The sequence below is a fragment of the Cupriavidus sp. a3 genome (genome assembly GCF_051015765.1).
Lineage (GTDB): Bacteria > Pseudomonadota > Gammaproteobacteria > Burkholderiales > Burkholderiaceae > Cupriavidus > Cupriavidus oxalaticus_A.
On sequence record NZ_CP170645.1, the window covers coordinates 57,672 to 173,014 of the forward strand.

Sequence of the window (115,343 nt, forward strand, 5' to 3'; positions counted from 1 at the left end):
AGTGACATGCGCAGCCCATAGAGCAAGGCCGAGAAGATGTCGCGGCCCTGGTCGTCGGTGCCCAGCGGGTAGAACGCACCCGAGGCGCCCTGGTGCCAGGGCGGGGTGAATGCATCCAGCAACTCGAGCGCGGCCGGATCGAAAGGATTCTGACGTGCGAGCCATGGCGCGAACAGCGCGGCCAGCACCAGCAGAGCAAGCAGGCAGACGGCCAGCTGTACCGTGCGCGAGCGGGCGAACGATCGCAGCACGGGCGAGTCCGCGTTGCGCCATTGTCGGCGCGGCGCGCCGGATACCGTGGAAGTAGCGTGGTCTTTCATCGTCTCATGCCCGCCGCAAGCGAGGATCGATCAACAGGTACACCAGGTCGACCGTCAGATTGATGCATACATAGAGCAACGCGACAGACAGCAGGTAGGCCGCTATCACCGGCACGTCCACCGCCTGGATCGACGAGATGAACAGCAGGCCAACGCCCGGCCACTGAAATACCGTTTCCGTGACGATGGCGAAGGCGATCAGCGAGCCGATCTGCAGACCGGTGATGGTCACTACCGGGATCAGCGTGTTGCGAAGCGCATGGCCATAGTGGATGCGCCACTCCGGGAGGCCGCGAGCGCGGGCAAAGCGCACATAGTCCGTGCGCAGCGCCTCCATCATTTCCGCGCGCACCAACCGCATGATCAGCGTCAGCTTGAACAAGCCTAGCGTGGCCACCGGCAACACCAGCGATGCCCAGCCCGAGCGGCTCAGCAGGCCGGTGCTCCAGCCGCCAACTGCCACGATGTCGCCGCGTCCAAAGGCGGGCAGCCAGCGCAGCTCCACTGCAAACAGGTAGATCAGCAGGATGCCGATAAGGAACGTGGGCAGCGATACGCCCACCAGCGAGGTCGTCATCCATGCCCAGCTCAGCCAGCTGTCGCGATGGATCGCGGTATGAACGCCTAGAGCCACGCCGCCCAGCACCGCCACCACCGCGGCCACCAGCGCCAGTTCCAGCGTGGCGGGCGCACGTTCGAGGATCACCTTCGTCACCGGTTGCTTGAGCCGGTAGGAGATGCCAAGGTCGCCGCGCAGCACGTGACCGAGATAGCGGGTGTACTGTACTGGTACCGGTCTGTCGAAGCCGAGCTCGGAGATCAGCGCCTGTCGGTCTTCCAACGATGCATCCTCGCCCAGCAGGCTGACGGTGGGATCGCCGATGTGGCGAAATACCAGGAAGGCGATGAAGGATACGGCTAGCAGTACCAGCAGGGATTGCCCCAACCTGCGCAGAAGGTGGACTAGCATCGGCGTGGATTCGTCGGGTTGCCGGCGCTCATTTGGCGAGCTTGAACAGCTTGAAATACGGCGTGTTCGACGGGTTCACCGGGATATCGAGCTTGCGCACCATGGCGTAGGTCTGGATCTGGTCGTGGAGAGGCAGGTAGATCAGTTCCTTTTGCACGGTGGTCCAGATGCTCTTGATGGTGGCGTCGCGCGTTTTCTGGTCCCCTTCGGCCGCCAGCGACACGATCTTGGCGTCCACATCCGGGTCGCTGAATCGCGTGGCGTTGGTGGCGCCACGCGAGTTCTTGCCGCGTGTGTGGACCAGGTAATCGAAGATGTATGCCGAGTCATAGGTGGGGACGCCCCAGCCATACAGATAAAAGTCGGTATCCAGGTTGTTGATGGCGGCAGTCTGGATCGCCAACGGGCGCGACACCACATTCGTCTTCACCCCGATACGACCCAGGAACCCCGCCGTGGCCTGGCAGATGGCCTCGTCGTTCAGGTAGCGATCGTTGGTGCAGTGAAGCGTGATGGAGAAGCCGTTCGGGTAGCCTGCCTGCGCGAGTAGCGCCTTGGCGCGCGTCAGGTCTGGCTTGCCCACCACATCGAAGGCCTTGTCATACCCGTGTACGAATGGTGGTGCAATGATATTGGTCGGTACGGACAGGCCGCGCATTACCGCGGTCTTGATGGCATTGCGGTCGATGGCGAGCTGAAAGGCCTCGCGCACGCGACGATCCGCAAGCGGATTGCGCTCCTTCACGTCCGAGTACTTCAGCGGCGCGTTGCCGACGTTCATGCCAAGGAAGATCACGCGGTTCTCCGCCGCCTGGTTGACGCGCAGCCTGGGGTCGGCGCGAAGGCGCACCGTGTCCTGGATGGGCAGGTCCTGCACGAAATCGACCTCGCCGGACAGCAACGCCGCCACGCGGGTAGAGGGCGACTTGATCGGAAGGTAGACCAGCTCGTCGATCTCCAGAGGGAACTGGCCCCGGCCCCAGTATTGCGGGAACAGTTTGAGGACGGTACGCACATCCTGCTCGCGCGAGACGAGCGTGTACGGGCCGGTGCCGTTGACGTGGCGCGTGGCGTAGGTCTCCTCCTTGACCGAAGCGACTTGCGGCTGCTCCACCCCATGCGCCTTGGCCCAGGCGGCGCTGAGCATCTGGATGTTGATCAGGTTGTCGGGCAGCAGCGAGTCGGGGCCCGCGGTCTTGATGCGGATCACGAAGGGCGAGACCTTGGTAACCTCGGTGATCGACGCCAGCACCGACTTCATGTCGGAGTTGGGAGACTTGGCGCGTTGCAGCGAGAACACCGCATCGTCGGCGGTGAATACGCTGCCATCATGGAATTTCACGCCTTTGCGCAGCTGGAATTCCCATACCGTGGGGTCTTTCGTGCGTTGCCACGAGGCGGCGAGCGTGGGCTGCAGTTTGCCGTCGGCCGTGCGGATGATCAGCGGCTCGTAGACCTGATGTAGCAGGTTGTGGTTGGGACCATTGTTCAGTGCGTGCGGATCCAGTGTGGAGGCGTCGACGGAGCGTGCCCAGCGCACGGTCTCCGCGTGAAGCGCGGGCGCGCCAAGCAGCGTCATGGCGATGCCCGAGGCCAGCATGGTTGCCAGGATGACTCTTTTGATCATGGTTTCTCTTCGGTTGTTTGTTCTTGTCTTGTGGCAATGAACGGGCCCGGCCGCGATGGGAGGCGTGTCAGGCAGGGCCATATCGCCGGGTCAGCAGCGAGAACAGCGCCCGCAATCCCTGCGCTTCGCCGCCACGCGGGCGGCCTGGCCGCTCTTCCTGGTTCCAGGCGAACAGACCCAGATGCACCCACGGCGTGCCCTCCGGAACGAACGATTCCAGGAACAACGCGGCCGTCAGCGCGCCCGCGAGCGGCGCGGTGCCGGCATTGGCGGTGTCGGCGAAACTGGACTTCAACATGCTGCGATACGGCTGCCATAGCGGCAGGCGCCAAAGCGGATCGCCCTGCGAGTCGGCCAGTGTGAGCAGTTCCGCGGCCAGTCCGTCGTCGTTACTGAACAGCGCCGGCAGATCGTGGCCCAGTGCTACCCGGGCGGCGCCGGTGAGTGTGGCGAGGTCGATGGCCAGCGCGGCCGGCGTGTTCCTGTCGTGACGTAGCGCGTGGTGCAATGCATCGGCGAGGATCAGCCGGCCTTCGGCATCGGTATTCTCGATTTCCACCGTGGTGCCGTTGCCAGCCCGAAGGATGTCGCCCGGACGCAGCGCACCGGTACCCACCGCGTTCTCCACCGCCGGTACCACCAGCGTCAGTTGAAGCGGCAGTCTGGCCTCCATCACCAATCTCGCCAGCGCGATGGCATGGGCCGCGCCGCCCATGTCCTTCTTCATCCAGCGCATACCTTACGCCGGCTTGAGATCCAGGCCGCCAGAATCGAAGCAAACGCCTTTGCCCACCAGCACCACCCGCGGTGCAGCGGGGTCGCCCCAGTGCAGCGCGATCACGCGCGGCGCCTGGCCCGGCGCCGCGGCCCGACCCACGGCATGCACGAGCGGGAAGCCGGCGCCGGGAAGGTCATCGCCGACCCATTCCTCATAGTCCGCGCCGTGTTCCAGTGCCAGGGCGCGCACGACGGCCGCGAGCTCGGCCGGACCGAGCTGGTTGGCTGGGGCGTTGACCAGGTTGCGTACCATCCCGATCGCCTCGGCCAAGGGCAGCACCGCCTCCTGTTCGTGCCGTGGCAGCACCAATTGAGCGGCCTCAACGGGAACGCCGGCGTGTTCCTCCGGTTCCGGCAGCGCGCCGATGGCCCAACCCAGTGCGCCGAGGAACGGATCGGTGCCGCCCCAATCATCCGCGATGGCATAGAGGCCCGCCGGAAGTTTCCGTGGTAGCCCGGCCAGCTGCCAAAGCGGTTGGCCAGCATCGACGCCGACGATGACACCGGCAAGTGCGCCGCTTGCATCTGGCAGCATCAGCTCGGTGCCGGGCGCGGCGGTGCAGGCATTGGCGCGCACCCAGTGGGCCTGGGAAGGCAGTAGCGATTCGAGCAGGACGTCGAGCCGCTCGGGCGTGCAAAGGTATAGCGGCACGGCGCCGGTGGCGAAGTCAACGTCAACAAAGGGGGAAGCGGGCATATCCGACGAGGGGCATCGCTGGCGCAAACCATGCACCCACGCAACGATGCGAACTTGACGGCCAGGGTCGATCAAAAGAGCGCTATGCTATCCCCCGGCCCGCACGGCGCCAACGAAGTAAAACGCGCATCCATATGCACTCTTGGCTGTTCGGCCGGCCGGTACGGCGTGGCATTCGCGGGCCCTCCGGCATTGCGAGGCCTTCCACCACTTGCCGTGGCACCTTGATGGCGGCAACGCATCCGACTCAGGGCGCGCGCTCCCTCCGAAAACGCTTGCACGCGCACCTTGGCCCAGAGATCAGATTCAGTGAATCGAGTCCGTCCGATTTCAGCTGTCGTCGCCGTCTTGAGGATTGAGGGAAGCGTCGACAGGCTCTGCTCTGCCTTCGTGCTCAGCTCCGGGCCGCCGGCCTTGCATCGGGCGGCATCGTCCCCCATCCGCTCGCGCGACAGCACGCGCAGTTCTGTCAGCAACTGGCGTGCGAGCGCTGCCTCGGCTTCGCCCCGCTCGGCCCGGCTCTACACGGCGGCGAGTTCCGCCTTCACCGCGCCCAGTTCGTTGGCTGCCCGACGCTCAAGAAATGCGGATGGCAAGCCGGCGGAGACGTCCGGCGGCAGCATGGCCTACAGATCCCTTGGGTCCGGGATTGCAGCCAAGGAGCGTTTTTGGAACTGGTTCTCCGGCCGCATATCCAACCGCGGATTCCGCATTTCCGTCCGCGCCGGCCGATGCGTAGACTGCTTGACGCGAACAACCATGCTCAGGCTCATGAAGGCAAAACGATGGCAGGCGGCCGCGCTGGCGGCACTAGCATTCGCGCTCGGCGGCACCGCCGCGCTGGCGCAGGACAAGACCCGCATCAAGGTGGGCGTTTCAGTAGGCAACGCCGAGCAGACCTTCGAGGTGGTGAAGAAGGTGGCCGCGCGCGAGGGCCTGGAGATCCAAGTCATCACCTTCACCGACTACCTGCAGCCCAACGAGGCGCTGGCGGCCGGCGACCTCGACGCCAACGCTTTCCAGCACAAGCCCTTTCTCGACAGCCAAATCAAGGCGCGGGGCTACAAGATCGTGCCGGTGGGGCTCACGCTGACGGCACCGCTCGGCATCTACTCAAAGAAATACAAAGCGGTCAGCGAACTGCCGCAGGGCGCGCGCATCGGCATCCAGAACGATCCTTCCAACGGCAATCGCGCGCTGCTGCTGTTGCAGAAGGCAGGCCTCATCCGGCTGCGGTCGGGCGTGGGCGAGAACGGCGTCAATGCCACGCCGCTCGACGTGATGGAGAACCCTAAGAAACTCAAGCTGATCGAGCTCGACGCTGCCCAGCTGCCGCGCGCGCTCGACGACCTCGCGGCGGCCTCGATCAACAACGACTACGCGTATCGGGCCGGCCTCTCCCTGCAGCGCGACACCATCGCCGTGGAAGACGTGCGCGGCCCCTACGCCAACCTGATCGCGACACGGGCCGAGGACAAGGACAAGCCTTGGGTGAAGAAACTGGTCAGGGCCTACCAGTCCGAAGAGGTGCGCCGCTTTATCGACACCGAGTTCAAGGGCTCGCTGGTGCCGGCCTTCTAAGCTGCGCAGCAACCTAGATGCGTAGCTTCGCACCTTGCACGCATATGATTCTGACGAGAGCTTCGTTGTTCAGCCGGCACTTGTTGGCTATTGTCGAAAGCCACGCCCATCATCGCACACAAGGAACGCATCATGGACCTGCTCGACTGGATCACCGCGGTCGCCACCGTCGTTCTGGTGTTCGTGGCACTGCGCCATCCCCTCTACCCGCCTAGTATAGGCAAGAACGAAGAAGGCCGGCCATGAGAGGGTGGACGACCCCGAAACACAGATCGTCGCATAAAGCGACGCTCCGCCTTGACGAAGCTCCCTTTACTTCAGGCTCGCGCGCATCAAAAAAGTGAGCATGCTAATTCGCTGACATTCCTTCCAGGAGTCAATGATGCTGACGCCTCATGAAATAGCCACACTCATGTTGATTGGAGAAGCGACTTCCATCCCAAGCGAACTGGATCGTGCCACTGTTGACTCGCTTATTGAGCGACAACTGGTGCAACTGGAAGGCTTGGATTCCGGACACAGGCGACCCAGCATTACGACGCAAGGCAGTGTTATGCTCCATGCCATTGCCAGAGTTCGGTGAGGTCGAAGAGCTGGCCTACCATGAACTGATCTCGCAACACCTGCCGAAACACGAATACCTGGGCGAGCTGGTGCGCGACAAGCTGGTCTACTTCCCCACGGTCACGCGCGAGGACTTCCACACCCGCGGCCGCATCACCGAGCTGATCGAATCGGGCGAACTATTCGAGCGGCTGAACGTACCCGCCTTCTCGACAGAGAACGACCGCATCATGCTGTGCGGCAGCCCTGACATGCTGAAGGAAGTCCGGCTTACGCTGGAAGCGCGCGCCTTCATGGAAGGCAATATGAGCGAGCCGGGCCATTTCGTGCTCGAAAAGGCCTTTGTGGGCTGAGAGGTTGACGCGCGCTAGTGGCAGGTGATGCAGTAATAGGCCCCGAAGGTCGTGAGAAAAACCCCCGCAAGTTGCGCCCAGCCCGATTCCGCGACAAGCGCCAGACACATCCCAAGCACGCCCGCGCCCCCGGCCGCAACTCTCGCCGGCATCGACGACAGCCGAGGCCGGTCCGCACCGGTCACGCCCTCGCCCGGCTCACCGCCGGGCGGGTCGCGCCGCTGGTGCGCATAGCCCTGCACCGTTGCCCTCAGCCGGCTGGCCAGTTCCTGCATCGTTGCGCACGTCGTCGGCGCCCAAACGTTGCCGTGGTCGAAGGCAAGCCATGCCTTGCCGTGCCAGCCGGCGAACTCCACACAAAGCGTCGGTTCCACGCGAGCAGATCGAGACTTCACCATGGAAGTGGTGCCAATCCTGCAGGATCGAGGCCATTCCCGCAGGGAGTGTGACGCCATCGCACTGCGCGGCCACCCGGGTCATCCGGTGGCGCCAGGAACGGGACGGCCGCCCCCATCCCGGGATCCTGAACGCGCCACGATCATGCCGCGGCAACGCCGGCGTGCTTTCCCTTGACCGCCGGATGTTCCGGGCGCGTAAGGCCGAGATGCTCGCGCAGCGTGGCCCCCGTATATTCGCTGCGGAACAGCCCGCGCCGCCGCAGCTCGGGCAACACCAGTGCGATGAAATCGGTCAGCCCTCCGGGCAGAACCGGCGACATGACATTGAAGCCGTCGGCGCCGTAGTTGAGAAAGCGCTCTTCGAGCTGATCCACGATCTGTTCCGGCGTGCCAACCAGCTGCCAGTGACCGCGCGCGCCAGCCACCCGCTGGTAGAGCTGGCGGATGGTGAGGTTTTCGCGCCGGGCCAGGTCCAGCACCAGGCGCTGGCGGCTCTTGCTGGCATTGGTCGCCGGAAGCTCCGGAATGGGGCCGTCGAGCGGATAGCCGGACAGGTCGAAGCCGCCCGTCAGGCCGGCGACCAGCGCCAGGCCCACTACCGGGTCGATCAGCGATTGCAGTTGCTCGAACTTCTCCTTCGCCTCGCTCTCGCTGTGGCCGATCACCGGAAATACGCCGGGCAGGATCTTGAGGTCGTCCGGTGAACGGCCGTAGCGCGGCAGGCGGCCCTTCAGGTCGGCGTAGAACGCGACCGCCTCCTCCAGCGTCTGCTGGGCCGTGAATACCGCTTCGCCGCTGCGGGCCGCCAGCTCCTTGCCAGCCTCCGAGGAACCGGCCTGCACCACCACCGGATGTCCCTGGGGCGGGCGCGACACATTTAGCGGTCCCTGCACCGAGAAGTGCTCGCCCTTGTGCCGCAGCACATGGCGCTTGGCCGGATCGAAGTAGCGGCCGCTCGCCTTGTCGCGCAGGAAGGCGTCATCCTCCCAGCTGTCCCACAACCTGGTCACCACATCGGCGAATTCCTCTGCGCGCTGGTAGCGATCGGCGTGCGCGAAGTGCTCGTCCCGGTTGAAATTGCGGGCCTCGTGCTCGTTCGAGGTGGTGACCAGGTTCCAGCCGGCCCGGCCGCCCGAGATATGGTCGAGCGACGCGAACTTGCGCGCCACGTGGTAAGGCTCGTTGAAGCTGGTCGAAGCGGTGCCCACTAGCCCGATGCGCCCGGTGACGGCCGCCAGCGCCGACAACAAGGTGATCGGTTCGAACTGAGCCTGGTAGCTGTGCGCGGTGCGGCTGAGGAATTCGACATCATCGCCGCGCGTGCCCACGCCGTCGGCCAGGAAGACCAGGTCGAACTTGGCAGCCTCGGCGGCCTGCGCCAGAGCCACGTAGTGCCGAAAGTCGATACCGGCGTCGGCCTTTGCATCGGGATGTCGCCAGGCGGCGATATGGTGCCCGCTTGGATAGAGAAATGCGCCCAGGCTCATCAAACCTTCGCGTCTTGCCATGTCTGCCTCTCCTGTCCTCAGTCTGTCAATGTTCAGCCGCGTCCTCGCCGGTTGTGGCGGCCAGCCGACGGCGTGCGTCGCGGTTGTCGGGCGCATTCATGCCCTTCGTCCTGTTATGCCATGCGGTCCGACAGCGTCGTCCGCTGGGGCCAGGCTGACATCGTAGGGATCACCACCGGTCTTGCGAAACTAGATGTTCGTCTATCCATAGGCGGGCCGCCCGCATATCGATGGACGGAAGCGGGCGGGCCGGAACATGCGAAATTCGCAGTTCGACTTCGCGGTGCGATATGGCACGCTTTGCCTGCGCGCGGGCGGCCCTGCGGCAGCCACCTGCGACGTTGACACTTCCGATCGCCTGCCCATATTCCCAGGAGCTTCCATGTCTCAGCCACGCATTAGCGAACACGACATCCATCCACTCTTTCTCCAGCGCTGGTCCCCGCGAGCATTCAGCGGCGAAGCCATTGACGAGGCAACGCTGCTGCGCTTCTTCGAAGCCGCGCGCTGGGCACCGTCCGGCTACAACGCGCAGCCCTGGCGCTTTCTCTACGCACGGCGCGACACGCCGGAATGGCAGCCGGTCTTCGCAGCGTTGTCCGAATACAACCAGGGCTGGGCTACGCGCGCGTCCGCGCTGGTGGTGATTTTGTCGCGCAAGGTCTGGACGCCCCCGGGCAAGACGGAGCCGCAGGCCATCACCACGCATTCTTTTGACGCCGGCGCGGCCTGGGCCAACCTGGCCTTGCAGGTCACGCTATCGGGCTGGCACGCCCATGGCATCGGCGGTTTCGACAAGGGCGCGATGCGCTGGACGTGCCGCAGGACTATGCCATCGAGGCAGTGGTCGCCATCGGCAAGCAGGGCGACAAGGCGCAGCTCCCCGAGGCATTGCAGGCGCGCGAGCATCCCAACCAGCGCCACCCGCTCCACCAGTTGGTGAGGCAAGGCCGCTTCGCCTTCGAGACGGAGTGACTGCCGGGCGGCGGGGAGCGCGGGGGGGTGAATTTGCAACCTCTACGGGAACTCGACGGCGCGCTCACGCGAGGTCTGCTCCGCGTCGCCGCCGTCATCTCGGCATCGGTCTTTCGTTGCGCTGACCGCTGCGCCAACGCGCGACCACCCGGCTGGCACGCCGTATATCCATATCCGAAAGCCTTCTTTGTTCACCGCGGCGCCGGGCGATAGCATCGTCTCCTCATTGTTCTCATGACCAGACATGCCCGCGCTCCCGCTCCTTCGCATCGCCGCTACTGCGGCACTGTCCTGCCTTACTCTGAACGCCGCCTGGGCTGATGCCACGCTGGACCGCATCAAGCAACGCGGTAAAGTCTCCATCGGCGTGCTCGTCGGCGGCAGCCTGTTCGGCTCGATCGACCCCGCCACGCAGCAGCCCGTCGGCTGGAATCCCGATCTGGCGCGCGACCTGGCAAAGCGCCTGGGCGTGGAAGCCGAACTGGTTCCCGTGCAGCCTTCCAATCGCGTGCAGTTCCTGCAACAGGGCAAGGTTGACCTGCTGATTGCGTCGATGGAATACAACCCCGAGCGCGGCGAGTTGCTCGGCTATGCACCAACGCCGTTCTACCGCGTCGGTGGTACGGCAGCTGTGCTGAAGCGCAGCGGCATCGCCAAGTGGGAGGATCTGCGCGGCAAGACCGTCTGCGCCTCGCAGGGCAGCAGCTACGTCAAGCCTTTGCAGGAGCAGTACGGCGCGCAGGTGCGTGGCTTCAAGACGTCCGCTGAATCGTTGCTGGCACTGCGGGGCGGCCAGTGCGTCGCCGCGGTCCACGACGCGACGCTGATCCACCCGCTGGTTCGCAGCAACGCCGACTGGGCCGACTATGCCGCGCCAATCTCCACCGAGATCCTGCCTGCGCCATCGGTGGTCTGGACCCGCAAGGGCGAGACGGACGCCATCGCCGCGGTGGACAAGATCGTCCAAGAATGGCACCGCTCGGGTTGGCTGATCGCCACGGAAAAGCGCCTCGGCATCACACCGCCGCAGCCGCTGCTGCCCGAACTGCAAGCACGCTTCAAGAACGCGTCCTGAGCCGAGCTCCTGCACACCTGCGATGCGGCGGCATCCTGATATGAAAAAAGTCTTCCTGCTACTCCCCTTCCTCTGCACGGCGCTGGCTGTTTCCGGCCATGTGCACGCCGACGCCACGCTCGACAAGATCAAGCAGCGCGGCAAGCTCTCCGTCGGCATCGACGGCCCGAGCCCGCCGTTCGGCTTCCTTGATACCACGACCGGCAAGGCTGGCGGCTACCAGACCGAGCTTGCGGCAGACCTGGCGAAGCGTCTTGGCGTCGAACTCGAAACCGTGCCGGTCACAGCCGCCACACGCGTGCAGTTCCTGCAGGCGGGCAAGGTCGACCTCCTGGTCGCCAACATCCAGTGGACACAGGAGCGTAGTGAGATCCTGAGCTTCGCGCCAACGCCGTATGACCTTGTCGGCGGCGCGGCCGTCGTGTCGAAAGCGAGCGGCATCAAGCGCTGGGAAGACCTGCGCGGCAAGGTCGCCTGCGTCTCGCAGGGCAGTAACTTCGCACGCCCGCTGGCAGAGAACTACGGCGCCATCGTCAAGGGCTTGCGCGGCATTCCCGAATCGCTGCTGGCGCTTAAGGGCGGTACGTGCGCGGCATCGGTACATATCCAGCCCGCGCTTTACCACACGCTGAACGGGCCTAGTGCCGGCGAGTGGAAGGAGTTCACGCTTGCGACCGAGGACCAGCTGATTCCGTCGCCCACCGTCGTGTGGACGCGCCGCGGCGAGAAGGATACGCTCGCCTTCGTCGACAAGACCATCCGCGACTGGCACCGCTCTGGCCTGCTGCTGGCCACGGCGCGCAAGTACGGCGTACCAGAGGGCGCCTACATCAAGTCAGCCAATGCGCGAGCGCAACAGGGAAAGTTTGATGTCGCGCCCGGCGACTTCGCCGTCTTTTCCGAGAGCAGGAAGCCATGAGCGCGCGCCTGCTTCCATGGCTGGCGGCCCTGCTTGCCGTGACGGCCACCGCCGTCCACGCCGACGCGACCCTCGACAAGATCCGCCAGCGCGGCACGCTGGTTGTGGGCGTGATGCTGTCTGGCCCGCCATTCGGCACTATCGACCCGGCGACACGCAAGCATGTCGGCTACAACGTGCAGTTGTCCGAAGGCGTGGCGAAGGGGCTGGGCGTTGCGCTCGAGACGATACAGGTGCAGCCCTCGAACCGCGTGCAGTTCCTGCAGCAAGGCAAGGTCGACATCCTGATCGCCAACATGCAATGGACCCAGGAACGCAGCGAGATACTGTCCTTCGTGCCGACGCCGTTCGAGGAAGTCGGCGGCGCGGCGATCGCGCCGAAGGGCAGTGGCATCGCGAAGTGGGAAGACCTGAAGGGAAAGCCGGTGTGCGTTTCGCAGGGCAGCAACTTCACCCGACCGCTGGCCGAGCAATACGGCGCGCAAATCCGCGCGTTCCGTGGCCAGCCAGAATCGCTGCTGGCACTGCGCGGTGGCCAGTGCTCGGCCGCTGTCCATGTCAGCCCGACCTTGCGCGAGCTGGTGTCCGGCAATCCGGACTGGAACGACTATCAAATCGTCTCGCCCTCCGACCTGATTCCCTCCCCCTCTGTAATCTGGCTGCGCAAGGGTGAGACCGACACGCAAGCGGCAATCGACAAGATCGTGCGGAGCTGGCACCGCAGCGGCTGGCTGATCGATGTAGGCAAGCACAATGGCCTGCCGCCGACACCGCTGCTGTATCAGCTACACGAAAAGTTAAAAAAACTCCCGCCGGCCTGACCAGATGCCTTCCGAAGAGACACGTTTCCCCGCCGAGCGCCTGCGCGATCTGGGACGGGGCCTGCTGCAGGCCTGGGGCATGCCGGGCGACCTCGCCGGCGCAACCGCTGCACTGATCGTCGAAAGCGACCTGCTGGGCATCGAATCGCACGGCATATCGATGCTGCCGCAGTATGAAGCGATGTGGCGCCGTGGCCAGCTTCGCCTGGACGCGCGGCCACGGCTCGTGCGCGACGGCGTCGCGGCTGGGCTGTTCGATGCGGGCGCCGGCCTCGGCCACGCGGCGTCGGGGCAGGCGATGCAACTGGCGGTGGAGAAGGCGCGCACTGCCGGCATCGCGCTGGTCGGGGTACGCAACTCGCATCACTTTGGCGCAGCTGGCGTGTACGCGCGCATCGCCTCGCGCCAGGGCCTGCTTGGCCTGGTCACCAGTTCTGCGCAAGGCGTGCTGCTCGTGCCGACACGCGCGGCCGTGCCGGTGCTCGGCACCAATCCGATCGCGTTTGCCGCGCCGGTGCCCGAGGCGTCGCGCAACCACGACCTGGTGCTGGACATCGCGACGACGACGGCAGCCGCCAACCGCGTGAAGGTCAAGGCCCTGCGTGGTGAGCCGGTGCCGGTGGGGTGGGTCGTCGACAGCAAGGGCGAGCCCGTGACAGACCCGCAGGCGGCACGCACCCAGGTCTTCGATCATGCCGACGGAGGTCTCACGCCGCTTGGCGGCAGTGCCGAGGGCGCCAGCCATAAGGGGTATGGCCTGTCGCTGCTGGCGCAGGTGCTCGGCGGTACGCTCAACGGCGGCGCCTTCTCGCCGCTGCACCGTCGCAGCCACGGCACGAACGCGCCGGCCAATGTCGGCCACAGCTTCATCGCCATCGATCCGGGGTTCTTCGGCGACGCCAGCGACTTCGGGCGCGAGCTCGACGCCATTATCGACGTGCTGCATGCCACCCGTCCTGCCGACCCCGCGCAGCCCGTACTGGTGCCCGGCGACCCCGAGGCCGCGGCGCGCGCCGAACGGCTGCGTGCCGGCGTGGCGCTGCCGGCGGCACTGCTGCGCAAACTCGGCGAGCTGGCCGCGGGCGCCGGCGTGCCAGACCTGCTGCAACCGGACTGACCATGGAAGACTTGCTCTCAGCCCTGCGACACACGCTGGGCGATGCCCACGTACTGACCGCGCCGGGCGACACCGCCGCCTACCTGACCGACCGCCATGGCCGGCTGCACGGCCGCGCGCTGGCCGTCGTGCGACCGGCCGACACGGCGCAAGTGGCAGCCGTGGTGCGGCTGTGCCGGACCCATCGCACGCCGATCGTGCCGCAGGGCGGCAACACCGGGCTGATGGGCGGCGCCACGCCGGACACCAGCGGCCGCGCGGTGCTGTTGTCGCTGGGACGGCTGAGCCGCATCCGCGCCATCGACCCCGACAACGACACCATCACAGCCGAGGCCGGCGTCGTGCTGGCGCAGCTGCAGGACGCTGCACATGAGGCGGGGCGCTTGTTCCCGCTCAGCCTCGGCGCGGAGGGCAGCTGCACCATCGGCGGCAATCTGGGGACCAACGCTGGCGGCACGCAGGTACTGCGCTACGGCAATATGCGCGACCTGGCGCTTGGCCTGGAGGTGGTCACTACCGACGGCGAGATCTGGGACGGCCTGCGTGGCCTGCGCAAGGACAATACCGGCTACGCGCTCCGCGACCTGTTCATTGGCAGCGAAGGCACGCTCGGCATCATTACGGCGGCCACGCTGAAGCTTTATCCGCAGCCTGCGGTCCAATACTCGGCACTCCTCGCTTTCGAATGCATCCGCGATGCGATCGCTTTCCTGTCGCAGGCGCGCGCCGGCTTCGGCGCGGCGCTGACCGCGTTCGAGGTGATCTCCGACACCGCGCTGGGCCTTGTCACCAGGCACGTGCCCGAGCAGGCCGTCCCGCTTGCGCCCGGCCGCGCCTGGTATGCGCTGATCGAACTGTCGGACAGCGAGGGCGAGGCGCATGCGCGTGCGCGCTTCGAGGCGGTCGTCGGCCAGGCCATGGAAGACGGCCTGGTCGCCGATGCCGCCGTCGCCGAAAGCCTGGCGCAGAGCCAGGCCTTGTGGGCCCTGCGCGACCAGGCGCTGGGCGTGGCGCAGCAGCGCGACGGCGGCAACCTCAAGCACGACATCTCGCTGCCGATTTCGCGCATCCCCGACTTCCTCGCCGCCACCGCGGCGGCGCTGCAGCGGCATTTTCCCGGGGTGCGGCCGGTGGCCTTCGGCCACCTCGGCGACGGCAACCTGCACTACAACGTCTCGCACGCGCCCGATTCCACGCCGGCAGCGCTGTTCGCCACCGAGGCTGCCATCAATGAACTGGTCCACGACAGTGTCCATGCGCATGGCGGCTCGATCAGCGCCGAACACGGCATCGGGCAGCGCAAGCGCGGGGCACTGCAGCGCTACAAGAGCCCGGTCGAGCTCGCGCTGATGCGGCGCCTGAAGCAGGCCTTCGATCCGCTCGGCCTGCTCAACCCCGGCAAGGTGCTGCCGGACTCCCCTACCGAGATTTCTCCATGAGCATTTCCCTGTCACAGCGCGCCCGCCGGGTGCGCCTCTCGCCGATCGCCGCCGCTGGGCAGCGTGCCACCGCCCTGGCCGGCCAGGGCCGCGACATCCTGGCCCTCACCGCGGGCGAGCCCGAGTTCGATACGCCCGATGCAATCAAACGGGCCGCCATCGCCGCGCTCGCGCGCGGCGAGACGAAATACACGCCCACCGCGGGCACGGTCGCACTGCGCCGGGCAATCGCTGCCAGGTACCAACGCGACCACGGGCTCGCGGTCACACCTGCCGACGTCTGCGTCGCCAACGGCGGCAAGCAGGTCATCTTCGAGGCGTTCTCGGCCACGCTCGACAGCGGCGACGAGGTCCTGCTGCCGGCGCCATACTGGCCTTCCTTTCCGGACATCGTTCGCGTCAATGACGGCACCCCGGTGGTCCTGCCCTGCGACGAGCGCAGCGGCTTCAAGATTGACGCCGCCCGGCTGGAAGCCGCAATTACACCGCGCTCGCGCTGGCTGGTGCTGAACACCCCGGCCAACCCGACCGGCGCGGTCTACAGTGCAGACGAACTTGCGGCCCTCGCCGAGGTTCTACGCCGCCACCCGCACGTGCTCGTGTTGGTCGATGAAATCTACGAGCAGATCCGCTTTGGCGCTGCACCACCGCACTGGCTGAACGTGGCGCCGGACCTGCGCGCGCGCACACTGCTGGTCAATGGCGCATCGAAGACCTACGCTATGACCGGCTGGCGCATCGGCTGGGGCATCGCCCCTGTGGAACTGGTGCAGGCAATGACGGCAATCCAGTCGCAGGTATCTTCGGGCGCCAGCGCGATCGGCCAGGCCGCCGTGGCGGCGGCGCTCGATGCAGCCGACCAGACGTTCGTGCAGCACGCGCGGGAAGCCTACGCGCGCCGCGCCGAACTCGTGACCAGGACCATCCCGTCGATTCCGGGCCTGCGACTGCTGCCACCGCAGGGTGCATTCTTCGCCTACGTCAACTGCGGCGGCCTGATTGGACGCCTGCGGCCAGACGGGCGGCCCGTTGAAAGCGACGCCGATGTGGTCGACTGGCTGCTGGAGGCCGAAGGCGTGGCTGTCGTCGACGGTGCTGCCTATGGCCTGTCGCCCTACTTCCGGCTCTCCTTTGCCGTGGCCGACACGGTGCTGGAGGACGCGCTGCAGCGCATCGCGCGTGCGGTTGCCGCGCTGCAACCGGCAAAGCTGGGGGTGGTGGCATGAGCGATCTCCTGACCCCCGTTGTCGCGGCGCTCAAGCCGCTGGGCCTGAACTATGCCTTCGTACTCGACGCCGGCGAACGTGCGGCGTTCCTGAGTGGTCTGGTTGTGACGCTGAAGCTCTGCCTGCTGACCATCCCCTGCAGCCTCGCCGCCGGTATCGTGCTGGCGGCAATGCTCACCTCGGGCCGGCGCGTGCTCGCCGCGCCGGCCCGCGCCTTCATCGAGCTCACGCGCAACACACCAACTCTCGTGCAGCTCTACTGCGCATTTCTGGTGCTGAACATGCTGATCACCCAGCAGCTCGCCAGCCGCGGCACCGGCAATCCGCTGACGCCCTTCGTCTGGGTCGTGATCGTGGTCTCGCTGCACAAGGCGGTGTTCCATGCCGAGGCACTGCGCGCCGGTATCGAAGCAGTGCCCCGCATCACGCTGGAAGCGGCGCGCTCGCTGGCCTTCTCGCGGCGCCAGTTGCTGCTCCAGGTCGAACTGCCGCTCGCGGTGCGCTTCGCGTTGCCGGCGCTTGTCAACAACGTGGTGGACCTGGTCAAGATGACCGCAGTGGCCTCGGCCATCGCGGTCGGTGACGTAACCTATGAATCCATCATGATCTGGACGCAGCGCGACAACGTACTGGAGCTGTTGTTGCTGATCCTGGCCTGGTTCGGCCTGCTGACCTGGCTGGTCGGCCGTGCCGGTCGCTGGCTGGAAAATCACCTGCGGATGCCAGGCTATGGCCAGTGACTCGATTCTTCCGGCCGCCATCGGCCACACCCCGCCCCTGGCGCGCGCGCTGCGCGATCCGTGGGTGCTCGCCCTCGCCGCGGTGGCGGCACTGCTGCTGTTCTGGAGCGCCACGGGCAGCACCCCGGCCGCGGTGCGCAGCCTCTGGACCTGGACCCCTGCGCTGCTGCGCGGGCTCTTGGCCAACATCGAGATCAGCGTGCTGGCGATGGCGCTCGGCACCGTGGTCGGCCTGGTGATCGGCGCGCTGTCATTGTCGTCGCATGTGGCGCTGCGCGTCTTCACGCGCACCTGGGTGCAGGCGTTCCGCAACGCGCCGGTGCTGGTACTGGTCTATTTCACCACCTATGTGTTCCCGTTTGAACTGCACCTGGCGCACTGGACCTTTCCGTTCCCGGACTGGGTCAAGGTCGTGCTGGGCCTGGCGCTGCCGGCAAGCGCCAACGTCGCCGAGATCTTCCGCGGCGCGATCCAGTCGATTCCGAGCGCGCAATGGGAGGCGGCACAGTCGCTCGCCTTGCGCCGCCGCCAGATCTTCCGCCTGATCGTGCTGCCACAGTGCCTGCGGCGCATGCTGCCGCCGTGGATGAACCTGTACGCCAGCATCACGATGAGCACGTCGCTCGCGTCGCTGGTCGGCGTCCATGACGTGGTCGACACCGCGCAGGTTGCCAGCAACACGGTGGCGCGTACTGACTTCACCATCCTCGTCTACTTCACGCTGCTGGCCCTGTTTTTCGCCTACTGCTACCCGATTGCGCGCGCTACCCGCGCGCTGGAACGCCGCCATGAACGCCACTGAGTCCTTTCTGCGCCGGGACACCGGCAGCACTGTCACATCGCCGCTGGTGCAGCTGCGCGACGTCCACCTGAGCTTCGGCGCCAATGCGGTGCTCAACGGCATCGACGTCGCCGTGCGTCGCGGCGAGGCCGTCACCATCATCGGCCCGTCGGGTTCGGGCAAGAGCACGATCCTGCGCTGCATCACCGGGCTGCTGCGCCCGCAGCGCGGGCAGATCCGCGTGGGCGACACCGCCGTCGAGACCTTGCACGGCGAGGACGCGCTCATAGCGCTGCGTAAGCGCGTGGGTTTTGTGTTCCAGCAGTACAACCTGTTCCCGCACCTGACGGTGCTGCAGAACCTGGTGCTCGCACCGACCCGTGTGATTGGCCGCGCGCGCGGCGAGGCCGAGCGCGAGGCACATGCGCTGCTGGCAAAGGTACGGCTGTCGGAAAAAGCCAATTCCTACCCGGGCGAGCTGTCCGGCGGCCAGCAACAGCGCGTCGCGATCGCGCGCGCGCTGGCGATGCAGCCGGAGCTGATCCTGTTCGACGAGGTGACCTCGGCGCTCGATCCCGAGACCGTCGGCGAAGTGCTGACCGTTATCCGCGATCTGGTCGAGGACGGCATGACCTGCGTATTGGTGACGCACGAGATGCGCTTCGCGGCCGAGATCAGCGACCAGATCTACTTTACCGAGGCCGGCCGCATCGTCGAGCACGGTCCGCCCGCCCAGATATTCGGCAAGCCGCAGCATGAACGCACGCGCGCGTTCCTGCGCCGCGCGCTGGGTGCGATCCCGCGCCTGCCGGCCGAATTCGATGCCGCGTTCGCGCCGGCGCCTTCCCTCTTCCCTGCTGACGGAGTCTCCGCACCATGAGCCATTCATCTCCCGCCGAACGCCAGGCGGCCCGCCGTCAGGCAGTGGCCGACGCACTGACCGACATCCGCCGCCTGGCCGCAGGCCAGCCCGACCGCGCCGCGCTCGACGCAGTGGCCGCGCGCCTGCAGGCGCTGGCGGCACAGCGTGAACTGTTCACCCGCGAGGACTTCCCGCCCCCTGCGGATACGGCCAGCGGCGCATCGACGCGCTACCGGCTGAATCCCGATGATGGCGACGACGCGGCTGCGCTGTACCTGAACTCGATCAATCCGGGCAAGACGACCATCCCTCACAACCACGATACCTGGGCCGCGATCGTCGCGGTGGAAGGCCGCGAGTTCAACCGCGTCTACCGCCGCACCGACGACCGCAGCGACCCGACATTCGCGCAGCTCGAAGTCGCGCGCGAACTGACGGTCGAGCCGGGCACGCCGATCGCCTTCCTGCCAGACGACATCCACAGCATCCACGTGGTCGGCGACGCGCCGACGCTGCATTTCCATTGCTATGGCCGACCGCTCGAGACGCTGACAGGCCGCTACGGCGTGCACCCGGAGACCGGCGAGATCGTCAACTACAACGCCACGCAGATGCAACCGAGCAAGGTGGCGGCATGAGCGGCGCCGGCAGACATACGCAGCTGCTGCACGCGGGGGCGCCGGCGCTGCGCGACGGCGCGGGACCGGTCAACGTACCGGTGGTAAGGACCAGCACGGTACGCTTCGCCAGCCAGCAGGCACTGGAGTCGCGCCAGCACCGCCGCGCCGCCGGCGAGCGGGTCGCCTCCTACGGCCGCCACGGGCTGGATACGCACGAGGCGCTGGAAGACGCGCTGACCACGCTCGAAGGCGGCCATCGCGCATTCCTGGCGCCGTCGGGGCTGTCGGCGATCACGCTGGTGCTGCTGACGCTGCTTGGCCCCGGCGACCATGCGCTGGTGTCCGACAGCGTCTATGCCCCTGTGCGGCGCGTCGACAAGACGCTGCTGCGGCGGCTGGGCGTCACCGTGGAATATTTTTCACCGGCACATGACGACGTCGCCGCGCTGATCCGGCCCGAGACCAAGCTCGTCTACCTGGAATCGCCAAGCTCATTGTTGTTCGAGGTGCTCGACCTGCCAAAGCTGGCGGCGGTGGCGCGCGAACGCGGCGTGCCGGTGGCCGTGGACAATACATGGAGCGGCGGCTGGTTCCTGCAGCCCCTGCGCCTTGGCGCCAATATCTCGATCCAGGCGGCGACCAAATATATTGCCGGGCATTCCGACGTGATGCAGGGCGCGGTGGTCGTGGACAGCCCCGCGCTGGCGGAGCGCATCGCCGCCACGCATGAGGCCCTGGGCCTCGCCATTGGCGCCGACGACGCCTACTTGTCGCTGCGCGGCCTGCGCACGCTGCCACTGCGTCTGGCCCAGCACCAACGCAATGCCACCGAGGTCGCGCAATGGCTGAAGCGCCACGCGCAGGTGGGCCGCGTGTTCTACCCCGCGCTGCCGGACGACCCCGGCCACGCGCTGTGGCAGCGCGACTTCAGCGGTGCCAGCGGTCTGGTGTCGTTCGCGTTGCGCGACGCGGGCGCCAATGCTGCCAGCGCCTTTGTCGACGCACTGAAGTGGTTCTCGATCGGCGCCTCCTGGGGAGGATATGAAAGCCTCGCGCTGGTCGCCCCGCCGGAGCGGCTGCGCGAGCATCGGGCTTGGCAAGGCAATGCACCGGTGGTGCGGCTGCACGTCGGGCTTGAAGACACACAGGACCTGCTGGCCGATCTCGACCAGGCCTTTCACCGAACCCTCACCTGACATGAGCGATCCCGATCAACTCGCCCGCGAAGCGCTGCGCCTGCTCGGGCCTGCGCCCGAGAACTGGGTGCCGGCGCGCGACGGCTTCGACCACAACGTGCTGATCGTCGGCGGAGGCCAGGGCGGCAGCGCCTTTGCGTATGCGCTGCGCCGCGCCGGCATCGGTGGCGTCTCCATCATCGATGCCGCGCCAGACGCCGCGCAGGCGGGCGTCTGGCTGACGCGGGCGCGCATGCATAAGCTGCGCACCGTCAAGAACCTGGTTGGCCCAGAACTGGGCAACACCGCGCTGGGCTTTCAGGCCTGGTACGAGGCCCGCCACGGCAGAGAGGCTTACGCCGCGCTGGACCGAATCCCGCGCACCGACTGGGCGGCCTATCTCGACTGGTTCCGCCGCTTCCTCGAGATCGAGGTCCGCTACGGTACTCAGCTCACGGAGATCGCGCCGCACGAAGGGGCTGCTGTCCCGGGGCTGGCGGTGCAGCTCGTCGTGAACGGTCAGGCGCGCACGGAAACAACGCGCAAGCTCATCCTCGCCAACGGCGTGGCCGGCAACGGCGCACCGGTGCTACCCGCCTGCCTGCGCGCGGCGGTTGCGGCAGGCCTGGCGGCACACACCGCCGATGCAATCGACTTCGCGGCGCTGGCGGGCAAGACCGTCGCCGTGATCGGCGCGGCCGCCTCGGCCTTCGACGCGGCCGCGGTCGCACTCGAAGCCGGCGCCGCAGCCGTGCACCTGTTCGCGCGCCGCGACCACATCGCCGCGCGCGCGGTCGCCAAGCCGCGCGGCTACGCCGGCTTCTACGATCACTTCCCGCGGCTGCCCGATGCGCATCGCTGGCATCACGCCGTGCGCTACCGGCGCGCGGGCTCGACGCCACCGCCGGATGCGGTCAGGCGCGTGCTGGCCCATGACAACTTCCACCTCCACCTGGCGTCACCATGGGAAACCGCCCGCGTGGCAGATGGCCGCGTGGTGGCGGACGTCAATGGCCGTGACTTCGCCTTCGAGTTCGTGATCGCCGGGACCGGCTACAGCATCGATCCGGCGCACCGCCCCGCACTGGCGCGCATCGCGCCGCTGGTGGCGCGCTGGCGCGATCGCTACACCCCGCCCGCCGGCGAGCGCGACGACGCGCTGGGGGCATCGCCCTATCTCGGCGACGGCCTGCAGTACAACGAGAAGATCCCGGGCACCGCCCCGTGGCTGGGCGCGATCCACGTCTACAACCCGGCAGGCTATGCGACCGTCGGCGTGCCGCTGGGCGATGTGCCGAGCATGCGGCGCGATATCCCGGCCGCGGTGCGCCGCATCAGCGAGGACCTGTTTCTGGCCGACCTCGACCTGCATGAGGCCCGGGCACGCGTCGACGTGGAGCCGGACTTCGGTCCCGAGCGGTATGCGGGAGCGGTCTGGCGCGGGTGAGTACGGTGCGGTCGGGGCATGCCAACAGTGCTTGCCCCGCCCGCTACGCGCTACGGCTTGCCGGCATATTGCTGCTGCAACTGCACCAGCAGCGGCGAGCGCGGCACCAGGTCGAGGCGGGCCTCCAGCCCGATCAGCCAGCCGGAGCCGTGCAGGCGCTGCAGCACACGATCCACCGCCGCGACCGTGTCCTTCTCGCCCTTGCGTACCCATGCCACCTGGGGCGCCGGATCAACCTCCTCAGGCAGCACGGCGTAGTCGCGCCACTGCGGATCTTTGGCGACGAGCTGGTTCAGTGTCAGGCTCTCATGGACCGCGGCCACGCACGACGCGCCACCGCGCAGCGCGAGCAGGGATTCCGCCATGCCCTTGAAGCCCTTGAGCTCGGCGCCGTAGGTGGCTGCCAGCGGCTTGGCATAGCTGCTGCCCTGCGACAGGCACACCGATTTGCCGCGCAGGTCTTCCCAGCGGCGAATACCGCTGCTCTTCAGGAAGATCGCGGTGCCGCCGTTGCGGTAGTAGGGGGTCGGCACATGGTCCAGCAGCGTGGTGCGCTCCGGCGTCAGCAGCATGCTGGCAACCAGCAGGTCAACCTTGCCCTGCTGGAGGAACTGCACGCGGTTGGTCGGCAGCACCGGCACCAGTTGGGCCTGTACCGACAGCTCGCTGGCGATCTTGCGCGCGAGTTCGGGGTTGAAGCCGACCGGCTTGCCGGTACCCGGATCGATGGAGCCAAACGCGCTGTTGCCATTGACGATCACGCCGATGGTGATCTTGCCGCGCTCCCGGATGCGATCGAGGGTGGCGTCTGCCTTAGCAGCCGGTATCGCGCCGCAGAGTGCGAGCGGCAGCATGGCGAGCGCCATGCGGCGCCCGGATCGGGAAGTCTCTTTCATCAGGAAGCCGGTTCAGGAATGCGTTGGCGGGAGATCGTCGGCCAGCTGGTACAGGCAGTCGCCGCGTTGCGTCAGCGCGGGAACGCGCTTGCAGATGACCAGCCCGGCCGCGGGAAAAGCCACGGTCACCGGCTCGCGTTCGGGCCGCTCCGGGGTGTGCAGCCGTGCCGCAGGCTGCCCGGCTTCGACACGCTCGCCGAGTTGCACGAGCGGCTCGAAAATGCCGTCGTCATACGCGTAGACATAGTGGCGCGCACGGTCCACCCGCAGCAGCCGCGTGTCGTGCGGCGGCCCCGGCGGCGCCAGCGGTCCTTCCAGCACCCCCAGATGCCCGAGCAGATGCAGCAGGCCTTGCCAGGCGGTGCCGAGCACGGCGGCATCCACGGTGCCCGCGCCGCCCAGTTCGGTCAGCAGTCCCAGTACGCCGTTGCGACGCGCCGCGGCAAGCAGGCCCACCGGATTGGGACTCTCGTTGATCAGCCCGTACGGCAGGCCGAACGCGCCCACGGCGTCGAGCACGCGTCGATGGCGCGCCGGATCGGGATCGGCCTGGGCAAACAGCGTCGCGCCATGGTACTGGAGCGAACTGCCGCCGGAATGCAGGTCGATCGCCACATCCACGCGCGACAACAGGCTGCGCTCGATATAGTCCGCGATCACCTGCGTCGGCGTACCGCGCGGATCGCCGGGGAAGCTGCGGTTCAGGTTGCAGCCATCCAGCGGCGAGGTGCGCAGCCCGGCTTGCGCGGCCGGGTAGTTCGCCATCGGCAGCAGGATCAGCCGGCCCCGCACATGCTCGGGCGCGATTTCGCGGACCAGGCGCGAGACCAGGATCTGGCCTTCGTACTCGTCGCCGTGATTGCCGGCCATCACCAGCACGGCCGGACCGTTGCCGTTGCCGATCGATGCGACCGATGCAATCGGAATGGGCAGCCAGCCGTAGGCCGAGCGATGGACCGAATGCGGCAGGCGCAGGTAGCCGACCTGCTTCCCCGGGCCTTCGAAATCGATTTCGCTATGGATCGGAGAAGCGATCCGGGGTTCGCGATCGACGCCCATCTCAGTGCGCCAGCAGCCGGATGCCGATGTCCCCTTCACGCTCAAGCTGCGCGACCAGACCGATCTCCCAGTCCAGGTAGGCCCGGAAGCCCGCATCGCGCAGCGCTTCATCGGCGTGGTGGTAAGGGCTGTACCAGTAATCGTCGTCGCCGGTCAGCACGCCCTGCGCGCCGCTGCCGGTGGGCAGCCCCGCCGCCGTCCATGCCTGCGTGCCCCCGGCCAGGTAGCGCACGCCACGGCCGCTGCGCGCTGCCAGTTCCGCCGCCACAATGCGCGCCAGCACACCGTCCGACGAGGTGATGAGCATCGTTTGGTCGGCGGGAATTCCGGCGATCAGTGCCTCGAGCCGGTCCGGCACCGCAAACTGCGCGCCGGCAACATGGCGCTTCTCGTAGGCGGCACGGCGCTCGACATCGAAGACGCGTGCGCCGCCTGCCTGCAATAGCGCCTCAGCCTGCTGCGCCGACACCGGCTGTGCTGCGGGCCGCGACGACAGCACGCGCAGCGGCTCCGGACCCGTGTCGACCGTGGCGTCGGGCGACGGGGCATACACGAACACCTCGTGCGCACCCAGTTGCGCCAGCCACGCGCCGGTGGTCAGCGCCCGCACGCCGTCCCAGTCGGCCAGCACGATGCGCGCATGGCGCGTTGCCGCGTACTCATCCGTCGCTTGCACCAGTTGCCCGCCCGGCGCCCAGCGCCAGCCCGGCAGGTGGCCGCCCTCGTATTCGGCGCGCGTGCGCACATCGAAGCGATACAAGGTGTGCTGCCCCGCTTCGCGTTCGAGCCTGGCCAGGCCGGCATCATCGAGACGGCGCACACCGGCGCGCTCGGCGACAGCCTCGGCGCGGGTGCGGGCGGCCTCGCGTCTCGCGTCGGCTGGCTCAGGCAGCGGCATATGGCGCCCGTGGGCCAGCGTGCGGCCGTCCAGCAGCCACGCCATGGTGCCATCCTTGAGCGAGACCACGGGGTTAGGCACTCCCGCGTCGATCAGTGTCTGTGCGCCGACGATGCTGCGGGTGCGGCCCGCGCAGTTGACCACGACCAGCGTTTCCGGCCGTGGCGCCAGCTCGCCAATGCGGTAGACCAGTTCCGCGCCGGGCAGGCTGTGCGCGAACGGCAGGCTGAAGTCGGCAAACTCCTCGGTGGTGCGGCTGTCCACCACCACGAGGTCGTCGCCGCGCTCGATGCGCTGCTGCAGTTCGTCGGCGCTGATCCACGGTGTGTGCTTCTGGTACTCGATCACTTCTCCGAAGGCCTTGCTGGGCACGTTGCTGCCGCTGAAGACCTCGAAGCCCGCCGCGGCCCACGCCTGCGTGCCGCCGGTCAGCACCGACACGTTGCGCCAGCCCAGCCGCAGCAGCTTGGCGGCGGCCTGGTGCGCCAGGCGATCGCCGCCATCGTCGCCATCGGTCAGGACGATGCGCGTCTCGCGGCGCGGCACCAGCCGGTCGATCAGCAGCTCCAGCCGCCACAACGGCGCCGAAGCCGCAAGTAGCAGATGCCCGCGCACAAAGACGCCGGTCTCGCGTACATCCAGCAGCGCGATCTCGTCGCCGTCCGCCAGCGCCGCCTTCAGTGCTACCGCATCGATGGCGGCATGGGCGATATGCCTGGGTGGCCCGAAATGCCGGTAGCTGCCGCCCGCAGTGCTGTCAAACACCACGCGCCCGCTCAGGCGGTCAAGCGCCAAGCCATAGAAATGCAGGTGCAGGCCCGGCTCATCGCCGATCAGTTCGATGGTATGGACATCGTCGGGCAACAGCGTGACGGAGCTGCCGCTCACGACCTCGCTGCGACCAGTCTCGGTCAGGCGGTCGCGTGCGGGGTCGTCTGTGGCTTCGCGACGATAGAAGACATTGCGCTCATTGCCGGTGATGCCGGCAATGATTGCCCATGCGGTGTGGTCATGCGGGGGCTGCGCCTTGCCCGGCAGCCCGGCGGACACGTACAGCGCATAGCGGCCATCGGGATCTTCGGAGAGGCGATAGACCTGCGCGGGATTGTCGGCGGCAACGGGGAAGTGCGCCGGCGGGAACAGCTCCCGTTGCGCTCCCAGCCGCTCCAGCGCGCGCGCCACGGACTGCAGCGCTTCGCGGTCGGCATATGGGGCACGCTCCAGCAACTGTCTTGCCTCGGCGACGAATGCGGCCACGGCCGCGTGGCGCCGGCTGGCAACGTCGTTGCCCGGCACCGCTGATGGGGAAAGGTTCTGTTGGGTCATGCGGCGACTGTAACGCCGCCACGAAGCGGTGCAAAAGAAGGCTTTCGAGTATCAACATACTGCCCGCTTCCATCGCAAACCGGTCTTGGCCAGCGGCATGCCGCATATCTATAGGCTCAAACATTCGTTGGTGCGCGTCGGCCGGCTTCGTAAGCTTGACGGTCCGATCAGGCCTTCGTACTGTCGTGTCCACGACGGCCTGCAAGCTCCCATCCAGGTCGTTACCATGCTCCGCCGCAATTTCCTCCGCGCTCTCCTTGTTCTTTCGCCAGCGCTGCTGGCCGCCCCGCCGCTTCCGGCGGCTGCGGCCGACGCGGCATTCCCCACGCGCCCTGTGCGCATCGTGGTACCGGTGGCGCCCGGCGGCAGCGCTGACAAGCTCGCGCGCACGCTCGCCACCCGGCTCAGCGAAGTGTGGCAGCAACCCGTGGTGGTGGACAACGTGGTCGGCGCCAGTGGCACCATCGGCGCGGCACAGGTCGCCAAGGCCCGCCCCGACGGTCACGTTCTGCTGCTTGGCGGCGAAGGCGTGACGCTGAACGCCTCGCTGTTCAAGAATCTGCCGTATGACGCCAATCATGCCTTTCGCGGCGTCACCAAGGCCGTGGTGAATCCGCAGGTCCTGGTGGTCAGGCCGGACCTGGGGGTACGAAGCTTCCAGGATTACCTGGCCCTGGCCCGCCGCAAGCCGGGAGAACTGGCGCTGGGGCTGCCCGGCAATGGCGGCATCGCGCACGTCGCGCATGAAATGCTGTCGCGCCAGCTTGGCTTCAAGGTCAACTACATTCCTTATCCCGGGGGAGCGCCGGCTACGGTGGACCTGCTCGGTGGTCATATCGACGCCACGCTGATCACCCTGGCTGCGGTGACCGACTATGTACGGGCAGGCAAGCTCACGGCACTGGCGGTCACCACGCCGTATCGCTCCAAGGCACTCCCGCAAGTGCCCACGCTGGCCGAAGCCGGTGCCGCGGGATTCTCCGTGGAAAGCTGGCAAGGACTGCTTGCCCCCGCTGCAACGCCGGCGGCCGTGGTGGACCGAATCAGTCGCGATGTGGCGGCGGTGCTGCACGCACCCGCCACGCGCAGCCAACTCGAAGACGCGGGTTATGTCGTGGTCGCCTCGTCGGCGCAGGAACTGGATGCCACGCTGTCGCGCGACCTGCCCCGGTATGCCTCCGTGATCGCCTCATCCGGCATCGCCCTGCGCTGACAGCGGACATCACCAAATGACTGATAAGACCCATACCATCGACGCCGCCACGCTGCGCAAGTGGCTGAATGACGGCCAGTCGCTGGCTCTGTTCGACGTACGCGAGCATGGCCAGTACGGCGAAGGCCATCCCTTTTTTGCCGTCCCCCTGCCCTATAGCCGCCTGGAACTGGAGGTTGGCCGCCTGGCACCGCGCCGCGCGGAGCGTATCGTCTTGTTCGACGATGGGGACAGCGACGTGGCAGCGCGCGCTGCGCGTCGGCTTGCGCAACTCGGCTACGCTGGCGTGACGCTGCTGGCTGGCGGTGCGCCAGCCTGGGCGGCTGCCGGATATACCCTGTTCAAAGGCGTAAACGTGCCTTCCAAGACGCTCGGCGAACTGGTCGAGCATATCCAGCACACGCCGCATCTGAGCGCCGATGATTTCGTCGCACGCCGGGCCGCGGGTGAGCCGTTCGTGCTCGTGGACGGCCGCACCGGGGAAGAACACCGCAAGATGACCATTCCCGGCGCACTGGGGTGTCCCAACGGAGAACTGGCGCTGCGCCTGCCGGCGCTGCTGACCAATCCGAATACACCAGTCGTCGTGCATTGTGCGGGGCGCACGCGCAGCATCATTGGCGCGCAGACGGTGTTGAACCTCGGCTTGCCCAACCCGGTGCTCGCGCTGGAGAACGGCACGCAGGGCTGGTACCTGGCAGGTCATGCGCTCGAACACAGCAGCGAGCGATTCGCCGACGCCGTACCCACCGGTCCCCTTCTGCAGGTTGCCCGCGATCGATCCGCCAGGCTGCTGCAGCGCTTCGGCCTGCCGTCCCTTTCGACGGCACAGGCGCAGCAATGGCTCGACGATGAGCACCGCACGACCTACCTTTTCGATATCCGCACCGCGGAGGAATTCGCCCGGCGCTCCATCGAAGGCGCCGTCCACGCACCCGGCGGGCAGCTGGTCCAGGCCACGGATCGCTACATCGGGGTGCGCGGCAGCCGAGTCATCGTGTTCGACGATGACAGTGTGCGTGCGCCTGTGATCGCCAGCTGGCTGCACCAGCTTGGCTTTGAGAGCGCCGTCCTTGCCGATGGCCTGGATTCGACCATCAAGGTGCGGGCGTGGCCGCAGCCGGAACTCGGCGGGGGCCCGCGTATACTCGACGCCGGGCAGCTGCGCAAGCTGCACGGTGAAGTCGCAACGCTGGCTGTCGTCGATCTTCGCGAAAGCGCCGCGTTCAATCAAGGCCACGCCCAAGGCGCAGTCTGGTCGACCCGGCCGCGTCTGCTGCAAGCACTGCAGTCGCTAGGCACGACGCCAGACGATCCGGTGGTATTGCTCGCGAGCGAGGCCGATGTGGCTGCGCTCGCCTGGAAAGACCTGCTGGACGCGGGCTACGGCAATGTATTGCGCACCGACGAGGGCTATCAAACATGGTTGTCGGCTGGACTGCCGCAAGCGGTGGACGCCGAGCCGTTGCCCCCGGCTACGCGCATCGATTACCTGTTCTTCGTGCATGACCGCCACGAAGGCAACCAGGACGCGGCCAGGGCGTACCTGGCGTGGGAAACCGGGTTGATCGCCCAGTGCGAGGAAGATGAACTGCAGGTGTTCCGCATTCTTGCAGATACACGGCATTCATCGTCCCCCGAGGCCGAGAGGCAGGCCGCGGCCGGGCGTTGAATTGTGAGAAGCACGGCTGTTCAAGAGTTCTGCCGGCCTTCATTTCGTTGACATACCGGCCCTCACCCCCGGCGCCTCTCCCACAAGCGGGAGAGGGGAGCAAGCAGGCGACGACCTAGAAGAACGCCCCCGTCGGCGGCAACGTCCCGTTGAGGTAGTGGTCGCCCAGCACGCGCTCCTTGTAAAGCCGGGGGTTGTGCGAGGCAATGACCTTGATGTTGCGCCAGTGCCGATCCAGTGCTTGGCGCGTCGAGACACCACTGCCGCTGGAAACGTCGATCAACAGGCTGGCCAGCGTCGCCGCGACCTCGTCGGTCACGACCTTGGCTTCTGACGCGGCCAGCGTGGCGGCCAGCGACAGCTCGTGTGCCTCGGGGCTGCCGGCCCCTTGCCAAGCCGCGTCCAGCGCATGGACCGCACGCAGCGTCACCGCGTGCACGGCGCTGCGATAGGCAGCGATCCGTCCGACCGCCGCCTGCAGCTCCGGCTCGTCTGCAGGCCGCTGCGCCAGCCCGTGGTAGTAGTTGCGACGCCGCGCTCGCACCAGCGCAATGGCGTCCGCCAGGATCCGGCTGACGATGCCGGCGATCACCGTGGTCAGGTAGACCTGGTGGAAGGTAAAGGCGTACAGCTTCGGCCGTCCGTCATCGACGCGCGCGGGGACGTCGAACAGGTCCGCATCCGGCACGCGCACGCGCTCGAACACCGTCGTGCCCGAGCCGGTCAGCTTCTGGCCAAAGCCGTCCCAGTCGTCGTCGAGGTGCACGCCGGGCGCCGCGGCCGCGACGAAGAACTGGCGGATCTTGCCCCGCTTCGGCTCGAGCGCGCTGGAGAACAGGTAGTCGGCGTAGAGATTGCCAGTCGAGTAGATCTTGCTGCCCGATACCTGCCAGGCGGCTTCACCGGCAACGGGTTCGAGGCGCGTGGCCGGAATCTGCCCCAGCGAGCCCGCCGGTTCGCCGGTGACTTCGTTAAACACCACGCCGAAGGTCTTGCCCTCCCCCGCCAGTGCCAGCACGCGGCGTGAGAACGGTGCGTCCCGGGTGCCGGCGTGCTGCTCGACCGCGAAGAAGTGGTTGCGGAACACATGCGCCAGGTTGGAGTCGGCCGCGGCGAGGTCCCGGACCAGGTCGAACAACTCGGGCAGCGACACGCCCTGCCCACCCTCCCATCGCTGCAGGCGCACGGCGCCGAAGCCGCGAGTCTTCAGCGCCGCCGCCTCGCTGACAGCCAGGCGGTGCTCGACATCGCGCGCGGCCGCGCCTTCGGCGAGTTCGCGGAACAGGGCTTCGTAGCCGAGGCGGCGCGTGACCTCGCTCCAGGCCAACAGGTCAATGGCCGGGGTGTCAGGCATGGCTCGCGACTCCTTGCGTCAATGCGTGGCGGGCTTCGCGCGGATCGACATAAGCCGGCAGACGGAGGTGGTCGCGCAGCGTCGTCCCGGCATATTCCTTGCGGAAGCGCCCGGCCCGCTGCAGCACGGGAATCAGGTGATCGACCACGTCGTCGAGACCGCTGGTCTGCACGTCAATATTGAGGTTGAAGCCGTCGGCGGCGCGGGTGTCGACCCAGTGCAGGATATCGGCAGCGACCTGCTCCGGCGTGCCGACGATCACCCGGTGTCCGCCGGTGATATTGCTGACAATGGTCTCCCGCACGGTCCAGTCGTTGGCGCGGGCTTCATTGAGGATTTCCTGGCGATGCCAGCGCGAGGCGACCGGCACCCGGTTTTCGGCCTGGGCGATCTTGTCATAGGGCAGCTTGTCGTCCAGCGGCAGGTCGGACGGATCCAGCGCGAGATGATGGGCCAGTTCGCCGCGCAGGAAATCGTGGTCCAGCAGTTCGTCCAGCTCGCGCTTGCGGCGTTTCGCTTCTTCCTCGGTACTGCCAAGGATCGGGAATAGGCCCGGCATCACCAGCAGGTGATCGGGATTGCGGCCATACCCGCGCGCCAGCGTCTTCACGTCGGCATAGAAGCGGCGGGCCTTGTCGATGTTGCGCTGGCCGGTGAACAAGGCATCGGCAAAGCGCGCGCCAAAGGCCTTGCTGTCGTCCGACTGGCCTGCCTGGAAGATGACGGGGCGGCCCTGCGGCGTGGCCGGCGTGGACAGTGCGCCGGCGCTGCGGAAGTGCGCGCCGTGATAGCCGATCGGCCGCAGGCGCTCCTTGTCGACGTAGACGTGGCGGGCGGCATCGGCCACCACCGCCCGCCGCGGCAGCGAGTCCCACAGCTGGACGACGATCTCGGCGAACTCCGTCGCACGCTGGTAGCGGGCCTGCTGGTCGAAGCCATGCTCGACGCCGTAGGCGGCCAGTGCCACCGGCACCTGGCTGGTGATGATGTTCCATGCCGCCCGGCCCTTGCTGATGTGGTCGAGCGAAGCGATCTGGCGCGCCACGGTATACGGGTGCCCGAACAGGCTCGACGCCGTCACCACCAGCCCGATGTGCCGCGTGACGGCGCTGAGCGCGGCGTGCAGCGCCAGCGGATCCAGCGCGCGCCAGGGCCGGTGGAACGCCTCAGGCACGAGGCCGCCTGGGCCATCGGCGAGAAAGAGCGCGTCGATTTTGCCGCGCTCGGCAATTTTGGCAATGCGGATGAAGGCGTCGATGTCGGTGGAAAGCGTCGTCGCGTCGGGCAGCGTTTTCCAGGCGGCGTCGTGCCGCCCGGACGCCAGGACGTTGACGCCCAGGCGCACTTGGGGAGCGTTTGACATGGGAAGGCTCTCGCAGGAAGTGGGGCTGCATCCGCGCGAGGGCGGATGCGAGGCGGCAGGGCGCGTTACACCCGGACCGAGTAGTCGGCGACGTTGATCTTCTTCGGCAGGATGCGGCGTGCCGACAGCCAGTCGGCAGCGCGCTGGAAGTCCCCCAGGAACGCCTGGTCGTCGGCCTCGTAGAACTTGTTCTTGCGGCGCAGCGAGACCAGGTGGTCACGTACCGCGTCGCCGTACTTGCCCTCCTTCTGCGCGAACAACTCGGCTTGCGGGCCGTTCTCGTCGAGCCATTTGCCCTCGACCCGGTAGGCGTCGATCACCGCGCGCACCAGTGCCGAATTCTCGGTGGCGAAGCGGCGCGCGGTCACCAGCGACGAATAGTCGATCAGGAAATCGAGGTCGCTGCCCTCGAAGAAAATAGTCTTCGCATCGAACTGCTGCCGGGCGATGTCCACCCCCGGCGACCACATCGACCACGCATCGACCTTGCCCTGGCCGAAAGCGGGCGCCGCATCAGGCGGATTGAGGTAGACGAACTCAACCTTGGACCGGTCGATACCGTTCTTCTCAAGCGCCGCCACCAGCAGGAACTCCCCCAGGCCGGAACGGTTGACCGCGACCTTCCTGCCGGCGAGGTCGCGCACGGAATTGATGCCCGAGTTCTTCTTGACGATGATCGCCGTGCTGCGCGGGCCGTATACGTTGAACTGAGTAAACACCAGAGGCGATCCGGCGATCATGGATGCCAATGCCGGCGTGGTGCTGCCCCAGAAGCCGAAGTCCGCGCTGCCGCCCACGACCGCCTGCAGCGACGGGGCATGGTTGGGGAACGGGCCGACCCATTCGACCTTGATTCCCTTTGCCGCCAGATTCTTTTCGAACTCGCCACGTTCACGGGCAATCAGCGGCAAACCGCCCGGGCCCCAGCCGATGCGCACCTTGTCGGTATTGCGAGTGCCCTGCGCGGCAACGCCAAGCGGCAGCGACAGTCCGGCCGCAGCGCTGGCTGCCAGCCCGCCCTGTAACAGTCGGCGGCGGCTAATGGAGAAAGACGAATTCTGTGTCATCGAAACCTCGTGCAGCATCAAAGATAAATAGCGAGAAGGGAATTCGGGCATGTCGTCGCGGCGCGCGCTGCGCCACCGGCATCAGCGGCAATGACCTGACGACGACAGGTCGCAGTTCAGGCAGCGGCCGCTGCGTGGACGCCCAGCTCTTGCAGCAGGCTGGCCCGCAACGTACCGGCCTCCTGGGCGCCGACGTGATAGGACGCCGCAATACGCCCTGCGCGCATGACCAGGATGCGGTCCGCGATCGCGATGGCCTCGTCCACGTCATGCGTCACAAGCAGCACGCCGGGCCGATGCCGCGCCACGAGTTCGCGGACGAGGGCATGCATCTTGATCCGGGTCAGCGCATCGAGCGCGGCGAACGGCTCGTCCAGCAGCATCAGCCGGGGCTCGCGCACCAGGGCCCGCGCCAGCGATACGCGCGAGGCCTGCCCGCCGGACAGGTTGCGCGGCAAGTCTTCCTCGCGGCCGGCCAGGCCGACTTCGCTCAACGCCGCTTGCGCCAGCGGGAGGCCGGTCTTGTCGGAAATGCCGAGCGCGACATTGCGCCACAGGGACATCCACGGCATCAGCCGGTGTTCCTGGAACACCACCGCAGGCTGCGCGGGACCGTCCACGTGCCCGGCGTCGATCTGGTCCAGGCCGGCCAGCGCGCGCAGCAGCGTGGTCTTGCCGCAACCGCTTTCCCCCAGCAGCGCGACAAACTCGCCGGCGTCGATGCGCAAGTCAAGTTTGTCGACCACCACGCGGCCGCCGTACTGGCGCACCAGTCCGCGCACGACCACCGCGGCACCCTGGCGGCGCTCTTGCTGTTGCGCGGCCATCAGCGGGCTCCCTTGCGGTCGTAGTTGGGATGCCACGAGAGCAACCTGCGCTCAAGCAACCGGGCGAGGCTGTCCGCCGCCACGCCGATCGCGGCGTAGATCAGCAAGGTCAGCACGATCACGTTGGTCTGCAGGAATTCGCGCGCGTCCATCGCCAGAAAGCCGATGCCACGGTTCGTGGCGATCGTCTCGGCAATCACCAGCGCGAGCCAGGACACCGCCAGCGCATAGCGCACGCCGGTGAGGATCGACGGCATCGCGCCGGGCAGGATGATCTTCCGGATCTGTTCACCCCGGCTCAGGCCCGTCACCTTGCCGACTTCCAGCAGCTTCGGGTCCACCTGCCGGATGCCCAGCACGGTGTTGATGTAGATGGGAAACAGCACCGCCAGCGACACCAGGAAGATCTTGCCGCTCTCCTCCACGCCGAACCAGATGATCACCAGCGGCAGCAGTGCCAGGAACGGCACGGCGCGCACCATCTGCACCGAACGGTCGAACACCGCCTCCGCCAGCCGCGAGAAGCCCACGACGATGCCCAGCGCAAGGCCGATCAGGCCGCCGATGGCGAAGCCCGTCATGGCCCTGGCCAGGCTGTAGCCCAGGTGCGTGAACAGCGAACCGTCGCGGATCATTTCCCAGGCGGTCAACGCCACGCTGGTCGGCGCCGGAAGAATCTGGGGTTCAATGTGACCGGCGCGGGAAAGCGCTTCCCATGCGAGCAGGACGGCCAACGGCGTCGCCCACGAGATCGCGGCGAGTTGCGCGCGGGAAAACTCGCGTGGCGTAGCGCGGGCTCCCGTGGAAGTGGGCGGTGTCGTGGAGATTCCGGCGGCGGCTCCTGCATCGGTTGCCAGGATAGGCTTTGTAAGGCTCGAAGTCATGACTGGTGAGGCATGATGACGGTATGCGAGCTTTCAAGCGTACTGACGATGAAGAGATGCAGGAACGAAGATGTCAGGATATGAATATGCGGTTTCCAATGAGGATGGAAATCAACGCCTCCTGACGGCGTCATAGCAGTTACTTTGCATAGTCGACGCATCCACAGGTGATGGGAGCGTCAACCAATGGTGGCAAGCATTTCCTTGGCCGCGCGCTTCCGCGAGAACGAAAGCCGGATTCCGCAGAAAACATCCGACGGCAAACCTGCTGAAACCTGATTGTTACCCTGGGCCGATGCGCTCGGGTGAACCGAAAGGAGGTAAGCCGCTCAAGTTTTGACTTACCGCCAGAACGCCATTGCCGAAATCTACCCGCTCTCCCTAAACTCATCTCCTTATAGAAGTAGAACAGCCTCCGCAGGGCGGCGAGATGCCTGATGCGGCGAAAATTCCGAGGCAAGGGGTTGTAAATATCTGCAGACTCGCGTTTACTCTCGGATTCTCGAGCAGCGATGGGCAACGAGTCGGGGGCATGGGTGGACAAGGAATTTGAGAGTCTGGATCTTGGTGATCCGCGGCGGGATCGGCGGGCCAAGGAGCTGCTCAAGCGGTTTGCAGCCCTGCCTACGGCCAGTATTCCCGGCGCATGCGACGACTGGTCGCAAACCATTGCGGCGTATCGGTTTCTCGGCAATGAGCAGATCAATTGGCGGGACGTGATGCAGCCGCATTGGGAGCTCACGGCAGCCAGGGCAGTGCAGTTTCCGGTGGTGCTGTGCATCGGTGATATGACCGAACTTTAGCGCCGTGCACCGCGTTAAGCAGAGGTTTTTAGATTAGCGGTCGCGGCTCCGGGTATATGGACAAGGAGAGAGGAACGTCTGCAGTTCGAAACTGCTGAGTTCACGCGGCACCTCCCGCGCGCCCAAGCACGTGCTCTGCCAGCCTTACATCTCGTGCGCGTCCCGCGGAGGTCGGTCTCCTATGAAAGAAACGCACGCGAAACCAAACCAATAAAATCGGCTATCCAGATACGCCGGACGCATGCGTTTCTGCATGTTGCGAAAGTGGCGCATAGCCCTGCGCCGGCAGTGCCCGTGGCACGGCAGCCAGGAGTTGCCGCGTGTATGGATGCGCGGGCCGGTTCCAGATTTCGTCACGGTCGCCGCTCTCGACGAGGCGGCCTTCGCGCATGACCAGGATGCGGTCGGCGATATAGCGCACGACGCCAAGGTCATGCGAAATGAACAGGCATGACAGCCCGTAGTCCGCCTGCAGGTCGGCGAGCAGGTTCAGGACCTGCGCCTGCACCGAAACGTCGAGCGCCGACACCGGTTCATCGCAGACGAGCAGGCGCGGCCTGACGATCAGTGCGCGTGCGATGCCAATGCGCTGGCGCTGGCCGCCGGAAAACTCGTGCGGATAGCGGTGCAGCGCCGCGGCGGGCAAGCCCACGCGGTCTATCATCGCCGCCGCGCGGGTGCGCCGTTCCTGCCGGTCGCGCACGCCGTGTATCTGCAGCGCGCCTTCCAGCACCTCGGCGACGGTCTTGCGCGGGTTGAGCGAGCTGTACGGGTCCTGAAACACAAGTTGCATGGCGCCGCGCCACGGGCGCATCCGCCGGCGGTTGACGGGCGCGATGTCCGTGCCATCAAAGACGATGCGCCCCGCGTCATGGTCCGCGAGGCGCAGCACGGCCCGCGCGAGCGTGGATTTGCCGCAGCCCGATTCGCCAACCAGGCCCACGGTCTCCCCCGCAGCTATGGAAAACGAAACGCCCTGCACGGCAACAGTAGCGTGCGCGCCGGACCGGTGGGTCACGTGGAGATCCTCGACATCCAGCAGGGCCGGTGCCGACGCGGCGGCGTTGCCGCTAGCCGAACGCAGGGCCGGACGTTCGAGCCGGAATGCCGCCGGCGTGCCGTCGGCGCGACGGTCCACGCGGATCTCGGGCAGGCGGACCTGCCGATAGTGCGGCACCACGCCGTCCGCAGCGCTCAGCGACGCGCCGAGCAGCCCGCGTGTGTAAGCGTGTGCAGGCGCGCGGAACAAGGCGCGGGCAGGCTGCTCTTCCACCTTGATGCCGTCGTGCATGACCGCGACGCGATCGGCCCAGCGCGCCACCACACCAAGGTCGTGCGTGATCAGAAGCATCGCCATGCGTAGTTCGCGCCGCAGCGTGTCCAGCAACTCCAGTATCTGGGCTTGCACGGTGACATCGAGCGCGGTAGTCGGCTCATCGGCCACGAGCAGCTTCGGTGTGCATGCGATCGCCATGGCGATCATCACGCGCTGGCGCTGCCCGCCCGACAACTGGTGGGGAAAGGCATGGAAGCGCCGCTGCGGTTCGGGAATCCGGACCTGGTCCAGCAATTCGACTGCACGCGCATGGGCCGCCTGCGCGGATAGCGCCGTATGCAGCCGCAGGGTTTCGACGACCTGCGCGCCGACGCTCAGCACCGGGTTGAGCGAGGTCATCGGCTCCTGGAAGATCATCGACACCGTGTTGCCGCGCAGCGTGGTCATGTCGCGTTCGCTCAGCGTCAGCAGGTCGCGCCCTTCCAGCAGCACGCGCCCGCGCATCTGCGCGGACGCCGGCAGCAGCCGCAGCAGCGCCAGCGCGGTGGTGGACTTGCCACAGCCCGACTCGCCCACGAGCGCGACGGTCTCGCCGGCGCCGACATCCAGGCTCAGGTTCGCGACGGCGGGCCGCGCAGCGCCGGGATAGCGGATGGAAAGCTCCTGCAGGGAAAGCAACGGCTTCATGATGCCTCGGGACAAATCAGGTGGCGTGGATTTCGGCGGCCAGCAGTTCGGGCTCGACCTGGATCTCCAGCGCTTCATTGAAGCGCGCGAAGAATGCGCACAGCGCCGCGCGCAGCGTCAGCTCCACGACCTGCGCTTCGGTGAAATGCTCGCGCAGCCGCGCCACCACCGTATCGGTGACGCGTTGCGTCGTGACTTGCACGGTGTAGTCACGCACCAGGCGCTCCACGGCGTCCAGCCCAGGCACGTCGGGCTCCAGGATCCGTTCTACCGTTTCGGGCGCCACGCCCAGCGCTTCGAGCCTCGGCACGTGATGGCTGATGCAGTAGTGGCACGCGTTCAGCCGCGATGCCGTGACCAGCACGATCTCCAGATGCCTGCGCGTAATCAGTGCGTCGCGTGCGGAATCCAGCAGCAGGCCGAACAGGTGCGCGACCGCCGGCGGCCGGTGGCCGAGCACGCGCAGCATGTTGCCGAACGCGCCGTACTCGCGCTCCACGCGTTCGAACGTGGTGCGGGCCTCGCCCTGCAAGGCGTCGGGATCGATGTCATGAATGCGTGCCAAGACGCTCTCCTATCAAGTCGGTTGGGAACGGGGACGGCGAAGGCGTTCAGCGGCCTTCGCGCGGATCGAAGGCGGTAGCCAGCCCGTCGCCGAGCAGGTTCAGCGCGAGCACGGTCAGCACGATCGCCAGGCCGGGCAATGCGCACACATACCAGTCCGTACGCAGCACCTCGCGGCCCGCGCCGACCATGTTTCCCCAGCTCGCGACGTTGGGATCGGCCAGGCCGAGGAACGCCAGGCTCGATTCGGTCAGGATGGCCGTGGCCACCATCAGCGACGCCGACACCAGCACGGGCGTGAGCGTGTTGGGCAGGATGTCCTCGATGATGATGCGCGCGTGGCTGGCGCCCACCGCCTCGCTCGCCAGCACCATGTCGCCGTGGCGCAGGCGCAGCACCTCGGCGCGCACCAGCCGCCCGAGTGCGGGCCACGACGTCATGCCGATCGCAAGCGCGATCTTCCACACCGAAGGCTGAACCACCGCCACGATGGCCAGCGCGAACAGGAATGACGGGATCGTCAGGAAAAATGTCGTCAGCGTGCCGAAAACGCGGTCGGCGCGGCCACCGTAGTAGCCGGCCGTCACACCGCCCGCGACGCCAAGCACCACGGCAAGCGCCGTCGAGACGCCCGCGATCAGCAGCGAGGCGCGCGCGCCATGAAACAGGCCCGCGAGGATGTCGCGGCCCAGCATGTCGGAGCCGAGCGGGAATGCGGCATCGCGCCCCGGCCACAGCAGCGGTTCGGTCGCCATTTCGAGCGGGTCGCCGGGGAATACCCAGCCAGCCGACAGCGCACCAGCCAAGACCGTGGCAAACAGCGCCAGGCCCACCACGGCGCTGGGCGACGACAGCAGCCGGCGCAGCCGCTGCCGGCCCGCGGGTGGCGGCAGGGGCACAGTGACGTCAGCCGCGGCGCCGTGCGCATCGGAATGACCCGGCTGCAGAGGCGCCGGAAGGGAGGAAGAAGACAAAGACAAGCGAATACTCCTGCAAACTCCGGGCCGCGTCAGGCCAGCCGGATGCGCGGGTCCACGCGCGCGTAGACGGCGTCGACGAGCCAGTTGACCAGCACGACCACCACGGCGCTGCACAGCAGGATGCCGAGCAGCAGGTTGTAGTCACGCTGGTACAGCGCCTCGAACGCCATCCGGCCGAGTCCGGGCCACGAGAACACGGTCTCCACGAGCACCGCGCCGCCGATAACGGAACTGGCCTGCACGCCGACCATGGTCACCAGCGGCAGCAGCGCATTGCACAGGACATGACGCGTCAGCACGCGGCCGGCGGGCGCGCCCTTGGCCACTGCCGTGCGCACGAAATCCTGCCGCCGCACCTCGATCATGCTGGCGCGCATCAGCCGCACATACACGGCCATATAGAACAGGCCGAGTGTGGCGGCCGGCAACACCAGGTGCCGCGCCACGTCGGCGGCATACGCCCAGCCCGTGAGCCCGGCTTCCACGGTGAACATGCCGCCCACCGGTAGCCAATCGAGGCGGACCGAAAACACCAGAACCAGCATCAGGCCGACCCAGAACAGCGGGGTGGCAAAGCACACCAGCGCCACGGAGGAGATCAGCGTGTCCAGCGCGCGTCCGGCGCGCGCCGCCGCCAGCACGCCGAGGCCCGCACCGATCACCACCGCGAACGCGATGCTCGTGCCCATCAGCAGCAGCGTGGCCGGCAGGCGCTGCAGGATCAGGTCCAGCACCGGCATGCCCTGCCGGAACGAATAGCCAAGGTCGAGTTGCGCCAGGTGCCACAGGTACTTACCGAGCTGCACCCACAGAGGCTGATCGAGCCCGAACTGCGCGCGCAGCGCCGCCAGGTACTCCGGCGTGGCGGCACCCGCCTCCCCGGCCAGCACCTGCGCGGCGTCGCCGGGCGCGAGCCGCAGCAGGAAGAAATTGACCACGGCCATGCCGGCGACGATGCTGGCGAGCTGCAGCAGGCGGCGCCAGGTCGTCCGCCACGGCAAGCGGGCCAGCCATGCCGGCTTGGATCCAGGCGTGTGCGCGGTCGTGGGCATGGTCATCGCCCGTCGTCAGCGCGCGGCCTGCGCCGCAGCGGCAGCGGGCGTGGTGGCCGTGGCCACGGCCGTGCCCGCCGGCGCCAGCCAGGCGCGCTTGAGCGAGGCATAGACCTGGTCCACGCCGCTGACCGTATCGCGCAGGTTCGACGACTGCACCGTGAAGAAGCGCAGCTCGAGCAGCGGGATCGACGGCAGGTCCGTCTGCACCACGGACTGGAACTTGCGGAACAGCTCGACGCGTTCGGCCTGGCTCGGCGAGCCCTGTGCCTGGTCGATCAGCCGGTTCGCTTCATCGCCGCGATAGCCCGAGCCGTTCGACCACGGGATATTCTTGCCGACCGTGTCGCTACGATAGGCGCGCGTCACGCCAACCAGCGGATCGGCAAAGCCCGCGAACCAGACCACCGCAAGGTCGAAGTCGCGATCACCGTAGACACGCTTGGTATAGGTGGGCGTGTCCTGGGTGCGCACGGTCACGTCGACACCCACGCGCTTGAGCGCCTGCTTGATGTACTCCGCGCTGCGCTTGTAGTCGTCGCCATACGGCAGGTAGTCGATCTGGATCTTCAGGCGGTTGCCGTCAGCGCCACGCTTCAGGCCGGCAGCGTCTAGCAGGGCTTCGGCCTTGGCCGGGTCATACGGATACTTCGGCACGTTGGGGTTGAAGAACTGCCCCAGCGTCGAGACGACCGGGCTCACCGCGGGCTTGCCAAAGCCGAACCACACCACCTTGTTCAACGCGTTCAGGTCGATCGCATGGGCCAGCGCCTGGCGCACGCGCACGTCTTTGAAGTACGGACGGTCAATGTTGACATCCATGAACAGCCACGGCGACAGCCATTCGTAGCCGCGCGTCTCCAGTCTCAGCGAAGGGAGTTGCGACAGGCGCTGTGCATCCTTCAGCGGCACCGGGTTGAACGGCGCGTACTGGACTTCGCCCTTCTCCAGTGCCGCGGCGCGCGCGCTGGCATCGGGGATCACCTTGAAGACGATCTTGTCGAGGTACGGCTTGCCCTTGTCCCAGTAGTCTGGGTTGCGCTCGAGCACGATGTAGTTGCCCTTGCTCCATTCCTTGAAGACGAACGGCCCCGTTCCCACCGGCTTGTTGTTGTACGGGTTGTTGAGGACGTCCGTGCCTTCGTACAAGTGCTTGGGCAGCACCTGCGCACCGTTGCTGTTCAGCGAGCTGAGCACCGCCAGCGACGGCTCTGAGAAATGCAGCACGACGGTCAGCGCATCGGGCGTATCGACGCGCGTGACCTTGCCGAACAGGATCTGGTTGCGAGGATGCAGCTTCTTCCACACGTTCTCAAGCGTCCACTTCACGTCGGCCGACGTGAACGGCTTGCCGTCATGCCACTTCACGTTCGGCCGCAGGTGGAACGTGAGCGTCTTCGAATCCTTCGAGATGTCCCAGCTCTGCGCGAGCGCCGGCTTGAGTTTGAAGTCGTTGTCGTACTCGATCAGGCCATCGAAGACGTTCGCACTAAAAAAGCCGGTCGGCGCGGCGGAATTGAGCGCCGAGGTCAGGATCACCGGCTCGGGCTGGATGATGGTCGTGAGCGTGCCACCGGCGCGCGGCACTTCCGCGGCCTGTGCCGCCGGAGCGGCGTTGGCCGGTGCCGCCAGCAGGCCGCCCAGCAGCGGCAGCGACAGCACGACGGGAGCCAGGAACGCGAACGGCCGGAATAGTTGCGAGGGCCGCGATGGCCGGAACGGGTTCTTCATGGTGGTGATGGGCGCAAAGATAGGCCAATGTCTGCAAGGGTGACCAACTATAGAGACGCCCCTATCTGCCCGGAACGAACGATTGCGCATGCCCTTATGCACACGGATCGCCTATGGATAGAACGAACGCGTCGTTCGCGCGGCGGCCGCGCTGCAGTATCGTCTTGGCACCCTCCAGGCTGCGCAGCAGGAAAACCATACCGTTGCAGCCCTCGACAACACCAACGCCATCACTCTCTGCGGAAACCCATCGTGTCCAAGCCCCTGAAGATTGTTGCCGTCAACGGCAGTACCCAACAGCCCTCGCGCACGCTTGCGCTGGTCGAGGCATTGATTGCCGAGCTCGACGCGCGACTGCATGTCGACGCCCATGTCATCAACCTGGCCGATATTGCGCGTCCGCTCGGTGGCGCGCTATGGCGCACGGAACTGCCGACCGCGATCGAAGGGCAACTGCAGGCAATCGAATCGGCCGATCTGATCATCGCTGCGTCGCCGGTCTATCGCGGCGCGTATCCGGGCCACTTCAAGCACCTGTTCGACCTGATCGGCCAGGAAGCGCTCGCCGACAAGCCCGTGCTGCTCGCCGCCACCGGCGGCAGCGACCGCCATGCACTGGTGCTCGAGCACCAGTTGCGGCCGCTGTTCGGCTTCCTGCAGGCACTGACGCTGCCTATTGGCGTTTATGCCATCCCTTCGGATTTCGAGAACTACACCGTGCAGAGCCCCGCGCTGCGCGAGCGTATCCGGCTCGCGGCCGACCGCGCCGCGCCGTTGTTTGCGGCGCACCGCCGGGTTGCATTGAAGGCCGCCTGAGCGCTGAATCATTCGCACATGCCACACCCCGCTTCTGCTTCACCTTCCGCCCAGGCGGCTCCGACACTCGCATCGCTCGCCGATCGCTTTCGTCCGGTGTTCGCGCAGATCGCTGCCGGTGCACTCGAACGCGAACGCACACGCACATTGGCCCACGACGCGGTTGCACTGCTGCGCGACGCCGGCTTCGGTGCACTGCGCGTGCCACGCGAGCATGGCGGCCTGGGTGCTTCCGCGTCGCAGCTGTATGCGCTGCTGATCGAGCTGGGCGCGGCCGACTCCAACCTGCCGCAGATCCTGCGCGCGCACTTCGGCTTCATCGAACGGCTGCATGCCGAGATCGCGCCGCCACGGCGCGCGCCGTGGCTTCGGCTCGCGGCGCAGGGCGTCATCTTCGGCAACGCGGCGATGGAGCGCGGCGACGGCCAGCTCGGCCGGTACCGCACGACGCTCGCCCCCGACGGCGCCGGAGGCTGGCGCCTCGACGGAGAGAAGTACTACAGTACCGGCACGCTGTATGCGGACTGGATCGCGGTGTCGGCCACCCGCACCGATGACGACAGCCCGGCCTATGTGCTGGTGCGGGCCGATGCGGCGGGCGTCGACCGGCTGGACGACTGGCACGGCTTCGGCCAGCGCCTGAGCGCATCGGGCACGACGCGTTTTCTCGACGTTGCCGTTCCCGACGAGCACGTGCTGTCGTTCTCGCGCACGGACCCGACCACCGTCACCGCTTGCTTTCAACTCGTGCACCTGGCCACGCTGGCCGGCATCGCGCGTGCCATCGAGCGCGACGCTGCCGCCTTCGTGCGGGAGCGCAAGCGCGTGTACAGCAATGGCAGCGCGGCGACGGCGGCAGAAGACCCGCTCGTGCAGCAGGTGGTCGGCCAGTTGTCCGGCGTTGCCTTTGTCGCACAGGCAACGGTCAGTGCCGTTTCCGCGAAGCTCGACGAGATCGATGCGCTGCGCCAACGCGGCGAGGCGGTGCCGGGCGCCCTGCTGCAGGACGTCGAACTCGATGCATCGCGCGCGCAGATCGGCATGCTCGACCCGGTCCTCGGCGCGGCCAGCCGGCTGTTTGACGTCGGCGGGGCCTCCGCGCTCGACGCCGCGCACCAGCTCGACCGCCACTGGCGCAACGCACGCACACTGGCCTCGCACAACCCGGCCATCTACAAGGCACGAATCGTCGGCGACCATGCGATCAACGGCACGGCGCCGACGTATTACTGGTCGGTCGGTACGCGGGCTGCCTGACAAAGCGCGCGCCGAAGTTTTGCTCCCCTCCTGCTCGCAGGAGCGGGGAGCAAACACTTGTGGGGTCCACGCCATCAACCACCTCACAGCCACCGCAGCCACGCTTCTAAGCATCCTCGGAAATATTCGTGGGAAAGCCGTGGACGCGCATGCTCCAATCAATCGTCAGCCCTTTTCGATGCGAGACACCACCATGCCCGGTGCAAAGCATCCTCCCGACTTGTCATGACCGATCTCTCCGATATCTACGCAGCCAAGCTGCCCGCCGCTGCGGGGCGTGAACCCGTCCTACCCGATCCAGCAAGCGTACGACGCATCCAAGACGACGCAGAAGCCATCGACGCTGCCCGCGCGCTCGCCGAGACATTCCGTGCAGGCGCTTCGGTGCGCGATCGTGAACGCATCCTGCCGTGGAATGAGCTCGACCGCTGGTCCAAAAGCGGATTGGGTGGCATCACCGTGCCAAAAGTCTACGGCGGCGCCGGCGTCTCCTATGCAACGCTGGCCGAGGTATTTGCGATCCTCAGCGCCGCCGATGCATCGCTGGGCCAGATTCCGCAGAACCATTTCGGCGTGCTTGGCGTACTGCGCGAAGCAGGAACCGAGGCCCAGAAGCGCCGCTTCTACGCGGAAGTGCTGGCTGGGCAACGCCTCGGCAATGCCGGGCCTGAACGGCGCTCCACTGAAAGCCAGACCATCCTCGACGGCACCACGCGTCTGCGTCGCACGGCGCAAGGGCTGCGCCTGAGCGGCACACGCTTTTACTCCACCGGCGCGCTGTTCGCTCACCGCGTGCCAACGCGTGCACTCGACGATGACGGCCGTGCGGTCCAGGTCTGGGTACCGCGCAACGCCGCCGGCCTGACCGTGGTCGACGACTGGTCGTCGTTCGGCCAGCGCACGACGGCGAGCGGCACGGTGGTGTTCGACCACGTCGCAGTCGCCGAGGACGACGTGATCCCCGTGTGGCAGCTGGCTGACCGGCCCGGCCTCTACGGCGCCAATTCGCAACTGATCCAGGCCGCGATCGATCTCGGCATCGCACAGGCCGCGTTCGACGATGCCACTGCGTTCGTGCGCCAGCACGCGCGTCCGTGGATCGATGCAGGCGTCGCGCGTGCGACCGAAGACCCGCACCTGATCGGCGACGTTGGCCGCCTGGCGATCGAACTCGAAGCCGCGCGCGAAGTGCTGCGCGAAGCCGCGCTGACGCTCGATGCCATCGCGGAGCAGCCGGTCACCGAGGCAAGCAGCGCACAGGCTTCCGTCGCTGTGGCCGAGGCCAAGGTGCTGACCACCGAAGCGGCGCTGCAGGCCAGCGAGAAGCTGTTCGAGCTGGCCGGCTCTTCCGCCACCCGCGCCGGGCGCAACCTCGACCGCCACTGGCGCAATGCGCGCACGCACACGCTGCACGATCCGGTGCGCTGGAAGCTGCATCTGATCGGCAACTACTACCTGAACAACGCGCTGCCCAAGCGGCACTCCTGGAACTGATATGTCGTTGCTTTTCAATCCGCCGCCCGCCGATGGACGGGCGCAGGCGGCGCCCGCGCCTGCCGTGGTTCCGCATCTTGTCCGCGACGACGCCGAAGCGATCGCCATCGCGCGCCGGCTCGCCGCACACTTTGCGCCCGGAGCGGCCCAGCGCGACCGCGAACGGCGCCTGCCTTGGGATGAATTGGAAGCCTTCAGCGCTAGCGGCCTGTGGGGCATCACCGTGCCGCGCGAATACGGAGGCGCGGGCGTGTCCAACACCACGCTGGCGGAGGTCATCGCCATCATCGCCGCCGCGGATGGCTCGCTCGGGCAGATTCCGCAGAACCACTTCTATGCGCTGGAGGTGCTGCGTGTTGGCGGCACGCCAGCGCAGCAGGCATTCTTCTATGCGCGCGCACTGGCCGGCGAGCGCTTCGGCAACGCGCTGGCCGAGATCGGCCACAAGGACTTCCGCCGCCGCACACGGCTCACGCCCGACGGCGACGGCTTCCGCATCAATGGCAAAAAGTTCTATTGCACCGGCGCGCTGTATGCGCACTGGATTCCCACGCTCGTGGTGGCAGAGGAAGCCGGACGCGAAGTCACGTGGCTCGCGTTTGTGCCGCGCACGGCCGACGGTGTCGGCATTACGGATGACTGGGACGGCTTCGGCCAGCGCGTCACCGGCAGCGGCTCGGTGACGTTCGAGAACGTACCCGTCGAGGCCGACTGGGTGGTGCCGTTCCTCGCCTCGTTCGAGCGGCCCACGACTATCGGTCCCTTTGCCCAGTTGCTGCATGCGGCAATCGACCTCGGCATCGGCCGTGGCGCGCTGGCAGCCACACTGCCGTTCCTGCGCGACCACGCACGGCCGTGGATCGATGCCGGCGTAGCACGCGCGGCGGACGACCCGCTGACGCTGCACCAGCTTGGCGAGGTCCAGGTACGGCTGCGCGCCGCCGAAGCACTCGTGCGCCGCGCCGGCCGTGCCACCGATGCCGCGCAACAGGTGCCCGACGAGCAAACCGTCGCGCAGGCGTCGCTGGCCGTTGCTGCTGCGCGTGCGCTGACAACGACCGCATCGCTGCTTGCCGGCACGCGGCTGTTCGAGCTGGGCGGCACGTCCGCTACGCTCGACAACCAGGGTCTGGACCGTTTCTGGCGCAACGCGCGCACGCATACGTTGCACGATCCGGTTCGCTGGAAATACCACGCGGTCGGCAACTTCCATCTCAATGACAAGCTGCCGCCGCGGCATGGAGCGATCTGATGGAGAACCATGGACAGCGCAAGCAGATCCTGCTCAACGCGTTCAACATGAACTGCGTGGGGCATATCAACCACGGGCTGTGGACGCACCCGCGCGACCGCTCGGACGAGTACAACACGCTGGAGTACTGGGTGGACCAGGCGCGCACGCTCGAACGCGGCCTGTTCGACGGATTGTTCATCGCCGACATCGTCGGCGTCTATGACGTGTATCGTGGCAACATCGATGTCACGCTGCGGGAATCGATTCAGCTTCCGGTGAACGACCCGCTGCTCCTCGTCCCCGCCATGGCCGCGGCCACCAAGCACCTTGGCTTCGGGGTCACGGTGAACCTGACCTATGAGCAGCCGTACCTGCTGGCGCGCCGGTTTTCCACGCTGGACCATCTGACGCGCGGGCGTATCGGCTGGAACATCGTGACCGGCTACCTCGACAGCGCGGCGCGCGCCATGGGCCTCGAAGGACAGCTCGCCCACGACGAGCGCTACGACCGCGCCGACGAGTTTCTCGACGTGCTCTACAAGCTCTGGGAAGGTAGCTGGCAGAACGACGCCGTGCTGCGCGACAAGGCCGCGCGCGTGTTCGCCGACCCCGCGAAGGTGCGCAAGGTCAGCCACAGCGGGCGCTACTACAAGGTGGACGGCTATCACCTGTCGGAACCATCGCCGCAACACACACCTGTGCTGTTCCAGGCCGGCAGCTCGGGCCGCGGCCAGCGCTTTGCCGCGCGCCACGCCGAATGCGTATTCATTTCCCCGCCGAACAAGGAAGCGGCGCGCAAGACGGTGTCCGCGCTGCGCGCGCAGCTCGTGGCAGCCGGGCGGCGTCCGGACGACGTCAAGGTCTTCATGGGCGCAGCCGTGGTCACGGGCCGCACCGAGGTCGAGGCGCGCGCCAAGCATGCCGAGTATCGTGACTATGCGAGCCGCGAGGCCGGACTCGCCCATTTCGCGGCCAGCACCGGCGTGGACTTCGCGCGCTACGGGCTCGACGACCCCGTGAACTATGAGGGCGGCAACGCCATCGAATCGGCGACAAAGACCGCCGCCCAGCATGGCTGGACGCGCCGCAAGCTGCTGGACCTGTTCGAGCTGGGCGGGCGCTACCCGGCCATCGTCGGCGACCCGTCGCAGGTGGCCGACACGCTCGCAGAATGGGTCGACGAGACCGACATCGACGGTTTCAACCTGAGCCGCACCGTGGTGCCGGAGAGCTACGAGGACTTCGTCGACCTCGTCGTCCCCGCACTGCAGGAGCGCGGCCGCTACAAGACCGCGTATGCCGACGGCACGCTGCGGCGCAAGCTGTTCGCCGAAGGCGACCGGCTGCCGGCGCGCCACGCGGCCGACGCATTCCGTCACGCATGACGCATCCCTCCCTTGTCCACATTCACAACTGACACCATGAAGATCTCCCGCCTCCTTCCGGCCACCATTGCCACCCTGTTTGCTTCGCTGGCGCTGCTGCCGGCCGTCCATGGCGCGCCGTTGCGCATCGGCGTCACACCGGGCGCACTCGCCGACTCCGTCGAAGTAGCGGCCGCCGAAGCGCGTAAACAGGGCCTCGACGTGAAGGTCGTCGAGTTCACGGACTGGACCACGCCCAATGTCGCGCTGTCGTCCGGCGACCTCGACGTGAACTACTTCCAGCACCAGGCGTTCCTCGACAACGCCATCAAGGAACGCGGCTACAAGTTCCGCAGCGTGGCGCTCGGCGTGCTGCCGAACATCGGCCTGTATTCGAGCCACATGAAGCGCTTCGACGAACTGAAGGAAGGCGCGCGCGTCGGCGTGGCGAGCGATCCGGTCAACCAGGGCCGCGGCCTGTTGCTGCTGCAGAAGGCTGGCCTCGTCAAGCTGCGCGACGGCGTGGGCGCAAAAGGCAGCGTCAACGACATCGTCGCGAATCCGAAGAAGCTCAAGCTGATCGAGATAGAGGGACCGCAACTGGTCCGCGCGCTGGACGACGTAGACCTGGCGCAGGGCTACCCCGCGCACTTCGTTAACGCCGGCAAGGCCCAAGTGGCCGGTGCCGGGTTGCTGTACTCCGGCATCGACGATACATATTTCGCCATCCGCTTCGTCACGCGCGAGGACAACGCCGCAGATCCGCGCGTGGCGCGCTTCGTGAAGATCTACCAGGACTCGCCAGCGGTCCGCAAGCAGCTCGGCACGTCCTACGCCAACAACGACAAGCTGTACAGCCTGCCGTGGCTCAAGGCGCAGCCGTGACACACAAGGGACTGCCATGAGCCTGGCCACTGCATTGCTGCGCCGCGGGTTCCTGCCCGCCGCGACACGCTCCGACGCCGCCACCGCCACGCGTGACGGCCATGCGCGGACTGCGACCGGCGCCGTTCGCTTCGAACGCGTGAGCAAGCGTTATGCGAGCGGCGCCGGTATCGTCCAGGCGCTCAGCAACATCGATCTCGACATACCGCCCGGCGGCATCTTCGGCATCATCGGGCGCAGCGGCGCCGGAAAATCCACGCTGCTGCGCACCATCAACCGGCTCGAGGCTCCAACGGATGGACGCGTGCTGGTCGACGGGCAGGATATCGCGACGCTCGACGAAAACGGCCTCGTGACACTGCGCCGCCGTATCGGCATGATCTTCCAGCATTTCAACCTGCTTTCGGCGAAGACGGTACGCGAGAACGTGGCGCTGCCGCTGAAGGTAGCCGGCGTGCCGCGCGACGCCATTGCGCGGCGCGTGGACGAGGTGCTCGCCTTGGTTGGACTCGAAGGCAAGCACGATACCTATCCCGGCCGCCTGTCGGGCGGACAGAAGCAGCGTGTCGGCATTGCGCGCGCGCTCGTACACCACCCTGAGATCCTGCTGTGCGATGAAGCCACATCCGCGCTGGATCCTGAAACCACGCAATCGATCCTGCAGTTGCTGCGCAACATCAACCAGCACCTCGGGCTCACCATCGTGCTGATCACGCACGAGATGCGCGTGATCCGCGAAATCTGCGACCAGGTGCTGGTTCTGGAGCACGGCGCCATCGCCGAAGCCGGTCCCGTATGGCAGGTATTTGGCCAGCCGCGGCACGCGGCGACGCAGGCGCTGCTGGCGCCGCTGACACCGGGACTGCCGCAAGACATCGTCGCGCGGCTGCTACCCGAGCCGCCGGCGGGGCCGCACCGGCGCATCGCCGAACTGCACTATGCAAGCAGTGGCGAGCACGCGCCGGACCTCGCCAGCCTGGCCGCCGGACTCGGCACGGGCGCGCAGCTGCTGCACGGCAGCCTGGACCGCATCCAGGGCCACACGCAAGGCCGCCTGCTGTTGTCACTGGCAGGCACCGGCACGGATCCAGATTCGCTGCGCTCTCCCCTTTCCCCATACGTGAAAACACTGGGCTATGTCACCGATTCTTATTGAACGCCTCTGGCAAGGATTTCTCGATACGCTGACGATGGTCGGCGCATCGGCCGCCATTGCCGTGCTGGCGGGTGTCCCGCTCGCGCTCGTGCTCGTGGTCACCGCTCCCGGTGGCATGCGGCCGGCGCCGCGCCTGCATCGCGTGCTCGGCAGCGTGGTCAACAGCTTCCGCGCCACGCCGTTCATCGTGCTGCTGGTGGCGCTGCTGCCGTTCACGCGGCTGGTCGTCGGTGCAACCATCGGCGTCTGGGCCGCGGTGGTGCCGCTGGCGGTCAGCGCCACGCCGTTCTTTGCACGCATTGCGGAAATCAGCCTGCGCCAGGTCGATGCAGGCCTGGTCGAGGCCGCACAGGCCATGGGCTGCCGGCGCCGGCATATCCTGCTGCACGTGCTGCTGCCGGAAGCGCTGCCCGGTATAGTCGGCGGCTTTACCATCACCGTCGTTTCGCTGATTGGTGCCTCAGCCATGGCCGGCGCGGTCGGCGCGGGCGGACTTGGCGACCTTGCTATCCGGTATGGCTACCAACGGTTCGATACCACCGTGATGGCGGTCGTCATCGTGATCCTGATTGCGCTAGTCACGGTCGTGCAGGCAAGTGGCGACCGCCTGGTGCATCGCTTGCGAGAGCGCTAAATACTGTGTAACAAGAGAAGCCATTTGTTCGGCATCCGAATGGATCTGCTTGCCGTCGACCCCCGCGACGGGCAAGGCATGCATGAAATTCGACGAGTCTTGGTCGCGCTGGTGCGGATGGCCTGCAGGCTATCACGCCGTGGCTCGCAGTTGCTGAGGGCCCGCCATGAGCGCGCAGACCCACTTCGCCCGGCCTGGCACGATCGCACTGGAAGCGGCATTGTCAGGTTGCCGGCTCGGTCGCGTAAGATGGCGCTATGAAGAAGACAAGCTCGCTCTATCACGGCCATCGCTTTCCCGCCGCAGTCATCAGCAGCGCGGTGCGCTGGTACCTCCGGTTCAATCCGAGCCTGCGCGACATCGAGGAGCTGCTCTTCGAGCGCGGCGTGGTCGTAACCTATGGGACCATCCGTTGCTGGTGCGACAAATTCGGGCCCCACTTTGCTCACCGGGTGAAAGCCGAGCGGCGCAAACCGGGAAGCACCTGGCATTTCGATGAAGTGTTCGTGACGCTGCGCGGCGAGCCATACCTGCTGTGGCGCGCAGTAGACGAGCATGGCGCCGAACTCGACATTCTGCCGCAACAGCGGCCGACAAGGCTGCGGCCAAACGCTTCTTCAAGCGGCTGCTTCGCTCATGCCCAGTACCGAGCAAGATCGTCACCGATCAGTTGCGCATCAATCCTGCGGCAAGGCTCACGTCCCGGAATTGGCGAACGTTAGGCTCGTATTCGTCAAGGCTGCTGCCCGCGTCAACAATCGAGCCGAGAACTTCATCCCAGATGCGCGTTCACTAAAAACCGAACTGAAACACGCGTTGCACGACTACCTACGGACCGAGCTGGCAGTCCGCGGCGCTATGACGCGGCTGCAGACAACGCCTTGGGAAAGCAAGGACTGCCTCGCGCTGCAGTTCACGGATATCCTGGCCGGTATCGTCTGGGCGCACCACGAGTTCGGCAACAGTGCCGCGTATCGAGCAGCAAATCCGGCAATCCGTCAGAAGACGTTGTTCTTTCCGCGCTGATTTGCAGCGCATTAGCCGGTAAAAGAATAACAGGCGCCGGCGGGACCGAGGACGGAGACTCCCCACCCTCGCAGTTGCCTCCGAGGAAGTCGCGGGACATCAGCGTCACGCCTTCCCAGTGTCCGGCAATTCGATAAGGCAACGTTTCGTGCCCTATCGCCGCGTTCCGGCAACGCCGGCCTCTAGCGACCCCGGCCCCGCGCGCCGCGGCTACTCCCAGGCCTAGGCTAGCGAAAGCACAACGGCTGCACCCCGTTCCTGTCGTTCGGCAGGCGCGGACATCTCTCTTTGCGACCAGCCATGGGAGCGCCAGACGAGTTGGGGCGTCGCTGCACCCTGTACCTCTGCCCCGCATCTCGACGCGCGACATGTCTGTCACCAGGGTTACGACCGGTCTCCACCCTCCTCCGCAAGCTTGGCAATCAGCTCCACCAGCCACCTCAGGCCGGCGTCGCTGTCACGAGCCGCGGTCCAAATCGCCGCCACGGTGTAGTCCGGCATTGGCACAGGCGACTGAAACGGGTGCAGCCCGTGGTCCGTGCACCATTGCTCGGCCAGTACCTCTGGCACCGTTGCCAGCGCGGCAATGCGCTGCAAGATCGCCGGCACGCTGGCAAAACGTGCGCTGCTGTAGCACACGTGGCGGGCGTGTCCCTCCGTGGCCAGCCAGGCGTCCGCGGCACTGTCGAAGGCGCCGCGATAGGACACCAGCACATGCGGGAGGCGCAGGTAGTTGGACAGCGACAGGCATTTGTCGCCATCGAGCGGGGCAGCGCCATAGACACAGCGAAAGCCCATGGTGCGCAGCTCGCATTCACGGCGCCAGGCCGGGCCTTTGGCGAACGGGCCCACGCCGAGATCCATCCCGTTGCGCTCCAGCATGTCGGTGCCGCGGAACGGGTCGGTTGGCACGATTGAAAGTCGCACCTGCGGCGCGAGTTCCCGGAGCTGCGTAAGCATGCGCGGCGCCAACCACAGTTCGACCCAGTCGGGCATGCCGACCACGAAGGTGCGGTCTGAAGTTCGCGGGTCGAACTCGCGGCGCTGAAGCAGCGCGGCCTCAATCTGCGCAAGCGCCGGCATCAGATGCCGTTCCAGTTCGAGCGCCCGCTCGGTCGGCGCCATGCCTTGCGCGGTGCGACCCAGCAGCGGGTCGTCGAACAATTCGCGCAGTCGCGCTAGTGCACCGCTGACCGCGGGCTGGCCAAGGTGCAGGCGCGCCGCGGCGCGCGACACGCTGCGTTCGCACAGCAGCACGGACAGCGTCACAAGCAGGTTCAGGTCGACACCACGAAAATGGCTTTCCTTGATACTCACGCTGTTTTCCTTGTCTGGTAGACGGCCCGCACTGAAGCATCACCCGAAAGCAGACCGCATGGCAACTGCTCGCTACAGCGCGGGCGTGGTGGGCGGAGCACGGCGGTGCTGAGTCAGCTGCTCGAACGCGGACGCCATGGCCAGCAGTGTGGCATCGCTGCCGGCCAGGCCGAGCCAGGACACGCCCGCAGGTACGCCGGCGGCGGTAATGCCCATCGGCACGCTGACCTCGGGCACGCCGGCGGCGCTGGCCAGATGCATCGCGGCCAGCGGCTGCCCGGCCCGGCAATGGTAACTGGCATCGGCCATGTCGAAGCGCGGCGAGGCGGGGCACGCGAGCGTCGGGAAGACCAGCGCATCGAGGCCGTGGGCCATCAAGTGTTCGCTGAGCAGGCCACGCCAGCGCCGCGCCGCGGCAACGCCGGCTCCGGGCGGCTGGTCTCGTGTCGCGATTGCGTGGCGCAGCGCAGCCAGGGTCAGCGGATTGACCGCGCGGGCGCCGGCGTCGCCCCCGGCTTCCATGCGCCTGAGAAGTTCGGCGGCGCTGTGCGGCGCAGCGGCCGCCGCCTGCGCCAAATACTGGTCGAGTCCGCGCACCGATTCAACGCGCGTGATCTCGCCAAGTACATCTGTGTACAGAGTCAGCGCGCCAGCGGGCAGGCGCACGGGAATGGCCTGGGCGCCTGCGGCCTGCATCGCTGCGGTCGCGATGCCGAACAACGCGTCAATTTCATCGTTGCCACCGGCGAAATCCGCCACGATGCCAAGCCTGCGGCCGGCTAGCGTTTCCGGTTGCGTGCCAAAGCCGTGCCCCGGCGCCAGCACGGCCATCACCAGCGCCACATCGGCCGCACTGCGGCCCAGTGGCCCGACGGTGTCGAACGACGCCGCCAGCGGCAGCACGCCGGTGCTGTCAAGCAGGCCATGGGTTGGACGTAAACCTGCCAGAGCGTGCACACAGGCCGGCCCGCGCACTGAGCCGAACGAGTCGGTGCCGAGCCCGAACGCGGCGAAGCTGGCTGCTACCGACGCACCTGTGCCGCTGCTGGAACCGCTGGCATTGCGCGACAGGCGATAGGGGTTCAGCGTGAGCCCGTTCGCCGAGCTATAGCCGAAGCGTCCGTTGGACGCCGCCAGCTCCGACATACTGGACTTGGCCAGTACGATGGCGCCGGCTGCACAAAGCCGCGCCACGCACGCGGCATCGGTGCGCGGGTAGGCCTCGCGCAGCGCCGTGCAACCGGCCGTGGTCGGCATGCCGGCAACATCGATGTTGTCCTTGACTACCATCGGTATGCCGTGCAACGCCCCGCGGGGACCGTGTGCGCGCAGTTCCTCGTCGAGCAAGCGCGCATTGTCCATCGCGGCGGCGTTCACGCCGCTAATGGCGTTGATGCAGGGGCCGGCCTGGTCGAAGGCCGCGATGCGGGCGAGAAAGGATGCAACCATCGCCTGCGCGGACGTTCGGCCGGTGCGCATGGCCTCAGCGAGGTCGCTTAGTGAAGCCTCGAACGGATCAAAGCGGGCAAATTGAGCAGGGGAAACGGCGGGCATCGGTCTCACTGGCGAGATTGGGATGCATTGCATATTGGCTACCCGGCGCCGCCTAGGCAATGGATGTTTCGTCGCAGGTTCTTTCCATACCGGAATGAATAGATGACAATAGCCACAGCCCTCCACGCTGCACCGCCCATGAAAAGCACACCCGGACGCCACTTGCCCGCGCTGGCGAATTTGATCGCGCTCGAGACCACGGCACGCAACGGCAGCGTCACCGGCGCAGCCGAAGAGTTGTGCCTGACGCAGAGTGCGGTGAGCAAGCAGATTACCGAGCTGGAAGATTTTCTTGGTGCGCGCATGCTGAATCGCCGCAAAGGCGCAGTGGCGGCAACCCCCGCCGGCGAGGAATACCTCAGGAGCGTGCGCAAGGCGCTCGCCATGCTCGAGGAAGCGACGCTGGAAGTCCAGTCAGGCCGCGCCGCGGGCGGCCGGCTCAACCTTTCGGTGCCGGTGTCGCTCGGCAATATTTGGCTGCTACCGCGCCTGCTCAGGTTTGCCAAGGAACAGCCACAGATCCAGCTGAACGTCACCACCAAAGTTGGCCCGGTCGACCTGGAAAGCACTGGGCTCGATGCCGCGATCATGTATTGCGGCGCGCCGCCGCCGCGCCATTTCGCGCTGAAGGTCATGCCGCTGGAACTCTATCCGGTGTGCGCGCCCGAGCTGCTCCCCGGCGGCGGCACGCTGGCCAAGGCGCTCAAGCGCATGCCCTTGTTGCACCAGATCGCGGCGCTGGAGGCGTGGCCGGCCTACTTGCAGCAGATGGGGATACGGCTGGCGCATCCTGACGATGGCCCGCGCTACGGCCTACTCACCATGGGACTGCAGGCCGCAGTGAGCGGCATGGGCATAGCCCTGCTGCCCGACTACGTGACCACTGATGACATAAAGGCGGGACGACTGCTGCGCGTGGCCACCGAGCCCTACGTTTCGCCCAAGGCTTACTACTTCATCTGCCTCGAAGAGAAGCGCGACAGCCCTGCGATGCAGACTTTTATCGCGTGGCTGCAGCAGCAAACCGCAGGCGGGCGCCAGGCGCCGTAGGCTACTGCGCCCGCGCCGCGTCTGCCCGCACCAGCGTGGAGGTGACGAAACGCCCCGGGCGGCTGCTGACAGGTATCCCGTCGCGCAGCGTGGCCTGTCCGGCGACGAACACATGGCGCACGCCTGTTGCGGGCCGCTGCGGGTCTTCGAACGTGGCACGGTCTTGGATCGTTGCCGGATCGAACACAGTGATATCCGCGACATGGCCGGTACGCAACTCGCCGCGCCGCTCCAGCCCGAAGCGCTGCGCGGCCATGCCGGTCATCTTGTGCACCGCGCGCTCCAACGGAAACAAGCCCAGGTCGCGCGAATACAACCCTAGCACGCGCGGAAATGTACCCCACAGCCGCGGGTGCGGCGTTTCGTCCGAAGGGATGCCATCCGAGCCGACCATGGTATCCGGATAGGACAGGATGTCGCGCACGTCGGCCTCATCCATGATGAAGTACACGGCGCCGCCCGGCACCAGTGCCTGCGCCACCTCGAGTCGAGTCCGGCCCCACTCCTGCGCCAGATCTTCCAGGTAGCGCCCGGCGGCTTCCGGATGCTGGGCCGACCAGGTGATCAGGATGCGGTCGCATTGCGTGACGCGCTCGGGGCGCAGCATGGTCGACGACGCCGCGTACGGATAGCAGTCGAGGCACAGCGGCATGGTCCGGGCCAGGCTGCGCACCTGCGCCAGCGTGTCGCGGCTGCGTCCGTGATTCTGCTTGCCCACCAGCTTGTGGTGCGAGATCACCGTCGATACGCCCAGCGCCTTGCCAATGCGCGCGGTCTCGTCAATCGCCTCGGCGATTTTGTCGCTCTCGTCGCGGATATGCGAAACCAGCACGCCGCCGAGCCGCTGCATCGGCTCGCACATGCGCACGATTTCTTCCTCGGGTGCCGCCGCCGAAGGCGGATAGAAGGTGCCGGTCGACACGCCGATCGCTCCTTGCAGCAATGCGTCTTCCACGTCCTGCCGCATGCGCTCGATTTCCGCGTCGTTGGCGGCTACGCCAAGCTGCGGCACGTGCCGTGCGCGCAGCGTCGACTGGCCGACCAGCACCGCCACATTGACCGCCGCGGGGCTGGCCGCGAACGACTCGCGGTACGCATGCACCGAATCGAAGCGGTACCCGCCACGCATGATGTCGAGCGGCGCCGGCGGAATGCTGTCGGTGACCAGGGGAAACAAGCTGATGCCACAGTTTCCGGCGATGATGGTGGTAACGCCCTGCGTCACCTTGGGCAGCATCTCGGGCGACTGGAACACCATCCAGTCGTCATGGGTGTGGGTGTCGATAAAGCCGGGCGCCACGATCAGTCCGGCGGCATCCACCTCGGTGCCGGCACGCGACGGGCCGAGGTCGCCGATTGAGACAATCTCGCCGTCGCGAACTCCCAGGTCGGCCGTGCGGCGCGGTGCGCCGGTGCCATCGATCAGGTCGCCGTTGCGGATTATCAGGTCATATTGCGTATGCATGGTGCTTGGATTTCCTCAGTTCAGTCGACCCTGGCGCCGCTCTTGCGCACCAGGTCGCCAAACTTGACGGTTTCAGATGTGATCAGCGCCCGGAAGTCGCGCGCGCTGCCGCCGAGCGGTTCGAACGACAGCTTGTCGAGTTGCGCGCGGAATGCCGGATCGCGGATCAGCGCGTTGACTTCGCGGTTCAGCCTTTCGATGACCTCGGCGGGCGTGCCCGGCGCCGCCACCAATCCGGCCCAAGCGGTCAGCTCGTAGCCCTTCAGGCCCGCCTCGCCCATGGTCGGCAGGTCGGGAAAGTGCGGCGAGCGCTGACTCGACGTGACCGCCAGTGCTCGCACGCGCTTTGACGTGACATAAGGCCCGATCGACGGCACGTTGTCGAACATCAGTTGCACGTTGTTGCCAACCAGATCCTGCAGCGCCGGCGTGCTGCCCTTGTATGGCACATGCGTGATATTCAGATTGGCCATCACTTTGAACAGCTCTCCGCCGAGGTGGCTGGTAGTGCCGTTGCCGGCCGAACCCATCGACAGCTTGCCGGGGTTGGCGCGCGCATAGGAGATCAGTTCCTGCGCCGACATTACCGGTAGCGAATTATTGACGGCGAGGATATTGAAGGTCGTGACCAGTCCAACGATGGGGACTAGCTTGTCGGGGTCGTAGGGCAGCTTGCTGTACAGAAAGCGGTTTGTAGCCAGCGTGGCATTGTTGCCATAACCGATGGTGTAGCCGTCCGCAGGTGCCGCCAGCAGCGCCTGCATGCCTATATTGCCGCCGGCACCGGGCCGGTTCTCGACTACCACCGCCTGGCCTAGGCGCCGTGACAGCCCCTCGCCGAACAAACGCGCGACGATATCGGGCGCGCCGCCCGGTGCGGTCGGCACGATTAGGCGCACCGGCTTGTCCGGCCACGCCGCCCCTGCCATGCCTGGCGTCCCGGCCATGATGCCTAGAACGCCGATCGCCCCGACGGCCAGGCCCTTTACCGCTAGTTTTTTCATCTGCTGTCCCCTTCTGTGGTGTCTTGGTGTGATTCAGTATCAGCGACGCACCGGGGACGTCCTAGTGAAGTTTTGTGGGTGATTATTTCCGTGGCGGAATGCACGGCGGTGTGCCGGACGACATCACCTGTGGCGATAGTCCCAATCAGTCCAATCGATTTGCGCGATGCTGGACCGACTACCACAATGGCGCCATGTTCGCGAGTCACTACGAGGCTATGCCATGAAGTTGTCCCATTCCGCATCTATGCAACGTCTGTGGCGCGGCGCGCTGCTGGTCGGTGTGATGTTGTGTTCATCATTTGCCCTGCCCGGCTACGCCGCCGCGCCGCAGGTCGGTGTCCAAGCGCCTGGCTACTACCGGATGATGCTCGGCAAGTTCGAGATCACGGCCCTGTCTGATGGCACCGTCGACGTGCCGCTGAACAAGCTGCTCAAGGACGCCCCGCACGAGCGAATTACCGCGCTGCAGGCGCGGCACCGGATTGGCTGGGGTACGAAGAAATAGCGACGCGGAAGTGTTATTTCGTGATTGTGAATCTATGGAGACTTGCCTTGTTGCAAAGCTAATGGGCTGGTTTGCTGTCGATCCAGGTGGTTAATTGCGTTTTTGGCGCAGTGGTAAATCTCGCGAAGGTGACATTCAAATTCCCTGAACATGTCATTTTTGCGCTCGGGTAATCTCGCCCCCTTTGCGAAGTAAAGTTGGGGCTCCCGCACTTTGTGTGACGGCCGAGTCAGGGCCTTTCCCGCCGAGGCGGCGTACGTTGATCGTTACCCGTGTGGGTAAGCGTTTCACCTCCAGCGACGTGCAATGGGACACCATTACTGCTTTGTGGATGCGTGCGGACCCATCGATCGAGATCGTCGCCAGGGACCGAGCGGGGGCCTATTCCGAAGCGGTCGACATCGCGCTGCCGGCAGTCACGTAAGGCTCGGATCGCTGGCATCTGCTGAGCAACCTGCGCGACAATCTAGAGAGGTTGCTATACCGACTCAGGCCACAACTGCGCCAAGCCACCCAGAAGCGTCTGGGCGATCAGCGACGCGCCACGCTACTGGCGTTGTACAAGCAACTGATGGCGCTACGCGCTCACGGCGGCTCGATGAAAGGAATTGCGCGCGAGCTTTGAAATCAGCAACGTAACCGTGCGCATGTTCATCACTGGAGGGAGATTACTCCCCGAGCGCGCACCCAACGCGTGGGGGTCCGACGCCTTTGGACCCCTATCGCGATTATGAGGAACGGATCGTCCAGAGCTGTCGCTTTCCTGTAAGACCCACTTTTACTTCACTTCACCACAAATTTGATGGCCGTCGCAAAAGTTCTGACGAATCGTTATATGGGGAAGGCCGATGGCGGTGGCTGCCGAACCCGGTGCGTGCGCGTGCCTCGGTCGGAGGGAAACGAAATCGATCCATGTGTGCTGAAACGTAGTAGATGATTACAGAATCAGAATGGTTTGGATACGGACACATAGAAACTGCGTCGCGGCGAATATTGAGGTGCGCCCACACCAATGCCAGTCCCGTCCCTAAGTTGATAGGAACGATCGAACAGATTGATTACAGTAAATCGTGATTTTATCTTTCCGAAAACGGAAACATCAAACTTTCGCTCCAACGCGATGTTGAATTGAATATAGGCCGGAAGATGGGTTGTGTTGGCAAAGCCATTTCGAAGGCCACTTCCATAGATAGCGTCCGCTGTCAGTAGCGTACCATCCCACAGATACGAGGCGCCGAATGATGCCGCGACGGTTTGCTCGTGGTCCAGATGCGCCCAATTGCTGGCGATAAAAGCCTGCTCCATGGGACTGAAATTAAACTGGCCCGTTTCAATGCCTTTTCCGCGTGCACGTGAAATGCTGAGATTAAGGTATGATGCGAAGTTGCCATTACGATAACTCGCAGTACCTTCGATGCCGTAGATCTTGCCGCGTCCGAAATTGAAAGAAGAGAAGATCAGCGCATTACCAAACTGCCCCTCATCCTGCAAGTGGCGAGATCTCCGAAAATATGCATCGAGGCCAAGCGTCAGGTTACGTGTGACCTGGTGAGAAACTCCCACATCGAAGTAATCCGACCGTTCGGACCGTACCGAATTATTGGCGTCCGAAGGTAAAGCACTCGTTGTGCCGACAAACTTTGACACATCAGTGGCATCGATCTTTTCCGTTGCAGGAGGCGTGAAGTAGCGTGCGTAGCCGGCGTGCAACCGCGTAATGTTGGAAAATTCATAGATTAGTCCGATGCGAGGACTCAATTGTTGTTCATCCACGACCGTTCTAACCTGATCGTAGCGTGCGCCATAATTTATGATTAGCTTTTCTGTAGCAGTCCATTCGTCTTGCAGGTAGATGCCGATGGTAGTTCCGGTGTGGCTTGTGTTGTCGACGATCCCAAATGGCACGCTGCTGACTTGCATGCCATCGGCTCCAGCGGGAAACACACTGGATGTATTGCGCACACCAAATTGTTCGCGCTGCGCGAACACGCCGCTGCGAACTGTGTGCCGCTGATTGAGAACATAGCTGACATCCGTCTGGATGCCATACGCGTCATTGCTACGTGCAATGTAGGATGCAATGCCGTTGTATACCAAGTCCCCGACGGGATCGGGAGTGTATTCCAGGCGGCTCTTCCGGTGAAACAGCGAGATCTGGTAATCCAGTGCTTCCGATACTTTTCTTTGGTACGAGAGTATCTGGAAATCTGTCTTCTCCCGCTGGCTCGAAGTCAGGTCCTCCGAAGCCGGTGCATTCGCACCGACAAGCGTGAATTGGGGTGTGATGCCCGGTCGGTTTGGGATTTCGAACCGGCTGTTGGCGCTCCCAAAGAGGAAACTGACACGGCTGTCATTGTTTAAAAGATAGGAGAGCATCCCGAACGCCTTGCGCTGATTCGTATGATCGTGAATCGCCTGGCTTCCGCCTGTAGGATTCTCGATGCCAAGATTATTCTCAACGAAGGATCCACTTAAGTAATAACTCACGTGACCCAGTTTGCCCTGGACTTGCGCATTCACTTCGCGGTCGGTATGGCTGCCAATCACGCCTCCGACTTCGCCACCAATGCTCTTTGGTTCGCCTGTCTCATCCGTCTCGGTTCCTTTGGTGCGAATGTCAACCACGCCTGCGGTTCTGTATCCATATTGTGCCGGCAGAGCGCCTGTTATCAGCCTGATCTCGTCGGCGAAGCGTGTGTCCAGCATCTGCCCGAAGCCGCTAATCGGTTCGGGGACGATGACACCGTTGATGCGATACTGGAGATTGGAGTGATCGCCGCGCACATGCAGTTGCCCAAAGGAGCCTTGGACGACTCCAGGCGCTCTTAGTAGAACCTGGTTAAGAGGAGTGTTTTCTCCCATTGGCAGCGCATTGATGTCGCTACCGTCAAAGCGATAGACCGAACTACCTGTTTGCGGCGACAGCGCGTTGCGCGCGTCATCCAATCGCTTCGCTGTAACAACGATGGCACCCAGAGTCTTGTCGCTTTCTGTGGCTGCCCGGTCCGTGGAAGGAGGAAACGAAGCGGTAACAGGTTCGGATGGCACCGATTGGGCGTGAACGGCCATGGTGAGCATCGAGGCCGTGCCGGCCGCCACGCATCGGAACGGTAAGCAAAAGAAGGATTTCACTGCGATTCACAAAAATGATTCGGGCTGGGAGGCAGACTGATTGCGGCATGAAGGCGCCTGCGTCGCTTCCAACTCGTTTGGTGTCGTGATGGCTGAAGGACAGGTCGGGCACCGTGCATCATCACGGCGCCTTCGGCCGAAGCCGGTGCGGTCCGGGCAGCTATTCTTCAATGCGCACAGAACCCCGGGACTTCACTGACAAAATCAAAGTTCAAGGATCGGGCACTACAGACCATGCACGCTTACGCCAACGGCTTGCAGGAACAGGATGGCGTTCATTAGTAGTACGCCTGCGGCGCAAAGGCTTGCCACGCCAATGATTAGAGTACGGTTCCGATACCGCCCCATGAATTCGGCTCTGGACGTGAACCAGACGAGTGCGATCATCGGAAACGGCAAGGCAAGACTGAGCACTACCAGACTCATGACGAGCACTTGTGCCGCATTTGCACCGAGCGCTATCACCGTGAAAATCAGGATCATCGGGATTGTGCGTCGCAACAAGCTCGGCATTTGCCTGCCAATGAAGCCTTGCATGATTACCTGCGCGGTCTTCTCGCCCACGACCGAGCTTGATATCCCCGAGGCGACCAGGGACCACAGGAAGATCCCTGCAGCAGCGATGCCGAGAAACGGCGCGAACGTATGGGATCCCGCTTCAATTTTCGCCACGACAGGATGCCCCTCGTGAAAGGCACCAGCCGCCATGATGACCATGGCCATGTTGATTAACCCTGCTACCGTCAATGCAGCGACGATTTCATAGTTGGAATTTTCCGGTCGCTTCTCCTGCCCGGATTCCAGCTTTACGCAAGCACGCCCCTGGGCGATTCCGGAGTGCAAGAACAGTGCGTGTGGCATGATGGTCGCTCCCAGGAGGCCAGCAGCGAACGTTACGGTTTTGACATCGGGCGGTTCAAACTTGAATAGGTGTGGCACAAAGCCGGACCAAGAAATCGAGGCAATGAACAATTCAGCGAGATAGGACAAGCCAATGAAACCCACCAGGCCACCGATCACCAGCTCGAGTGGTGGGTACTCGCTCTTCTCGATGATCCATATGAGATATGCCGCGATCGCCATGACGATCATGCCGACCAGCAGCGGCAAGTGAAATAGCACACTCAAACCTATCGCTCCACCCAGGAGCTGTGCCACGCCTGTAGCCGTCGCGGCAATTTCACTGATCACCCACAACAAGTGAACCAGAGGCTTAGGAAAATGATCTCGGCAGAGTTCCGCGAGATTTTGCCCTGTGACAATCCCGAGTTTGGCGGAAAGCGACTGAAACAGCATGGCAATTACATTTGCCAGTAGCACAATCCAAAGCAATGAATAATCGTAGGTTCCGCCAGTTTGAGTATTCCCCGCAAAGTTTCCCGGATCCATATATGCGACCGATACGATCGCGGCGGGCCCCAGAAATGGCAGAAATCCGGACAAGCTGTTCCGACGCGCCTCCATCGTGGCTTCCATCACGACATCCACAGCCACTTTTCCCCCGCTGTCATCCATTTTCCACCTTTAATTATTTGTTCTGAGTCATGCCTCTATCTTCTTCTTTGTTTCGTGCAAGGAAGAAGTTGATTAATTTGCATCGGCTAGCTTTCTTTCTCGAAAATTCAGGGTGCGCAAGCACCCAGCATGGACGACATGCGTTGATCTAGATCTGCGGCAACGGCTTCAGAGTGGAATATCTGATGCCACACGTAAAGCAATATTTGACGAAGGCGCCATCGCGGAAAGCGAAGTACGGGTAGCTGTCGATCGGCGCGCGTCATGCCGGGCCGTGGCAGGCACGGCATGACCTTTACTGGACCCTGTTCGGGCACGTCAACGGCTAAAATTTGTGCCGAATGCCCACGGCAGCGCCGAACATATTGGTCTTGCCCTGGCCGAGCACATAAACGTCCGAAAAGCCAAGGCTTACCGAGTGAAGGTCCAGTCCGGCGTTCTTGGCATACGCCGTGGTGAGATAGACGTCGGTACGCTTGGACAGGGAGTAGTCAACGATGAACAAGACTTCCCATGGATTGGCTGGGTGCAACGAGCGAGCAGCCGGCGTCACCTTCATGGTGCGCAGGTCCTGGTAGTAATAGCCCAGCGAAACCTTCAGCACCGGGGAAATTGCGTAGTTGCCTCCGATCCACCAGAGGTTGTCGTGCAACGCCACCGAGCCATCCGGAAACTCGTTTCTGCCCCACCGGTATCCCGCCATGATCGTCGCGCGATCGAAGGCATAGTTCACGGCCCCAGCTGCTTTCCTGAACTTGCCAGTAGCGCCGGTGACCGGCGTGATCGTCGGCCTGTATTCGTCGTAGGCAACGGTGGCAGAGAAGCTACCGTTCGCGTAGACCAGCGAGGCGCCATAGCCGATGTCGCGCATGAATCGACCCGGTACTTCGCCTGCCCCGGCGACGCCATTCCCGAAAGACCAATACGCTTCGCCGCTGAAGCTGCCGAATTTCCCGGCATATTTGACCGTATTGTCAGACCGGTAGTTAAGGCCGGTCATGACATCCAGAGGCTCATACTGGTAAGCGTATGCGCCTGGCGAGAAGTTGGCGAGAGCAGTGCCAAGAGGGGTGTACTGGCGTCCGAACGTCAAGGCGCCGAGACTATTGGACAATCCGACGAAAGCCTGGCGGCCAAACAGGCGTCCACCTTGCATGGATTTTCCGTCGTCCAGACTGAAGCCGCTTTCGAGCACGAACAGCGCCTGTACGCCTCCTCCCAGGTCCTCCACGCCGCGCAAGCCCCAGCGTGATGCCGACATCCCCCCACTCTGCAACGCCACGCGGTCATGCCCCGGACCGACGGACACCTGTCCCGTCACCGGATTCACGGTCGGCAGGCCAGGAGCGATGTTGGTGACATACTCGACGTTCGCATCCACGACCCCATAAAGGGTTACGGTGGTTGCCCAGGTATCCGGCGCTGCAGTTCCCAGCGCACTCAGCGCCATCATAGCAAACAGCGATCGCTTCATGTTCAGTGTCTCCCGATTTATTGGATATTGTCAGTTGCTGCGCCACCATCTCACGACCCCCCACTTCGAAAGCACCTTGCAAAGCAAGTGAGGGGAAAGCGTGTCTCTCCATCTGATAATTCAATCGATCTTGTCGGCCATTTCCTCATCAGCCGGCGCAACCGCTCCGGAGGCTTCCGGGGAAGCAGCGGACATCGCTGGCCGTGTGGCGTAGACAAAGCGCCCGAACAACTGACCGAGGGCAGCGATGCTGTCAGGGTCATCCGCCCTCGCGTAGCCCAAGACATAGCGATCGGGTCGGACGAACATCACGTCCGCGCCGACGCTGCGCATGATGTCCTCCAGGACCCCTGCATCGTCACGGATGACCGCCTCAGTGCAGCCCGCCTCGGGCTCCTCGATGAAATCGTCGATCCTGGGAATAATCCTTACCCGCCGATATGGCACACCGGCGCGCTCGAAGATCCGGCCGAACTCGGTCGAGCCCGCGCCTGGCAGCATCAGCATGGCGAATCCGGTCCCGAGGACATCGTCGAGTCGAACGCGTTCGCCGCGATAGAGCTCGACCCATGGCTGGGGCAAAAGCTGACCCGCCGGAACGGAGGCGCGCCTTGCGTGTCCCGCTGAGAAGAATCCACTCCCGAAGCGCGGCTTCGGTTTGAATCGCAGATGAAGGATGTAGTCACGGACAGGACGGTAGGTGCTGACGAGCTTCAGCGTTGCCTGCATCAGGATTGCACTGGCCACGGATGTCGGCTGCATGAACCTCCCGATGCGCATGGCCATTCGGATCAGCGCCCACGCATGTGGGCGACGCTCTTCCTCGTAGCTGTCGAGCAATGGCTCGCCCAGGCGCCCATGAACGACCGCGGCGAGCTTCCACGAGAGGTTTGCCGCATCACGCACGCCGCTGTTCATGCCCTGTCCCGCAAAGGGCGGCGTCAGGTGCGCCGCATCGCCGGCGAGGAACACGCGCCCTCTCTTCCATTGCTCGGCAACCCGCGCGTGAAACGTGTAGACGACCTTTCGCGCGATCGGCAGTGGAGCGTCCCGCGGGTCCCGAGCACGGATCCACTGCCGGATCAGCGGTTCATCCAGGACATCCTCCGCGCTTTCATGGTCGTGCAGCATGAACTCGTAGCGCAGCGTGCCAGTCGGCCCCGGCAACCGGATCGCCGGCCTCGCAGGATCACAGAAGGTCTTGGTATGGCGGAACGGCGAGGTCCGTCCGATCAGGTCGACGATGAGCCACCGTTTGCCGTAGGTCCTGCCGGCAAGGACGATGCCGAGTTGTTCGCGGATGCCGCTTCGCCCGCCATCGCATGCCACCAGCCAATCGCACCGAACCGGCTTGATCTCGCCGGCATGCAACAGTTGCAACCGGACGCCGTCGCCGTAGTCAGTGAAGGAGACTGATTCGTGGTCGAACTTTAGCGAAACATGTTCGAACCGCTTCAGGTTATCCCGCAATTGCGCGACGAGGATCTGCTGGCGGAAGGCGTTCCGCTTCGGAAAGCCGTACTCGCTGGCGTTCGGCTCGACCCGCGCGAACTCCTTTCCGCGCCATGAGTAGTACCAAGTGCCGTAGCCCCTGACCACCTGCTCCAGTACGGATTCGACCACGCCCGCGGCCTGCAGCGTGCGCAGGCTTTCGTCGTCAATGCTGACCGCGCGCGGCTCGTCGACGACGTCTGAGCCACGCTCCACAAGCAGCGTCCGGACTCCATAGGCGCCCAGCAGATTCGCCAACGTCAGTCCGGTCGGGCCGGCTCCGACTATCACCACCGCATAGTGCGGCTCGTTTCGGGGCTGAGATGCTACCGCCCGAGAGGCTGGTGAGCTCATGCTGCGACACTCCTTCCTATCGAGTTGCGCAACGTACCAATCCCTTCGACGCCTACCTCTATGACGTCTCCCGCCTTCATGAAGACTGGTGGCCGACGCTTGTGCCCGACACCGGCAGGCGTGCCAGTCGAAACAATATCGCCGGGGCGCAGCGTAAAGATCGTGGACAGGTAGTGCACGAGGTAACCCGGGTCCCACACCATCTCCCGGAAGTCAGCCTGCTGCATCAGCTGCCCATTGAGTCTCGTAGAAAGCCTCATGTCGCCCGGGCGCGCGATTTCGTCGGCGGTCGTGATCCAGGGTCCGACGGCACTGCTTTTCTCGAAGTTCTTACCGGCAGGCACACTGTGCTTCTGCCAATCGCGAACCGATCCGTCCATGACGATCGTATAGCCGGCGATATGCTCGCAGCCCTGCGACTCCGGAATATCGCGCCCGCCTTTGCCGATGACCAGTGCGATTTCGCCTTCGAAGTCGTATGTGTCCGATATGTGGGGTGCGGCAAGCGTTTCGCCGTGCCCCACAAACGACTCCTGGATCTTGGGGAAGATCGACGGGAAGGGTGACGGCTCGCGTCCGACCTCGCGTTGATGCTCGCCGTACGCCCATCCTATGGCGATTACCCTGGATGCACTGCCCGGCAGCGCGGGCAAGTACCGGATCGCCTCCAGAGGAATTGCCGATGCCGCGGCCTCCTTCACCGCTGCGCATGCTTCTGCAAGCAGATCATCCGTCAGGACGTCGGCCAGGCACTGGCAGCGACCGCCAAAGAACAGACCGAGGTCTATGAATCCATCCTCTGTGATCGCCCCATACCGGGCGACGCCACCTACGCTGACATTGGCCAGACGCATATCGTCTCCTCGCGCTTCCTGCAAGGAAGCTGTCACACAATCGTTAGTCTTCCGTGAAGCGCCTAATCCCTGACGAAATCCCTGATGACCGTCTTGTGCGCGATCTTCCAGGCCCCATCCGTCAAGACGAGCTCGTCCGTATATCGTCCAACCAGATGCGGGCCACTGAAACAGGCAGGCGACGCATCGCACGTGAACTGTTCCCGATACACCGTCACGTAGCTGCGGACCGTGACATGGGCAGCGTCCCGCTGGGTCATGCGAAAGTTGGACAGCACGTGCCGCACACGGACGTCGGCAGGAGCTGCCTTGCCCAGTTCACGAAGACCCGCGATGCCGTTGACCGCGCCATCCGCGCGAAGCCACGTGCCATCCGGATCCAGGTATGCCTCCATGGCTTCGAACTCACGTTGATCGAAGTGGGCCATGAAGCTCACCACGGTGTGTTCGCACGCCAGACGTGTCTTTACGTCGATCGTTTGCGGGTCTTCGAACGCATTTTTCATATATTTTTTTGCAGGTTTATTGAATGAGGCCAGCGGGATAAATGAAGTAGTTTTCCAGAATTTTTCTCAGCTTCTTAGATACGCGACGCCCCAGAAATTACCGGTTTTCTGGCAATGCTCCCATTTTCCGGTTGGCTTGAAGTCCGGCACGACTTCCAGTTCAGCGGAGATCTCCAGCCAGTTGCGGTCCGGATCGCGGATCATGATGAAGAGGTTGTTACCCGGACCGTGGCGCCCGGGCCCCCAGTCCAGCGGGATGTCCAGCGTCCCAAAGTGATCTGCCCAGTCGCGGATCAGAGCCCAGTCACCTGCCTCGTAGCAGTGATGGTCAAAGGATTTCTTCGGCGCCAGGAACACCGCGATGATGTGATGCTCATCGCCGGCGCGCAGGAATGCGGTCCGTACGCGGCCATCGTCGGAGCAAACCACATCACTCGTTCTCAGTCCGACCACTTGTTGGTAGAACGCAAGCGCACGATCGATATCGGTCGTCCCGATGGCGAAATGCTGGAGCCTCGCCTTCATGCCGTCGCCGGTATCCTCACGTATGGCATGGCCGAAAACGAGCCGGTTTCCATCCGGGTCGACAATGGAAAAGGTCTCCTCTCTGAACAGGCTCGGCGGAGCCGCTTCGATCGCCACGCCTTCTCTCGCAAGCCGGGTCCGAAACTCACGCAACGCCTGCAGCGATGGCAGGTTGAGCGCGACGAAGTTCAACGTTCCCTTTGTGCCGGGAACGATCAGTACGCGGCGCTCGCGTCCGGTGCATTCGAACGCATCTCCCTCTCTTGCTTCGACCGAGAGGTGAAGCGCACTCGCATAGAACGATGCCAACGACCCGGGATCGGGACTGCCGATCGAGAGGTGATCGAGGCTTGCCTGCAGATTTCTCATCTCTACATCTCCTGTTTCCTGAAGCATGGAGTTCGCGCGGATTTGTCGTGCAGCGGATTGATTGGACGATACTGAATCAGTATGATTTCTTCTATGCCATGGTTGGTAATTTCGCTATTCCCGGAACCGAATATGACTGAAGCTCAGCGAACCGCTGTCGATCTGCAGCACCTGAAGATTTTTCTGGAATTGTTTCGCCAGCGTAGCGTTTCGCGCACCGCAGAGACACTCGACACGACGCAGCCGCGCATCAGCATCGCGCTTGGGAAGCTGCGCCAGCACTATCGGGACCCGCTGTTCGTCCGCAGCGGTCAGACGATGCAACCCACGGTGCGCGCGATCGAGTTGTCGCGTCCCCTGCTCGAGGCTGTTCGCCTCATCGACCAGTCGGGGGAGACAGTGCCGGAGTTTTCACCGCAAGACGCTTCACGGAAGTTTCGCGTCGCGTTGGCGGACGCGGGCACCTTGGTGACGTTGCCGGGAATCGTCGAGTACCTGCGTCGTCAAGCGCCGCATCTGACGCTTGATATCCGGCCCCTGGACCTTGAAACACCGGAACGCATTGAGCACGGCGACATCGACCTTGCCATAGGCTACATGGGCCAGAGCAAGCGCGGACTGTATCGGCAGGTTCTTTTCAAAGACAAGTTTGTCTGCCTGCTGCGTGTCGATCATCCGCTCGCCGGCGCGGCCATGGAAACCTCAGCGTACGCAACCTCACAACACATCCTCGTCGACGGCAACGGCAGCTCCCTCGCCTTGCTGAGGCGCGCCTTCCGCGATGCACGCATCGCGGTGGAGACAGCGGTGGTAACCCCTAGCTATTTCGGAGTACCGGAGATGCTGGCTGCCACCGACCTGATCGCAACCGTCCCCGAGCGGCTGGCTGCCGTGCTGCTCCGGAACCATCCCCTGACAACCCTTCCGGTACCCATTTGCACGCCGACGTTCAGCATTTCGCAGCATTGGCATCCGCGGTCGCAGCATGACGTGGCGCACGCCTGGCTGCGCAAGAGCATTCTCGAGATGAACAGGTCTTGAAGGAAAGCGCGCGGACTGCCATGCAAGGCAGCCGCGCCTGTCCCGCGCCTGTCCAGGCCGCCAGGCCTGGCTCGATCAGGCGGGGCTCATCCGCTGGCCTTACAGGCCTGGAACGCTTACACCAAAGGTTTGAAGGAGCAGGATAGCGTTCATGAGCAGGACGCCCAGCGCCGAAAAGGCCGCGATGCCCACCACCAGCGGCCGGTTCCGGTATCGGCCCATGATGTCCGTGCGGGACGTGAACCAGACCAGTGCGATCATCGGGAACGGTAGTGCAAGGCTGAGTATCACCTGGCTCGTGACGAGCGCCTCTGTCGCATTCACGCCGAGCGCCACGACGATGAAGCTCGGGACCATCGTGATCGCCCGGCGCAGCCAGACCGGAATTCGAAAGCCGACGAAGCCCTGCATGATGATCTGCCCGGCCATCGTTCCCACCACCGAGCTGGATATCCCCGAGGCGATCAGAGACAACAGAAAAACTCCCGCGGCAGCAATGCCGAGAACGGGTGCAAGAGTGTGGTATGCCGATTCAATGTTGGCAACGTCGGGATGGCCCGCGTGAAAGGCACCGGCCGCCATGATCACCATCGCCATATTGATCACCCCCGCAGCGGTCAAGGCAACCACAACTTCGTAGTTTGAGGCGTCCACCAGCTTCGCACGCTCGGATTCCGAGTTGACGTTGACACGGTTTTGCGTGAGCGCAGAATGCAGGAAGAGCGCGTGTGGCATGACCGTAGCGCCGATAATCCCCACTGCAATGGTCACGGCTTGCGCATCCGGCAGTTCCGGCCTGAAGAGATGCACTGCAACGCCTGCCCATTCAATGGGGACGATGAACAGTTCTGCCACATAGGACAGGCCGATGATGCCGACCAGCGCACCGATGATTACCTCCAACGGCCGATATCCGCTTCGCTCGAAGAGCAAGATTGCGTAGGTCACGATGGCCGTAATGGCCATGCCGGCGAGAAGCGGCAGATTGAAGAGCAGGCTCAACCCGATGGCCCCGCCCAGAAGCTCAGCCAGGTCCGTGGCCATGGCGGCAACTTCGCTGACGACCCATATCAGGTAGACCAGCGGCTTCGGCAAATGGTCGCGGCACAGTTCTGCGAGGTTACGGCCAGTAACAATCCCCAGCTTTGCCGAAAGCGATTGGAACAGCATGGCGATCACATTGGCCAGCAGAACGATCCACAGCAGGGAATACCCATAGCGTGCGCCCGCCTGGATATTTGTAGCGAAATTCCCAGGATCCATGTACGCGACCGATACCACGACTGCGGGACCAAAGAATGGCAACACGCCAGACAATTTGAGCTCGCACCCGCCGGACCGGGCGCTCATCCGAAACATCGGCTCGCCGCCTACCAGGCTGGCGGCCCTTTTGGTTTCAGTTTCATCCATTTTCACCCCTAGATGCATGTCCTTGAATAAGGCTCACAATGGGTTACTGCGATTTCTTTTGCGGAATTTTTTATTTGCATCAGGTGGTGCTCTCTTCGAGCTAGCCATCCCCGCCAGCGCGGGGACGGCCAGCAACCCGACAAAGCCTTTCCGGACGATTTCCAGGCAGGCGTTTATTCAGGCTGGTTCGGCCAGTCGTGCACGAGGTCCGCCCATTTCATGATGCCCACGCCTGGCGCGCCCATCATTCGCGCCTTCTCCTCGGGGTAAGGCTCCCACGTACAGATCTCAAGCTTGTGCCCCTCGGGGCTCATGAAATAGAACGACACCACGTCCACGCCACGGTGCCGGAAGGGACCTGCCACGGGAATCACCTCGCTGAGCCGCTCGAAGTTGCGGGTCAGGTCATCCGCCGACACCTTGAACGCGATGTGCGGCGCGATGTTCGGATCGTCCTTGCGGATGATCATCGAGCCATCGTCGGTCTCGGTGCACTGCATCAGCACGTCGCCGACACGGATGAAGATATGGTGCGAGCGGCCCATCTTTCGGTCCACCTCGTCGAACCCGGCGTAGTAATACGGCTCGCCACCCAGCAGTTCACGAATAAAGCGCTCCATCAGCGCGATATTGCGTGTGGGCAATGCAAAATGATCGATCCGGTTCAATCCGAATGCATTGTCCTTCCGGATATCCCGATGTCCGACCGGGCTATACACGTTCTCCAGCGTTGCTTCTTGTGTCGACATCTTGTCTCTCTCCTTCGGTTAAAGTTCTTCCTCTTCCTGAGGACGGGTCAACGATAGTCAGGTGGCTATATTTCCGCTATATCCCGATCCGTAATCGGACTATTCGAGAAAGCGAATCGAGTGCATCATGGGCATTCTGGTCAGTCAATCTCCAAAGCGCTCGGCCAGGAACTGGCGCATCGCTTCCCACGAACGCAAGTCGGCATTTCTGTGGTATCGGACTCCCGGAATGCCCGCGTGGTCCGCAAAAATATTGGTGAAGCTGTGCTCGGCCCCGCCGTAGATATTGACCTGCCAGTCGACTTCCGCATTTCTCATCTCTTCCTGGAATGCAGTGATCTGCGCGCCGGGAATGAGAGGGTCGTCGCCCCCCGTACAAACAAGAACACCTGACTTGACCTGGCCTGTTTGCGCTGGCGCTGGCGTATCGAGATTGCCGTGAAAGCAAACGACGCCGCGCAGGTCGGCGCCGTCTCGCGCCAATTCGAGCACAGAGATGCCGCCGAGGCAGAATCCAATCGCTGCAAGTCTCGAGCCATCGGCCAGCGGATGCTGCCGAAGCATTTCAAGACCGGCTCTCAACAAGTCGCGGAACTTCCTGTTATCCGATCGGAGTTCGTCAACCAGCGGTAGCGCCTCCGACAGTGCCTTCGGTTGCCTGCGGTCGCCATACAGGTCGACGGCCAGGGCCACGTAGCCCAGCTCGGCGAGCTTGCGCGCACGCTCCTTCGGTTGCTCGCCTAGCCCCCACAGGTCATGAATGACCAGGACCCCCGGCCGCTTTCCCGCCATGCTGTCATTGCAAGCAAAATATCCGCCCCGCTTTCGTCCGCCGTGCGAATAGTCGATCTCTTCGGTATGCATGAACAAGTCCTCAACGTTTCTCAGGTGGTCAAGGTGGCATGGCGGACCGTCGTTGCGACACGGCGGACATGCCATGGATGCTATTGCGTGTCTGCTCACTAACGAATCATCATGCGCAGGGCCTCTGGCGTTCTCATGCCGATTCTTACTCCCTTCGCCGCAGCCACGTCGTTGACGGCGGAAATAACGCCCTCGCTATAGGTGCTCATGCCGTCGCCAATGCGTGCGGACATTGTTGAAACCGCCGCTGCAGCGATCCCCAATGCATTGCTGACAGGCAAGCCACCTATGCCTGTGTTATTTTTCGCCATACCGGCGTCGTTTCCGATCCAGCCCTTCACCTTCCATTTGGCCATGAGGTCCTCGACGACCGCGCCCGAGTGCGCTCCCCACGCGATGACGTCCTTCGAGTAGTCCTGCCCCGGTGGCAGGTTCGTCAGCGCCGATGATGCGAAGATCCTCCCTTCGCCCACGCGGTCCATCTCATAGACCTTCTTGTCGAACGGGATCGCCAATGCATTTGGCTTTCCGGCAGGCGCCTTGAGCAGTAGTGCACCAGCCTCCCTGATGCTCTGCCCCGGCTTCACCCCTAGTTCGCGGGCAAGTCGATTGGCACGAGAGATCGTTCCCAGGGCCATGGAATTGCCGTTTGAAATTGATGCGCTCATGCATGCCACGGCGACCACCGGCATGCCGTGCTCATCGCCGGCGGTCATGGCGCTAACGCCCGCCTCGTCTTTCCCGATACCCGCATCGTGGGCAATGACGGCCTTAACCCCTTTACGCGTGGCATGCGGCAGCGTCGCGGCGCCACAGTAGGAGCCCGCCACGACGACATCGTTGGTCGTGATGCGGTCGTCGTCCATAAACAGCAGCGAATCCATCGATATCAGCCGGCCTTCGGGAGTTGAAAGCACAGTGCCAAGCTTCTTGTAGCCAAGGGCCGCCGGGTCGGGATCGGTACCCATCAACTGAGCCAGGGCGCGGCCCTGGCAGGCCATCGATGTCAGTCCGACGCCGAGTCCACCGTATAGAAAGCTCCTTCTACGCATCACGTCGATCCTCTGGTGTTTGTTTTGATCGAATTCTTGTTATGGGCCAAATGGCGGCCCGCGACGTCTTCCCGCTGATGCCCCAGAGGCATCCTTCTGAGGCAACAGCCGGAGCGTTCACTGGCCGCCGATCACGGCTCCATGCTCCTCATAGAAGCGGACGGCGCCAGGGTGGTAAGTCATCGTGTCGTCGGCGCAGAGCACCTGGGCGCTGATCCGCGAGGTCAGCGGGCTGAACTGTCCCTCCTCGTACATGCCTTCGACCTCCGAAGCATGCTGGACAATCGCCTGGGTCACGAGATAGGCATAGCGCTCGGGCAGGTCACGGCGGCAGTAGAGGCACCAGCCGCTGAAATCCACGCAGGCGACGTCCTCTTCGATGCCACGCATGGCGCCCTTCGGAAGTACGGCCCGCTTTGCCCCATACTTGGTTGCGAGACGATCAAGGACGGGACCGTCGATAGAGAGGAACTGCATGTCAACGGTGTCGGTAATGTCCTTCCACGGCTTGGTCATGATGGCCTCGTCGAAGATCGCGTCGAGTTCGCCGTCGCGGATCTTCTGGACACGGCTCTTTTCCTTGACGTGCACCGCCAGCGCTTCGATCGGTGCACGATCGGAATCGATCACCTTCCCGCCCCAGGATTCGATGTCTGCCAGGCTAAAGCCGTATTCTTCGAGCACCTTGTCTATGATCCAGCCGCCTGGATGATCGAAGCCGCGCGGAGCGATGCCGACGCGCAGCGGGATCTTGCGCTCGAGTATGTCCTCGACGCGCTTGATGCCGAGGTCGCGCCTCACCATCATGGTCGACACGTCCTTGTGCGGCAGTACCGCGAGTGCCACGAGATCGAGTGGATGTCCTGTCTCAAGGCGGTTCTGGGCGAGCATCCCGACGAGCCACGGCGGCGACGACACGCCGACATGGTAGACACCGCGATGGACCAACTCCGGACCTTCGAAGCACATGCGCCCGGCATGGCGCGTGTGTACGGATATGGAAGAGCCAGCCGGAAGCGGGCTGTGGTAGCCATTGAGCGCATGCGCGACCACCGCGCCCAGGCGAAGCCAGTTGAAGCCCGGCATTAGCAGCTTGAGTTCAACCGGGTAGGTATCGTCGAGAATAAGCAAAGTGAGCCCCTTGGATGGAATCGAAATTAGGTATCGCCACGGTCGCGTTTATTCAGGCTGGTTCGGCCAGTCGTGCACGAGGTCCGCCCATTTCATGATGCCCACGCCTGGCGCACCCATCATTCGCGCCTTCTCCTCGGGGTAAGGCTCCCACGTACAGATCTCAAGCTTGTGCCCCTCGGGGCTCATGAAATAGAACGACACCACGTCCACGCCACGGTGCCGGAAGGGACCTGCCACGGGAATCACCTCGCTGAGCCGCTCGAAGTTGCGGGTCAGGTCATCCGCCGACACCTTGAACGCGATGTGCGGCGCGATGTTCGGATCGTCCTTGCGGATGATCATCGAGCCATCGTCGGTCTCGGTGCACTGCATCAGCACGTCGCCGACACGGATGAAGATATGGTGCGAGCGGCCCATCTTTCGGTCCACCTCGTCGAACCCGGCGTAGTAATACGGCTCGCCACCCAGCAGTTCACGAATAAAGCGCTCCATCAGCGCGATATTGCGTGTGGGCAATGCAAAATGATCGATCCGGTTCAATCCGAATGCATTGTCCTTCCGGATATCCCGATGCCCGATCGGGCTATACACGTTCTCCAGTGTTGCTTCTTGTCTCGACATCTTGTCTCTCTCCTTCGGTTAAAGTCTTTTTTATCTGCCGCCCGCGGCGTACCCATCTCCCCACGCAAGCCGATCGCTCCCCGAGTGCGGCGGCCGCTGCAAGATCCGCGGGCCGGGGTCGGGTGCGAATGCCGTCGAGCTTCGATGTCGAGCTTGCTCCGTAGGGCGATCCCGCGACTTCGAAGACGTCGGCGGTATACCCCGGGCACGCCAAGATCATGCCGAGATGGCTCATTGCAACCACCAGCGACAACAGCGTCATTTCCTGACCACCATGAGCCGTGGACGCCGTTGTAAAGGCTGCGCCCACCTTGTTGGCCAATGCCCCGTCGCTCCATATCGGACCTAGCCCGTCGATGAAGCGCTTCATCTCGGCCGACAGTGTTCCCATGCGCGTCGGGCAGCCAAGGATGATCACGTCAGCGTCCAGCACTTCATCCACGGTCACGACCGGATATGCGCATGCTGCGGCAAACTGCTGGCCGAAGCGCCGGTCCGACAGCAGTTCCTGTTCATCCCGTATCTCGGCGACTCGGCGGATGCAGACGCTCGCATGGGATTCGCTCGTTGCACCGTCTGCGACTGCCTGGGCAAGTGACAGCGTATTTCCAGACCACGAGTGAAAAATGACCAGCACGCGGACGGCGGAATCTTCCGAGACCTCGTCAGTTTCCGTTCGTGTAATTCTTTCGATCAACGTCTATCTCAATGGATATTTTCGGCGCAAATAATAAAAAAGAAATCTTACTCGCGAGAATATATTTCAGGTTTCGATCCAGTTCATTATTCCCGTGGCATCAAAATATATCCGGCACACTGATTTGAAACTGAAATTTTTATGCAAGCATAATGACCTTCAAGGTAATAAATTTTCGACATTTCTGCTATTTCATATACCGTATTCGCTTTATTCTCGGATTCGAATGATCAAGGTTCGTCGACGACAAGGCACGCATCTGACGCACTATGCTTGACGCAGCCGCGCCGCGAGAAGCGAGGACCGAAAGATGGTGAAAACGCTTGAGGGTGAAAGATGCAGCGCTGCCCGTAAAGCAGCGATTGGTGATGCTGCCATCGACCTTCGCGATGGCAGCTTGGCCTTATGACAAACATCCCTGGTGAGGCCGCTCGCTGGCGGAAGGGAAACGGATACCGTCGGGCGGGAAAGGATAGTGGTAGCAGCGCAGGCGGAAGTAGCCTGCCTGTTGCGACGAATGTGACCATCCCATCACCGCCTGAACGGTCAACCTGCCCTGTGCGGCGGAAGAACCTGGAGGACCCGCGCGACAAAAACATGGAAATTCTTCATGTACGCGCGCAGAAACTGCTCGGTCGACTTAACGGTAGTGCCCGGCATCAGTAACCAGCCCGGGCGTGAAGTGGACATAGGCATCGGGTCATTCATCAGAGGCGCCCATGGTCGATGCCCTGCGGCGTCTTCTCAAAATGGCACAGGAGATCCCAATGGCGGGAGGCCGTTGGTAGCGCGCCTGCGCGCATTCGAGTTGGCCTCACGACAACTCTGGACCGTGGCTGCAGGGAAGGCATTCATCCGGAATTACTGTTTGCGGGCATCAGACAATGCGTACCAGGATCCTTGCTCGAAGCGGGTTCCTCTCCTAGGCTGCACACACAGCTAGCCCTTGGTGGCACAGGGCGCGTCACACGAACGGCACCCGCTCACCGGGTAGGCGCCAATCATTGTCGGACCATCCTTTTCTCCCTCACCAGGGCGAGAATCAATATGGGCAAGGCTCGATTCCTAATATTCGCGCTAGCCAGCGTGGCTTGCCAGGCCCTGGCTCAAACCCCGACGGCCGCAGCGGAGCCGCACTATAAACTGTTCCGCTATGACGAGGACTATCACTACCTGCAGGATCCGACAAGGCAAGTCGACAGCTGGGATCCCATCAAGTACGTCCCCATTGGCTCCAACAACGCCTACCTGAGCCTGGGCGGCGAGATCCGGGAGCGCTTCGAAAACTACTCAGCGCCGAACTTTGGAGTGCCCGGTCCCTCGCCAGACGGATACTTGCTGCACCGCGTCCTGCTCCATGCCGACTTGCACGCGGGCGACTACTTGCGTGGCTTCGTCCAGTTCGGCAACCATTTGGCGCCAGGCAAGAACATTGCCACACCGCCGTACGAGGACCGTCTGGATCTACAGCAGGCCTTTGTGGATCTACGCCTGCCGGTGGTTGCCGATGCCGCCGCACCTGCGGGCCTGCCAACGCTGCGCGTCGGCAGGCAGGAAATGGCCTACGGCTCCCAGCGGCTAGTCTCGGTACGCGACGCGCCCAACGTCAGGCGCTCGTTCGACGGAGTGCGTCTGGGCGGCACGGCTGGCGACATCAGGCTGGATGTGTTCGCGACGCGCCCGGTGCTATTGAAGGCAGGCAACTTCGACGACCAGCCGAATCATGCGCAGGGCTTCTGGGGGCTTTACACGACCTTCCCGAAGTCCGTCATCCCGGCTTCGGGCGCGGATCTGTACTATCTGGGTTTCGAGAACAGCCGAGCGCTGTTCAGCGTTGGCACCGGGGTGGAGAGGCGGCATTCCGTCGGGACGCGGGTGTTCGGCGCTAGCGGCCGTTGGGACTGGGACTGGGAAGGACTGGTGCAGTTCGGCAGCTTCAGCAGACAAGACCTTTTGGCGTGGGGATTCTCCGGCGACACTGGATACGCCTTTGCGGTGGGCAACTGGAAGGCAAGGACGGGACTAAAGGCCACCATTGGTAGCGGTGACCGTGATCCTCATGATGGCAAGCTCGGCACATATGGCGGACTCTTCCCCAAGCTCGCCTACTTCAATCAGGCTGGACTGCTCGGTGCATCGAACGTGATGGACATCCAGCCTTCATTGACGCTTAAGCCGACAGATCATCTTCGCTTCACTTTATCGTGCGACTTCGTCTGGCGACAGACCACGAGCGACGCTGTCTACACAGCAGCGGCCGTACCCATCGCAGGCACCGCAGGCCGCGCCGGGCGTTTCACGAGCAGCCAACTCGCTCTGGATGTGTTCTGGCAGGTGAATCGGCATCTCGCGATGAATGCCGGCCTCGTGCACGTGGACATCGCCAGGGTGCTAAGCGCGGTCGGTGGCCACAACACTAACTTCACCTACCTGTCTGCAGCCTATACGTTCTGACCGAAACGCAAGTTTGCCACTCTACAGATTCGCAAGCTGGAAGGCCGGAAAACTCAGTGGATGAGTACCAGCCCCGGTGACGTCTGTTAAATGCGGGATGGCGGCGTCCAGGTGATTTCGACGAGGCATGTCTGGAAGGATTGGGGCCAGCGCAAACTCCAAACGCTTGTGAGAGTTTTCGCATCCATTGCTGTTGCACCGTACCGTTCAGTATCCTATCCGCGTGCAACGAAAAACTGGAATTCAACATGCAACTCAAGACCGAGGAAATTGAGGCATACCTGCTGGTGGTGGAGCTAGGGAGCGTCAGTGGTGCCGCGCGCCACATGGCACTGTCGAAGTCCGTTGTCAGCAAACGTATCAGCGACCTGGAGCGCAGCCTTGGGGTGACCTTGCTGCAGCGTTCCACGCGCAGCGTGCAGCCCACCGAAAGCGGCAGGCATTTCTACGAACAGGCCCGTGCTGCGATGGCGCAACTGACGCATGCGGCGGAAAGCATTTCCGAGACATCGCAGCAGCTATGCGGCGAGTTGCGCATCCTTGCGCCGATGAGCTTCGGCACGCTCTGGCTGTCACCGCTGGTCGCCGAGTTTGCCAGCGCCCACCCGCGCCTGCATGTCGTGATGGAACTGGATGACCGCTTGACCGATACCGGCCATGAGCGCTACGACGTTGCCATTCGCATCACCCGTCTGGGCGACAGCGCGCTGATCGCGCGCCGGCTGGCGGTGAGCCGGCGCATCGCATGCTGCAGCCCGGCCTACGCCGCGCGCGCCGGGCTGCCGGCCAGCCTTGCCCACATCTCGCAGCATGCCTGCCTGTCGTACAGCAACGCCGCGCCCGGACAGGTGTGGGCGTTCCGTGGCGCGACCCCGCAGGCCGCGCCGAAGGTCATCGCTCCGCGCGGGGTCTTCACCGCCAACAACGGCGAAGTGCTGCGCGACGCGGCGCTGGCCGGCCATGGCATTGCGGTATTGCCGTTGTTCATTATCTCGGCGGACGTGGCGGCGGGCCGCCTGGTCCAGGTGCTGCCGCAAGAGGTTCCGCTCGACGACGGCATCTTCGCGATCTATCCGCGCAGCAACTTCACCTCGCAGAAAGTGCGGACCCTGGTGCAATTCCTGCAGCGGGCAATGTCACCGCCGCCGTGGGAGGCCCGCGCCGCGGGCGGCAGCCAAGTGCCTGAGTCGGCGCCCCTGCTGCGGCACGGTTGAGCCGCGGGCGTCAGGCGTGCAATGGATACGGCTTGTCGGGATCCACTCCGTACTTGCCGAGGGCCTGCCCTACCAGCGCGGCATCGACGACGCCGTCATCCGCCAGCGCCTTGAGCGCGGTCATCACAATCCAGTAGCGGTCCACTTCGAAGAAATGCCGCAGCTGTTCACGCGTATCGGAGCGGCCATAGCCGTCTGTGCCCAGCACGGCGTAGCGCCGCGGCACGAACGGGCGGATCTGCTCGGCCAGCGCGCGTACGTAGTCGGTAGCGGCGATCACCGGACCCTGCATCGGCGCCAGGCATTGCTCCACGTGCGAGCGCCGCGCCTTGTCGCCAGGGTGTAGCAGGTTCCAGCGCACCACCGCGTTGCCTTCGCGCGCGAGCTCGGTAAAGCTGGGGCAGCCCCACAGATCGGCCTGCACGCCCCAGTCCTCCTCCAGTAGCTGCGCTGCGGCGATGACCTCGCGGAAGATGGTGCCGGCGCCGAGCAGCTGTACGCGAGGCTCGCCGCCTGCGCCCTCCTTGCCGCGCCGGAACAGGTACATCCCCTTCAGGATGTCCGCTTCGGCGCCCTCAGGCATGGCCGGGTGCTCGTAGTTTTCATTCATGACCGTGAGGTAGTAATACACATCCTCCTGCTCCTGCACCATGCGGCGCAGGCCGTCCTGGATGATCACGGCGAGCTCGTAGGCAAAGGTCGGGTCATAGCTGATGCAGTTGGGGATGGTGCCGCCCCATACCAGGCTGTGGCCGTCCTCGTGCTGCAGCCCTTCCCCATTGAGCGTGGTGCGCCCGGCGGTGCCGCCCAGGAGGAAGCCGCGCGCACGCTGGTCTCCTGCCGCCCAGGCAAGGTCGCCGAAGCGCTGGAAGCCGAAAATCGAATAGAAGATGAAGAACGGGATCATCGGCTCGCCGTGCGTCGAGTATGAGGTGGCGGCAGCGATCCAGTCGGCCATGGCGCCGGCCTCGTTGATCCCTTCCTGCAGGATCTGGCCGTCCTTCGACTCCTTGTAGAAGCTGAGCTGCGACGCATCCTGCGGCGTGTAGGTCTGCCCCTGCTGCGACCAGATGCCGATCTGCCTGAACAGGCCCTCCATGCCGAAGGTGCGCGACTCGTCCGAAACGATGGGCACGATGCGCCGGCCCAGCGTCTTGTCGCGCAGCAGCGTATTGAGGATGCGCACGAAGCTCATCGCGGTGGAGAACTCGCGGCCCTCCCCGCTGGCCCTGAGCTGGGCCTCGAAGGCAGACAGCTCTGGCACCGGCAACGACGGCCCGCGGCGGCGCCGTGCCGGCAGGTAGCCGCCCAGGGCCTGGCGCCGCTCATGCAGGTAAGCATGCTCGCGCGATCCTTCCTCGAAGCTGAGGTAAGGCAACTCGTCGAGTTGCTGGTCGGACAACGGCAGGCGGAAGCGGTCGCGGAAGTGCGCCAGCGCCTCCACCCGCATGCTCTTCTGCTGGTGGGTGATGTTCTGCGCCTCGCCGGCCTCGCCCATGCCATAGCCCTTGATGGTCTTGGCCAGGATCACGGTAGGCTGGCCGCGGTGCTCGCTCGCGGCCTGGTAGGCGGCGTAGACCTTGTGCGGATCGTGGCCGCCGCGGTTCAGGGCCCAGATGTCATCGTCGGACCAGTCCGCCACCAGGGCCTTGAGCTCGGGAGTGTTGAAAAAATGCTCGCGCACGTAGGCACCGTCCTTCGACTTGAAGGTCTGGTAGTCGCCGTCGACGCATTCCATCATGCGCCGCGCGAGGATGCCGGCCTTGTCCCGCGCCAGCAGCGCATCCCACTTGCTGCCCCACACCACCTTGACCACGTTCCAGCCGGCACCGCGGAACTCGGATTCCAGTTCCTGGATGATCTTGCCGTTGCCACGCACCGGGCCATCCAGCCGCTGCAGGTTGCAGTTGATGACGAAGACCAGGTTGTCAAGTTGCTCGCGCCCGGCCATGCCCAGCGCGCCGCGCGACTCGGGCTCGTCCATCTCGCCGTCGCCACAGAACACCCACACCTTGCGGCCGTGATGCTGGCCGAAGCCGCGGTCCTGCAGGTATTTCATGAAGCGCGCCTGGTAGATGCCCATGATCGGCCCCAGGCCCATCGACACGGTCGGGAACTGCCAGAAATCCGGCATCAGCCAGGGGTGCGGGTAGGAGGAGATGCCGTTGCCGCCCACCTCCTGGCGAAAGTTGTCCATCTGCTCTGCCGTCAGCCGCCCCTCCAGGAAGGCGCGCGCGTAGAAGCCCGGCGCGGAATGGCCCTGAAAGAACACCAGGTCGCCGCCATGCCGCGCCGACGGCGCATGCCAGAAATGATTGAAGCCAACTTCATACAGCGTGGCGGCGGAGGCGAAGCTGGCGATATGGCCGCCGACATTGGTATCGCGCGCCGCGCGCAACACCAGCGCGATCGCGTTCCAGCGGATATAGGAGCGGATGCGGTGCTCCAGCTCGTGGTCGCCGGGGCTGCGCGCCTGCATCTCCACCGGGATGGTGTTGAGGTAGGCGGTATTCGCACTGAACGGCAGGCAGATGCCGGCACCGTGCGCCCGTTCGATCAGCCGCTCGATCAGGTAATGCGCCCGCTCCGGACCCTCGTACGCGATGACGGAGTCAAATGCATCCAGCCATTCGGCGGTTTCCTCGGTGTCGATGTCATCGTTGCGGGACGGGGCTGGGTGGGCTTGCGCCATATTCGTGCTCCTCGGATGCGTCAGTCAGGCAAGGCGCCCCGCAGCCGCTGCACGCGCCACGGGACCAGCCTGCAAGGCTAGCATCGGGCACTCCTTACGATAAGACTGCAAGCGGCGAACACCGTGTTTCCCCGAGGGAAACACCATCGCGTCCGTTCAGTCGGGATCGCGGTTGTCTACCCGCAGCATGAATGGATGAATCTGCACCTCTTTCGACACGGCGGCCTGCTGGAAGGGATCTCCCCTGGTGAAGTCGATGACCTGCCGCTTGTCCTGCGCACGCACGAGGAACATGCTGCCGATCATGCGGTCGCCGTCATCGGACATCAACGGCCCGCACATGACGCACCGGACCTTTGCGGCAGCCAGGTAGGCGCGATGTGCGTCGTAACTATCGAGCCGGCGCTGCTGCGCATCGGCGTGGTCAAGGCAATGAATGATGAATTCCATATCAACATATCTATTGAAATGCCTGGCCTGGGACAGCAAAAGCAGCAGGGCGCCAATGGCGCGGGCAAGACCGCGCTTGTGCGCACGCTGTCGGGGCTGGACGGGGTGGAAATCGGCCATGTGCCGGGGCATCGCCGCTTCGAGCATGGCATTGCCGTAGTGCTGGAGAACCGCAACCTGTTCGGCGAGCTGTTGGTGCGCGACAACCTGCGGCTGGCCGAGCAAGCCGGCAGGCGTGCGCGCGGCGGCGCAATGCGCTTCACGCATGACGAAGTCTGCGAACTGTGTGCGGCCCATGGCGGGCAGCATCGTCAAGGCCACGGCCACCGCCTCGCCCGGTCCGACCTCCATGTCGATGTCATGCATCACGGGCACCGGGCTGTAGCTAGCATACAGGCCTTTCACTTTCAGCATGGTCAGACTCCCATATAGGCTTCGCGCACGCGCGGATCCGCCTGCACGGCTTGCAGCGTGCCGCTGGCAATGATTTCCCCGTAATACAGCACGTGGGCGGTGCCGCAGATCGTCATCAGCCCCATGTCGTGCGACACCAGCAGGATGGTCATGCCTTCGCCGTTCAGGCGCAGGATCCACGCGCGCAGCAGTTCGATTTCCTCGCTGTTCAGCCCCGAGGACGGTTCATCCAGCAGCAGCAGGTGGGGTTCGCCGATGCAGGCGCGCGCCAGTTCCACGATGCGCCGCTGGCCCGCCGGCAGCGTGCCGGCGCGGTGCTGCAGCAGGCCTTCCAGACCGAACTTCCTCGCGCATCCCAGCGCGGCCTCCTGCATCGACTGCAGCTCGCGGCGCGACAGCGGCGAGCGCAGCATCGCATGCACCACGCCCGAGCGCGTGGCCTTGTGGCAGCCGGCCATCAGGTTTTCCAGCACCGTCATGTGCTCGAACACCTGCGGCGTCTGGAACGTGCGCACCAGTCCGGCGCGGCTGCGCTGCTGCACGCTGTCCGCGGTAATGTCGCGCCCCGCCAGCAGCACCTTGCCGCCCTTGGGTCGCAGAAAGCCGGAGATGATGTTGAAGCAGGTGGTCTTGCCACTGCCGTTGGGGCCGATCAGACCGATGATGCCGGCGGCCGGCACATCGAACGCAACATTGCGCAGCACGTCAAGGCCGCCAAAGCTGTGCGCGACCCTTCGACCCGCAGCACTGGTGCCGAATTCAGCGATGGCGGATTTCATTGGACCTCCTTCAATGCGGGGTTGTGCGTCCGGCCGAAGCTGCGGCGATGCATGCGGCCAACCATGTCCGCGAGCCCACCCATGATCCCGCCCGGCATCAGCGTGACCACCAGCACCAGCACCGCGCCAAACAGCACCTGGTGGAAATCCCCCAATCCGCTCAGCAACTCCGGCACCAGCGACACAAACAATGCGCCGATCACCACGCCGTAGGTGGAGCGCGCGCCTGCCACCACCGGCACCAGCAGGAACACGATCGAGCGCTCCACCGCAAAGCTCTGCACGCTGACGAACGACACATAGTGCGCAAACAGGCTTCCCGCCAGCGAGCCGAGCATGGCCGACAGCACGAACATCGCGGTCTTCAGCCCGTGCATGTCGATGCCGAGCACCTGCGCTGCCGGCGCCGCGTCGCGGGCTGTGCGACCGCTTCCTGGAAAAGACCGAGAAGGGCGTGGATGTGTCGCGCTGCGATGCGGTGCAGGGGCTCGGCAAGATCGCGCACAGTTTTCTGCAGTCGCTGCTGGAGGAACGCCACCTGGCGTTCCTGCGGCTGATCTTCGCGGAGTCGCGGCGCTTCCCCGCGCTGGGGAACGCCTGGTATACGCGCGGCGCGGCCCGGCGGCGACCTGCGCCTATGTTGCGGCCTTCCTTGGCAGCCAGCAGGCGAGAGGCACGCGGCTCTCGGCAAGCCCTGAGGTCAGTGCCAGGCTGTTCCACGGCATGGTGCTGGCCAGCGTCCTGCACCGTGCGCTAGCTACCGGCGTCCGTCCGGACGACGCCGAGATCGATGCGCTGGTCCGCGACGCGATCGCGGTGATCGTGCCGGCCATTGATGCCGGCACGTCCTCAAAAGCGCGTCAGAAGCGATAGCGGATGTAGCCCATGCTGAAGTTGACGCCCGGATTCGGCTCCTGAATGCCGGCGTTGGACAGGTGCTGGAAGCGATAGCCGATGGTCAGGCGCTGCGCCTTGCCGAAGGCAACCCCAACGCCGACCATGTCGGAGAACTGGAACGCCGACCCCATGCGGTGGCCGCCGGCGATCTCGGTGTGGCTGAGCACGCGCAAACCCACTGACGCCTCGATAAACGGCGTGGCAAATTCCGCGGCATAACCCAGGCGAAAGATTGGCGAGATGCCGTACTCCATCAGCTGGCCGGACGGCCGGCCAGACAATGCGCGCCAGTTCGCGACATTGACCTCGCCATCCAGCGAGAGCGTGAAGCGGCTGGACAGCTGCCATTGCACGATGTCGTCCCAGCGCGCGGCGATTTCATACTTTTCCACGCCGTGGCCGTTATCGCGGCCATAGCCGCCCTGCATGGAGAACGCTGACGCGCCCGCCGCAACCGGCAATGCGCAAAGACCTGCCGCGAGCGGCAGCATCGCGGCGGCCCGGTTCCGGGCGCGGAAGGTGGTTGGTTTCTTTACTGACATCGTTAGGCTCCGGCAGCGTCCGCGAATCGACGCAGCACCGCCGTTTTCTCTTGTTATGACCGCGACCGAAGATATCAGCGGCACGATTTTCCGGAAGCCTGCCTGGCACAAACACAGCGTTCCAATGCCGGAACAATAGCGAGCGAGATTGCGCTCCAATGCAAATCGACCGCAAGGCGGCAGCCTTGCGGTCGATTCCTGAGGGAACGCACTGGCGTGCAGCCCCGTACCCCAGCGTCCCGGCTTCAGCGCCGCTGCGGCTTGAGGTGCATGCCAGTCACGTCAGGCGCAACCAGGCGGGTACCGACATCCCCCGCAACGTCGCCAAAGCGGCTGGCGCCGCCGTTCCAGTCGCGCGTGGCAGCTTCGATCTCGGCCGTGCTGCGTGCCACGAAGTTCCACCAGAGCACGATCTCCTCTTCAAACGGCATTCCGCCGATCAACAGCAGGTCGGCTGGCCCATCGCTGCGCACGGCAATCTGCCGCCGCCCGGTGCCGAGGTAGAGCAGCGTGCCGGGATCCAGCACCTCTCCCTCCACGGCCGCCTTGCCGCTGAGCGTAAGCACCGCGTATTCAAACGCAGGCTCGGCAGCAATGATCGTGCTGGCGGCCTGTCCGGTTGCAAGGTCCATCCCGACCAGCGGCGAATGCACCGCCACTGGCGAGGTCTGGCCGAACGCCGTTCCAGCCAAGACCGTGATGCCAAACCCGCCCGACACCACGCGCGGCAGATCAGGATAGTTCTGGAATGCCGGCGCCATGTGCCGCTTGCCGTCCGGCAGTGCAATCCAGAGCTGGGCGGCGTGCAGGCGGCCGCCGGTGCCGATGGAATGTTCCGCATGGGCAATGCCATTGCCCGCCGTCATCAGGTTGACCTGCCCCGGTCTGACCACCTGCTCATAGCCAAGGCTGTCGCGGTGCAGCACTTCGCCCTCGATCATCCAGGTAAAGGTCTGCAGACCGATATGCGGATGCGGCCCGACGTTCAAGCCGCGCCCGTCGGGAAAGTCGATCGGCCCCGCGTGGTCAAGGAAACACCAGGCGCCAACCATGCGCCGCTGCCGGTTGGGCAAGGCACGGTGGATGATCAGGCCTTCGCCAACCTCTGCCGGCCGCGTCGGGATACGTTCCAGCACCGGCTGGCCGTGGCATGGTTCACAGTCGCGCGATGTTGAAGGCGTGGCTTGTGCCGTGGTGTTGCTCATGATCGACTCCTTGCTGCCAAGCGGCGCGGTGGTGTGGAGACTGACCAGACTATCGGCGCCCCGGTGCAAGCGCTAGGCGCCCATGCCCGAACACCATGTTCGTCCGGCGAGAACGCTCGCCAGCATTTTCCTGAATTATGATCACGCCGTAACAGAAGCCACAGAAGACCATACTCACGCCATCGTGTCCATGCGGCGCCATTCCACCGCACACTCGCTGCGCACCGCCCCCTGGCGGGTCCTGCGCTTGCGCCCATGACCGGCGCAGCCAATGCCGTCTCTGGCGGCGCAGGGCTGGCCGGCGCGGCCCGCACCTGGTGGCAAGCGGACCGTGGCCGCCTGCTGCATGCGGCAAAGACAGTCATCGCCGTGCTGATGGCAACGTGGCTATCGATGCGGCTGGAACTGGCGTCGCCGCGCACAGCAATGGTGTCGGTGGTGATCCTGATGATGCACCAGCAAAGCGGCATGGTGCTGGCGCGGGGCTTCTACCGTGCCGTCGGCATGCTGGTAGGCAGCGTGGCCGCACTTCTGTTGTTCTTTTCGTTCCCGCAGGAGCGCGTGATGTTCCTGCTGGGCCTGTCCCTGTGGATCGGCCTGTGCGTGTGCGGCGCGGCATATTTCCGCAACTACCAGTCTTATGGCTTCGTGCTCTCGGGCTATGCCGCCTGCATTGCGGCGGTGCCGTCGATCTCAAACCCGTACGCCATCTTCGACAACGTCGTGATCAGCCTGAGCGAGGTCTCGGTGGGCATTGCGTGTGCCGGCATGGTGAGCGGCCTGCTGTTTCCGCAGCGCGTGGCACCGATGCTGCTGGCCGCCGGGCAACAGCACATCGCCACCTTCGCCGGCTTCATCCGCACCGCGCTGCAGGGCAGCGAGACCGCCGCGGGCCTTGGCGCGCTGCACCTGCGCCTGGCCGGCGAGCGCGCACAGCTGGAAAGCCTGCGCAGCGCAGCGGTGTTCGAGGATCCGGAAATGCGCGCCAATAACGCGCTGATGCTGCGCTTGAACCACGATTTCCTCGAGGCACTGGCGCGCTTCCATACCATCCACCAGCTCAGGTCGCGCATGGCCAAGGCAGCCGATCGCCGTGCGGGCGACGCACTGGACGCCCTGTTCGGACGTCTTGCCGCGCTGCTGCCCGCCACAGCGGGGCGCACGCGGCTGGAACTGGTGGAAATCGCCGCACTGCACCAGGGCATGCTCGGCCTCGATGCGGCCCTGCCCGCTTACATCGCGGCGGCAAGCGCCACCCTGGCCGATGCGCCGCCACTGGCGGCCGACCGCTTTGCCGCCGGCGCCACCGCGCTGCGTGAAGCCGTAGCCGATTTGCTGTCATACACTGGCAACTTCCTTGCGCTGCGGGCCCCCGGCATGGCGGCGACGCCGGCGACGCGCGTGCAGCCCCGCGGGCGCGCCAACCCGGCCAACCGGGCCTTTGCCATCGCCTCGGGCACGCGCGCCATGGTTGCGGTGCTGGCCAGCGCGTGGCTGTGGATCACCTCGGGGTGGGCCGGTGGCAGTTCCGGCGTGATCGCAACCACGATCGCCATCTCGCTGTACTCGATCATGCCCCAGCCCATTGCCATTGCGCGGCAGATGCTGATCGGCTGCGCAATGGCGTGGATGGCGGGCCTAGTATTCAACTTCTTCCTGTTGCCGCATCTCGATGGCTTCCTGCTGCTGGCCGTGGCGCTGGCGCCGTTCATTGCGATCGGCAGCTATCTCGGCACCTTCCCGCCGACCGCGGCGATCGGACTAGGCTTCGGCATCTATTTCTGCTTTCTCGGCAACCTCAGCAATCCGATGGTCTTCAATCCAGCCGGCTACCTCGATGCCGGCATCGCCACACTGACCGGTATCGCCATCGCCTCGCTGGCCTTTGCTACCATCGTGCCGCAGGGTGGCCACTGGCTGGCCGAGCAGTATCTGAAGCAGTTGCGCGAACTGGTAGCGAGCGACATCTGCCGTACCCCGCTCACGGGACTGCGACTGTACTTCGAAACCCATATCCGCGACTTTATCCAGTTTGCCGGCTCGCGCCCGCCGGCCGGGCGTGCCGGCCAGGCAGAGCTGCTCGGTTGGGCTTTTGCCGCGCTTGAGATCGGGGTGGGCACGATCGCCCTACGCGAGGTCACGGCCCGCAGCGTGCTGCCCATGGCATGGGAGCGCCACCAGGCGGATCTGCTGGCGGCCCTGTCCGCGCTGTTCCGCACGCCGTCGCCGACCACCTTCGGTGCCGCAATGCAAGCCCTGGAACAAACCATCGCGTGGACCGGCCGCAATGCCTCCCCTGCGGCCAGCGAGGCGCGCGCCATCCTGCATGCCATGCGACTGTCACTGCTTGACGATGCCTTGCCGCTGGTTGGCGTTGCCAGCACCGACGACACAGGTGGACCCGATGCGGGCTAGGGCAACATGGGCAACGCCGGCAAGGGCGACACTGCGGACTCTCGCGCTCGCCGGCGCCTGCGTCGCCATGCTGGCCGCTTGCGCCAACACGGGCGGGATCGCGCCTGCGGCCACGCCGCTCGACGCCAGCGCGGTCGATCCCGGTGCAGCGCTGCGCGCCACGCAGCAGGATGCCGGCTGGCCACATCGGTCATGGTGGTCGCAGCTGGGTGACCGCAACCTGGATGCGCTGGTGGCACACGCGGTTGCCGGCTCGCCCGACATGCGCATCGCGCAGGCGCGCAGCGAACTGGCGCTGGCGCAGGCAAAGATCGCCGGCGCCGCCATCGAGCCCAATGTGAATGCAGGAGGCGCCTTCGGCCGCACGCGCTTTCCCCGGCTGGCTACGCCGCAGCCGCTCGGCGGGCATACCACCTGGAACAACCATCTCGCCGCCGAACTCTCCTACGACCTGGACCTGTGGGGACGCAACCGCGCAGCCCTGCAAGGCGCGCTGGACAACGTGCAGGCGGCGGCAGCCGATGCGCGCACGGCGCAGCTGAGCCTGGAGACGTCCGTGGTGCGCACATATATCGACCTGGCCTTGCAGTACGCCCTGCTGGACGTCAGCCAGGCCAACCTGGCGCGCCAGACCCGCATCTACGAAATCATTCGCAAGCGGACCAGCCGCGGCCTGGCCAGCGAGCTGGAGCTGAGCCAGGCACGCACGCCGATCCCCGCCCTGGAGGCGCAGGTACAGCAGGCACAACGTGCCATCGCGCTGGTGAAGAACCAGCTCGCGGTACTCAGCGGCGACGGTCCCGGCGCAGGCGACAAGCTGGCGCGCCCTGCCCTGGTCCTGGCGGCTCCGATCGCGGTGCCGGCCTCGCTGCCGGCCGAACTGGTGGGACACCGTCCGGACGTGGTGGCGCAGCGCTGGCGCGTCGAGTCTGCCGCAAAGGGCATCCAGGTCGCCAAGGCGGATTTCTACCCCAACATCAACCTGGTGGCGAGCATCGGCCTGGCCTCGGCGGCGTTCGGCAACTTCTTCACCTTTGTCGACCGGGATGCGATTGGGCACAACGTAGGCGCGGCATTCTCGCTGCCGATCTTCGATGGCGGCCGCAGGCAGGGCAACTACGGCGTTGCTACGCGCAGTTACGACATCGCCGTCGAGAGCTACAACAAAGCCGTACTGGCCGCCTTCCAAGGCGTGGCGGACGCGGTTATCTCTCTGCAATCGCTCACGCGCGAGCAGGCGAGCATCGAACAGGCGCTGCGCTCGGCCCGGCAGTCCTATGCGCTGGCCGATCGCGGCTACCGCGGCGGCTTTACCGACTACCTCAACGTCCTTGCGGCCGAGAACGAGCTGCGGCGCCAGGAGCTGAGCCTGGCGCTGGCGCGCGCAGCCCGCCTGGACGCATGGGCGCGCCTGATGCAGGCGCTGGGTGGCGGCTTCGACGCTGCCGCGGTAGCCGGCGAGCCGTCATGATGCAAGGAGGCACCCGCTATGCCGCGTGAGATCGCATTGGCTTCCATTCTGATGCCGTCGCTGCTGCCGGTGTTCGTCGGCTGCCTGCTGCTGTACCTGCTGGTGGATCGCCTGCTTGTGCGCCTGGGCGTCTACCGGCTGGTGTGGCATCCGGCACTGTTCCGGGTGTCGCTGTTTGTGTCGATCTTCAGCGCCGTCGGACTGGCGCTGTGGCGCTGAGTCAGCCCTGAAGGCGCCGCAGGGTTCAAAAAAAGCGAACAAGGACCATGAAACTGAACGGACCTGCCGTGCTGCGCGTGCTCGGCACCGGCCTGCTGCTAATCGCCGCGATCGTGCTGGGCTACAGCCTCTGGCAGCACTACATGTATTCCCCCTGGACCCGCGACGGCCGCGTGCGGGCGGACGTGGTCAGTATCGCCGCCGATGTCTCGGGCCCGGTGGAGCAGGTGCCGGTTCGGGACAACCAGGAAGTCCGCAAGGGCGACTTGCTGTTCGCACTCGACCCGGAGCGGTTCCGGCAGGCCGTGGCGCAGGCCGAGGCGCAGGTACGCGCGCGCAAGGCCGAGCTTGACATGCGCCATCAGCAGGCGTCGCGGCGCATGAACCTGGACAGCTCCGTGGTGTCGGCGGAAAGCCGCGAAGACATCGGCGCACAGGAGAAGCAGGCAAGGGCCAATTACGACGCCAGCCTGGCGGCGCTGGACACGGCCCGGCTGAACCTGAGCCGCAGCGAGGTGCATGCGCCGGTGGACGGCTATGTGACCAACCTCAACCTGCACGCCGGGGACTACGTGAGCGCCGGTGCAGCGCGCATGGCGCTGATCGACAAGCACTCCTACTGGGTCTACGGATATTTCGAGGAAACCAAGCTGCCGAATGTGCGTGTCGGCGCCAGGGCCGAGGTCAGATTGCTTTCCGGCGGCAAGCCGCTTCCCGGCCGCGTCGAAAGCATCGCGCGCGGCATTGCCGATCGCGACAACCCGACCAGCGCCAACCTGCTGGCCGACGTGAACCCGGTGTTCACATGGATTCGCTTGGCGCAACGTATTCCTGTGCGCATCCGGCTGGACGCCCTGCCCGACGATCTGCCGCTGGCCATGGGCACCACGTGCACCGTCACGATCCTGCCAGAGCCGCAGTAGGACAGCGCTTCCGCGAAACCTCCGCCAGCCGCCCGCCTCAGGCCACAAGCTTCATCCGATAGAACAACTCCATCCTTTCCACCGCATCGCTGCCATCTTCCTGGAAGCGGCGGATGTGCTCGGTCTGCGTATGGTGCGCCTCCTGCGCGGCGGGACTGTCCCAGTGCTCTACGAAGACAAAGCGCCGCGGATCATCCTGTTGCTCGAACATCTCGTAGCGCAGGTTGCCGGCATCGCGGCGGGAAGGCGCCACCACGGCCCGCAGTTTTTCCCGTAGCTCCGCCTCGCGCCCGGGCTTGGCATACAAGACCACCAGCACATAGAAATCGTCCATGGTTCGTGTCCTCTGCACATATGGTGTCAGCAAAGACTAGGCAAATACCACGGCGCAAGCAAGCAGGACACGGAGGGCGCGCGGATCGTTCTATCAGCGCGAACAGCATGTTTGGCAGATGGCTATCACGCTCGCCCCAATGCATGGCTTATGCTGCAAGGGCTCCTTGCGACGGCCGACCGCAGCGCATGCGGGACGGCATCAGAACCGCATTTGCGGTTTGCAGTGTCCGGCAATGCCGGTACCGTCGCCGGGCAGTCGGGCCAGCGTCGCGCACGGTACATGCAGCGCCGGCCCGGGAACGCCGAGTAGCAGAAACCCACCCTTTGTTCTGGAGATAACCATGGCGAGCGAACCCATTCGCGATCCCGCAAACGACCACCTGCTGACTCCGCAGAACGCAGCTTTCGTGATCATCGATTACCAACCGGTCCAGGTGAACTCCATCGCCTCCATGGACCGGCAGTTGCTGATCAATAACATCGTCGGCGCTTCGCGTGCCGCGGTTGCGTACAAGCTGCCGATCGTGCACTCCACGGTCAATGTGAAGACGGGCCTGAACAAGCCGCCAATCCCGCAGCTGCAGAAGGTGCTGGGCGATTTCCCCACCTACGACCGCACCTCGATCAACTCCTGGGAAGACGTGGAGTTCCGCGCGGCAGTGGAGGCGACGGGGCGCAAGAAGCTGATCATGACTGCCCTGTGGACGGAAGCGTGCCTGACCTTCCCGGCGCTGGACGCGCTCAAGGAAGGCTATGAGGTCTATGTCGTGGCCGACGCCGTAGGCGGTACTTCCGTGGCGGCGCACGAGGCCGCGCTGCGCCGCATCGAACAGGCTGGCGGCAAGATGATCAGCGTGGCTCAGCTGTTCTGCGAACTGCAGCGCGACTGGGCCCGCAGCGAGACCGTCCCGGCCTTCATGGATCTCTTCATCCAGACCGGCGGCACGGCTGGCATCCAGTTCTCCTACGACCGCACCTGAAGTTGGGGGCCGGCATGCCCGCCCCCAACTTCATGCACCACGCGCCCCGCGCCACGCGGGGCGCGATTCCTTTGTTCTTTTGCTTAACCCCGCCCCGACCGGAGCCGGCATGGCCGACTACTACCTCCTTTCCGGCCGCCTGTTCATTGCCTTCATGTTTGTGCTGAGCGGCGCCAACAAGCTGATCTTCTTCGCGCACGGCCTGGACGAAGTGCGCTCACGCAGTTTGCCGTTCCCACGCCTGGTGCTGTCGCTGACTATTTTCGTGCAGCTGACTTGCGGCCTGGCCATTGTCGCTGGCTACCAGACCGAGATTGCGGCCTTCCTGCTGGCGGTATTCACGCTGGCTGTTGCAGATCGCTATTTCCGCCAATGGCGGGCACTAATTCCGCCAATGTAGAAATCTGAACGTTAGCTACTCCTGCGCTGACGCTTCCGAACCTCCCAGAGTACCGCGGTGAGGTTGCGACAGATTCGTAGCCTACACGGCGCGAGCGTATTCATTCTATGGCCGGGGACTTGGCAGACAGCCGTGCGCGGATCAAGCCAATCCCGCTTCCAGCGAGGCGAGGAAACGTCGACGGGATTCAGTAACAGGCATTCGAAACAGTATGGGAGCTGATCTCGGTCGGAGACCCACGCCGTTGGCGTTTGAAGCGCCTCCAACCTTTGGATACCAACATGCGTCAAGCACGCGAGGCGGCACAGGGCCTGTTCATTCATCGGAGGGAACAGAAGCCACCCAGCATTGGTCAACGCTGGATACGCACCAAGGTCGCCAATCTGCCACAGCTGCTCAACACTGATCTGGTACCTCGCCGCCAGGCGACCCAGCCAACCGCCAAACGCTTCGTCATCAAATGGCCGCGGAGCAACAGGCCAGGGCCTGACGCCTTCAGGACAGCAACGTCCGTGCTGCATTCTCTATGTGACCCAGATCGATGGCTTCCTTCCCATCCCGGATCGCAAGTTCCGCAGAAACCGTCAAGAGGCGCGACACTTCTCCTGTGAGCCCTCCACTTGCAGTCAGAACCGCGTGTACGATCTCTCGTCGTGCCAGATTCGACGGACGTCGAAGCGGCAAAACCATCTCAAAGGCAGCAAGCAGAGAACGAAATGCCTCCGTCTCCTGCCATCTCGGCACCTCGAGACGGGAGAATCGGCTGACCATCTGGGGATCCGTCTGAAGCGCCATGACGGCGTCCTGGGTTCCAACCAGGACAACAGCGATTTTCAGGTCATTTGCGAGGAACTTCAGCAGATTCAGTGATGCACGCTGCTCTCGATAGTTGCCTGCCAACAAGTGATGGACCTCGTCAACGATCAGCATGCGCGCAGACACTTTTCGAAGCAGTCCGCGGCTCAGATTCTCGAGCGCAGACCGCCTTGCCGCCGCGTTAAAGGGAGCGCCAAGCTCAAAGAGCAATGAAGAATAGAACCGCGGCTGCTCAGGTGTCGGGGGCATCTGCATGGCGACAATTTGTCGCATCTCGACGCCCTTCTCTTCGTCATACTCCGGTGGATGACGACGCTGGAATTTCGCGACAATCTGCGTCTTGCCAATGTTGGAATCACCGTGCAGCAACAGACACGGCATGCGCTCCCGCTGTGGTGTTTGCAAGAGACGCTCGAGAATCTCCAGCACCTGGGTAGCGCGCGGATAGTCTATCCAATGGCTACGTGCCAAGCCTCTAATTCTGACAGCATCGTCGCACTGAGCCAGTTCTCTCGCGGCCGGTAGCAGATGTGATAGCGGCGAGCGCATCGCAATTACAGCAACTCGACATTGAACACAGAGGGCGGCTTGTTGTAATCTACAGCCGGCTCAGATGGCTTGACAAACCCGTTCGCAGGCGCCGATTCTGGCATCTCGCCAAGACCGTGGGGAGCGAGTTCCTTCAGCGCTTCGCCTTTGCGGCTTGCTCCCATTGTTTGCGAACTTGCGCGGGAGACAATCCGACGCTGTTCGTCGATCGCTTCAAATACCCTCGCTTCGGTGACATATTCTTTGCCTTGAGATCGTAAGCTCCGTAACGCACTGCGCTGCTCCCACAGTGACACTCGGCCACGGCGCAAGTCCGCAAACGTCGCTTCGACGTAGTGCTTTCCATCGACACTGACAAAGATTCTGGAGAGATCCTCAGGATGGTACCGTGCTATAACTTTCTGCTTTGTCGCCCGCCAGGCTGCGAATATGGGGTGCCAGTACCGAAGGTAAAACAGCGTTAGACCATCTGACTGCACCGTCCGATAGGTCATTGGCAAGAACTGGATTAGGAAGCGCAAGGGTTCAGGCGCAGCATTGGGAAGCGAGCGTGGAGCCGTCTTCTTAGTCGCCATTGCCCACTCCGAAAACGGAGTGGCTCCCTGCAGCCCGCGGTGCGCATTGTGATGATAGCGCTCGGCAATCTCGAGAACGAGCCATCGCTCAAATTCTCGGATCGTCAAGGAGGCCTCCTTTTCCGGCGGTCTGGCCTTGCGCCCCTTCGGGGACGATCCCGTCGATCCTGGCAGGCTGTGGACACGTTCCATCATGGTCCTCATTAACCGTTCGATATGTCCGCCGAAGTACGGCCTTCCTGCGGGTCGATACATCAACTCGACACCATACTCACGACACCCCGCTCGCAATGCCCTGCTCTTGAGTTCGGCCGCATTGTCGAGGTGAAGTAGTTGTGGAATGCCGTGCATTGGCCAATCAACGCCGACATCGAGGCTGGCGAGCCAGCCATCCTTTGGCAAGACCACGCGTGTCAATAGCAACGCGACTGTTGCCGCGTTGGGGCGGTCCATCCCCACATACACGCCGACGACACATCTTGTCGAAACGTCGAGAGCAATGCTTAGCCATGGCCGACCAATTGGGCGTCGGCATGTATCGTCCACCAGGATCACATCGGCCAATGTATGATCGATCTGCACGATATCCATCGGACAGCGCGCCACAAGATGACCAGGCGGAATCTCCGAGCCGGGCAGAGTTGCTAGGCGAAGCGCTTCCGCTTTTCGATGGGCAGCCCAGCGTCGCGAAATGGTAGACCTGCTTGGCGGACGAACACCGGCCACCGCGCATCGTCTCCGGATTTCGACATCAAGCTCGAAAAGCGGATGAGCAAGATGACGCTGTTGCGGCAGCCAATCGGCAAGTACCTCACTCACGATTTCATCGACATTCGCTGCTAGACGCGACTTTCCCACTTTGGGACCTCGGTCATAAGGTATCAACGCGCTCGCCACAGGGTCTGCGAGGAAGCGCCGGCGCAAGTGATAAACCGTAGCCCAATGGATTCTAAGCAATTTGCCAGCGCTCTCAGCTTGCTTACGCGTAAGCGGAGCCGTCCCAAGCGGACGTAAAACCCTTGCAATCGCCAGTTCGCGCTTCGTTGCAATCGCTCGCACACCTAAAGTTGTGACTCCGATCAATCGACACCGAGACTCGGGAAGTCCCATCAAATCAGGGCACTGCTAGGGCTCTACCTTCCTAGGTGCGTTGCCTTTCCCACGGAAAGTTGTGTTCCGGGGAAGCGATTTCACCTAATGTTGTGTCTAGTTGGAGCGGGATGGAGGGCCGTAGAGTGCGCGCAAGATTACGTCTGCGAGCCCGAACCGTTGCTGCCGATGCGTCAGACGTCGAGATCAACTTGGCGACGTGGCCCGCGGTCGACGATCAAGCCTTGCCGGAGGCTCAGCGTGCCAGCTTCCGCGCACGCGTTTGCGCGGTGCGGCTTTATTTGGATGGCGCTAGCGGTAGGGACATAAGGACCAATGCGGGAATCGGCCGCGCCCAGGTGTACCGCTTGATCACTGAGCGTTGCCTTGCACCGCATCCTGACGGACAAATCTACGGCTGGCGCGGATTGTTGCCGCACGCACGCGTCCGGCCTTACACGCGTACTGCTCCTATTGCAGTGAATCCCTGGGGCGGCGGTGCAGCCGGAGCGCTTCAAGCCGTGTTCCGAAGCGCTGCAGGTCAAGGCCTGGAAGCTGAGTTTCGCCAGCAGATCCTTGGTCATCGAAAGACGCTCGAGTCGACCCGACAACCTCGGGCAGTGCTCTACCGCTGGTTCCTTAACGCGTTGCGGGAACGAGGCTTCGAGCAGCGCGGTGAATGGCCGTTCAACGTTGCGAAGCAAGGTTACAAGGCCATATGCCGTTTCATCGCCGACGTCATCGCGGAGGCGCCGCTACGGACCCGTAGCGCATTACTTGGAGGCCCGGAGGCCCTGCGCAAGACACGCACAGGCGATGGGACACGCCGTCCAGCATTGCGGCTGTTCGAGCGGGTTGAATGCGATGCGCACAAGCTCGACGCGCGGATGGTGATTCTCGTCCCTTCACCCCACGGCGGTCACGAGCCGCGTGTCATTCACCGTCTCTGGGTCGTCGTGCTGATTGAAGTGGCTTCACGCGCGGTTCTCGGCTACAGCTTGTCGCTGCGCCGCGAGTGCGGTGCCGAGGATGTTTTGCGTGCCATACGTTGCGCATTGACACTGTGGACACCGCGAGACATTCTGTTCAGCAACAACGTCTATGCTAAGGGCGCCGGCCTGCCTTCATTTCGGGCTCCACGGTTCGTGGGAGCTTGCTGGGACGAATTCAGCGTCGATGGGGCGCTGGCGAACATTTGCAATCGGGTTGAAGCCGCCCTGCAAGACGTCGTAGGTGCGCGAATATTGAAGCCTCAGGATCCCGCCAGCTTTAGCCACCGGCGTAGCAAAGACGACCGCCCCTTCATCGAGGCATTCTTCCGCTGTCTGGCTGCGGGTGGCTTTCATCGCCTGGCGACCACCACCGGCAACTCACCAGATCAGAAGCGTGGCACCGACCCGGAGAAGACGGCGACGGACACTAACTTCCAATTGGAGTTTGCGCAGGAACTACTCGACGTCCTGATCGCGAACTACAACGCCACACCACATTCCGGCCTTGGGTATCGCAGTCCGCTTGACCAGCTTGAATTATTGGCCGATCAGGAAGATCGACCGTTACCCACGGCGGATCCGATTGCTGTAAGCAAAATGGTGGGTGTGCGCAAGCTCTGTACGCTACTGGGCGGCAGCCATACAGGTAGACGACCCCATTTTTGCTTCGCCAATGCCCGTTACGCCGCAGAGTGGCTTGGCCTGCGCGGGGATCTGCTCGGCAAGAAATTATGGCTGACGATAGAAAACGAGGACGATGCCCGGTTCGCCGCAGTGTCAACGCGAGAAGGACATTTTCTCGGCGTCGTTCGTGCCTCACCTCCGTGGCATCGCACCCCGCACTCCCTTTATGTCAGACAGGCTATTCGCTCCCTCGAACGCAGGCGGTTGCTCTTCCTGTCCAGCGGCTGCGACGCGGTCGAGGCTTTGCTGCAATATGCAGAAGGCTCGCCCGGCAAGCGGCTCCCTCCTCACCCCGCTTATCTGGAGGCACGGCGGATCCTTCAGCAGTATGCCGAACTGGTTGCGGGAGAATCCATGGTCACCTTGGCACGCCAAGCGCTGCCGAGTGAAGTTGCCTCCGATCCCATGCCAGCCGGACCGGCGTCGCCTCTATCCCTGCCTCCGATGCGAAAGGCCCAGCTATGGTAGCGTCTACATACAATCCCCCACCTCCCCTGGCACCGAGTCATGTGCCACGCGACCATCCTATTGTGACAAGTGATTACTCCCTTTATACCGTCGCGATTGAGGAGATGGTGAACACAGTAGCCGGTTGGATCGATGACCAGATCGATGGCGCCACCATTTATGGCCCCTCGCGTTTTGGCAAGTCCAGCGGCGTCAATCACTGGCTACAGCGATTGCTCTCGGAGCGCTGCGGTGGCTATGTGCCGATGGTGGTTTGGAGCCACACCGACCCCGGCGGTTTGTATTCAGTCGGCAGCTTCTATGCGGAATTGCTACAAGCCAGTTCCCATTCGCTGGCGCGATTCGTGAGAAGTCCGCTTGCGCGCCACCATATGTTGCTGGAACGCTGGATCGAACTGGCCAGCCAAGGCGGTGGGCGCTTTCTGGTGCTAGTTATTGATGAAGCCCAGGGTATGTCGCAGCGAGAGTGGTTATGGCTCGTGGAGTTGCACAGTCAACTCGAGAGGCAACGAATTCGATTATGCGTAATCTCGGTGGCCTCGCTCCAGTTTTTTGATGAAGCAATCACCATGGCCTTGTCCGGCGGCGCGCATGCTGCGGCTCGCTTCATGCTGGCCACAAAGGCGTTCGATGGCATTCGTAGTGAGCAGGAACTCGCTTATGTCATGGCCGGCTATGACAGCGGCAGTGAATGGCCTCCGGGGTCAGGCCTGTCATTCACTGCGAGCCTGGTGCCCAATGCCTGGGCTCAGGGATTCCGACTCGCCGACTTCGCGGCTACGCTGATGCAGGCCATGACGGATTGCCTGCCCGCGCGGTACGCAGGCCCCATCAACTTTCCGATGAAGACGGTAACCCACGCGTGCCGCCACGTCTTGTTGCGACTGGCTTCTGGCGCGGACGTCGAGAAGGTGACTTCGCCGACCTCTTGGCGGCAGGTAGTAGAGGCATCAGGACATAGAAGGCTAATGGCAGTGGTGTCAGCCACCGCAGCGCGACAACGCAACGATCGCAGTCCGATACAGACATGACTGAGCCACCGCGTCTGACATGGCATCGCGGCAGCGTCCTTCCCTACGCGTCCTTGTACCACACGCTGCTCCGCGCATGTGAGCTCAATGGGCTCCGGCCGCGCCAGCTTGCTGCCATGACTCAAGCCCGTGATCGGCACGAGGCACCCCAGCCATTCGGGGGGATTGACCGGGAACGGCTCGCGACATTGCTGGGCGAGCCGGCGATGAAGTTTCGGTGGGCAACCGTTGACGATGCACCGGAGTGGTTGCGGCCTGCGCTTTTCGGCTACGACACCAGGATCTGTTCACTTTGCCTGGCAGAGGGTTATCACACCGATTTGTTTGCACTCCGCTTCCTGCAGACCTGCCCTGTCCACGCCGTCCCGCTGCGGTCGCACTGTCGCTGCGGCCGCGCGTTCATGATGATCTTGTCGGATCCGGACGGCCCGCCCGGTAGCTGTCCGTGCGATAGGCTTCGGTTCTTTACCCCAGAGCTGTGTCGCCGCCCGCGAATGACTTCAGCCAGCATGCAAGCCATGGATCAATTGGTCGCGTGGCTCGACGGCATGACATGTCTCGCCCATTCGGAAGCCGTTGCATACCAGTGCTTTTGGACGCAACGACTCGAGCCGGAGGAAATTCTGGCCCTGAGTGAGGCGATGGGACGCCCTTGCCCACCGGGCATACAGCCACATCAAACGAGGGACGCACTGCGCGTCGTGCATGGGCCGAACACAATTTTGCACAATGACAGTTGCCATCAGCAGGCGTTTGCGAACTTGGATCTAACAGAGCAAGCGTCGTCCTACTGGTCCGACGCACCAGCTTTCTCGGTCTACCGCGCCATGGCGCGACACTTTCGACGTCATGTGGCCCGGCGGGCCACCAAGTGGTTGGAGGCTCCGACTGCCGCGATCGCCGCCGAGACGCTGGCGCACCATCCCCAGGCAGCGCTGGTGATCACAGAGGGCCTGTGGGCACGAAGCGTTGAACCTTATGTGTGCCTTCGCCGTTGGCCTTATCGTGCACCACCGGCTGGCGTGTCTGCGGAGTTGAGCGATCAGGTAATGCTACATGCCTCCATCAGCCCCCCGAGTCGGGAATTCTCCGCGACTCACACCTGGATCGCATACCATGCGGCGGCCACCGCGTTGCTCCAGGTGTGGGCATACGCGGACAAGGCTGTCCACGAGATTCTCCTTGGCCGCGGGAATGCGCTGAGGCATGTCGAAATTGACGGTTGCCCGCTTCGTCCGTGGTGGGGTGCGAAGCGACGTTGTGACATCACCCGCTTTGTCGAACCGGTTATTGATTGCGGCGAGGCGTGGGGGAACATGTCGAGGACCAGCAAAGCGGCGCGCCTTTTCGGCGTCGCTCGCCGTCGCCACCGTCGCAGGCGAGCTATCGTTGCGCAATGGCATAGCCAAGGCCCCGGATTAACGTTCTCACGAGAGAGGGGCTGGACAGTCGCAACCACCTTCACCCCCGCCAACGCCGATATTCGCAAGCGACGCCTACTCGGCCAGCAGGATGCCGGCGCGATGTTCTGGATTTACCGGGAAACGGGCGGGGCGTTGGTCGCGCGTCTATGCGACGGACGCGTGCAGGGGATAGGCGAGTCGCCGCGGACAGCCATCAAGGCGCTGCGAATTGCCCTTCTTCGATTGAGGTTCCTTGCCCCGCCCCATTAGCAAGCCACAAATTTAGGTGAAAGTAGATACAACTTCAGGTATGCAAGCGGTCTCAGTCACATTAGGCGATTTACTGAACGGGTGACCCAGGCTGGCGGAATTAGTGGAACCAACGCCCCAAAACGCGTTGCCTACCAGCAACAATGGTAGACGTCACAACGGACGAGAGATCCATTACGGATCAATCAGTTGGATCGAGGTGAATGCTAGCGGATATAGCGGCTACCGCTGGGGGTATTGGCGATCTGCAACACTTGCCGCCGCCACCGCCTGGCTCGCGCGCTATGCCGACAGCGCGGCGACCCTGGCTGCCTACCGACGCGAGGTCGAGCGATTGATTCTGTGGGCGGTGCTGCAGCTCGGCAAGCCACTGTCTTCGCTCACGCACGAGGATCTGCTCGCGTATGAGCGCTTCCTGTCCGACCCGCAACCGGCCGCGCGCTGGGTGCTCGCCGGCAACAAGAAGCTCGCGCGCAACCATCCGGACTGGCGCCCGTTTGCCGGACCGTTGTCGCCCGGCAGCGTGCGCCAGGCGCTGGTGATCCTGAACGCGCTGTTCGCGTGGATGACCGAGGCGGGCTATCTGGCCGGCAACCCGCTCGCCCTCGCCCGCCGCCGGCGCGCGCCCACCCAGGCGCGCATCACCCGTTATCTGAGCCACGAACTGTGGGAGACGGTCAAGGAGACGGTCGCTGGGATGCCGACCGAGACCGTGCGGGAACGGCTGCACGCGGCACGCTGCCGCTGGGTGCTGAGCGTGCTCTATCTGGGCGGGTTACGGGCGTCGGAGCTGACCGCGACCACGATGGGCGCGTTTTTCTGCCGCCGGGATGCCCAGGGCATTGAGCGCTGGTGGCTGGAGGTGACCGGCAAGGGCAGCAAGACCCGACTGGTGCCGGCAACTGACGAATTGATTGCAGAACTAGCGCGCTACCGCCGCGCCCACGAGTTGGCGCCTACCCCGCAGTTCGGGGAGACGCGTCCATTGGTGCTGCCGGTGATTGGAAGCGGCGAGAAAGCGCTGTCACGCGGCGCTTTGCACCTGATCCTGAAAGAGGTGTTTGGCATGGCCGCGGCGCGCCTGCGGGCGCGCGGACCAGAATGGGAGGCGCAAGCCGCAGTGCTGGCCAGCGCCTCGGCGCACTGGCTGCGCCACACCGCGGGTTCGCACATGACCGACCAGCAGGTCGACCTGCGCTTTGTGCGCGACAACTTCGGGCACAGTTCGCTGTCGACGACGAGCGGGTACTTGCACAGCGAAGAAGATGCCCGGCATGAAGCCACGCAGGAGCGGCATCGGATCGGCTGGGGCACCGAGAAATAAGCTTGCAACATGGCGGCTCGAGAGCGAACAATAGCGAAAAGCATTGATGAAAACCCTTCATCATTGCCTAAATGCCGCGACGGCATACCGCCCGCTGCTATCCGAAGGCTTCGAGTAGACAACTTCCATGCCCCGCCATAACTTCAACGACCTGCTGGCATTGATCACTGTCGCGAAGGAGCAAAGCTTCACGCGCGCGGCGGCCAAACTCGGCGTTACACAGTCGGCGCTGAGCCATACCATTCGCAGCCTCGAAGCCAGGCTTGGCGTGCGACTGCTGACCCGGACCACGCGCAGCGTGTCCACGACCGACGCGGGCGAATGGCTGATTCGCTCCCTGGGCCCGAAGTTCGAAGAGATTGAAGCCGACCTGTCCGCGGTGGCGGAACTCGGCGAACGGCCGGCTGGCACGATACGCATCACCGCGGTGGACCATCCGATCGACGCTATCATCTGGCCGCGCCTGGCGAAAGTACTACCGCAATACCCTGAGCTGAACGTCGAACTGACTGTCGACTATGGCCTCACCAATATCGTCGGCGAACGCTACGACATTGGCGTGCGCTTTGGCGACCAGATCGAGAAGGACATGATCGCGGTCCGCATCAGCCCCGATGTGAAAATGGCCATCGTTGGCGCCCCCGCCTACTTCAAGGGCCACGACAAGCCTGCCACGCCGCGTGACCTGCTGGACCAGCGCTGCATCAACCTGCGGCTTGCGACGAGCGGCGGCCTCTATGCCTGGGAACTGGCAAAGGGTGCAAAGAAACTGCAGGCGCGCGTCGAGGGCCAGCTCATTTGCAACAGCGTCAACCAGATGCTGAACGCCGCCCTGGACGGATTCGGGCTGACGTTCCTGCCCTATCCGCTGGTCCAGCCGTATGTGGAGGCCGGCCGCCTCGTCCGTGTCATGGACGACTGGTGCCCGACCTTCCCCGGCTATCACGCGTTCTACCCAAGCCGCCGCCAGTCTTCGCGCGCCTTGAAGATTGTCATCGACGCGATCCGGTATCGCCCCGAAAGCGCACGCCGCTAGGCCTGCGCAAGCTGGTCGCGGATCGGCAGCGAGCGGATCCGCTTGCCCGTGGCCGCAAAAATTGCATTGCACAGCGCAGGCGCCACCGGCGGCACCGGTGGCTCGCCGACGCCGCCTGGCGGCACGTCGAAATCACCGCCGACCAGCCACGTGTGGATGGCACGCGGCGCCATATGCGAGCGCAAGAGCTCGAAGTCGTGGAAATTGCTCTGCTGCACGCGGCCTTGCTGGAACGAGATCTCGCCAAGCATGGCAAGGCTCACGCCCATCACGCAACCGCCCTCCACTTGCGATCGGATGCGCTCCGGGTTGACCTGCGGACCACAGTCGATTGCCATATCGACACGCGGGATCGAGAGCTGGCCTTTGGCATCGACGGCGACTTCGACGACGGTCGCCACATACGTGACGAAGCTGTATGCCATGGCGATACCCAGGCCATGGCCTTTCGGCAGCTTGCGACCCCAGCCGGCCCGCCGCGCGGCTTCCTCGATCACCCGCCGCATGCGGCCGGTGTCGAGTGGATACAGGTCCGGCGATTCGCTGTAGTTCCAGTTGTCAGATAGGGTCGCAGGATCGATCTTCCGCGGCGGCCCGATCAGCTCCAGCAAGTAGTCTTTCGGGTCCCTGCCGGCCTGGTGCGCGAGTTCGGCGACAAAGCTCTGCACGGCAAAGGCGTGCGGAATGTTTGACACCGAACGGAACCAGCCGATGCGCGTGTGCGCCGGCACATCGGCCGACTCCAGCCGGATCGACGGGATCTGGAACGGGATGTTGATGGCCGTCATCGCCGCCTCGAACGCGGCCTTGCCTTGCGCGCCGACCCTGAACGTGGAGGCGATGGTGGGGGCGGCGGACCGGTGAAGCCATGCTGCAGGCTTGCCCCTGGCATCCAGCACCGACTCCATGCGCTCGACCGATACCGTGTGGTAGTAGTCATGACGGATATCATCGTCACGCGTCCATTGCAGCTTGACTGGCGTACCACCCATCGCCTTGGAAACAAGCGCCGCTTCGGAGATGAAGTCTGCCATCGACTTGCGGCCGAACCCGCCGCCCAGCAACGTCAGGTGCAAGGTCACATCCTTCGCCTCGAGCCCGACATGCTTGGCCACGCTTTCCAGGGCGCCCTGCGGCGCCTGCGACGGCGCCCAGATCTCGCATTTGCCATCGACGAAGCGCGCCGTGGCCACCGGTGTTTCCATCGACGCGTGGGCTAGATGGGGGATGTAGTACTCGGCCGAAACCTTGCGCCGGCCGTTGGTAGACGATAGCGCTGCCACGGCATCGCCATTGTTGCGCAACGCCTTGCCGGGCTGGCGCGCCGCCGTCTCCAGGGTACGCCGGAACGCGCCAGATTCGTAGCCTGCGTTCGCGCCATCATCCCATTCGAGCTTGAGCGCGGCGCGCCCCCGCATTGCCGCCCAGGTATTCGTCGCCACCACGGCAACGCCCCCAACGGGGTTGAACAGCGGCGGACCGTCGTAGCCCTTCAGTTCGACGACGCGCAACACGCCGGGTACTTTCATGGCGTCGGCGCTGTCGACCTTGCGCAGCTTGCCGCCGTACACGGGCGGCCGCGCCATGACAGCGTAGACCATGCCGGGGAGCCGTACGTCGATGCCGTAGGTGGCCTTGCCCTGCGCAATATCGCGGCTGTCGGTCGGTACGATCTTGCCCTTGCCGATATAGCGGAACGCGTCGGGCTGCTTGAGCCGGAGTTGGCTGGGCTGCGGCACCGGCTGCCGCATGGCGGCTTCAGCCAATTCACCGTAGCCGAGCCGACGGCCCGTTGGCAGATGAATGACTTCGTGGTTGCGCGCCCGCACCTCGGTCGCCGGCACTTTCCACTGGCCGGCGGCGGCGGCTTCGAGCATTTGGCGCGCCGACGCGCCCACGCGGCGCATCGGCGCCAGAAAATGCCGCATGCTGCGCGAACCGTCCACGTTCTGGCTGCCATAGCGTGCCTCGTTCGCGTCGGCCTGCACGATCTTAACGCGGCGCCAGTCGGCTTCCATCTCGTCTGCCACCACCATCGGCAGGCTGGTCCGCACGCCGGTGCCCATCTCGGCGCGATGCGCGACGATCGTCACGGTGCCGTCGCGCGCGAGCGACACGAAGACCAGCGGGTTGTCCACCACGCCGCCCGGCATCGAGGCGGCGCCGTACTTCTTCTCCCCTTCAGCGGCATCGGCCTTTGCGATCAGGCCGCCGAACTGAACAGACAACGCAAACGCCGCGCCGGCCTGCAAAAGACGGCGGCGAGCCGGTTGCGCCAACAGCTGAATATCGGTGCGCGTCATGCCCTGGCCCCCGACTTGTTGCCCTGGAGCCGTGACGATGCCAGCCGCACGGCGGCATTGATGCGGGTATAGGTACCGCATCGGCAGAGATTGCCGCTCATCGCGGCGACGATCTGCGCGTCGGTCGGCTTTGGATTGCTTTTCAGCAACGCGGTGGCCGTCATGATCTGGCCCGCCTGGCAGTAGCCGCACTGCGCCACGCCGAGCTCTACCCACGCGTCCTGCACGGCCTTGCCTACGCGATCGGCATCCATCGCTTCGATCGTGCGCACGGCCTTGCCGCCCACCGCGGAAATCGGCGTCACACAGGAGCGCACCGCCTGTCCGTCGACGTGGACGGTACAGGCGCCGCACAGCGCCATGCCACATCCGAATTTCGTGCCCGTGAAGCCCAACGCATCACGGAGCGTCCACAGCAATGGGGTATCGGGGGACAGGTCGACATCATGAACCTGACCATTGATCTTGAGCGATGTCATCGGCAATTACGTGGCTGAAGTTCGCGGGATGGTAGCGGAAAAGCGCGGCCCGATTAATGTGCCGGTCCTGCATACGCTTATGAATCCTCTTCATGAATGCGCAACCTCCGGCACGTCGATGGAGCGGAGTCTGCCATAGGGTGTTCATGAGTGCATTTCATAAAGGCTTTGAGTATTCATGATCTAGGCGGGTGCGCCATTTCTTAGCAAGATGTCGCACCATGGAAAAATCAGTTCTTCATCAAGCCAGCGCCACCCCGCGCAATATCGGCCTGGACGCAGTTGCTGCTCCCCGCGTTTCGTCCGCTTCCGCACATCAGACCCCTACTCCGCGGGCGTACTGGAGTGGGGTCTTCGCAATGACGCTCTGCGTCTTTGCTTTGATCGCCTCCGAGTTCATGCCGGTCAGCCTGCTGACCCCGATGGCTGCCGACCTGCATGTGACGGAAGGGATGGCAGGCCAGGGCATCGCCATCTCCGGTGCTTTTGCCGTCATCACGAGCCTTTTCATCTCTGCCCTGGCCGGCAACATGAACCGGAAGACCCTGCTGCTTGGCCTCACAGGCGTGATGGCATTGTCCGGCGCCATCATCGCGTTGGCACCGACGTACCTCGCTTACATGACCGGACGCGCGTTGATCGGTGTGGTCGTGGGCGGGTTCTGGTCGATGTCGGCTGCCACAGCCATGCGGCTGGTGCCGGCCCACCAGGTGGCACGGGCGCTGGCCGTGTTCAATGGCGGCAATGCACTGGCCACGGTCGTCGCCGCGCCGCTGGGCAGCTATCTCGGCGCGGTCGTTGGATGGCGCGGAGCCTTCTACTGCCTCGTACCCGTTGCCCTGCTCGCGCTCGCATGGCAATGGTTCAGCCTGCCTGCCATGCCAGTGCAATCTCGTCACGCCGGCCAGGGCAATCCGTTCGCACACCTGCGGCGGCCGGTTGTGGCATTAGGCATGCTCTCGGCCGGCGTGTTTTTCATGGGCCAGTTCACGCTGTTCACCTATATCAGGCCCTTCCTAGAAACGGTGACGCGGGTCGATGCTGCGGCGCTCTCCCTGATCCTGCTTGTCATGGGTGTGGCGGGCTTCGTCGGCACCTCTCTGATCGGCACTGTGCTAAGACGCGGGTTCTACGCCACGCTGATTGCCATCCCTTTGTTGATGGCGGTCATTGTGCTAGCGTTAATCGCTTTCGGCCATCAAGCGGGTGCCGTCATCGCGCTGCTGGGGCTCTGGGGGCTGGTCGCGTCGGCCGCACCCGTCGGATGGTGGAGCTGGATCACCCGGACGTTTCCCCACCACGCCGAGGTCGGTGGCGGGCTCATGGTTGCCGTCGTCCAGCTCTCGATTGCGATTGGCTCCACAGTCGGCGGCTTGCTGTTTGACACGCTTGGTTATCAAAGCACGCTTGAAGCGAGTGCAGCGATGTTACTCATTGCCGCCGGACTGACCCATCTGACTTCCCGCTCCGAAGCGGCGCAAGCGCCTGAGCGCTCACTTCACCAGTAAATTCCTGCATGACCATCGAAGCGTTGGCGCCTATGCCTAACGGCAGACGGCTACAACCTGCATACTTTCACGAACATGAAATAATGGTCTTCGCCTGCAAAACAGCATTGTCTGTCAGGGTGCTCCGTTGGCGATTAATTGCATTTTGGAGGTCTTGAAAGGAAGCTCACGAGAGCAGATCGTACCGACGCTGTGTCCGAACTCACGACGATCCCGATAACTGGACCAGGTGCCGCTCCAGCGCGGCCTGCGCACGACGAGCGCTATCGGCATCCACGTTATCGCCCAGGACCTGGACTAGCTGCCGCAACTGGCCCGCCGTGAGGCCCACGTTCATGCTGATACGCATATGTGCCTGCAATTGCGATTCAGCCCCCGGCAAAGCGGAAAGCATACCCACCGTCGCCAGTTCGCGGCTTTGCCAGTCGAGGTTGTCGCGCTCGAAGATATCGCCAAACAAGTGGGTCTTCAGATATTCGTCAATGGCAGGAGCGAATTCAAACAGCGCGCCCCTGACCGGGGCGCCAGACAACTTGGTCTGGTTGGCCGTTCCTGCAATCAGTAACGCATCGCCCTTGGGCACGGCACGGCTCGGGTCTGAGCCGGGCACGTCGTGGACGCCCCGCTGCTTGCGCGCGTCAAGCACCTTCATCAACTCAGCCAGGGCATTGAGGCTACGCGGGAAACCGGCGTAAGCGTAGAGCTGCACCAGGATTTCCTTTGCCTCACTCACCGTCAAACCCGAGTCAAGACCCCGATTCAATGCCGCGTTCAGCCTTGCGATGTCGCTTGCAGCACCGAATGCAGCAATAGGGACGATGGCTTGTTGCCGCGCCGTAAGCGTTTCAGATGCGCTTGGCGCGCGACTTTGGGGAGCATTCAAAGCTGGACCCTCCTGCGCATTAGCGACTACGGGTATCAGCGTAGTGATCATGCCGAAGCCCACGGCGACCGCAAGCACGGAGCCCCTGCAGCATATTTTCTGCGGCTTAGCGCGCGTGATATTGCTCATCGCTGACTTTCTCCATCCACGTGACATTTTTCCCATCCACGGTGCCGGTAACAGCCAGGTGCGTCATCGCCGTGGCAGCGGCTGCGCCGTGCCAATGCTTGACGCCTGGCGGACACCAGACCACGTCGCCGGGACGGATTTCCTGAACAGGTTTGCCCCATTCTTGCGTGAGTCCCACCCCAGACACCACCACCAGGCGTTGCCCGGCTGGGTGCGTGTGCCACGCCGAGCGTGCAGCCGGCTCGAACGTCACCAGACTGCCCGAAGCATTGATGTTTTTGTCGGCGGGCCAGACCGGATCAATCCTTGCGCGGCCCGTAAAGTAATCGGCCGGGCCTACCGTCGACGCCTGGCTCCCGGCTCGGGCAATTTGCTGGCTCACCGCGTTCGCTTGCGTGGTTATCTGCGGATCCGCGGCGCAAGCTACGGCGGCCTGGCCGGCAGTGACCAGCAGTGTGGCTTTCAGAAGGTTGGGCATTCTTATCTCGAAAAATGACGACCGATACAACTGTATGGGCCGATTGATTGGTTGAGAAGACTGTAAAATCAGAACACGCTTGTGTGTGAGATTCACCAATGTCCAAGGAAAACCTCAACGACTTGCAGGCCTTCGTTGCCGTGGCGCGTGAGTGCAGCTTCACGCGAGCCGCCGCGAAACTGGGATTGTCCCGTTCGGCGCTAAGCCATGCGATGCTAGCTTTGGAAGCTCGCCTGGGCGTGCGATTGCTCACACGCACCACCCGCAGCGTCTCGACGACGGAAGCGGGTGCGCGATTGCTGAACGCACTGGCGCCGCGGCTGGATGAGATAGAACAGGAACTGAGCTCGCTCAGTGCCATGCGGGATAAACCGGCAGGTACGGTCCGCATCACAGCCCATGACCACTCCATCGCGACGGCGCTCTGGCCCCGCCTGCAGCCGCTGTTGCTGCAATATCCAGACATTGAAATCGAGTTCAGCGTCAACTACGGCTTCACCGACATCGCCGCGCATCGCTTCGACGCTGGCGTTCGCACGGGGAACCGCGTGGACAAGGACATGGTTGCCGTGCGTATCGCGCCGGACTTGCGCATGGCCGTAGCCGCCTCCCCCGATTACCTGGCCGGCAAGCGTATTCCCGCCACGCCGCACGACCTGACCCAGCATCGGTGTATCAATCTACGTCTTCCAACTCATGGCGGCCTGTATGCCTGGGACTTCGAGCGTGATGGACAGGCACTCAACGTGCGAGTAAGTGGTCAGACAGTGTTCAATAACACCTTTCTGATGTTGCAGGCGGCACTAGACGGCATGGGGTTCGCTTATGTGCCCTTGGACCTGATGGCGCCTCATATCCAGACTGGAAGGCTCGTGCCGGTGCTTGAGGAGTGGTGGCCACTGTTTCCGGGCTATCACCTTTACTACGCCAGCCGCCGTCACATCTCGCCGGCGCTCGCACTCGTCATTGAAGCGCTGCGTTATCGAGAAGACGAACTCAGGGAGACGGTCGTGTTAGCAGCCAAAGAAAAAGAGCCCAAGCCTTCTGGCCCGGGCCCCTAAGTCCTGGAGGACTTTATTCCCCCGGATGGAGACACTGATCTGACTCGCCCTGCTCAGAATTTGTGACGCATACTCAAGGACACTCCGGTCTGGCTGGCACCGGGCGTTATGGTGCTGCCAAACCCATTCAGACCCAAGTTCGAGTTGTCCTTGTTATGTACATAGCCAACGGTAAGGAAGGCATCCGTCCGCTTGGAAAATGCGTAATTGGCCGATGCCACCAATTCCCAGGGGTCTTGGCCGTTGCGCTTGTTGTTGAAGTAGTAACCCGCGCCAGTCAGGGTTAGGGCCTCAGTCGCCTTGTACCGGTAGCCCAACCAAAACAGGTCGTTGCGGCGCGCTCCGCCGATGTCGCCATTGAACCAGCGGTATCCCGCCAGAATCGTCGAATTGCCGAAAGAGAAGTTCGCCGCAGCGGCGATGCGGCGGTCGGCCTGTGCCGAATTCTGACCAGCAATGCCGCGTGTGCCTTGCTGCTGGTCGTAGATGACCGTTGCGCCGAACGGGCCGCTTGCATACTCCACGCCACCACCGAACGCCCGGTCGCTCTTGACGTCGCCGGGCGTCTCGCCGGCGATGGTGCTGCCAGTTGCAGTGGTCACAGTCGTGCCGCGCGCAAAGCTGTAAAATGCGGTCGCGGTGACCGGCCCGAATTTTCCGGTGTATTTGGCCGTGTTGTCATAGCGGCCGACCAGCGTGGAATCAAAACCAAGCGCTGAATAGCGCGCCGCCAGCACCATCGGTTCGTAGTTGATCAGCAGGTCATACAGAGTGTTCTGCTGACGGCCCAGCGTCAGCCTGCCCCACTGGTGCTCCAGCCCGACGAAGGCTTGCCGGCCAAATAAGCGGCCGCCCTGGCTCATCACACCAGTGTCGAGATCGAAGCCGCTCTCCAGCACAAATAGCCCCTTCAGCCCGCCACCTAGATCTTCCGTACCGCGCAATCCCCAGCGCGAACCCGATACATTGCCAGAGTTCATGCGTGTCAGCGTATTGCCGTTCGCATTGGCATGATTGAGAAACTCGATGCCGATGTCCGCCACACCGTACAGTGTGACCGAACTCTGCGCGCTGGCGATCGGTGCGGCAAAGGGTGCTGCGACCGCCAGCAATGCGGCGGCGTAATGCTTGTTCATGAATCTCCTCCCTGCTCTATCTGTCGTTGTTATTTCGCTGGCATTGCCGGGCATGCCGCTTCCCTTAGTCAAGTTTGATCTTGGCGTCGTGGATCAGCTTGCGGTAGGTTGCCGAGTCTTTCTCGATCCGCTTTGCTAGCATCTCCGGCGTCCCGCCCACCGGGGTGTAACCCATTTCGTCCAACCGGGAGCGCACTTCCGGCATCTGGACGATCTTCTGCAGTTCTGCATTCACCCGGGAGATCGCGCCCGGCGGCGTGCGCGCCGGATAGAGGAAGCCAAACCAGATCCCGATATCGAAATTCGGCACGCCAGCCTCATCCAGCGTGGGCACGTCGCGCAGGACAGGAATCCGGTGCGGCACCGAAACGCCGAGTGCCTTTAGCTTTCCGGACTTGAGGTAGGGCAACGCCGTGACAGGGCTAACGAACATCATGTCGGCCTGCCCACCGAGGACGTCGGTCATCGCCGGTGCGGCACCCTTGTACGGAACATGCAGCAGGTCGATCCCGGCCTTATGCTTGAAGTACTCCGCCGCCAGGTGATGGGACGAACCGTTGCCGGCGGAGGCAATGGCGAATTTGCCGGGATTTGCCTTGGCCAGTGCAATCAATTCCTTGACGCTGCGGGCGCCGACCTTGTTCGGATTGACCACCAGCACCATTGGCACATTGGCGATCAGGCCGACTGGCACGAAGTCCTTGACCGGATCGTATGGGGTCTTCGCCAATTGGGGGTAGATCGTGAACGCGTAATCCGAACCGAGCACCAGTGTCTGCCCGTCCGGTGCGCTCTTCGCTCCCGCCTCCGCGCCGGCTAGGCCGCCCGCGCCACCGCGGTTTTCCACCACCACCGGTTGGCCCAGCGCGACGGCAAGCCGCTCGCCGAACAAGCGCGCGGTAATGTCGGCACCGGCGCCAGGCGTCGAGGGGACGATCAGCTTGACCGGCCGGGACGGGGCCCATTCCGCAGCCGCTGCGAACGGGGTCCCCAGCATGCCAGCGATCCCAATACCAAATGGGACGAGGAAAAGTCCTGATTGCCTTCGTGAATATCATGGTGCTGTCTCCGTTGATTATCGTTATCCAGCCTGGCCTTCGAGGTCACAGGCCTCGGCTGCACGCCGCACGGCAGCGAATGCCTAGATGACCTTTTGCTTTAGCAGGGCGTCAATCTCTTCCCCGGAAAGGCCGAGCAATTGGCCATACACCTCTTCGTTCGACGAGCCCAACTCCATCGCCGGCTGGTCGAACTGCGCGACGCTGGCCGAAAACCGGATCGGCAGGCCCATGCTGGTCGCGGCCACACCGCCGTATCGTGGATGCGTCAGCCTGGTCAGCGCGCCGCTTTCATGGAGGGACGGGTCTTGCACGACTTCGTGCGGGGTCCGGATCTTCGCTGCGGGAATGCCCCGTTGTTCCAGCAGCACATCAACCACGTGTTCTGAAGTGACGGTCTGCGTCCAGGCCTGGATGACGGTATTGAGTTCCGCTGCGTGCTGCAGCCGCGGGCCACGCGTGGCGAAGCGCGGGTCGTCCACAAGCTCCGGCCGTCCGACGACTTCCAGCAGCGCCTTCATCCAGTCAGGACGAAACGCCACGATCGCCACGTGGCCGTTCTTTGTGGGATACACGCCGAATGGCGCGAGCCGGTCGAGGGAATTGCCCGTGCGCGTTGGCTGTCCATCCCTGCACAGCACATCGAAGTGCTCTTCAGCGACCCAGGACGCCAGGCAATCCAGCATTGACACCTGGATCTGCTGTCCTTCCCCTGTGCGGCCCCGCTGAATGAGCGCGGCGAGGATGCCCTGCACGGCAAACATCGGCGCCAGCAAGTCGGCAACGGGAATGCCCAGCCGGGTGGGCGGGCCATCGGCAAAGCCCGTCGCCTCCATGACACCACTGAGTGCCTGAACAATGATGTCCATGCCCTTGAGACTCGGGTATTCGCTGGGCTCGCCGAAAGCTTTGATGGACGCGTAGACAATGCGCGGATTCGCTTGTCGCAGGTGCTCATAGTCAACCTTGAGCCGTGCGGCCGTGCCTTCGCTCATGTTTTCCACGACCACGTCGCATTCCGCGGCCAGGCGCATCAGAATCTCGCGCCCGCGCTCGGTCTTCAGGTCGAGGGTGACGCTCTTCTTGTTGCGGGCACGGCTCAGCGTGGTCAGCGACAGGTCCCCGTCCGGATTCGGTCCGAAGTTGATACCGGCCTTGCCCACCGACGGCGGATTCGAACTAGAGATATCGCTTCCGCCCGGGGCCTCTACCCGGATCACTTCCGCGCCAAGCCCGCCAAGGATCAAAGTCGCGTACGGACCGGAAAGCGCCACGGTCAGGTCGAGCACGCGGATGCCATGCAGGGGTCGCGAGATGTTGGTCAACATAGCTGTATTGATAGAGTGTGGCGGACGGATCCGATCCGCCTGCAAACGCCTTGCCGTGACACCGGTCAACCGGTAACTGGCTCCTTGCGCAAGGTCCTGAGCTTTGACGTGCCATGGTGCCTGTCCGCCGACTTATATCCCAGCGCGTCCTCGGCAATGATGATCTTCTGTACATTCGCCGAGCCCTCGCCCGTGAACATCATGTCCGCGAAGCACTTGTAGCGGGAGATCCGATATTCCACTGCGAGGCCGTAGCCGCCAAAGATCTGCTGCGCCTTGTCAGCGCACAGCTTGGCGGTCTGCGACGCATGGTACTTTGCCATCGACGCCAGCCGATTAGTGGGTAACCCCGCGTCCATGTGCTGGGCAGTCTTGTAGAGCAGTGCGCGGCTGGCCTCGATCGCGACAGCCATTTCGGCGATATCCGCCTGGATCATCTGGTAACGGCCCAGCGGGCTGCCGCGGACCATTCGTTCGTTGGCGTATCGCACGGCGTCCTCGAAGCACGCGCGGGCAATGCCGAGCGCAAGAGCGCCAACCACCGCGCGCCCCGACTCCAGCGCGCGCATGATGATCTTGAAGCCCTCGCCTTCGTCGCCGAGCCGGTTTTCAACCGGTACAACGAAGTCGTCCAGGTACAGTGCAGCTGTCCGGAAGGATTTGGACAGTCCCATCGTCTCGATCGGATGTGCGGTGAATCCCGGGTACTTCTTGGGTTCGACGATGAACGCGGTCACGCCGTTCGCGCCGGCACTGGGATCGGTCTTAGCCAGTAGGATGCCGGCGTCGCATTCGTTGCCGAGCGACGCCCACATCTTGGACCCGTTCAGGATGTATTTGTCACCGTCGCGTCGTGCCGTGGTCTTCATGTTGCCCAGTGCGTCCGAGCCGCCGCCGGCCTCGGTCAGGGACATCATGCCAATGATCTCACCGCCCACCAGGCGCGGCACGTAGCGACGCACCTGCTCTTCCGTACCGGCAAGGTAGATGCCGGCGGGACAAGTGCCCGACTGCTGGTTGCTGCAGCAGGCAAAGCGCACATCCATCCGGGCCAGCTCTTCCAGGATCACGACGGCGGCCAAGTAGCCTGTGCCGGTGCCACCCACCTCTTCCGGGAACAGCGACCCGAAGAACCCGGCTTCCCCAGCCTTCCTCA

97 protein-coding genes and 6 pseudogenes (2 of these 103 cut by a window edge) are annotated in these 115,343 nt (G+C 64.2%); 48 read left to right on the forward strand and 55 right to left on the reverse strand.

From position 1 onward, the window contains the following. From ACAD63_RS33125 to ACAD63_RS33140, 4 genes and pseudogenes are all read right to left on the reverse strand, one after another. Positions 1-320, reverse strand: partial view of an ABC transporter permease gene (locus ACAD63_RS33125; RefSeq protein WP_434034946.1) — the 5' end (the start) only. It extends 640 nt beyond the left edge of the window; 320 of the gene's 960 nt are visible here — the first part of the coding sequence; its start codon is at positions 318-320; the stop codon falls past the left edge of the window. Positions 321-324: 4 nt separating this feature from the next. Next, positions 325-1,290: an ABC transporter permease gene (locus tag ACAD63_RS33130; RefSeq protein ID WP_434034947.1), complete on the reverse strand. Its 966-nt coding sequence runs from the start codon at positions 1,288-1,290 to the stop codon at positions 325-327. 28 nt (positions 1,291-1,318) lie between these two features. Then, entirely contained in the window at positions 1,319-2,917 is a 1,599-nt protein-coding gene (locus ACAD63_RS33135) for an ABC transporter substrate-binding protein (RefSeq protein ID WP_434034948.1), read from the reverse strand. Between the two features lie 67 nt (positions 2,918-2,984). Continuing rightward, a pseudogene (locus ACAD63_RS33140) lies at positions 2,985-4,391 on the reverse strand (leucyl aminopeptidase family protein). 771 nt (positions 4,392-5,162) lie between these two features. Between ACAD63_RS33140 and ACAD63_RS33145 the strand changes: the two are divergent. Both ACAD63_RS33145 and ACAD63_RS33150 read left to right on the forward strand, forming a co-directional pair. Further along, entirely contained in the window at positions 5,163-5,972 is an 810-nt protein-coding gene (locus ACAD63_RS33145) for a MetQ/NlpA family ABC transporter substrate-binding protein (protein ID WP_434034949.1), read from the forward strand. Between the two features lie 584 nt (positions 5,973-6,556). Next, positions 6,557-6,889 (forward strand): annotated as a pseudogene (locus tag ACAD63_RS33150) (ferredoxin--NADP reductase); the annotation flags it as partial. A gap of 14 nt (positions 6,890-6,903) precedes the next feature. Here the strand turns inward: ACAD63_RS33150 and ACAD63_RS33155 are convergent. Both ACAD63_RS33155 and ACAD63_RS33160 read right to left on the reverse strand, forming a co-directional pair. Further along, positions 6,904-7,263: a hypothetical protein gene (locus ACAD63_RS33155; RefSeq protein WP_434034950.1), complete on the reverse strand. Its 360-nt coding sequence runs from the start codon at positions 7,261-7,263 to the stop codon at positions 6,904-6,906. 164 nt (positions 7,264-7,427) lie between these two features. Then, complete coding sequence (locus ACAD63_RS33160; protein ID WP_434034951.1) at positions 7,428-8,795, reverse strand: LLM class flavin-dependent oxidoreductase; 1,368 nt, start codon at positions 8,793-8,795, stop codon at positions 7,428-7,430. Between the two features lie 382 nt (positions 8,796-9,177). Here ACAD63_RS33160 and ACAD63_RS33165 point away from each other — a divergent pair. From ACAD63_RS33165 to ACAD63_RS33225, 13 genes and pseudogenes are all read left to right on the forward strand, one after another. Further along, positions 9,178-9,770: pseudogene (locus ACAD63_RS33165) on the forward strand (nitroreductase family protein). Positions 9,771-10,014: 244 nt separating this feature from the next. After that, positions 10,015-10,845, forward strand: a complete 831-nt coding sequence (locus ACAD63_RS33170; protein WP_434034952.1) for a transporter substrate-binding domain-containing protein — start codon at positions 10,015-10,017, stop codon at positions 10,843-10,845. Between the two features lie 22 nt (positions 10,846-10,867). Continuing rightward, the gene (locus ACAD63_RS33175) at positions 10,868-11,764 is read left to right on the forward strand and encodes a transporter substrate-binding domain-containing protein (protein WP_434034953.1); all 897 of its coding nucleotides are present in this window, start codon (positions 10,868-10,870) and stop codon (positions 11,762-11,764) included. Next, on the forward strand, positions 11,761-12,585 hold the full coding sequence (locus ACAD63_RS33180) for a transporter substrate-binding domain-containing protein (RefSeq protein WP_434034954.1): 825 nt from the start codon (positions 11,761-11,763) through the stop codon (positions 12,583-12,585). The genes ACAD63_RS33175 and ACAD63_RS33180 overlap by 4 nt, the downstream gene beginning before the upstream one ends. Before the next feature lie 4 nt (positions 12,586-12,589). Next, positions 12,590-13,702, forward strand: coding sequence for an Ldh family oxidoreductase (locus ACAD63_RS33185; RefSeq protein WP_434034955.1), 1,113 nt, complete (start codon positions 12,590-12,592; stop codon positions 13,700-13,702). A 2-nt stretch (positions 13,703-13,704) separates the two neighbouring features. Further along, the gene (locus ACAD63_RS33190; protein ID WP_434034956.1) at positions 13,705-15,141 is read left to right on the forward strand and encodes an FAD-binding oxidoreductase; all 1,437 of its coding nucleotides are present in this window, start codon (positions 13,705-13,707) and stop codon (positions 15,139-15,141) included. Beyond that, positions 15,138-16,367: an aminotransferase class I/II-fold pyridoxal phosphate-dependent enzyme gene (locus ACAD63_RS33195; RefSeq protein WP_434034957.1), complete on the forward strand. Its 1,230-nt coding sequence runs from the start codon at positions 15,138-15,140 to the stop codon at positions 16,365-16,367. Before ACAD63_RS33190 ends, ACAD63_RS33195 begins: the two co-directional genes overlap by 4 nt. Further along, complete coding sequence (locus ACAD63_RS33200) at positions 16,364-17,107, forward strand: amino acid ABC transporter permease (RefSeq protein WP_434034958.1); 744 nt, start codon at positions 16,364-16,366, stop codon at positions 17,105-17,107. The genes ACAD63_RS33195 and ACAD63_RS33200 overlap by 4 nt, the downstream gene beginning before the upstream one ends. Continuing rightward, on the forward strand, positions 17,097-17,909 hold the full coding sequence (locus ACAD63_RS33205; RefSeq protein WP_434034959.1) for an amino acid ABC transporter permease: 813 nt from the start codon (positions 17,097-17,099) through the stop codon (positions 17,907-17,909). The genes ACAD63_RS33200 and ACAD63_RS33205 overlap by 11 nt, the downstream gene beginning before the upstream one ends. Continuing rightward, complete coding sequence (locus tag ACAD63_RS33210) at positions 17,896-18,768, forward strand: amino acid ABC transporter ATP-binding protein (RefSeq protein ID WP_434034960.1); 873 nt, start codon at positions 17,896-17,898, stop codon at positions 18,766-18,768. The genes ACAD63_RS33205 and ACAD63_RS33210 overlap by 14 nt, the downstream gene beginning before the upstream one ends. Continuing rightward, a complete protein-coding gene (locus ACAD63_RS33215) occupies positions 18,765-19,388 on the forward strand; it encodes a cysteine dioxygenase (protein WP_434034961.1) in 624 nt (207 codons plus the stop codon). The genes ACAD63_RS33210 and ACAD63_RS33215 overlap by 4 nt, the downstream gene beginning before the upstream one ends. Continuing rightward, positions 19,385-20,566, forward strand: a complete 1,182-nt coding sequence (gene metC, locus ACAD63_RS33220) for a cystathionine beta-lyase (RefSeq protein ID WP_434034962.1) — start codon at positions 19,385-19,387, stop codon at positions 20,564-20,566. The genes ACAD63_RS33215 and metC overlap by 4 nt, the downstream gene beginning before the upstream one ends. Position 20,567: 1 nt before the next feature. Beyond that, on the forward strand, positions 20,568-21,992 hold the full coding sequence (locus ACAD63_RS33225; RefSeq protein WP_434034963.1) for a SidA/IucD/PvdA family monooxygenase: 1,425 nt from the start codon (positions 20,568-20,570) through the stop codon (positions 21,990-21,992). A gap of 50 nt (positions 21,993-22,042) precedes the next feature. Here the strand turns inward: ACAD63_RS33225 and ACAD63_RS33230 are convergent, their stop codons facing one another. From ACAD63_RS33230 to ACAD63_RS33240, 3 genes are read right to left on the reverse strand one after another with little or no spacing between them, the layout of a single operon-like run. Next, positions 22,043-22,888: a transporter substrate-binding domain-containing protein gene (locus tag ACAD63_RS33230; protein WP_434034964.1), complete on the reverse strand. Its 846-nt coding sequence runs from the start codon at positions 22,886-22,888 to the stop codon at positions 22,043-22,045. Positions 22,889-22,900: 12 nt separating this feature from the next. Then, positions 22,901-23,947: a succinylglutamate desuccinylase/aspartoacylase family protein gene (locus ACAD63_RS33235; RefSeq protein WP_434034965.1), complete on the reverse strand. Its 1,047-nt coding sequence runs from the start codon at positions 23,945-23,947 to the stop codon at positions 22,901-22,903. 1 nt (position 23,948) lies between these two features. Further along, positions 23,949-26,171, reverse strand: a complete 2,223-nt coding sequence (locus tag ACAD63_RS33240) for a rhodanese-like domain-containing protein (protein ID WP_434034966.1) — start codon at positions 26,169-26,171, stop codon at positions 23,949-23,951. A gap of 226 nt (positions 26,172-26,397) precedes the next feature. On the opposite strand from ACAD63_RS33240, the gene ACAD63_RS33245 reads away from it, so the two are divergent. Beyond that, positions 26,398-27,384: a tripartite tricarboxylate transporter substrate-binding protein gene (locus ACAD63_RS33245; protein WP_434034967.1), complete on the forward strand. Its 987-nt coding sequence runs from the start codon at positions 26,398-26,400 to the stop codon at positions 27,382-27,384. A gap of 16 nt (positions 27,385-27,400) precedes the next feature. Then, entirely contained in the window at positions 27,401-29,056 is a 1,656-nt protein-coding gene (locus ACAD63_RS33250; protein WP_434034968.1) for a rhodanese-like domain-containing protein, read from the forward strand. Between the two features lie 115 nt (positions 29,057-29,171). Here ACAD63_RS33250 and ACAD63_RS33255 read toward each other — a convergent pair whose 3' ends face one another. The 5 genes from ACAD63_RS33255 to ACAD63_RS33275 form a co-directional block, all read right to left on the reverse strand. Continuing rightward, on the reverse strand, positions 29,172-30,410 hold the full coding sequence (locus tag ACAD63_RS33255) for an acyl-CoA dehydrogenase family protein (RefSeq protein WP_434034969.1): 1,239 nt from the start codon (positions 30,408-30,410) through the stop codon (positions 29,172-29,174). Next, a complete protein-coding gene (locus tag ACAD63_RS33260; protein ID WP_434034970.1) occupies positions 30,403-31,773 on the reverse strand; it encodes an NtaA/DmoA family FMN-dependent monooxygenase in 1,371 nt (456 codons plus the stop codon). The genes ACAD63_RS33255 and ACAD63_RS33260 overlap by 8 nt, the downstream gene beginning before the upstream one ends. 65 nt (positions 31,774-31,838) lie before the next feature. Beyond that, on the reverse strand, positions 31,839-32,840 hold the full coding sequence (locus ACAD63_RS33265; protein ID WP_434034971.1) for an NrtA/SsuA/CpmA family ABC transporter substrate-binding protein: 1,002 nt from the start codon (positions 32,838-32,840) through the stop codon (positions 31,839-31,841). Between the two features lie 116 nt (positions 32,841-32,956). Next, positions 32,957-33,667 carry an ABC transporter ATP-binding protein gene (locus ACAD63_RS33270; protein ID WP_434034972.1) on the reverse strand — a complete coding sequence of 237 codons (711 nt, stop codon included), beginning with the start codon at positions 33,665-33,667 and terminating at the stop codon, positions 32,957-32,959. Next, on the reverse strand, positions 33,667-34,551 hold the full coding sequence (locus ACAD63_RS33275) for an ABC transporter permease subunit (RefSeq protein WP_434034973.1): 885 nt from the start codon (positions 34,549-34,551) through the stop codon (positions 33,667-33,669). The genes ACAD63_RS33270 and ACAD63_RS33275 overlap by 1 nt, the downstream gene beginning before the upstream one ends. A gap of 512 nt (positions 34,552-35,063) precedes the next feature. Between ACAD63_RS33275 and ACAD63_RS33280 the strand changes: the two genes are divergently transcribed. After that, positions 35,064-35,354 (forward strand): IS4/Tn5 family transposase DNA-binding protein, encoded by a 291-nt coding sequence (locus ACAD63_RS33280; RefSeq protein ID WP_434034974.1) that lies wholly within the window; start codon positions 35,064-35,066, stop codon positions 35,352-35,354. Between the two features lie 220 nt (positions 35,355-35,574). On the opposite strand, the gene ACAD63_RS33285 is transcribed toward ACAD63_RS33280, so the two are convergent. The 5 genes from ACAD63_RS33285 to ACAD63_RS33305 all read right to left on the reverse strand — a co-directional run bounded on the left by ACAD63_RS33285 (position 35,575) and on the right by ACAD63_RS33305 (position 41,644). Continuing rightward, entirely contained in the window at positions 35,575-37,317 is a 1,743-nt protein-coding gene (locus ACAD63_RS33285) for an ABC transporter ATP-binding protein (RefSeq protein WP_434034975.1), read from the reverse strand. 16 nt (positions 37,318-37,333) lie between these two features. After that, positions 37,334-37,882, reverse strand: a complete 549-nt coding sequence (locus ACAD63_RS33290; RefSeq protein WP_115713123.1) for a carboxymuconolactone decarboxylase family protein — start codon at positions 37,880-37,882, stop codon at positions 37,334-37,336. 46 nt (positions 37,883-37,928) lie between these two features. Next, positions 37,929-38,780: an ABC transporter permease gene (locus tag ACAD63_RS33295; protein WP_434035073.1), complete on the reverse strand. Its 852-nt coding sequence runs from the start codon at positions 38,778-38,780 to the stop codon at positions 37,929-37,931. A 110-nt stretch (positions 38,781-38,890) separates the two neighbouring features. Next, complete coding sequence (locus tag ACAD63_RS33300) at positions 38,891-39,913, reverse strand: ABC transporter permease (protein ID WP_434034976.1); 1,023 nt, start codon at positions 39,911-39,913, stop codon at positions 38,891-38,893. Between the two features lie 15 nt (positions 39,914-39,928). After that, positions 39,929-41,644 (reverse strand): ABC transporter substrate-binding protein, encoded by a 1,716-nt coding sequence (locus ACAD63_RS33305; protein ID WP_434034977.1) that lies wholly within the window; start codon positions 41,642-41,644, stop codon positions 39,929-39,931. A 252-nt stretch (positions 41,645-41,896) separates the two neighbouring features. Here ACAD63_RS33305 and msuE point away from each other — a divergent pair, with 252 nt between their 5' ends. From msuE to ACAD63_RS33350, 9 genes and pseudogenes are all read left to right on the forward strand, one after another. Further along, positions 41,897-42,460 carry an FMN reductase gene (gene msuE, locus ACAD63_RS33310; protein ID WP_434034978.1) on the forward strand — a complete coding sequence of 188 codons (564 nt, stop codon included), beginning with the start codon at positions 41,897-41,899 and terminating at the stop codon, positions 42,458-42,460. A gap of 18 nt (positions 42,461-42,478) precedes the next feature. Then, the gene (locus ACAD63_RS33315) at positions 42,479-43,717 is read left to right on the forward strand and encodes an acyl-CoA dehydrogenase family protein (RefSeq protein ID WP_434034979.1); all 1,239 of its coding nucleotides are present in this window, start codon (positions 42,479-42,481) and stop codon (positions 43,715-43,717) included. Positions 43,718-43,942: 225 nt separating this feature from the next. Then, positions 43,943-45,211: an SfnB family sulfur acquisition oxidoreductase gene (locus ACAD63_RS33320; protein WP_434034980.1), complete on the forward strand. Its 1,269-nt coding sequence runs from the start codon at positions 43,943-43,945 to the stop codon at positions 45,209-45,211. Between the two features lies 1 nt (position 45,212). Further along, complete coding sequence (locus ACAD63_RS33325) at positions 45,213-46,463, forward strand: SfnB family sulfur acquisition oxidoreductase (RefSeq protein WP_434034981.1); 1,251 nt, start codon at positions 45,213-45,215, stop codon at positions 46,461-46,463. After that, positions 46,463-47,830, forward strand: a complete 1,368-nt coding sequence (locus ACAD63_RS33330) for an LLM class flavin-dependent oxidoreductase (RefSeq protein WP_434034982.1) — start codon at positions 46,463-46,465, stop codon at positions 47,828-47,830. The genes ACAD63_RS33325 and ACAD63_RS33330 overlap by 1 nt, the downstream gene beginning before the upstream one ends. A gap of 36 nt (positions 47,831-47,866) precedes the next feature. Beyond that, entirely contained in the window at positions 47,867-48,694 is an 828-nt protein-coding gene (locus ACAD63_RS33335; RefSeq protein WP_434034983.1) for a MetQ/NlpA family ABC transporter substrate-binding protein, read from the forward strand. A 16-nt stretch (positions 48,695-48,710) separates the two neighbouring features. Next, positions 48,711-49,850 (forward strand): methionine ABC transporter ATP-binding protein, encoded by a 1,140-nt coding sequence (locus tag ACAD63_RS33340; protein WP_434034984.1) that lies wholly within the window; start codon positions 48,711-48,713, stop codon positions 49,848-49,850. Then, positions 49,831-50,484: a methionine ABC transporter permease gene (locus ACAD63_RS33345; protein WP_115682615.1), complete on the forward strand. Its 654-nt coding sequence runs from the start codon at positions 49,831-49,833 to the stop codon at positions 50,482-50,484. The genes ACAD63_RS33340 and ACAD63_RS33345 overlap by 20 nt, the downstream gene beginning before the upstream one ends. Before the next feature lie 257 nt (positions 50,485-50,741). Further along, a pseudogene (locus ACAD63_RS33350) lies at positions 50,742-51,255 on the forward strand (IS6 family transposase); the annotation flags it as partial. A 639-nt stretch (positions 51,256-51,894) separates the two neighbouring features. Here ACAD63_RS33350 and ACAD63_RS33355 read toward each other — a convergent pair. Both ACAD63_RS33355 and ACAD63_RS33360 read right to left on the reverse strand, forming a co-directional pair. Beyond that, complete coding sequence (locus ACAD63_RS33355) at positions 51,895-52,827, reverse strand: LysR substrate-binding domain-containing protein (RefSeq protein WP_434034985.1); 933 nt, start codon at positions 52,825-52,827, stop codon at positions 51,895-51,897. A 72-nt stretch (positions 52,828-52,899) separates the two neighbouring features. After that, positions 52,900-54,306, reverse strand: coding sequence for an amidase family protein (locus tag ACAD63_RS33360; protein ID WP_434034986.1), 1,407 nt, complete (start codon positions 54,304-54,306; stop codon positions 52,900-52,902). A 213-nt stretch (positions 54,307-54,519) separates the two neighbouring features. On the opposite strand from ACAD63_RS33360, the gene ACAD63_RS33365 reads away from it, so the two are divergent. Beyond that, a complete protein-coding gene (locus ACAD63_RS33365; protein ID WP_434034987.1) occupies positions 54,520-55,431 on the forward strand; it encodes a LysR substrate-binding domain-containing protein in 912 nt (303 codons plus the stop codon). Between the two features lies 1 nt (position 55,432). Here the strand turns inward: ACAD63_RS33365 and ACAD63_RS33370 are convergent, their stop codons facing one another. Both ACAD63_RS33370 and ACAD63_RS33375 read right to left on the reverse strand, forming a co-directional pair. Continuing rightward, on the reverse strand, positions 55,433-56,896 hold the full coding sequence (locus ACAD63_RS33370) for an N-acyl-D-amino-acid deacylase family protein (protein ID WP_434034988.1): 1,464 nt from the start codon (positions 56,894-56,896) through the stop codon (positions 55,433-55,435). A gap of 20 nt (positions 56,897-56,916) precedes the next feature. Continuing rightward, positions 56,917-57,900: a Bug family tripartite tricarboxylate transporter substrate binding protein gene (locus ACAD63_RS33375; RefSeq protein ID WP_434034989.1), complete on the reverse strand. Its 984-nt coding sequence runs from the start codon at positions 57,898-57,900 to the stop codon at positions 56,917-56,919. Positions 57,901-58,123: 223 nt separating this feature from the next. Here ACAD63_RS33375 and ACAD63_RS33380 point away from each other — a divergent pair, with 223 nt between their 5' ends. Both ACAD63_RS33380 and ACAD63_RS33385 read left to right on the forward strand, forming a co-directional pair. After that, positions 58,124-58,408, forward strand: coding sequence for a hypothetical protein (locus ACAD63_RS33380; RefSeq protein ID WP_434034990.1), 285 nt, complete (start codon positions 58,124-58,126; stop codon positions 58,406-58,408). A 274-nt stretch (positions 58,409-58,682) separates the two neighbouring features. Beyond that, positions 58,683-58,832: a hypothetical protein gene (locus ACAD63_RS33385; RefSeq protein ID WP_434034991.1), complete on the forward strand. Its 150-nt coding sequence runs from the start codon at positions 58,683-58,685 to the stop codon at positions 58,830-58,832. Between the two features lie 521 nt (positions 58,833-59,353). Here the strand turns inward: ACAD63_RS33385 and ACAD63_RS33390 are convergent. The 7 genes from ACAD63_RS33390 to ACAD63_RS33420 form a co-directional block, all read right to left on the reverse strand. Beyond that, positions 59,354-61,486, reverse strand: a complete 2,133-nt coding sequence (locus ACAD63_RS33390) for a TonB-dependent receptor (RefSeq protein ID WP_434035074.1) — start codon at positions 61,484-61,486, stop codon at positions 59,354-59,356. Positions 61,487-61,765: 279 nt separating this feature from the next. Continuing rightward, on the reverse strand, positions 61,766-63,016 hold the full coding sequence (locus tag ACAD63_RS33395; RefSeq protein ID WP_434034992.1) for an Nramp family divalent metal transporter: 1,251 nt from the start codon (positions 63,014-63,016) through the stop codon (positions 61,766-61,768). Between the two features lie 364 nt (positions 63,017-63,380). Beyond that, positions 63,381-64,529 carry a porin gene (locus tag ACAD63_RS33400; protein WP_434034993.1) on the reverse strand — a complete coding sequence of 383 codons (1,149 nt, stop codon included), beginning with the start codon at positions 64,527-64,529 and terminating at the stop codon, positions 63,381-63,383. Between the two features lie 120 nt (positions 64,530-64,649). Continuing rightward, positions 64,650-66,374 (reverse strand): bifunctional 3-(3-hydroxy-phenyl)propionate/3-hydroxycinnamic acid hydroxylase, encoded by a 1,725-nt coding sequence (locus ACAD63_RS33405; protein WP_434034994.1) that lies wholly within the window; start codon positions 66,372-66,374, stop codon positions 64,650-64,652. Then, complete coding sequence (locus ACAD63_RS33410) at positions 66,371-67,228, reverse strand: fumarylacetoacetate hydrolase family protein (protein ID WP_434034995.1); 858 nt, start codon at positions 67,226-67,228, stop codon at positions 66,371-66,373. Before ACAD63_RS33410 ends, ACAD63_RS33405 begins: the two co-directional genes overlap by 4 nt. Positions 67,229-67,290: 62 nt before the next feature. Then, positions 67,291-67,734 (reverse strand): nuclear transport factor 2 family protein, encoded by a 444-nt coding sequence (locus ACAD63_RS33415; protein WP_434034996.1) that lies wholly within the window; start codon positions 67,732-67,734, stop codon positions 67,291-67,293. Positions 67,735-67,800: 66 nt separating this feature from the next. Further along, positions 67,801-68,628, reverse strand: a complete 828-nt coding sequence (locus ACAD63_RS33420; RefSeq protein WP_434034997.1) for a VOC family protein — start codon at positions 68,626-68,628, stop codon at positions 67,801-67,803. 132 nt (positions 68,629-68,760) lie between these two features. On the opposite strand from ACAD63_RS33420, the gene ACAD63_RS33425 reads away from it, so the two are divergent. Then, positions 68,761-69,669, forward strand: coding sequence for a LysR family transcriptional regulator (locus ACAD63_RS33425; protein ID WP_434034998.1), 909 nt, complete (start codon positions 68,761-68,763; stop codon positions 69,667-69,669). A 99-nt stretch (positions 69,670-69,768) separates the two neighbouring features. Here ACAD63_RS33425 and ACAD63_RS33430 read toward each other — a convergent pair whose 3' ends face one another. The 7 genes from ACAD63_RS33430 to wrbA all read right to left on the reverse strand — a co-directional run bounded on the left by ACAD63_RS33430 (position 69,769) and on the right by wrbA (position 76,196). Next, positions 69,769-71,028: an Nramp family divalent metal transporter gene (locus tag ACAD63_RS33430; protein ID WP_434035075.1), complete on the reverse strand. Its 1,260-nt coding sequence runs from the start codon at positions 71,026-71,028 to the stop codon at positions 69,769-69,771. A 224-nt stretch (positions 71,029-71,252) separates the two neighbouring features. Then, the gene (locus ACAD63_RS33435) at positions 71,253-71,828 is read right to left on the reverse strand and encodes a VOC family protein (protein WP_434034999.1); all 576 of its coding nucleotides are present in this window, start codon (positions 71,826-71,828) and stop codon (positions 71,253-71,255) included. Between the two features lie 144 nt (positions 71,829-71,972). Next, complete coding sequence (locus tag ACAD63_RS33440) at positions 71,973-72,692, reverse strand: dienelactone hydrolase family protein (RefSeq protein WP_434035000.1); 720 nt, start codon at positions 72,690-72,692, stop codon at positions 71,973-71,975. Positions 72,693-72,790: 98 nt separating this feature from the next. Then, positions 72,791-73,660 (reverse strand): hypothetical protein, encoded by an 870-nt coding sequence (locus ACAD63_RS33445; protein WP_434035001.1) that lies wholly within the window; start codon positions 73,658-73,660, stop codon positions 72,791-72,793. A gap of 201 nt (positions 73,661-73,861) precedes the next feature. Next, the gene (locus ACAD63_RS33450) at positions 73,862-74,875 is read right to left on the reverse strand and encodes a TAXI family TRAP transporter solute-binding subunit (protein WP_434035002.1); all 1,014 of its coding nucleotides are present in this window, start codon (positions 74,873-74,875) and stop codon (positions 73,862-73,864) included. A 48-nt stretch (positions 74,876-74,923) separates the two neighbouring features. Next, positions 74,924-75,499, reverse strand: a complete 576-nt coding sequence (locus ACAD63_RS33455) for a VOC family protein (protein WP_434035003.1) — start codon at positions 75,497-75,499, stop codon at positions 74,924-74,926. Next, complete coding sequence (wrbA, locus tag ACAD63_RS33460) at positions 75,462-76,196, reverse strand: NAD(P)H:quinone oxidoreductase (protein ID WP_434035004.1); 735 nt, start codon at positions 76,194-76,196, stop codon at positions 75,462-75,464. The genes ACAD63_RS33455 and wrbA overlap by 38 nt, the downstream gene beginning before the upstream one ends. 1,047 nt (positions 76,197-77,243) lie before the next feature. Between wrbA and ACAD63_RS33465 the strand changes: the two genes are divergently transcribed. Continuing rightward, positions 77,244-78,650, forward strand: coding sequence for an alginate export family protein (locus ACAD63_RS33465; protein WP_434035005.1), 1,407 nt, complete (start codon positions 77,244-77,246; stop codon positions 78,648-78,650). A 248-nt stretch (positions 78,651-78,898) separates the two neighbouring features. After that, entirely contained in the window at positions 78,899-79,864 is a 966-nt protein-coding gene (locus ACAD63_RS33470; RefSeq protein WP_434035006.1) for a LysR family transcriptional regulator, read from the forward strand. A gap of 10 nt (positions 79,865-79,874) precedes the next feature. Here the strand turns inward: ACAD63_RS33470 and aceE are convergent, their stop codons facing one another. The 4 genes and pseudogenes from aceE to ACAD63_RS33490 form a co-directional block, all read right to left on the reverse strand. Continuing rightward, on the reverse strand, positions 79,875-82,556 hold the full coding sequence (gene aceE, locus ACAD63_RS33475; protein ID WP_434035007.1) for a pyruvate dehydrogenase (acetyl-transferring), homodimeric type: 2,682 nt from the start codon (positions 82,554-82,556) through the stop codon (positions 79,875-79,877). A 156-nt stretch (positions 82,557-82,712) separates the two neighbouring features. Further along, the gene (locus tag ACAD63_RS33480) at positions 82,713-83,420 is read right to left on the reverse strand and encodes a YciI family protein (protein WP_434035008.1); all 708 of its coding nucleotides are present in this window, start codon (positions 83,418-83,420) and stop codon (positions 82,713-82,715) included. A 2-nt stretch (positions 83,421-83,422) separates the two neighbouring features. After that, positions 83,423-84,199: an ABC transporter ATP-binding protein gene (locus tag ACAD63_RS33485; RefSeq protein WP_434035009.1), complete on the reverse strand. Its 777-nt coding sequence runs from the start codon at positions 84,197-84,199 to the stop codon at positions 83,423-83,425. Next, a pseudogene (locus ACAD63_RS33490) lies at positions 84,196-84,594 on the reverse strand (branched-chain amino acid ABC transporter permease); the annotation flags it as partial. The pseudogene ACAD63_RS33490 and the gene ACAD63_RS33485, both read right to left, overlap by 4 nt. 83 nt (positions 84,595-84,677) lie before the next feature. On the opposite strand from ACAD63_RS33490, the pseudogene ACAD63_RS33495 reads away from it, so the two are divergent. Continuing rightward, positions 84,678-84,743: pseudogene (locus tag ACAD63_RS33495) on the forward strand (TetR/AcrR family transcriptional regulator); the annotation flags it as partial. A gap of 53 nt (positions 84,744-84,796) precedes the next feature. After that, on the forward strand, positions 84,797-85,072 hold the full coding sequence (locus ACAD63_RS33500; RefSeq protein WP_434035076.1) for a TetR/AcrR family transcriptional regulator C-terminal domain-containing protein: 276 nt from the start codon (positions 84,797-84,799) through the stop codon (positions 85,070-85,072). On the opposite strand, the gene ACAD63_RS33505 is transcribed toward ACAD63_RS33500, so the two are convergent. Together ACAD63_RS33505 and ACAD63_RS33510 are read right to left on the reverse strand one after the other, a co-directional pair. After that, entirely contained in the window at positions 85,060-85,797 is a 738-nt protein-coding gene (locus ACAD63_RS33505; RefSeq protein ID WP_434035010.1) for an acyloxyacyl hydrolase, read from the reverse strand. The two genes, ACAD63_RS33500 and ACAD63_RS33505, sit on opposite strands and share 13 nt — an antisense overlap. 86 nt (positions 85,798-85,883) lie before the next feature. Beyond that, positions 85,884-86,843: a pirin family protein gene (locus ACAD63_RS33510; protein ID WP_434035011.1), complete on the reverse strand. Its 960-nt coding sequence runs from the start codon at positions 86,841-86,843 to the stop codon at positions 85,884-85,886. 255 nt (positions 86,844-87,098) lie between these two features. On the opposite strand from ACAD63_RS33510, the gene ACAD63_RS33515 reads away from it, so the two are divergent. The 4 genes from ACAD63_RS33515 (at position 87,099) to ACAD63_RS33530 (ending at position 91,871) form a co-directional block, all read left to right on the forward strand. Then, entirely contained in the window at positions 87,099-89,258 is a 2,160-nt protein-coding gene (locus ACAD63_RS33515; RefSeq protein ID WP_434035012.1) for an FUSC family protein, read from the forward strand. A gap of 67 nt (positions 89,259-89,325) precedes the next feature. After that, positions 89,326-90,729: an efflux transporter outer membrane subunit gene (locus ACAD63_RS33520; protein ID WP_434035013.1), complete on the forward strand. Its 1,404-nt coding sequence runs from the start codon at positions 89,326-89,328 to the stop codon at positions 90,727-90,729. Between the two features lie 18 nt (positions 90,730-90,747). Beyond that, entirely contained in the window at positions 90,748-90,948 is a 201-nt protein-coding gene (locus ACAD63_RS33525) for a DUF1656 domain-containing protein (RefSeq protein WP_434035014.1), read from the forward strand. 47 nt (positions 90,949-90,995) lie between these two features. Beyond that, positions 90,996-91,871, forward strand: a complete 876-nt coding sequence (locus ACAD63_RS33530) for an efflux RND transporter periplasmic adaptor subunit (protein ID WP_434035015.1) — start codon at positions 90,996-90,998, stop codon at positions 91,869-91,871. A 37-nt stretch (positions 91,872-91,908) separates the two neighbouring features. Here ACAD63_RS33530 and ACAD63_RS33535 read toward each other — a convergent pair whose 3' ends face one another. Then, a complete protein-coding gene (locus tag ACAD63_RS33535) occupies positions 91,909-92,205 on the reverse strand; it encodes a putative quinol monooxygenase (RefSeq protein ID WP_434035016.1) in 297 nt (98 codons plus the stop codon). Positions 92,206-92,548: 343 nt separating this feature from the next. Between ACAD63_RS33535 and ACAD63_RS33540 the strand changes: the two genes are divergently transcribed. Further along, the gene (locus tag ACAD63_RS33540) at positions 92,549-93,187 is read left to right on the forward strand and encodes a hydrolase (RefSeq protein WP_434035017.1); all 639 of its coding nucleotides are present in this window, start codon (positions 92,549-92,551) and stop codon (positions 93,185-93,187) included. A gap of 109 nt (positions 93,188-93,296) precedes the next feature. Further along, a complete protein-coding gene (locus ACAD63_RS33545; RefSeq protein WP_434035018.1) occupies positions 93,297-93,587 on the forward strand; it encodes a DoxX family protein in 291 nt (96 codons plus the stop codon). A gap of 11 nt (positions 93,588-93,598) precedes the next feature. On the opposite strand, the gene ACAD63_RS33550 is transcribed toward ACAD63_RS33545, so the two are convergent. From ACAD63_RS33550 to ACAD63_RS33560, 3 genes are read right to left on the reverse strand one after another with little or no spacing between them, the layout of a single operon-like run. Then, entirely contained in the window at positions 93,599-94,108 is a 510-nt protein-coding gene (locus ACAD63_RS33550) for a TniQ family protein (protein ID WP_434035019.1), read from the reverse strand. Next, positions 94,083-94,952 (reverse strand): TniB family NTP-binding protein, encoded by an 870-nt coding sequence (locus ACAD63_RS33555; protein ID WP_434035020.1) that lies wholly within the window; start codon positions 94,950-94,952, stop codon positions 94,083-94,085. Before ACAD63_RS33555 ends, ACAD63_RS33550 begins: the two co-directional genes overlap by 26 nt. A gap of 5 nt (positions 94,953-94,957) precedes the next feature. Continuing rightward, a complete protein-coding gene (locus tag ACAD63_RS33560) occupies positions 94,958-96,346 on the reverse strand; it encodes a Mu transposase C-terminal domain-containing protein (protein WP_434035021.1) in 1,389 nt (462 codons plus the stop codon). 482 nt (positions 96,347-96,828) lie between these two features. Between ACAD63_RS33560 and ACAD63_RS33565 the strand changes: the two genes are divergently transcribed. The 5 genes from ACAD63_RS33565 to ACAD63_RS33585 all read left to right on the forward strand — a co-directional run bounded on the left by ACAD63_RS33565 (position 96,829) and on the right by ACAD63_RS33585 (position 103,824). After that, a complete protein-coding gene (locus ACAD63_RS33565; RefSeq protein ID WP_434035022.1) occupies positions 96,829-98,760 on the forward strand; it encodes a hypothetical protein in 1,932 nt (643 codons plus the stop codon). 41 nt (positions 98,761-98,801) lie between these two features. After that, positions 98,802-99,791, forward strand: coding sequence for an ATP-binding protein (locus ACAD63_RS33570; protein WP_434035023.1), 990 nt, complete (start codon positions 98,802-98,804; stop codon positions 99,789-99,791). 116 nt (positions 99,792-99,907) lie between these two features. Beyond that, positions 99,908-101,464: a hypothetical protein gene (locus ACAD63_RS33575; protein ID WP_434035024.1), complete on the forward strand. Its 1,557-nt coding sequence runs from the start codon at positions 99,908-99,910 to the stop codon at positions 101,462-101,464. A gap of 199 nt (positions 101,465-101,663) precedes the next feature. Then, entirely contained in the window at positions 101,664-102,788 is a 1,125-nt protein-coding gene (locus ACAD63_RS33580; protein WP_434035025.1) for a tyrosine-type recombinase/integrase, read from the forward strand. 127 nt (positions 102,789-102,915) lie between these two features. Next, positions 102,916-103,824, forward strand: coding sequence for a LysR family transcriptional regulator (locus ACAD63_RS33585; RefSeq protein WP_434035026.1), 909 nt, complete (start codon positions 102,916-102,918; stop codon positions 103,822-103,824). Here the strand turns inward: ACAD63_RS33585 and ACAD63_RS33590 are convergent. Both ACAD63_RS33590 and ACAD63_RS33595 read right to left on the reverse strand, forming a co-directional pair. Then, positions 103,821-106,127 carry a xanthine dehydrogenase family protein molybdopterin-binding subunit gene (locus ACAD63_RS33590; RefSeq protein ID WP_135706792.1) on the reverse strand — a complete coding sequence of 769 codons (2,307 nt, stop codon included), beginning with the start codon at positions 106,125-106,127 and terminating at the stop codon, positions 103,821-103,823. The two genes, ACAD63_RS33585 and ACAD63_RS33590, sit on opposite strands and share 4 nt — an antisense overlap. After that, positions 106,124-106,606 (reverse strand): (2Fe-2S)-binding protein, encoded by a 483-nt coding sequence (locus ACAD63_RS33595; RefSeq protein ID WP_135706793.1) that lies wholly within the window; start codon positions 106,604-106,606, stop codon positions 106,124-106,126. The genes ACAD63_RS33590 and ACAD63_RS33595 overlap by 4 nt, the downstream gene beginning before the upstream one ends. Positions 106,607-106,965: 359 nt before the next feature. Between ACAD63_RS33595 and ACAD63_RS33600 the strand changes: the two genes are divergently transcribed. Next, positions 106,966-108,114: an MFS transporter gene (locus ACAD63_RS33600; RefSeq protein ID WP_434035077.1), complete on the forward strand. Its 1,149-nt coding sequence runs from the start codon at positions 106,966-106,968 to the stop codon at positions 108,112-108,114. Positions 108,115-108,316: 202 nt separating this feature from the next. Here ACAD63_RS33600 and ACAD63_RS33605 read toward each other — a convergent pair whose 3' ends face one another. Beyond that, positions 108,317-109,126: a carboxymuconolactone decarboxylase family protein gene (locus ACAD63_RS33605; protein ID WP_434035027.1), complete on the reverse strand. Its 810-nt coding sequence runs from the start codon at positions 109,124-109,126 to the stop codon at positions 108,317-108,319. After that, positions 109,104-109,604 carry a (R)-mandelonitrile lyase gene (locus ACAD63_RS33610; RefSeq protein WP_434035028.1) on the reverse strand — a complete coding sequence of 167 codons (501 nt, stop codon included), beginning with the start codon at positions 109,602-109,604 and terminating at the stop codon, positions 109,104-109,106. Before ACAD63_RS33610 ends, ACAD63_RS33605 begins: the two co-directional genes overlap by 23 nt. Before the next feature lie 98 nt (positions 109,605-109,702). On the opposite strand from ACAD63_RS33610, the gene ACAD63_RS33615 reads away from it, so the two are divergent. Continuing rightward, a complete protein-coding gene (locus tag ACAD63_RS33615) occupies positions 109,703-110,665 on the forward strand; it encodes a LysR family transcriptional regulator (protein WP_434035029.1) in 963 nt (320 codons plus the stop codon). Positions 110,666-110,718: 53 nt separating this feature from the next. Here ACAD63_RS33615 and ACAD63_RS33620 read toward each other — a convergent pair whose 3' ends face one another. From ACAD63_RS33620 to ACAD63_RS33635, 4 genes are all read right to left on the reverse strand, one after another. Next, positions 110,719-111,801: a porin gene (locus ACAD63_RS33620; RefSeq protein ID WP_434035030.1), complete on the reverse strand. Its 1,083-nt coding sequence runs from the start codon at positions 111,799-111,801 to the stop codon at positions 110,719-110,721. Positions 111,802-111,865: 64 nt separating this feature from the next. After that, on the reverse strand, positions 111,866-112,798 hold the full coding sequence (locus tag ACAD63_RS33625) for a Bug family tripartite tricarboxylate transporter substrate binding protein (protein WP_434035031.1): 933 nt from the start codon (positions 112,796-112,798) through the stop codon (positions 111,866-111,868). Positions 112,799-112,942: 144 nt separating this feature from the next. Further along, on the reverse strand, positions 112,943-114,187 hold the full coding sequence (locus ACAD63_RS33630; RefSeq protein ID WP_434035032.1) for a CaiB/BaiF CoA transferase family protein: 1,245 nt from the start codon (positions 114,185-114,187) through the stop codon (positions 112,943-112,945). A gap of 65 nt (positions 114,188-114,252) precedes the next feature. Then, positions 114,253-115,343, reverse strand: partial view of an acyl-CoA dehydrogenase family protein gene (locus ACAD63_RS33635; RefSeq protein WP_434035033.1) — the 3' portion only. 124 nt of this gene lie beyond the right edge of the window; only the last 1,091 of its 1,215 coding nucleotides appear in the window; its start codon lies beyond the right edge, outside the window; it ends in the stop codon at positions 114,253-114,255.

Excerpts from the sequence above, each read along its gene's own strand:
- ACAD63_RS33130 (WP_434034947.1), bottom strand. The coding sequence starts at position 1,290 with ATGCTAGTCCACCTTCTGCGCAGGTTGGGGCAATCCCTGCTGGTACTG.
- ACAD63_RS33135 (WP_434034948.1), bottom strand. The coding sequence starts at position 2,917 with ATGATCAAAAGAGTCATCCTGGCAACCATGCTGGCCTCGGGCATCGCC.
- ACAD63_RS33145 (WP_434034949.1), top strand. The coding sequence starts at position 5,163 with ATGAAGGCAAAACGATGGCAGGCGGCCGCGCTGGCGGCACTAGCATTC.
- ACAD63_RS33160 (WP_434034951.1), bottom strand. The coding sequence starts at position 8,795 with ATGGCAAGACGCGAAGGTTTGATGAGCCTGGGCGCATTTCTCTATCCA.
- ACAD63_RS33170 (WP_434034952.1), top strand. The coding sequence starts at position 10,015 with ATGCCCGCGCTCCCGCTCCTTCGCATCGCCGCTACTGCGGCACTGTCC.
- ACAD63_RS33175 (WP_434034953.1), top strand. The coding sequence starts at position 10,868 with ATGCGGCGGCATCCTGATATGAAAAAAGTCTTCCTGCTACTCCCCTTC.
- ACAD63_RS33180 (WP_434034954.1), top strand. The coding sequence starts at position 11,761 with ATGAGCGCGCGCCTGCTTCCATGGCTGGCGGCCCTGCTTGCCGTGACG.
- ACAD63_RS33185 (WP_434034955.1), top strand. The coding sequence starts at position 12,590 with ATGCCTTCCGAAGAGACACGTTTCCCCGCCGAGCGCCTGCGCGATCTG.
- ACAD63_RS33190 (WP_434034956.1), top strand. The coding sequence starts at position 13,705 with ATGGAAGACTTGCTCTCAGCCCTGCGACACACGCTGGGCGATGCCCAC.
- ACAD63_RS33195 (WP_434034957.1), top strand. The coding sequence starts at position 15,138 with ATGAGCATTTCCCTGTCACAGCGCGCCCGCCGGGTGCGCCTCTCGCCG.
- ACAD63_RS33200 (WP_434034958.1), top strand. The coding sequence starts at position 16,364 with ATGAGCGATCTCCTGACCCCCGTTGTCGCGGCGCTCAAGCCGCTGGGC.
- ACAD63_RS33205 (WP_434034959.1), top strand. The coding sequence starts at position 17,097 with ATGGCCAGTGACTCGATTCTTCCGGCCGCCATCGGCCACACCCCGCCC.
- ACAD63_RS33210 (WP_434034960.1), top strand. The coding sequence starts at position 17,896 with ATGAACGCCACTGAGTCCTTTCTGCGCCGGGACACCGGCAGCACTGTC.
- ACAD63_RS33215 (WP_434034961.1), top strand. The coding sequence starts at position 18,765 with ATGAGCCATTCATCTCCCGCCGAACGCCAGGCGGCCCGCCGTCAGGCA.
- metC (WP_434034962.1), top strand. The coding sequence starts at position 19,385 with ATGAGCGGCGCCGGCAGACATACGCAGCTGCTGCACGCGGGGGCGCCG.
- ACAD63_RS33225 (WP_434034963.1), top strand. The coding sequence starts at position 20,568 with ATGAGCGATCCCGATCAACTCGCCCGCGAAGCGCTGCGCCTGCTCGGG.
- ACAD63_RS33230 (WP_434034964.1), bottom strand. The coding sequence starts at position 22,888 with ATGAAAGAGACTTCCCGATCCGGGCGCCGCATGGCGCTCGCCATGCTG.
- ACAD63_RS33235 (WP_434034965.1), bottom strand. The coding sequence starts at position 23,947 with ATGGGCGTCGATCGCGAACCCCGGATCGCTTCTCCGATCCATAGCGAA.
- ACAD63_RS33240 (WP_434034966.1), bottom strand. The coding sequence starts at position 26,171 with ATGACCCAACAGAACCTTTCCCCATCAGCGGTGCCGGGCAACGACGTT.
- ACAD63_RS33245 (WP_434034967.1), top strand. The coding sequence starts at position 26,398 with ATGCTCCGCCGCAATTTCCTCCGCGCTCTCCTTGTTCTTTCGCCAGCG.
- ACAD63_RS33250 (WP_434034968.1), top strand. The coding sequence starts at position 27,401 with ATGACTGATAAGACCCATACCATCGACGCCGCCACGCTGCGCAAGTGG.
- ACAD63_RS33255 (WP_434034969.1), bottom strand. The coding sequence starts at position 30,410 with ATGCCTGACACCCCGGCCATTGACCTGTTGGCCTGGAGCGAGGTCACG.
- ACAD63_RS33260 (WP_434034970.1), bottom strand. The coding sequence starts at position 31,773 with ATGTCAAACGCTCCCCAAGTGCGCCTGGGCGTCAACGTCCTGGCGTCC.
- ACAD63_RS33265 (WP_434034971.1), bottom strand. The coding sequence starts at position 32,840 with ATGACACAGAATTCGTCTTTCTCCATTAGCCGCCGCCGACTGTTACAG.
- ACAD63_RS33270 (WP_434034972.1), bottom strand. The coding sequence starts at position 33,667 with ATGGCCGCGCAACAGCAAGAGCGCCGCCAGGGTGCCGCGGTGGTCGTG.
- ACAD63_RS33275 (WP_434034973.1), bottom strand. The coding sequence starts at position 34,551 with ATGACTTCGAGCCTTACAAAGCCTATCCTGGCAACCGATGCAGGAGCC.
- ACAD63_RS33280 (WP_434034974.1), top strand. The coding sequence starts at position 35,064 with ATGGGCAACGAGTCGGGGGCATGGGTGGACAAGGAATTTGAGAGTCTG.
- ACAD63_RS33285 (WP_434034975.1), bottom strand. The coding sequence starts at position 37,317 with ATGAAGCCGTTGCTTTCCCTGCAGGAGCTTTCCATCCGCTATCCCGGC.
- ACAD63_RS33300 (WP_434034976.1), bottom strand. The coding sequence starts at position 39,913 with ATGCCCACGACCGCGCACACGCCTGGATCCAAGCCGGCATGGCTGGCC.
- ACAD63_RS33305 (WP_434034977.1), bottom strand. The coding sequence starts at position 41,644 with ATGAAGAACCCGTTCCGGCCATCGCGGCCCTCGCAACTATTCCGGCCG.
- ACAD63_RS33315 (WP_434034979.1), top strand. The coding sequence starts at position 42,479 with ATGCCACACCCCGCTTCTGCTTCACCTTCCGCCCAGGCGGCTCCGACA.
- ACAD63_RS33320 (WP_434034980.1), top strand. The coding sequence starts at position 43,943 with ATGACCGATCTCTCCGATATCTACGCAGCCAAGCTGCCCGCCGCTGCG.
- ACAD63_RS33325 (WP_434034981.1), top strand. The coding sequence starts at position 45,213 with ATGTCGTTGCTTTTCAATCCGCCGCCCGCCGATGGACGGGCGCAGGCG.
- ACAD63_RS33330 (WP_434034982.1), top strand. The coding sequence starts at position 46,463 with ATGGAGAACCATGGACAGCGCAAGCAGATCCTGCTCAACGCGTTCAAC.
- ACAD63_RS33335 (WP_434034983.1), top strand. The coding sequence starts at position 47,867 with ATGAAGATCTCCCGCCTCCTTCCGGCCACCATTGCCACCCTGTTTGCT.
- ACAD63_RS33340 (WP_434034984.1), top strand. The coding sequence starts at position 48,711 with ATGAGCCTGGCCACTGCATTGCTGCGCCGCGGGTTCCTGCCCGCCGCG.
- ACAD63_RS33345 (WP_115682615.1), top strand. The coding sequence starts at position 49,831 with ATGTCACCGATTCTTATTGAACGCCTCTGGCAAGGATTTCTCGATACG.
- ACAD63_RS33360 (WP_434034986.1), bottom strand. The coding sequence starts at position 54,306 with ATGCGCACCGGCCGAACGTCCGCGCAGGCGATGGTTGCATCCTTTCTC.
- ACAD63_RS33365 (WP_434034987.1), top strand. The coding sequence starts at position 54,520 with ATGAAAAGCACACCCGGACGCCACTTGCCCGCGCTGGCGAATTTGATC.
- ACAD63_RS33370 (WP_434034988.1), bottom strand. The coding sequence starts at position 56,896 with ATGCATACGCAATATGACCTGATAATCCGCAACGGCGACCTGATCGAT.
- ACAD63_RS33375 (WP_434034989.1), bottom strand. The coding sequence starts at position 57,900 with ATGAAAAAACTAGCGGTAAAGGGCCTGGCCGTCGGGGCGATCGGCGTT.
- ACAD63_RS33380 (WP_434034990.1), top strand. The coding sequence starts at position 58,124 with ATGAAGTTGTCCCATTCCGCATCTATGCAACGTCTGTGGCGCGGCGCG.
- ACAD63_RS33390 (WP_434035074.1), bottom strand. The coding sequence starts at position 61,486 with ATGCTCACCATGGCCGTTCACGCCCAATCGGTGCCATCCGAACCTGTT.
- ACAD63_RS33395 (WP_434034992.1), bottom strand. The coding sequence starts at position 63,016 with ATGGAAGCCACGATGGAGGCGCGTCGGAACAGCTTGTCCGGATTTCTG.
- ACAD63_RS33400 (WP_434034993.1), bottom strand. The coding sequence starts at position 64,529 with ATGAAGCGATCGCTGTTTGCTATGATGGCGCTGAGTGCGCTGGGAACT.
- ACAD63_RS33405 (WP_434034994.1), bottom strand. The coding sequence starts at position 66,374 with ATGAGCTCACCAGCCTCTCGGGCGGTAGCATCTCAGCCCCGAAACGAG.
- ACAD63_RS33410 (WP_434034995.1), bottom strand. The coding sequence starts at position 67,228 with ATGCGTCTGGCCAATGTCAGCGTAGGTGGCGTCGCCCGGTATGGGGCG.
- ACAD63_RS33415 (WP_434034996.1), bottom strand. The coding sequence starts at position 67,734 with ATGAAAAATGCGTTCGAAGACCCGCAAACGATCGACGTAAAGACACGT.
- ACAD63_RS33420 (WP_434034997.1), bottom strand. The coding sequence starts at position 68,628 with ATGAGAAATCTGCAGGCAAGCCTCGATCACCTCTCGATCGGCAGTCCC.
- ACAD63_RS33425 (WP_434034998.1), top strand. The coding sequence starts at position 68,761 with ATGACTGAAGCTCAGCGAACCGCTGTCGATCTGCAGCACCTGAAGATT.
- ACAD63_RS33430 (WP_434035075.1), bottom strand. The coding sequence starts at position 71,028 with ATGTTTCGGATGAGCGCCCGGTCCGGCGGGTGCGAGCTCAAATTGTCT.
- ACAD63_RS33435 (WP_434034999.1), bottom strand. The coding sequence starts at position 71,828 with ATGTCGACACAAGAAGCAACGCTGGAGAACGTGTATAGCCCGGTCGGA.
- ACAD63_RS33440 (WP_434035000.1), bottom strand. The coding sequence starts at position 72,692 with ATGCATACCGAAGAGATCGACTATTCGCACGGCGGACGAAAGCGGGGC.
- ACAD63_RS33445 (WP_434035001.1), bottom strand. The coding sequence starts at position 73,660 with ATGGGTACCGATCCCGACCCGGCGGCCCTTGGCTACAAGAAGCTTGGC.
- ACAD63_RS33455 (WP_434035003.1), bottom strand. The coding sequence starts at position 75,499 with ATGTCGAGACAAGAAGCAACACTGGAGAACGTGTATAGCCCGATCGGG.
- ACAD63_RS33465 (WP_434035005.1), top strand. The coding sequence starts at position 77,244 with ATGGGCAAGGCTCGATTCCTAATATTCGCGCTAGCCAGCGTGGCTTGC.
- ACAD63_RS33470 (WP_434035006.1), top strand. The coding sequence starts at position 78,899 with ATGCAACTCAAGACCGAGGAAATTGAGGCATACCTGCTGGTGGTGGAG.
- aceE (WP_434035007.1), bottom strand. The coding sequence starts at position 82,556 with ATGGCGCAAGCCCACCCAGCCCCGTCCCGCAACGATGACATCGACACC.
- ACAD63_RS33480 (WP_434035008.1), bottom strand. The coding sequence starts at position 83,420 with ATGCTGAAAGTGAAAGGCCTGTATGCTAGCTACAGCCCGGTGCCCGTG.
- ACAD63_RS33485 (WP_434035009.1), bottom strand. The coding sequence starts at position 84,199 with ATGAAATCCGCCATCGCTGAATTCGGCACCAGTGCTGCGGGTCGAAGG.
- ACAD63_RS33510 (WP_434035011.1), bottom strand. The coding sequence starts at position 86,843 with ATGAGCAACACCACGGCACAAGCCACGCCTTCAACATCGCGCGACTGT.
- ACAD63_RS33515 (WP_434035012.1), top strand. The coding sequence starts at position 87,099 with ATGACCGGCGCAGCCAATGCCGTCTCTGGCGGCGCAGGGCTGGCCGGC.
- ACAD63_RS33520 (WP_434035013.1), top strand. The coding sequence starts at position 89,326 with ATGCTGGCCGCTTGCGCCAACACGGGCGGGATCGCGCCTGCGGCCACG.
- ACAD63_RS33525 (WP_434035014.1), top strand. The coding sequence starts at position 90,748 with ATGCCGCGTGAGATCGCATTGGCTTCCATTCTGATGCCGTCGCTGCTG.
- ACAD63_RS33530 (WP_434035015.1), top strand. The coding sequence starts at position 90,996 with ATGAAACTGAACGGACCTGCCGTGCTGCGCGTGCTCGGCACCGGCCTG.
- ACAD63_RS33535 (WP_434035016.1), bottom strand. The coding sequence starts at position 92,205 with ATGGACGATTTCTATGTGCTGGTGGTCTTGTATGCCAAGCCCGGGCGC.
- ACAD63_RS33540 (WP_434035017.1), top strand. The coding sequence starts at position 92,549 with ATGGCGAGCGAACCCATTCGCGATCCCGCAAACGACCACCTGCTGACT.
- ACAD63_RS33545 (WP_434035018.1), top strand. The coding sequence starts at position 93,297 with ATGGCCGACTACTACCTCCTTTCCGGCCGCCTGTTCATTGCCTTCATG.
- ACAD63_RS33550 (WP_434035019.1), bottom strand. The coding sequence starts at position 94,108 with ATGCAGCACGGACGTTGCTGTCCTGAAGGCGTCAGGCCCTGGCCTGTT.
- ACAD63_RS33555 (WP_434035020.1), bottom strand. The coding sequence starts at position 94,952 with ATGCGCTCGCCGCTATCACATCTGCTACCGGCCGCGAGAGAACTGGCT.
- ACAD63_RS33575 (WP_434035024.1), top strand. The coding sequence starts at position 99,908 with ATGACTCAAGCCCGTGATCGGCACGAGGCACCCCAGCCATTCGGGGGG.
- ACAD63_RS33585 (WP_434035026.1), top strand. The coding sequence starts at position 102,916 with ATGCCCCGCCATAACTTCAACGACCTGCTGGCATTGATCACTGTCGCG.
- ACAD63_RS33590 (WP_135706792.1), bottom strand. The coding sequence starts at position 106,127 with ATGACGCGCACCGATATTCAGCTGTTGGCGCAACCGGCTCGCCGCCGT.
- ACAD63_RS33595 (WP_135706793.1), bottom strand. The coding sequence starts at position 106,606 with ATGACATCGCTCAAGATCAATGGTCAGGTTCATGATGTCGACCTGTCC.
- ACAD63_RS33600 (WP_434035077.1), top strand. The coding sequence starts at position 106,966 with ATGACGCTCTGCGTCTTTGCTTTGATCGCCTCCGAGTTCATGCCGGTC.
- ACAD63_RS33605 (WP_434035027.1), bottom strand. The coding sequence starts at position 109,126 with ATGAGCAATATCACGCGCGCTAAGCCGCAGAAAATATGCTGCAGGGGC.
- ACAD63_RS33610 (WP_434035028.1), bottom strand. The coding sequence starts at position 109,604 with ATGCCCAACCTTCTGAAAGCCACACTGCTGGTCACTGCCGGCCAGGCC.
- ACAD63_RS33615 (WP_434035029.1), top strand. The coding sequence starts at position 109,703 with ATGTCCAAGGAAAACCTCAACGACTTGCAGGCCTTCGTTGCCGTGGCG.
- ACAD63_RS33620 (WP_434035030.1), bottom strand. The coding sequence starts at position 111,801 with ATGAACAAGCATTACGCCGCCGCATTGCTGGCGGTCGCAGCACCCTTT.
- ACAD63_RS33625 (WP_434035031.1), bottom strand. The coding sequence starts at position 112,798 with ATGCTGGGGACCCCGTTCGCAGCGGCTGCGGAATGGGCCCCGTCCCGG.
- ACAD63_RS33630 (WP_434035032.1), bottom strand. The coding sequence starts at position 114,187 with ATGTTGACCAACATCTCGCGACCCCTGCATGGCATCCGCGTGCTCGAC.